118 protein-coding genes and 2 tRNA genes (1 of these 120 only partly in view) are annotated in these 114834 nt (G+C 35.9%); 79 read left to right on the top strand and 41 right to left on the bottom strand.

From position 1 onward, the window contains the following. Window positions 1-382 precede the first annotated feature (382 nt). The 4 genes from miaB (at window position 383) to M900_RS05045 (ending at window position 4577) form a co-directional block, all read left to right on the top strand. Window positions 383-1861, top strand: coding sequence for a tRNA (N6-isopentenyl adenosine(37)-C2)-methylthiotransferase MiaB (miaB, locus tag M900_RS05030; protein WP_021273931.1), 1479 nt, complete (start codon window positions 383-385; stop codon window positions 1859-1861). Window positions 1862-1965: 104 nt separating this feature from the next. Beyond that, window positions 1966-2568: a hypothetical protein gene (locus M900_RS05035; protein ID WP_021273780.1), complete on the top strand. Its 603-nt coding sequence runs from the start codon at window positions 1966-1968 to the stop codon at window positions 2566-2568. Window positions 2569-2618: 50 nt separating this feature from the next. Then, a complete protein-coding gene (locus tag M900_RS05040) occupies window positions 2619-3605 on the top strand; it encodes an aminopeptidase (protein ID WP_021273884.1) in 987 nt (328 codons plus the stop codon). Between the two features lie 39 nt (window positions 3606-3644). After that, window positions 3645-4577 carry a glutathione synthetase/glutathione synthetase gene (locus M900_RS05045; RefSeq protein WP_021273859.1) on the top strand — a complete coding sequence of 311 codons (933 nt, stop codon included), beginning with the start codon at window positions 3645-3647 and terminating at the stop codon, window positions 4575-4577. Window positions 4578-4595: 18 nt separating this feature from the next. Here the strand turns inward: M900_RS05045 and M900_RS05050 are convergent, their stop codons facing one another. Further along, window positions 4596-5363, bottom strand: a complete 768-nt coding sequence (locus tag M900_RS05050; protein WP_021273913.1) for a hypothetical protein — start codon at window positions 5361-5363, stop codon at window positions 4596-4598. A gap of 131 nt (window positions 5364-5494) precedes the next feature. On the opposite strand from M900_RS05050, the gene M900_RS05055 reads away from it, so the two are divergent. Together M900_RS05055 and M900_RS05060 are read left to right on the top strand one after the other, a co-directional pair. Next, complete coding sequence (locus M900_RS05055; RefSeq protein ID WP_034731474.1) at window positions 5495-5887, top strand: hypothetical protein; 393 nt, start codon at window positions 5495-5497, stop codon at window positions 5885-5887. Further along, a complete protein-coding gene (locus tag M900_RS05060; protein ID WP_021273846.1) occupies window positions 5871-6266 on the top strand; it encodes a hypothetical protein in 396 nt (131 codons plus the stop codon). Before M900_RS05055 ends, M900_RS05060 begins: the two co-directional genes overlap by 17 nt. Here the strand turns inward: M900_RS05060 and M900_RS05065 are convergent. Beyond that, on the bottom strand, window positions 6237-7046 hold the full coding sequence (locus M900_RS05065; protein WP_198295947.1) for a hypothetical protein: 810 nt from the start codon (window positions 7044-7046) through the stop codon (window positions 6237-6239). The genes M900_RS05060 and M900_RS05065 overlap by 30 nt on opposite strands. A gap of 141 nt (window positions 7047-7187) precedes the next feature. Here M900_RS05065 and M900_RS05070 point away from each other — a divergent pair, with 141 nt between their 5' ends. Then, entirely contained in the window at window positions 7188-8582 is a 1395-nt protein-coding gene (locus M900_RS05070) for a hypothetical protein (RefSeq protein ID WP_021273805.1), read from the top strand. A 73-nt stretch (window positions 8583-8655) separates the two neighbouring features. Here the strand turns inward: M900_RS05070 and M900_RS05075 are convergent, their stop codons facing one another. The 4 genes from M900_RS05075 to M900_RS05090 form a co-directional block, all read right to left on the bottom strand. Further along, window positions 8656-8937, bottom strand: coding sequence for a hypothetical protein (locus M900_RS05075; RefSeq protein WP_021273783.1), 282 nt, complete (start codon window positions 8935-8937; stop codon window positions 8656-8658). A gap of 5 nt (window positions 8938-8942) precedes the next feature. Then, complete coding sequence (locus M900_RS17660; RefSeq protein ID WP_021273856.1) at window positions 8943-9479, bottom strand: hypothetical protein; 537 nt, start codon at window positions 9477-9479, stop codon at window positions 8943-8945. Between the two features lie 128 nt (window positions 9480-9607). Then, window positions 9608-11230, bottom strand: a complete 1623-nt coding sequence (locus M900_RS05085) for a ChaN family lipoprotein (RefSeq protein WP_021273937.1) — start codon at window positions 11228-11230, stop codon at window positions 9608-9610. Between the two features lie 23 nt (window positions 11231-11253). Then, entirely contained in the window at window positions 11254-14103 is a 2850-nt protein-coding gene (locus M900_RS05090) for a hypothetical protein (protein WP_021273864.1), read from the bottom strand. 232 nt (window positions 14104-14335) lie between these two features. On the opposite strand from M900_RS05090, the gene M900_RS05095 reads away from it, so the two are divergent. From M900_RS05095 to M900_RS05140, 10 genes are all read left to right on the top strand, one after another. After that, window positions 14336-15109, top strand: a complete 774-nt coding sequence (locus M900_RS05095) for a hypothetical protein (RefSeq protein WP_021273902.1) — start codon at window positions 14336-14338, stop codon at window positions 15107-15109. A gap of 13 nt (window positions 15110-15122) precedes the next feature. Then, window positions 15123-15695, top strand: a complete 573-nt coding sequence (locus tag M900_RS16980) for an RsmD family RNA methyltransferase (RefSeq protein ID WP_021273787.1) — start codon at window positions 15123-15125, stop codon at window positions 15693-15695. Window positions 15696-15764: 69 nt separating this feature from the next. Continuing rightward, window positions 15765-16250, top strand: coding sequence for a pantetheine-phosphate adenylyltransferase (gene coaD, locus M900_RS05105; protein WP_021273854.1), 486 nt, complete (start codon window positions 15765-15767; stop codon window positions 16248-16250). Then, window positions 16247-17470: a pyridoxal phosphate-dependent aminotransferase gene (locus M900_RS05110; protein WP_021273782.1), complete on the top strand. Its 1224-nt coding sequence runs from the start codon at window positions 16247-16249 to the stop codon at window positions 17468-17470. The genes coaD and M900_RS05110 overlap by 4 nt, the downstream gene beginning before the upstream one ends. 78 nt (window positions 17471-17548) lie before the next feature. Beyond that, on the top strand, window positions 17549-18508 hold the full coding sequence (locus tag M900_RS05115) for a hypothetical protein (RefSeq protein ID WP_021273886.1): 960 nt from the start codon (window positions 17549-17551) through the stop codon (window positions 18506-18508). Continuing rightward, window positions 18505-19632 (top strand): hypothetical protein, encoded by a 1128-nt coding sequence (locus tag M900_RS05120; RefSeq protein ID WP_157680550.1) that lies wholly within the window; start codon window positions 18505-18507, stop codon window positions 19630-19632. The genes M900_RS05115 and M900_RS05120 overlap by 4 nt, the downstream gene beginning before the upstream one ends. 151 nt (window positions 19633-19783) lie before the next feature. Further along, window positions 19784-21094 carry a PhoH family protein gene (locus tag M900_RS05125; protein WP_021273865.1) on the top strand — a complete coding sequence of 437 codons (1311 nt, stop codon included), beginning with the start codon at window positions 19784-19786 and terminating at the stop codon, window positions 21092-21094. A gap of 10 nt (window positions 21095-21104) precedes the next feature. After that, window positions 21105-21671 (top strand): hypothetical protein, encoded by a 567-nt coding sequence (locus tag M900_RS05130; protein ID WP_021273894.1) that lies wholly within the window; start codon window positions 21105-21107, stop codon window positions 21669-21671. A gap of 35 nt (window positions 21672-21706) precedes the next feature. Further along, complete coding sequence (locus M900_RS05135) at window positions 21707-22594, top strand: alpha/beta hydrolase (protein WP_021273852.1); 888 nt, start codon at window positions 21707-21709, stop codon at window positions 22592-22594. Between the two features lie 102 nt (window positions 22595-22696). After that, on the top strand, window positions 22697-24298 hold the full coding sequence (locus tag M900_RS05140; RefSeq protein WP_021273879.1) for a methyl-accepting chemotaxis protein: 1602 nt from the start codon (window positions 22697-22699) through the stop codon (window positions 24296-24298). Between the two features lie 79 nt (window positions 24299-24377). On the opposite strand, the gene M900_RS05145 is transcribed toward M900_RS05140, so the two are convergent. Both M900_RS05145 and M900_RS05150 read right to left on the bottom strand, forming a co-directional pair. Further along, the gene (locus M900_RS05145) at window positions 24378-24683 is read right to left on the bottom strand and encodes a hypothetical protein (protein WP_034731485.1); all 306 of its coding nucleotides are present in this window, start codon (window positions 24681-24683) and stop codon (window positions 24378-24380) included. A 111-nt stretch (window positions 24684-24794) separates the two neighbouring features. After that, a complete protein-coding gene (locus M900_RS05150) occupies window positions 24795-25394 on the bottom strand; it encodes a DedA family protein (RefSeq protein ID WP_021273824.1) in 600 nt (199 codons plus the stop codon). A 262-nt stretch (window positions 25395-25656) separates the two neighbouring features. On the opposite strand from M900_RS05150, the gene M900_RS05160 reads away from it, so the two are divergent. The 9 genes from M900_RS05160 (at window position 25657) to lon (ending at window position 37170) form a co-directional block, all read left to right on the top strand. Further along, window positions 25657-26268, top strand: coding sequence for an ATP-dependent Clp protease proteolytic subunit (locus tag M900_RS05160; protein ID WP_021273915.1), 612 nt, complete (start codon window positions 25657-25659; stop codon window positions 26266-26268). A 28-nt stretch (window positions 26269-26296) separates the two neighbouring features. Further along, window positions 26297-27604 carry an ATP-dependent Clp protease ATP-binding subunit ClpX gene (gene clpX / locus M900_RS05165; RefSeq protein ID WP_021273832.1) on the top strand — a complete coding sequence of 436 codons (1308 nt, stop codon included), beginning with the start codon at window positions 26297-26299 and terminating at the stop codon, window positions 27602-27604. Between the two features lie 142 nt (window positions 27605-27746). Beyond that, window positions 27747-29975, top strand: a complete 2229-nt coding sequence (locus tag M900_RS05170; RefSeq protein ID WP_021273775.1) for a methyl-accepting chemotaxis protein — start codon at window positions 27747-27749, stop codon at window positions 29973-29975. A gap of 149 nt (window positions 29976-30124) precedes the next feature. Then, complete coding sequence (locus tag M900_RS05175) at window positions 30125-30376, top strand: hypothetical protein (protein WP_021273860.1); 252 nt, start codon at window positions 30125-30127, stop codon at window positions 30374-30376. Between the two features lie 28 nt (window positions 30377-30404). After that, entirely contained in the window at window positions 30405-31829 is a 1425-nt protein-coding gene (locus M900_RS05180; RefSeq protein ID WP_021273770.1) for a DUF3373 family protein, read from the top strand. A gap of 117 nt (window positions 31830-31946) precedes the next feature. After that, window positions 31947-32684: a transporter substrate-binding domain-containing protein gene (locus M900_RS05185; RefSeq protein WP_021273866.1), complete on the top strand. Its 738-nt coding sequence runs from the start codon at window positions 31947-31949 to the stop codon at window positions 32682-32684. A 99-nt stretch (window positions 32685-32783) separates the two neighbouring features. Next, window positions 32784-33743: a hypothetical protein gene (locus tag M900_RS05190; RefSeq protein ID WP_021273943.1), complete on the top strand. Its 960-nt coding sequence runs from the start codon at window positions 32784-32786 to the stop codon at window positions 33741-33743. Continuing rightward, a complete protein-coding gene (locus M900_RS05195; protein WP_021273878.1) occupies window positions 33740-34477 on the top strand; it encodes a transporter substrate-binding domain-containing protein in 738 nt (245 codons plus the stop codon). The genes M900_RS05190 and M900_RS05195 overlap by 4 nt, the downstream gene beginning before the upstream one ends. Before the next feature lie 278 nt (window positions 34478-34755). After that, the gene (gene lon, locus M900_RS05200) at window positions 34756-37170 is read left to right on the top strand and encodes an endopeptidase La (RefSeq protein WP_021273926.1); all 2415 of its coding nucleotides are present in this window, start codon (window positions 34756-34758) and stop codon (window positions 37168-37170) included. Between the two features lie 49 nt (window positions 37171-37219). Here lon and M900_RS05205 read toward each other — a convergent pair whose 3' ends face one another. Further along, entirely contained in the window at window positions 37220-37729 is a 510-nt protein-coding gene (locus M900_RS05205; RefSeq protein ID WP_021273841.1) for a LuxR C-terminal-related transcriptional regulator, read from the bottom strand. A 125-nt stretch (window positions 37730-37854) separates the two neighbouring features. Here M900_RS05205 and M900_RS05210 point away from each other — a divergent pair, with 125 nt between their 5' ends. The 4 genes from M900_RS05210 to M900_RS05225 are packed head-to-tail and all read left to right on the top strand — an operon-like array spanning window position 37855 to window position 42586. Next, window positions 37855-38910: a type III polyketide synthase gene (locus tag M900_RS05210; protein WP_034731491.1), complete on the top strand. Its 1056-nt coding sequence runs from the start codon at window positions 37855-37857 to the stop codon at window positions 38908-38910. Then, complete coding sequence (locus M900_RS05215; protein ID WP_021273831.1) at window positions 38911-40857, top strand: hypothetical protein; 1947 nt, start codon at window positions 38911-38913, stop codon at window positions 40855-40857. Continuing rightward, window positions 40850-42019, top strand: a complete 1170-nt coding sequence (locus M900_RS05220; protein ID WP_021273932.1) for an NAD(P)/FAD-dependent oxidoreductase — start codon at window positions 40850-40852, stop codon at window positions 42017-42019. Before M900_RS05215 ends, M900_RS05220 begins: the two co-directional genes overlap by 8 nt. Window positions 42020-42031: 12 nt before the next feature. Next, the gene (locus tag M900_RS05225; RefSeq protein ID WP_021273827.1) at window positions 42032-42586 is read left to right on the top strand and encodes a YceI family protein; all 555 of its coding nucleotides are present in this window, start codon (window positions 42032-42034) and stop codon (window positions 42584-42586) included. A 9-nt stretch (window positions 42587-42595) separates the two neighbouring features. Here M900_RS05225 and M900_RS05230 read toward each other — a convergent pair. Beyond that, window positions 42596-42671 (bottom strand) — tRNA-Val (locus M900_RS05230). Window positions 42672-42976: 305 nt separating this feature from the next. Here M900_RS05230 and M900_RS05235 point away from each other — a divergent pair. From M900_RS05235 to M900_RS05250, 4 genes are read left to right on the top strand one after another with little or no spacing between them, the layout of a single operon-like run. Next, window positions 42977-44977, top strand: coding sequence for a chemotaxis protein CheA (locus M900_RS05235; protein ID WP_021273838.1), 2001 nt, complete (start codon window positions 42977-42979; stop codon window positions 44975-44977). A gap of 1 nt (window position 44978) precedes the next feature. After that, window positions 44979-45479, top strand: coding sequence for a chemotaxis protein CheW (locus M900_RS05240; RefSeq protein WP_021273938.1), 501 nt, complete (start codon window positions 44979-44981; stop codon window positions 45477-45479). A 35-nt stretch (window positions 45480-45514) separates the two neighbouring features. After that, a complete protein-coding gene (locus M900_RS05245; RefSeq protein ID WP_021273819.1) occupies window positions 45515-47383 on the top strand; it encodes a CheR family methyltransferase in 1869 nt (622 codons plus the stop codon). A 7-nt stretch (window positions 47384-47390) separates the two neighbouring features. Further along, window positions 47391-48791, top strand: a complete 1401-nt coding sequence (locus M900_RS05250; RefSeq protein ID WP_021273906.1) for a chemotaxis response regulator protein-glutamate methylesterase — start codon at window positions 47391-47393, stop codon at window positions 48789-48791. A 4-nt stretch (window positions 48792-48795) separates the two neighbouring features. Here the strand turns inward: M900_RS05250 and folE2 are convergent, their stop codons facing one another. Beyond that, complete coding sequence (gene folE2 / locus M900_RS05255) at window positions 48796-49737, bottom strand: GTP cyclohydrolase FolE2 (protein WP_021273798.1); 942 nt, start codon at window positions 49735-49737, stop codon at window positions 48796-48798. 250 nt (window positions 49738-49987) lie between these two features. Between folE2 and M900_RS05260 the strand changes: the two genes are divergently transcribed. Then, window positions 49988-50197, top strand: coding sequence for a hypothetical protein (locus tag M900_RS05260; RefSeq protein ID WP_021273776.1), 210 nt, complete (start codon window positions 49988-49990; stop codon window positions 50195-50197). A gap of 77 nt (window positions 50198-50274) precedes the next feature. After that, window positions 50275-50670 carry a hypothetical protein gene (locus M900_RS05265; RefSeq protein WP_157680552.1) on the top strand — a complete coding sequence of 132 codons (396 nt, stop codon included), beginning with the start codon at window positions 50275-50277 and terminating at the stop codon, window positions 50668-50670. Here M900_RS05265 and cdd read toward each other — a convergent pair. Beyond that, window positions 50667-51065 carry a cytidine deaminase gene (gene cdd / locus M900_RS05270; protein ID WP_021273857.1) on the bottom strand — a complete coding sequence of 133 codons (399 nt, stop codon included), beginning with the start codon at window positions 51063-51065 and terminating at the stop codon, window positions 50667-50669. The genes M900_RS05265 and cdd overlap by 4 nt on opposite strands. Next, window positions 51066-52358 (bottom strand): dihydroorotase, encoded by a 1293-nt coding sequence (locus tag M900_RS05275; protein WP_021273834.1) that lies wholly within the window; start codon window positions 52356-52358, stop codon window positions 51066-51068. It lies immediately after the preceding gene. Between the two features lie 59 nt (window positions 52359-52417). On the opposite strand from M900_RS05275, the gene cysS reads away from it, so the two are divergent. Both cysS and priA read left to right on the top strand, forming a co-directional pair. Beyond that, window positions 52418-53887, top strand: coding sequence for a cysteine--tRNA ligase (cysS, locus tag M900_RS05280; protein WP_034731497.1), 1470 nt, complete (start codon window positions 52418-52420; stop codon window positions 53885-53887). Beyond that, complete coding sequence (gene priA, locus M900_RS05285) at window positions 53880-55910, top strand: primosomal protein N' (protein ID WP_021273815.1); 2031 nt, start codon at window positions 53880-53882, stop codon at window positions 55908-55910. The genes cysS and priA overlap by 8 nt, the downstream gene beginning before the upstream one ends. On the opposite strand, the gene M900_RS05290 is transcribed toward priA, so the two are convergent. Both M900_RS05290 and yidD read right to left on the bottom strand, forming a co-directional pair. Continuing rightward, window positions 55907-57295, bottom strand: a complete 1389-nt coding sequence (locus M900_RS05290) for a D-alanyl-D-alanine carboxypeptidase (protein ID WP_021273789.1) — start codon at window positions 57293-57295, stop codon at window positions 55907-55909. The genes priA and M900_RS05290 overlap by 4 nt on opposite strands. After that, on the bottom strand, window positions 57292-57525 hold the full coding sequence (yidD, locus tag M900_RS05295) for a membrane protein insertion efficiency factor YidD (protein ID WP_021273909.1): 234 nt from the start codon (window positions 57523-57525) through the stop codon (window positions 57292-57294). Before yidD ends, M900_RS05290 begins: the two co-directional genes overlap by 4 nt. A 55-nt stretch (window positions 57526-57580) precedes the next feature. On the opposite strand from yidD, the gene nth reads away from it, so the two are divergent. Genes nth through M900_RS05310 form a run of 3 tightly spaced genes read left to right on the top strand, consistent with a single transcriptional unit; the run spans window position 57581 to window position 59746 of the window. Then, the gene (gene nth, locus M900_RS05300; RefSeq protein ID WP_034731609.1) at window positions 57581-58234 is read left to right on the top strand and encodes an endonuclease III; all 654 of its coding nucleotides are present in this window, start codon (window positions 57581-57583) and stop codon (window positions 58232-58234) included. 7 nt (window positions 58235-58241) lie between these two features. Further along, on the top strand, window positions 58242-58925 hold the full coding sequence (locus M900_RS05305) for an alpha/beta hydrolase (RefSeq protein ID WP_021273934.1): 684 nt from the start codon (window positions 58242-58244) through the stop codon (window positions 58923-58925). 17 nt (window positions 58926-58942) lie between these two features. After that, the gene (locus tag M900_RS05310; protein WP_034731500.1) at window positions 58943-59746 is read left to right on the top strand and encodes a DUF2797 domain-containing protein; all 804 of its coding nucleotides are present in this window, start codon (window positions 58943-58945) and stop codon (window positions 59744-59746) included. Here M900_RS05310 and M900_RS05315 read toward each other — a convergent pair. After that, window positions 59730-59972 carry a hypothetical protein gene (locus M900_RS05315; protein WP_034731503.1) on the bottom strand — a complete coding sequence of 81 codons (243 nt, stop codon included), beginning with the start codon at window positions 59970-59972 and terminating at the stop codon, window positions 59730-59732. The genes M900_RS05310 and M900_RS05315 overlap by 17 nt on opposite strands. A 274-nt stretch (window positions 59973-60246) precedes the next feature. Between M900_RS05315 and M900_RS05320 the strand changes: the two genes are divergently transcribed. Further along, window positions 60247-60426, top strand: coding sequence for a hypothetical protein (locus tag M900_RS05320; protein WP_021273802.1), 180 nt, complete (start codon window positions 60247-60249; stop codon window positions 60424-60426). Window positions 60427-60447: 21 nt separating this feature from the next. Here M900_RS05320 and M900_RS05325 read toward each other — a convergent pair whose 3' ends face one another. Further along, window positions 60448-60765 (bottom strand): hypothetical protein, encoded by a 318-nt coding sequence (locus M900_RS05325; RefSeq protein WP_157680554.1) that lies wholly within the window; start codon window positions 60763-60765, stop codon window positions 60448-60450. Between the two features lie 118 nt (window positions 60766-60883). Here M900_RS05325 and M900_RS05330 point away from each other — a divergent pair, with 118 nt between their 5' ends. Continuing rightward, window positions 60884-61750 (top strand): alpha/beta fold hydrolase, encoded by an 867-nt coding sequence (locus tag M900_RS05330; RefSeq protein ID WP_021273952.1) that lies wholly within the window; start codon window positions 60884-60886, stop codon window positions 61748-61750. On the opposite strand, the gene M900_RS05335 is transcribed toward M900_RS05330, so the two are convergent. Then, entirely contained in the window at window positions 61727-62341 is a 615-nt protein-coding gene (locus tag M900_RS05335) for a type 1 glutamine amidotransferase (protein WP_198295948.1), read from the bottom strand. The two genes, M900_RS05330 and M900_RS05335, sit on opposite strands and share 24 nt — an antisense overlap. 54 nt (window positions 62342-62395) lie before the next feature. Between M900_RS05335 and M900_RS05340 the strand changes: the two genes are divergently transcribed. Both M900_RS05340 and M900_RS05345 read left to right on the top strand, forming a co-directional pair. After that, window positions 62396-62854 carry a methylated-DNA--[protein]-cysteine S-methyltransferase gene (locus M900_RS05340; RefSeq protein WP_021273925.1) on the top strand — a complete coding sequence of 153 codons (459 nt, stop codon included), beginning with the start codon at window positions 62396-62398 and terminating at the stop codon, window positions 62852-62854. An 87-nt stretch (window positions 62855-62941) separates the two neighbouring features. Continuing rightward, window positions 62942-63442 carry a hypothetical protein gene (locus M900_RS05345; RefSeq protein WP_021273810.1) on the top strand — a complete coding sequence of 167 codons (501 nt, stop codon included), beginning with the start codon at window positions 62942-62944 and terminating at the stop codon, window positions 63440-63442. Window positions 63443-63448: 6 nt separating this feature from the next. On the opposite strand, the gene M900_RS17665 is transcribed toward M900_RS05345, so the two are convergent. Beyond that, window positions 63449-63607 (bottom strand): hypothetical protein, encoded by a 159-nt coding sequence (locus M900_RS17665; RefSeq protein ID WP_021273947.1) that lies wholly within the window; start codon window positions 63605-63607, stop codon window positions 63449-63451. A gap of 376 nt (window positions 63608-63983) precedes the next feature. Beyond that, the gene (locus M900_RS05350; protein WP_021273817.1) at window positions 63984-65237 is read right to left on the bottom strand and encodes a M48 family metallopeptidase; all 1254 of its coding nucleotides are present in this window, start codon (window positions 65235-65237) and stop codon (window positions 63984-63986) included. Between the two features lie 67 nt (window positions 65238-65304). Here M900_RS05350 and M900_RS05355 point away from each other — a divergent pair, with 67 nt between their 5' ends. Genes M900_RS05355 through M900_RS16985 form a run of 4 tightly spaced genes read left to right on the top strand, consistent with a single transcriptional unit; the run spans window position 65305 to window position 68448 of the window. Continuing rightward, window positions 65305-66063, top strand: a complete 759-nt coding sequence (locus M900_RS05355; RefSeq protein ID WP_021273950.1) for an MBL fold metallo-hydrolase — start codon at window positions 65305-65307, stop codon at window positions 66061-66063. Window positions 66064-66079: 16 nt separating this feature from the next. Beyond that, complete coding sequence (bcp, locus tag M900_RS05360) at window positions 66080-66556, top strand: thioredoxin-dependent thiol peroxidase (RefSeq protein ID WP_021273835.1); 477 nt, start codon at window positions 66080-66082, stop codon at window positions 66554-66556. A gap of 8 nt (window positions 66557-66564) precedes the next feature. Continuing rightward, a complete protein-coding gene (locus M900_RS05365; RefSeq protein WP_021273777.1) occupies window positions 66565-67677 on the top strand; it encodes an endonuclease/exonuclease/phosphatase in 1113 nt (370 codons plus the stop codon). A gap of 33 nt (window positions 67678-67710) precedes the next feature. After that, on the top strand, window positions 67711-68448 hold the full coding sequence (locus M900_RS16985; protein WP_021273842.1) for a hypothetical protein: 738 nt from the start codon (window positions 67711-67713) through the stop codon (window positions 68446-68448). Between the two features lies 1 nt (window position 68449). Here M900_RS16985 and M900_RS05375 read toward each other — a convergent pair whose 3' ends face one another. After that, the gene (locus M900_RS05375; RefSeq protein WP_021273873.1) at window positions 68450-68704 is read right to left on the bottom strand and encodes a hypothetical protein; all 255 of its coding nucleotides are present in this window, start codon (window positions 68702-68704) and stop codon (window positions 68450-68452) included. Window positions 68705-68819: 115 nt separating this feature from the next. Here M900_RS05375 and M900_RS05380 point away from each other — a divergent pair, with 115 nt between their 5' ends. From M900_RS05380 to M900_RS05405, 6 genes are all read left to right on the top strand, one after another. Then, entirely contained in the window at window positions 68820-69593 is a 774-nt protein-coding gene (locus M900_RS05380; RefSeq protein ID WP_021273882.1) for a tol-pal system YbgF family protein, read from the top strand. A 7-nt stretch (window positions 69594-69600) separates the two neighbouring features. Beyond that, window positions 69601-71763: a LysM peptidoglycan-binding domain-containing protein gene (locus M900_RS05385; protein ID WP_021273874.1), complete on the top strand. Its 2163-nt coding sequence runs from the start codon at window positions 69601-69603 to the stop codon at window positions 71761-71763. An 83-nt stretch (window positions 71764-71846) separates the two neighbouring features. Then, window positions 71847-74351 (top strand): type I DNA topoisomerase, encoded by a 2505-nt coding sequence (gene topA, locus M900_RS05390; RefSeq protein WP_021273797.1) that lies wholly within the window; start codon window positions 71847-71849, stop codon window positions 74349-74351. 5 nt (window positions 74352-74356) lie between these two features. Continuing rightward, the gene (locus tag M900_RS05395; RefSeq protein ID WP_021273876.1) at window positions 74357-75328 is read left to right on the top strand and encodes a DUF368 domain-containing protein; all 972 of its coding nucleotides are present in this window, start codon (window positions 74357-74359) and stop codon (window positions 75326-75328) included. A gap of 30 nt (window positions 75329-75358) precedes the next feature. Beyond that, window positions 75359-75435: transfer RNA gene (locus M900_RS05400), tRNA-Arg, on the top strand. 174 nt (window positions 75436-75609) lie between these two features. Then, window positions 75610-76062, top strand: a complete 453-nt coding sequence (locus M900_RS05405; protein WP_157680556.1) for a hypothetical protein — start codon at window positions 75610-75612, stop codon at window positions 76060-76062. On the opposite strand, the gene M900_RS05410 is transcribed toward M900_RS05405, so the two are convergent. Then, on the bottom strand, window positions 76052-78331 hold the full coding sequence (locus tag M900_RS05410; protein WP_021273795.1) for an RND family transporter: 2280 nt from the start codon (window positions 78329-78331) through the stop codon (window positions 76052-76054). The two genes, M900_RS05405 and M900_RS05410, sit on opposite strands and share 11 nt — an antisense overlap. A 75-nt stretch (window positions 78332-78406) precedes the next feature. Between M900_RS05410 and M900_RS05415 the strand changes: the two genes are divergently transcribed. Further along, entirely contained in the window at window positions 78407-79333 is a 927-nt protein-coding gene (locus M900_RS05415; protein WP_021273808.1) for a hypothetical protein, read from the top strand. A gap of 64 nt (window positions 79334-79397) precedes the next feature. Next, a complete protein-coding gene (locus M900_RS05420; protein ID WP_021273862.1) occupies window positions 79398-80726 on the top strand; it encodes a response regulator in 1329 nt (442 codons plus the stop codon). Window positions 80727-80744: 18 nt separating this feature from the next. Here M900_RS05420 and M900_RS17670 read toward each other — a convergent pair whose 3' ends face one another. Then, on the bottom strand, window positions 80745-81299 hold the full coding sequence (locus M900_RS17670) for a pentapeptide repeat-containing protein (RefSeq protein ID WP_021273788.1): 555 nt from the start codon (window positions 81297-81299) through the stop codon (window positions 80745-80747). A 99-nt stretch (window positions 81300-81398) separates the two neighbouring features. Here M900_RS17670 and M900_RS16990 point away from each other — a divergent pair, with 99 nt between their 5' ends. From M900_RS16990 to M900_RS05445, 4 genes are all read left to right on the top strand, one after another. After that, window positions 81399-82343: a LysR family transcriptional regulator gene (locus tag M900_RS16990; protein ID WP_021273847.1), complete on the top strand. Its 945-nt coding sequence runs from the start codon at window positions 81399-81401 to the stop codon at window positions 82341-82343. A gap of 65 nt (window positions 82344-82408) precedes the next feature. Beyond that, on the top strand, window positions 82409-84304 hold the full coding sequence (locus tag M900_RS05435; protein ID WP_021273904.1) for a hypothetical protein: 1896 nt from the start codon (window positions 82409-82411) through the stop codon (window positions 84302-84304). A 53-nt stretch (window positions 84305-84357) separates the two neighbouring features. After that, the gene (gene pdxH / locus M900_RS05440) at window positions 84358-84957 is read left to right on the top strand and encodes a pyridoxamine 5'-phosphate oxidase (protein ID WP_021273868.1); all 600 of its coding nucleotides are present in this window, start codon (window positions 84358-84360) and stop codon (window positions 84955-84957) included. Then, a complete protein-coding gene (locus M900_RS05445; protein WP_021273822.1) occupies window positions 84930-85487 on the top strand; it encodes a hypothetical protein in 558 nt (185 codons plus the stop codon). The genes pdxH and M900_RS05445 overlap by 28 nt, the downstream gene beginning before the upstream one ends. Here the strand turns inward: M900_RS05445 and M900_RS05450 are convergent. Then, entirely contained in the window at window positions 85477-85857 is a 381-nt protein-coding gene (locus tag M900_RS05450; RefSeq protein WP_021273784.1) for a hypothetical protein, read from the bottom strand. The two genes, M900_RS05445 and M900_RS05450, sit on opposite strands and share 11 nt — an antisense overlap. A 106-nt stretch (window positions 85858-85963) precedes the next feature. After that, window positions 85964-86539, bottom strand: coding sequence for a superoxide dismutase (locus M900_RS05455; RefSeq protein ID WP_021273927.1), 576 nt, complete (start codon window positions 86537-86539; stop codon window positions 85964-85966). A 154-nt stretch (window positions 86540-86693) separates the two neighbouring features. On the opposite strand from M900_RS05455, the gene M900_RS05460 reads away from it, so the two are divergent. From M900_RS05460 to M900_RS05510, 11 genes are all read left to right on the top strand, one after another. Beyond that, window positions 86694-87635, top strand: coding sequence for a hypothetical protein (locus M900_RS05460; RefSeq protein ID WP_034731513.1), 942 nt, complete (start codon window positions 86694-86696; stop codon window positions 87633-87635). A gap of 142 nt (window positions 87636-87777) precedes the next feature. After that, window positions 87778-88260: an NADH-quinone oxidoreductase subunit B gene (locus M900_RS05465; RefSeq protein ID WP_021273908.1), complete on the top strand. Its 483-nt coding sequence runs from the start codon at window positions 87778-87780 to the stop codon at window positions 88258-88260. Next, a complete protein-coding gene (locus M900_RS05470; protein WP_021273889.1) occupies window positions 88253-88903 on the top strand; it encodes an NADH-quinone oxidoreductase subunit C in 651 nt (216 codons plus the stop codon). Before M900_RS05465 ends, M900_RS05470 begins: the two co-directional genes overlap by 8 nt. Before the next feature lie 12 nt (window positions 88904-88915). Then, a complete protein-coding gene (locus M900_RS05475; RefSeq protein ID WP_021273785.1) occupies window positions 88916-90049 on the top strand; it encodes an NADH-quinone oxidoreductase subunit D in 1134 nt (377 codons plus the stop codon). Continuing rightward, complete coding sequence (locus tag M900_RS05480; protein ID WP_021273858.1) at window positions 90046-90582, top strand: 4Fe-4S binding protein; 537 nt, start codon at window positions 90046-90048, stop codon at window positions 90580-90582. The genes M900_RS05475 and M900_RS05480 overlap by 4 nt, the downstream gene beginning before the upstream one ends. A gap of 161 nt (window positions 90583-90743) precedes the next feature. Beyond that, a complete protein-coding gene (locus M900_RS05485) occupies window positions 90744-91478 on the top strand; it encodes a FecR domain-containing protein (protein ID WP_034731515.1) in 735 nt (244 codons plus the stop codon). 24 nt (window positions 91479-91502) lie between these two features. Further along, on the top strand, window positions 91503-92165 hold the full coding sequence (locus M900_RS05490; protein ID WP_021273863.1) for a hypothetical protein: 663 nt from the start codon (window positions 91503-91505) through the stop codon (window positions 92163-92165). 3 nt (window positions 92166-92168) lie between these two features. Next, window positions 92169-92645, top strand: coding sequence for a hypothetical protein (locus M900_RS05495; RefSeq protein ID WP_021273920.1), 477 nt, complete (start codon window positions 92169-92171; stop codon window positions 92643-92645). 8 nt (window positions 92646-92653) lie between these two features. After that, window positions 92654-93574 (top strand): LPP20 family lipoprotein, encoded by a 921-nt coding sequence (locus tag M900_RS05500; RefSeq protein ID WP_021273848.1) that lies wholly within the window; start codon window positions 92654-92656, stop codon window positions 93572-93574. A gap of 8 nt (window positions 93575-93582) precedes the next feature. Next, complete coding sequence (locus M900_RS05505; protein WP_021273936.1) at window positions 93583-94194, top strand: hypothetical protein; 612 nt, start codon at window positions 93583-93585, stop codon at window positions 94192-94194. Between the two features lie 2 nt (window positions 94195-94196). After that, the gene (locus M900_RS05510) at window positions 94197-95789 is read left to right on the top strand and encodes a hypothetical protein (protein WP_021273888.1); all 1593 of its coding nucleotides are present in this window, start codon (window positions 94197-94199) and stop codon (window positions 95787-95789) included. 174 nt (window positions 95790-95963) lie between these two features. Here M900_RS05510 and M900_RS05515 read toward each other — a convergent pair whose 3' ends face one another. Then, complete coding sequence (locus tag M900_RS05515) at window positions 95964-97091, bottom strand: FecR domain-containing protein (protein WP_021273826.1); 1128 nt, start codon at window positions 97089-97091, stop codon at window positions 95964-95966. A 105-nt stretch (window positions 97092-97196) separates the two neighbouring features. Between M900_RS05515 and M900_RS05520 the strand changes: the two genes are divergently transcribed. Further along, a complete protein-coding gene (locus tag M900_RS05520; RefSeq protein WP_021273883.1) occupies window positions 97197-97907 on the top strand; it encodes a hypothetical protein in 711 nt (236 codons plus the stop codon). A 12-nt stretch (window positions 97908-97919) separates the two neighbouring features. Here the strand turns inward: M900_RS05520 and M900_RS05525 are convergent, their stop codons facing one another. The 4 genes from M900_RS05525 to M900_RS05540 form a co-directional block, all read right to left on the bottom strand. Further along, on the bottom strand, window positions 97920-98708 hold the full coding sequence (locus M900_RS05525) for a hypothetical protein (protein ID WP_021273945.1): 789 nt from the start codon (window positions 98706-98708) through the stop codon (window positions 97920-97922). Between the two features lie 109 nt (window positions 98709-98817). Then, window positions 98818-99258 carry a DMT family transporter gene (locus M900_RS05530; protein ID WP_021273911.1) on the bottom strand — a complete coding sequence of 147 codons (441 nt, stop codon included), beginning with the start codon at window positions 99256-99258 and terminating at the stop codon, window positions 98818-98820. A gap of 13 nt (window positions 99259-99271) precedes the next feature. Beyond that, entirely contained in the window at window positions 99272-100453 is a 1182-nt protein-coding gene (locus M900_RS05535; RefSeq protein ID WP_021273853.1) for a class I SAM-dependent rRNA methyltransferase, read from the bottom strand. Window positions 100454-100472: 19 nt separating this feature from the next. After that, on the bottom strand, window positions 100473-100760 hold the full coding sequence (locus tag M900_RS05540) for a hypothetical protein (RefSeq protein ID WP_021273793.1): 288 nt from the start codon (window positions 100758-100760) through the stop codon (window positions 100473-100475). Between the two features lie 52 nt (window positions 100761-100812). Between M900_RS05540 and M900_RS05545 the strand changes: the two genes are divergently transcribed. The 3 genes from M900_RS05545 to M900_RS16995 all read left to right on the top strand — a co-directional run bounded on the left by M900_RS05545 (window position 100813) and on the right by M900_RS16995 (window position 104523). Further along, complete coding sequence (locus M900_RS05545) at window positions 100813-101658, top strand: hypothetical protein (RefSeq protein ID WP_021273861.1); 846 nt, start codon at window positions 100813-100815, stop codon at window positions 101656-101658. Window positions 101659-101727: 69 nt separating this feature from the next. Next, the gene (ettA, locus tag M900_RS05550) at window positions 101728-103413 is read left to right on the top strand and encodes an energy-dependent translational throttle protein EttA (RefSeq protein ID WP_021273953.1); all 1686 of its coding nucleotides are present in this window, start codon (window positions 101728-101730) and stop codon (window positions 103411-103413) included. A gap of 3 nt (window positions 103414-103416) precedes the next feature. Then, window positions 103417-104523, top strand: a complete 1107-nt coding sequence (locus M900_RS16995; RefSeq protein ID WP_052600778.1) for an aspartate kinase — start codon at window positions 103417-103419, stop codon at window positions 104521-104523. Here the strand turns inward: M900_RS16995 and M900_RS05560 are convergent. Both M900_RS05560 and M900_RS05565 read right to left on the bottom strand, forming a co-directional pair. Beyond that, window positions 104453-105592, bottom strand: a complete 1140-nt coding sequence (locus M900_RS05560; protein WP_034731528.1) for a CpaF/VirB11 family protein — start codon at window positions 105590-105592, stop codon at window positions 104453-104455. The two genes, M900_RS16995 and M900_RS05560, sit on opposite strands and share 71 nt — an antisense overlap. Continuing rightward, window positions 105592-106956: a pilus assembly protein N-terminal domain-containing protein gene (locus M900_RS05565; RefSeq protein WP_021273954.1), complete on the bottom strand. Its 1365-nt coding sequence runs from the start codon at window positions 106954-106956 to the stop codon at window positions 105592-105594. Before M900_RS05565 ends, M900_RS05560 begins: the two co-directional genes overlap by 1 nt. Here M900_RS05565 and M900_RS17960 point away from each other — a divergent pair. Then, window positions 106955-107080: a hypothetical protein gene (locus M900_RS17960; RefSeq protein WP_021273844.1), complete on the top strand. Its 126-nt coding sequence runs from the start codon at window positions 106955-106957 to the stop codon at window positions 107078-107080. The genes M900_RS05565 and M900_RS17960 overlap by 2 nt on opposite strands. 49 nt (window positions 107081-107129) lie before the next feature. Here the strand turns inward: M900_RS17960 and M900_RS05570 are convergent, their stop codons facing one another. From M900_RS05570 to M900_RS17675, 5 genes are read right to left on the bottom strand one after another with little or no spacing between them, the layout of a single operon-like run. Further along, window positions 107130-107420 (bottom strand): hypothetical protein, encoded by a 291-nt coding sequence (locus M900_RS05570; protein ID WP_021273933.1) that lies wholly within the window; start codon window positions 107418-107420, stop codon window positions 107130-107132. Then, complete coding sequence (locus M900_RS05575) at window positions 107404-107925, bottom strand: hypothetical protein (protein WP_021273869.1); 522 nt, start codon at window positions 107923-107925, stop codon at window positions 107404-107406. Before M900_RS05575 ends, M900_RS05570 begins: the two co-directional genes overlap by 17 nt. Before the next feature lie 51 nt (window positions 107926-107976). Next, the gene (locus M900_RS05580) at window positions 107977-108606 is read right to left on the bottom strand and encodes a hypothetical protein (protein ID WP_021273939.1); all 630 of its coding nucleotides are present in this window, start codon (window positions 108604-108606) and stop codon (window positions 107977-107979) included. Between the two features lies 1 nt (window position 108607). Continuing rightward, window positions 108608-108928 (bottom strand): hypothetical protein, encoded by a 321-nt coding sequence (locus tag M900_RS05585; protein ID WP_021273786.1) that lies wholly within the window; start codon window positions 108926-108928, stop codon window positions 108608-108610. Further along, on the bottom strand, window positions 108928-109098 hold the full coding sequence (locus tag M900_RS17675; RefSeq protein ID WP_021273905.1) for a hypothetical protein: 171 nt from the start codon (window positions 109096-109098) through the stop codon (window positions 108928-108930). The genes M900_RS05585 and M900_RS17675 overlap by 1 nt, the downstream gene beginning before the upstream one ends. Window positions 109099-109262: 164 nt before the next feature. On the opposite strand from M900_RS17675, the gene M900_RS05590 reads away from it, so the two are divergent. Both M900_RS05590 and M900_RS05595 read left to right on the top strand, forming a co-directional pair. Beyond that, window positions 109263-109982, top strand: a complete 720-nt coding sequence (locus M900_RS05590; RefSeq protein WP_021273951.1) for an SPOR domain-containing protein — start codon at window positions 109263-109265, stop codon at window positions 109980-109982. A 51-nt stretch (window positions 109983-110033) separates the two neighbouring features. Beyond that, a complete protein-coding gene (locus tag M900_RS05595; protein WP_021273870.1) occupies window positions 110034-111107 on the top strand; it encodes a mannose-1-phosphate guanylyltransferase in 1074 nt (357 codons plus the stop codon). 25 nt (window positions 111108-111132) lie between these two features. Here the strand turns inward: M900_RS05595 and msrA are convergent, their stop codons facing one another. The 4 genes in view from msrA to M900_RS05615 are tightly spaced (at most 9 nt apart) and all read right to left on the bottom strand, a layout consistent with a single transcriptional unit that may run on beyond the window. Next, the gene (gene msrA, locus M900_RS05600) at window positions 111133-111741 is read right to left on the bottom strand and encodes a peptide-methionine (S)-S-oxide reductase MsrA (protein WP_052600779.1); all 609 of its coding nucleotides are present in this window, start codon (window positions 111739-111741) and stop codon (window positions 111133-111135) included. Further along, on the bottom strand, window positions 111671-112957 hold the full coding sequence (gene purB, locus M900_RS05605; protein WP_021273811.1) for an adenylosuccinate lyase: 1287 nt from the start codon (window positions 112955-112957) through the stop codon (window positions 111671-111673). Before purB ends, msrA begins: the two co-directional genes overlap by 71 nt. A gap of 9 nt (window positions 112958-112966) precedes the next feature. Further along, window positions 112967-113620, bottom strand: coding sequence for a hypothetical protein (locus tag M900_RS05610; RefSeq protein WP_021273872.1), 654 nt, complete (start codon window positions 113618-113620; stop codon window positions 112967-112969). After that, on the bottom strand, window positions 113617-114834 hold the 3' portion of the coding sequence (locus tag M900_RS05615) for a TolC family protein (RefSeq protein ID WP_021273771.1). 213 nt of this gene lie beyond the right edge of the window; only the last 1218 of its 1431 coding nucleotides appear in the window; the start codon falls outside the window, past its right edge; the stop codon is at window positions 113617-113619. The genes M900_RS05610 and M900_RS05615 overlap by 4 nt, the downstream gene beginning before the upstream one ends.

Consider the following 114834-nt stretch of genomic DNA (forward strand, 5'->3'; position numbering starts at 1 on the left):
GCAGCTAAAAAAGCTCCAGCTAAGAAAGCTACAAAAAAAGTAGCAGCTAAAAAAGCTCCAGCTAAAAAAGCTACTGCTAAGAAAGCAACTGCTAAAAAAGCAACTGTTGCTAAGAAGAAATAATTAATCTTCAAAATTGGCCTTCGTAAGAGGGCCTTTTTTTTTGCCTTTTTTCATAAATTACCGATTTTTCAACTCTTTTCACCCTGTAAACTTTCTTGTTCCTTGCCAAATTCACAGAATTTCTGCTAAAAGCATCTTCTATTAAACATAGAAACTACTTGTCGCCAGAATTTATAACTGAACCGATGGGTGGAAAGCGCAAATTCGCCTCTCCATTTTGAGATTTTGTCCTCTGTTCTGGCCTGTATTTGGAAAATTTATGAGTGAAACGACACCAACTGGTCTAGGGATTAGTAAATTAGACATGAAAAAAGAGGTTTTTATTGATTCAACTACTGGAGAATCAATAATTAAGCTTGGCGATTTAACGTTTCCTCCACGAAAAGTCTGGATCAAGACCTTTGGTTGCCAGATGAATTACCATGATACAGAGAGAATTCTATCTCACTTGAAGAATTTGAACTTTACTCATACTGAAGAATTAGAAGAATCAGATTTAGTTTTATTTAACACATGCGCGGTAAGGGAACTTGCTAATAATAAATTCTACTCACAACTTGGTGAGATGAAGCACCTTAAGAAGAAAAAAGGTGGGGATCTTGTTGTTGGAGTTGGTGGATGTGTCGCCCAAACGGAAGGTAAGGATCTTGTAAAAAAATACTCTCACCTTAACTTTGCCTTCGGCCCAGATACAATTGACTCGATCGCTGATATGGTTTTTAGAACATATGCAGGGGATGATAAGTTTGCAGTTAATACTTGGGATCGCAGTAGTGACTTTTCAATTGAGACTAAGATCACTCATGGTTCACCTCAGGCTTTCGTCAATATTATTAAAGGGTGCGATAAATATTGCACATACTGTATCGTTCCATATACTCGTGGAAGAGAGAGATCTCGTAAGCTTGATGAGATTGTTCAAGACGTAAGAAGGCTAGTTCAGTACCAAGGTGTTCAAGAAGTAATGTTACTTGGACAAAACGTAAACTCTTTTGGGAAAGAAAATGGGGAAAGAATCTCTGATTTAATTATGGCCCTTGATGAGATCGAGGGATTAGAGCTTCTAAGATATACAACTTCACATCCATATGACGTTTCGGATGATCTTATTGAAGTTCATGGGAAAGCAAAGAAATTATCAAAACACTTGCACCTGCCGGTTCAGTCGGGTTCAGATACTGTCCTTCAAAGAATGAATCGTGAATATACAAAAGAGCACTACTTAGGGCTTCTAGAAAAACTAAGAGCTGCTCAACCTGAAATCGTGATCTCTACAGATATCATCACAGGTTTTGTAAATGAAACAGATGAAGAGCATGAAGAGACAATGGATCTTCTAAGAAGAGCAAAATTTGATTTCATTTACTCGTATGCATACTCACAAAGAAATAAAACTCGTGCCGCTAAGATGGATGACTTCTTAACAAACGAGATTAGAAAGCAAAGACTTCACCAGGTTCAGGCCCTTCAACTTGAAATTCAAGCTGAAGAGAGGAAAAAAATGGTGGGACAAGAGTATGTGGTACTCGTTGAAGGCTTCGGTCATATGAAAGGTGAAAAGAAGTGGAAGGGACGTTCAAATTGTAATCGTATTATCCACTTTAAAGCTCCAGATGATGAAGTGAACTTAAAATGGAATTGGGTTAAGCTAAAAGTTACTGAAGCAACAGCTCTTTCATGTCAGGGTGAGCTCTTAGAAGTTCAAGGACGTCGACCGACTTCTTCTAAAATCCAATAATTTATATAACTTAGTTAAATAAACTTCATTCAAATGGCGGCAAAATCAACCGCCATGAGAATTTCTTCTTTTAAAAAAGTATACAATTATCAATAGGAGCGTTTATGAAACGAATTTTGATATTATTACTTTTTTCTTATAAGGCCTTCGCAGTTTCGGAGCTGGACTTTGATTTTAGCTATAGTAAGAATAAATATGGTTCAAACAGACAAAATTATAATATGTCTCGAACGTACGCAGGCTCAATTGCCTTCTATTTCTTTAATCTCACTGCAATTGAATTAAATTACTCTGAATCAAATGATAAGACAGTGGTAAATCATGATACTTCAAAGGCAACGAATCTTGCTATTGAAACAGAGACTTCGGTGTTAAAGACATCAACGTATGGAGTAGGGCTCAGGCAGGCACTGGCGCATAAGAATTCCTTCCTCATTCCGACTCTAAGTCTTGGATGGGCGAGACAGTCATTTACAGATAGTGCAAGTGCAACCATCATCGATAAGAGTGATAGTAGTAGAACCGTCTACGAAACCGGTGAGTCCGTTATCACATACGATTCTGTCTTTGCTTCTTTTGGCCTGAAAATAAGATTGACGAAGACTTTCTATATCAAGGGAGCAGTGAAGACTGCCTTCAGGGCCTTTGAATGGAATCAGGCAAAAGATCAGTTAAACTATACAGCTGGAATTTCGTGGATATTTTAAAGGGTCTAATTTTAGTTTTAACGTGCTCTACCCTCGTATCCTGTGCAAAGGTGTCTTATCTGACAGAACAGGGAATAGGGCAGTTTAAAATCCTCTACGATGCTAAAGACAATCAAGAAATTCTTAAAGATCCTACTATCAAGCAAGAGCATAAAGATAAAATTCTCTTGATTGAGAATTACAAATCATATTTCTACGAGTATTGGGGGAGAGATTCTTCAAAAATTTATTCAGAAACAACAATTCTTGATAGAGATGCCGTCACATACTTAGTAATTGCATCGCCAAAGGATAAGGTCAAGGCCATCGAAGAGTGTTTTATACTCGCAGGTTGCTTCCCATACCTGGGTTTTTTTAAGAAATCCTCTGCTATTTCCTATGCAAAGGAGATGGAACAGAAGGGTAACGAGACCTATATGAGAAAGGTTTTAGCCTACTCAACTCTTGGACGATTCAACGACCCAATTCTTTCAACATTCTTTCTCTACGACAAATTTGAACTTGCTGAAACTGTTTTTCACGAGCTCTTTCATACTATCTTGTTTATCAAGGATGAAGTTGATCTTAATGAAAACTTGGCAAACTTTTTTGGCAAAAAGATGCTTGAGATCTATTTTTCGAGTGAGAAAGATGGCAAGGATAGTCGAAAACTTAAAAAATATTTTGAACAAGAGAAAGCTTACCGGGAACTGTCATCGTTTATTTCTGATTTTGGAAAGCAATATGAGTCGCAACTTGAAAAAAATTGGAGTGACGATGGGAAAAAGTCCTTTCTTGATACTAAATTCATTCCTGGGATTAAGGATAAGTGTGTCGAGTTAAAGTTACAAGATCACTGTTGGCCGCTGAGAGTAACATGGAATAACGCAACTTTTGCTGCATTTAAAACTTATGAAAAAGGGCAAGATCAGATTGCTGAACTATTAAATTCCCACGATGGAAGCTTGAAGGAGCTTTTTAGTTATATCGAAAAGAAATACCAAGATTATAAAGAGACCGAAAAAGAAATAAGTTTTGAAAAATACCTCTTACAATAGATAAAAGCTTTGTTATGATAATAAAATATCGGAGCTTTTATGAAACATATCTACTTTATAGATCCCCTTGAGAAATTAAATACAAAAAAAGATTCAACCATGCTGATGGGTCTAACTTCAAAAGACATAGGACATGAAAGTTATTTTCTATTTGAGAAAGATTTCTTTATCCAAAATACAAGCGAAATGATTTTTGATTGCTATGAATTCTCTGGTGAGATTAAAGAAGATTTCTACGTTGCTAACCTTCAGTTAGGAGAAAAGAAACAAGTCAAGCTCGATGGAAATTGCACACTCCACATGAGAATTGACCCTCCATATGATTCACGCTACCAACGCTACCTTTGGATGTTGAATTTTTTAAGTGAGAAGGGTGTGAATGTTGCCAATAATCCAATTGGGATTATGAAGCATAACGAAAAACTTGAGGCCTACAAAATTGAAGGTGGTTTTGAAAGCTATGTCGGGGCCTCTCTATCTGGAGCAATAAAGTTCGTTCAAGCATTAAAAACAGATGGTGTTGAGTACTTGATTTTAAAACCACTTGATCTTTTTCAAGGTATTGGTGTCGAAAAAATCCATGTCGATCAACTAGAAGAGCGTTTTCCAAAAAAAGCAAAAGAATATCATGGACCAGTTGTTATTCAGGCCTTTGAGGCAAAAGTGGCAAAAGGTGAAATTAGATCAATCTTTTATAAGGCCAAAGAGCTTGGAACAATTTTAAAAGTTCCCAAGGATGGAGAGTTCCTTGCAAATATTGCACAGGGGGCAAGTTTTCATCAAGTGGAATTAAGCTCAAAACTAGTTCAAGAATGTGAGACTGTATGCAAAAATCTAATGAAGGATGGAGTTGATCTTGTTGCTTTTGATATTTTGGGTGACAAAATTTCTGAAGTAAATGTGACTTGCCCTGGATTATTAGTTGAAGTGTCCCATGCAGTTGGGGAGAACTTGGCAAAGAAGCTTTTTTAAATTCTTTGCCTTTTACTTTTAGTATCTCGGTGCTGAGGCCGGAAAGTTCTTTGTATAGTCTGTCGCAAATTGGATATCAAATTTTACACAACGACTAAACCAAACAGCATCCATTGGACAATATGTTTGTCCATAGTAATCTGTCTCTGAGCCACCACCTTCTTTATGGTATGTACAAGAGTAATCCCATTGAACACCAAGAACATCGATAACAAGTGGTTGTCCCGAAGATTGAACTGTAAATTCTTTAACTTTTGAAACAGTATTAATTCCAATCTCTGAAAATCTTTGTGTGTAAATACAACTACCAGTTTGCTTTCTTACGCAAACATCAACAGATAATTTCGTATAAGCAGAAGGGTAGGTATCACACCAGTTCCCGTGAGCATCTTTTGTCTCGTTTTTACTCGGAGCTGACCTCGCACGAACTCTAACGTTAAAACGCGAGTCTGTTTGAAAAATTTGCTGATCATCACTGGAAATATTTGTAAGAGAAGACCATAGTGGTCCACTTTGTGGATTATAGCGATTATCTCCGGTCGTACCATGAAGAACAATATTATCTAAAGAATAGTAATCAGTTGTCTGTCCAGCATCAGCTTCGCCCTCTTCTGTTCCATCGTTTGTTGAACCTGAAGAACCACCCGTGTTACCGCCGCCATTTGTAACTGTACCCACACTGTCATTAGAGAGATTTCCCGAAGAACTCGATCTATTTACTGACTTTTTTTGCATACAACCACTTAGAATCATTAAAGAAATAAGTATTGTTAGTGTTGCTTTCATTATGTTTTATCCCCATTGATCTTACAACTTCTCACAATCTTATCGGTATCTTTTTGTAATCCTTTAATTTGTATAAAATGGTCAAGATTAGTCCCCTTGACCGCAATTATTTGCTCACATATCATTAATATGTGAACTTAAAATGGTTAGGAAAACAATACTTTCAATTTTCAAACTTTATCTGTGAAGATGACTTACTTGCTAGCGAAATTGTCGTGAACGCAGCTAATAATCTTCTCCTTGAAAATGCTGAAGTCCTCCGCCGCCCAGAGGTTCGTGATCACCAAATCATTATTTTTAAATTACTTCTGACGATGGCAAAGAGAAAGCTTGCGAGCTATTCCCGCCATACACAGGATCTATCAAAAAGAGCGGTCTTCTTTCTAGGAAGCTTTCTCGATTTTGACGAAGCTGAATGTGCGTATATTTCTGATATCCCCGAAACTCAAGTCCTAAAAATTGTGGAGAGTTTTCGCTACAAAGTTTTAGAAGGAAATAAGGTTAAAAATGAATATCGCGCCTAATATTTCAACTTGTTTTTTCACTAAACAGATCACTTTAAACAATGAGCTAAGATTCAAAGATCATATTGATAGCTGCCCAAGTTGTAAGAAGAAAATCTTAGGACTTCTTAAAAATGAAGAACTCATAAAAGAGCATTTCAATGCTTATCAAATTAGTGAGGAAGTTGAAGAGCAATTAATGGCTGATCTGGCCCTTATTGAAAAGAAGATTTATCCTCCAACATATAGAAGAGCGTTAAATAGTTTTTTAAACTTCTCTCTTTTAATTAAAGTAAATAGCTTAAGTTTTTTAAAAAATATTTTTTCAGCAAAAAATATTTTATGGATGGCATTTGCGATTGGATTTTATTTAATAACGACTCGAGTTATTAATACTTAGTTGAAAGAAAGCCGTGTACTTGCCATCTTCGTCTTTAAGTTCCTTGGCAATATTTGGAATCTTATTCATTTTCTTTAATGCCTCTTCAAACAACTTATGAACATCATCGTCGTTGGATGACTTTAAAATTTTAATCACTTCTGCATTTCCCTCACTATCATAGCGAATCATTGCGGTTAGAATCGCTGGGGGATGACTTCTTAATTTACTTTCAAGATAAGGCTTATCAGAAGTTAGTGATGTCACTGTCGAATGAATCGAGTTTACGTACTGGCCGGCTACTCGTTTGAAAAATGAATAAAAGATTTTTTCAAAGTCATTAAGCTCATCAATACTAATCCCCTTTGGGGGAATGAATTGCATATTGTAGTCCATGGCATTGAGTAGGGGATTTTCAACTTTCTTTTCTTTTTTTACTTCTTGGATCATCTGCTTTGTTGCGTAGTTGATTCGTGCCTGAGTACTCTCTTGGGTTGCGAGTCTTTTACCCTTTTTCTCAACCACCTTCTTCTTTTCTACATTCTTGAGTTTAGATGATGGAGTAACCGCAAATTTCTTTAGAATATCACCGTCAACTTTCTTTGACGGAGTAGAAATCAGCTCTTTTAACTTCGATTCCTTTGTTCCAATAGTGCGTACTTCGTTATTATTCTTGATCTTTATTGAAAGTTTTTGCGGCTCATTCTTGGCATCCATTGGGATAAATCCCAGGAGTCCATGTATCAGCATTAATGTGATAACAAAGAATATGTTGATGGTTTTAGTGTGATAATCACCCATAATCAATATTGTGGACCTAAAAATACCCATTGCAAAGGCAAAAAGTGACACCTTTTACTCATGCTGCTTAGAAGTGTAAAATCATTTTAGGCATGGAATTGCCGTGTTTATCGATAGATCGAATTTCAAGGACTTATCAAAATGAGCAGGATGCTAATACAACGCTTTGCTAGAACGAGAACAATTTTAGTTGCCGCTTCAGCGCTTTCAATCTTCAGTGTAGGCCATATGCTTTATGACCTAACAGCTAAATATAAAAGAGTAGGGCAAATACAATCTGGTCTACAAATTTGTGGAAGTAGGGCAAATCAATCATACACGGCTTCAGTCATTGGTGATGCAAGTTCAATCTATCTCGATAGTAATTTTACAAGCGCAACGGAGGAATGTTTTGCAGAAGCCTCAACTCTAGTTGAAGATTTCAAATCTCTCCCAACTGCAATTGCTAAAAAAATGAATACTCTAGTTTCAAATGTACATTGGTTCCATGAATCTCTTCGTTCAACCGGAAATGGTTTCACTGTTAAAGCATCAGATGATGGAAGAAATACGTCGTCGAAATATTCTGCAGTAGAAAGTGAAATTGGTGCCACTACTGAACTAATTGATTCACATGGAGAACAATTAAATAACTCACTATCAAATCTTAAAGTTGCTCTATTTTTTTCAGGGTTAGTTCTTTTAGTTTGTGGTGGATGGGAAGCAATTGAGAGACGCAAATTAAAGCAAGCTCAATCTGAAATCGAAGATGAAGCATTTGCGGAGTTAATTTCGGAAGATCATTCAACTGCAACTAAAGTTGAAGAAATCATCGTTCAAGCTCTTGAGCTAAATGAGATGGTTCACTGTTCTAAACTTCTAACAACATACAGACAGAATGTTTTAAAATCATTTGAAAACCTTTCAACATATACGCCAATGAAAGATCTTGTTACTCCAATGGCGATGGTAACATCAACAGACGAAGTCGAAACAGAGATCAAGGCAAATCAAGTTTGGGAAGAGTCAGAGGCCGTAGAGGAGAAGGAAGAAGTTTCTTGTGACATCGAGCCGATCGCATCTAAAATTGTAGATCATTTATCTAATAAATTAATTGCTGAAGGAATCATGGTCGATATGGACCTTGCTGATTCATTCGTCAATGGTGACGCAGAAAGTTTAGAGCAAGTTCTTTACTATGTAGTTCTTGATGCTTTAAAAAATACAAACTACGCATCTGATAAAAAAGTAGTGATTAATGGTAAAGGTTTAGGAAGTGTTTACAACCTTGAAGTAACGTCATGCGGTCAGGGAAGAGAGTCAATCGAAAACACATCAATCGAAATCTCTAAAGAAATTATCGCAGATCTCAACGGAAGAATGGAAGTTGTAAATTATTACAATGACCAAAAAGAAGTTGCTGGTAGAAAAGTTAGAGTAATCTTAAAAACAGCTCAAAAAGAAAGAGCAATCATTACTCCAGCGCAATCAGAAAAAACTCTTGTTCGCCTTGAAAAAGGAACGAAGAGAGAAATTCTCGAAAGACTTAACGCTTAACTGCCCCCGGGCAGTGGTGTTAGCACTCCCAAATTCTCATTGTGATAACACATATAAATTTCCAGATGTTTCCTCAAGGCATCTGGACATTTCGTCGTCCCCCATGTCTTCTAATTAGTTTTCCAATTCCATCTCTAAGCATTGCGAAGTTATGATTTAATGTGAAAATTGGATCAAACCTTAATCTCTTGAGCTCCCCTTGACCAGTTGAACATCCTCGACCACCTATGAATTGCTGATGAGTTGACTGTGGTAAATAAGTTCTAACCACGGAATTATAGACACTATGATCATCAGACTGTACGAGTGCGTTTGGTTTTACACAGTTTTTGATTTCTCCAAATAAACTTCTCAACTCTCTTAAATGTTCACTCTTGCGCTTCCCATATTTTCGTCGAGACTTTTCAGCAAGCAAGCCGTTTGCAGGTATCCGTGCAACTCGAAAACCAGTATTGATCGATTCTTTGCGTTTACCACCATCGAAACCGACAAAGGCTTCATCTTAGTATGCTCAATTGTAATAAGATCATCGAATTGAATATGCTCAACTTGCTTCACACGAAGGTATGCTCGAAAGTTCTTATTCTTTACTGCGCATCTCTTTGCATGATAATCTAGTTTTCTAGCAACTGTTTTGGGATTGATTCTCAGAACTCGTGCGATTCGATTCATCGACATCTTAGAACAAAGAAGTTCGTAGACCATGCGATTAACTCGTCTCTTCATCTGTCCTTTTGCTAGAGAAAAAGTGGAGCTTGAGAATCGAGTGCTACAACTTTTGCATTTGTAGCGTTGAATTATTCGAGAGTCATCTCGTCGTTTGAACGTTCCATCTTTGATAATTGATTCGCGTTTTTGATGATAATTGCAGTTTTGATTAGGGCAGCCGTGTTTCATACAGCTTCAAATGCAATATAAGAACAAGTTGATACTTTGTAATTATTGAATATTATTGAGTAGATTTCGGTGCGAATTCAAAAAATGAACTTCACTATTTTAAATCTAACACCAATCCTCGGGGGCAGTTAGAACATTCTCTTAGACATTTCTTTATAATTAATATTTCCTAGAATTTGATCCTTGATGACATCAAAATTCTCTTGTGAGAAATCACTTTTGAAGATATTTCTAAAAATCTTCTCATGGCCCTTGCCCTTTGAGTAACAGAAAGCAAAGAGGTGATCTCCAAAGATATGGCCTACAATTCTTGCTAGAGTATAGATATCCTTGAGTCTCAACCCTTTTAATAATTCCTTATCGATTTCTTTATTTCCAAGAATACCGAGGGCGATTTTATAGAGTCTTTTCTTTGAATCTTTCGTCTTCTTTGATCTTATAAGCTTTTTGTAGTCGAGGTAGAGGTCACACTTGCGGTAGGGATTTATAAGCTTTGATGAGAAGTAGGCGATTGTACATTGCTTAATGAAGAATCGTAGAATGTTGGGGCGGTTCGTCTTTTGAAGTATTGTAGGGTAGACGTCAAATTTATTCTTTTCTTGAACTTTATGAAAGATATGAGTTCCCGCTAGGTATGAAATTCTATTTATTGAATAATTTGGACAGAAGAAGCGATCACTTGTTGGAAGCTTGAAGCTTCTGCCGCGGGTAATGAGGTCGTAGTAAAAATTTCTAAGAACGAGTGGTTTTATTTTATTAATTTCTTTTCTAACATAATCAAGTTTGATGTGATCATAGAGGTGAAAGTCTTCGATATCGGAAGAGAGTTCAAGACTCAAGGTTTTAACGACTTCGTCACAGATGAAAGCAAAGTTTTCGGGAACGTTATCGGAGAAATTTATCGCGCCAGTTTCGATAATATATTCGTGAATATCAAAATCTGGATCCTCACTTAAGTGTTCGTACCAGTAGATCTGACTTTCGTACTTAAGCCAGGGAGAAGATGTGATGAGGACATATTCTCTCTTTGAGAATTTTACAACTTTATCATTGATGGCTTTTTTATCTTTGTTAAGTTTCCAGTAAACATCATCAAGGTTTTGATTGATGATGGTATGGATAATGTCTTTTTTTGTCATTTCCATGACTTTCTTTGGAAGTTTGTCTGGAACAATATGGTATTCGCCGAAAAGTACGAGGATTTTTCGCTCAGGGTTTTCTTTATAAGATTTGGCTATTACTTTCGAAGCTTGATGATCTCGAGACTTGAGGGAGCCATTAGTATTAAGAGCGAGAATTGGGATGTCTTCTTTTTTCGCGATCTCAAAGAAACGACGGTAGTATGTCCAAGGAAAGCGCCACGATTCTTTATAGTTAATACTTTCTAAAAACTCGAGTTCTGTAATATGGTTGGAAAGAAAATAGTCTATATATTCTTGATGTTTGACATGTACAAACTCAAGGGCAATAACAAAGTCGTGTCTCTTGGATGTTAGGATGCGAATGAGTCTTTCTAGATTTCGCGTACTCTGATCAAAGGTGTGAAAATCCCCAAGGTAAATTATGTCTGACTGTTCAATTGCTTCAGTCAGTTCTCTAATAGAGGAATCTGAAAATTTCCGGTTGGCAAACTTCTGTTGATCTTTTTGATAGGCCAAGAGCTGTGCTGATGGCTTTCCTTCTAAGGATTGGGCCTTAGACTTGAGATAGTTGAATATGCTTAGATGAACATTTTCTAATGAGTTTTTCATAACTTAACTAAATGTTAGCACAATTAGTTAAAGATTTGTCCAATTAAAATATTGTTTAGAGATTGTTGAGTGTTCTTGTAGATTACTTCAATTCCCTTACCAACTTCAGAATGCTTTTCTAAGATTCTTCTGATGTCATTAAGTTTTGGAATTTCTAATCCTTGAAGAATTGCTGAAAGTGGAGTTCCTGCGGCACTTGAAAGGATGAAGCTTACAAAGTGTAAAATTTCATACTCGCCGTGGATTACTAAAAGTTCATTTTGTTCTGCGAAGATTCTAAGTACGTCACCATTTTCAGCTTTTTCAAGTTGAGTGTGAGTAATTCTAGAGTGGATGTCACTTCTTTGTTTTAACTTTGTTTCGAGGTAAAGGTCTTCGTGCCCAGGGTAGATTGGGTATGTCGGAAGCTTGACCAGGTCATTTACCATGAAAGGGTTTTCATAGTTGATCTTCTTTGAACCTGTGTCATTTGAGCTTACTTCATTTAAAGTTTCTTCAAGCTGATACTTAAAGTGAGAAAGAATACAGCTAGTATGCCAAGGGTAATTTAGAGCAAGTGTATTAATTGATTTAAGTGCACTGTTAAAAAGTTCGCTTAGCTCCATTGGATGACAAGACTTCAGTCTTTCCTTATCGAAGCTGAAGACATCAAGTACTTGATGGTGCTGAGCAGGAACAGTGTCTGTGTTAAGCATAAACTTAGGTACAAGCATTGCTTTTAGCTTAGACTTGGTTTTCTTGAGTCCACCGTTGAAAGTAAGTTGAATAACTTGTTTACCAACTGTCGTTTCAAAGTACTCTCTAAAGAGGTTAATGTTAAGACTTAGTACTTTTGGTGTTAGGCCAAAGTATTGGTAGTATGCATGACCATATTCTTCAGACTTAACTTTATAAAGATCTGAAGTCGTCAGCTCTAATGAGATCTCGTTCTCATTCGTATAATTAACAATCAGAAGGTACGGGTAGAGTTGTTCTCTTCTTACTGAAAGTCCTAGTAGATCTGAAGTGAAGTTTTCTGCGCGGCCAGTGATTTGATCAACCATAAAAAACTGATCAAGAGGCACACAAGTACGAGTTAGGTTTTTGAAGTAACTTGGGTGCGTGATATTATTTGACTCACTAGAATTACTTAAAAGCTTTCCATTTAAGATTGCATCTTGGTGGAAGTCAAAAACTAATCCTGGCTCTGGTTCGTTTTGATAGAGAGGAGAGTTAATTGTTTCCTTGCTCGTAATAAACTTTAAGAATTCTTGTCTTAAAAGTTCAAATTTCGAAAAGTGCATTAGTTGGCCTGCAAAGTTGAGGCTTAGGCACTGCTCTTTTTGCATCTTTGGTGCAGACGTATTGAAGAGATCTAATTTATTAGAATAAACTCTTTTGCTAAAAATATAGAGGTGTTTAGTGATTTCACCTTTTCCTTTTAGGTCTTCGAAATTGATTGAAGCATGGAGTTTATATCTCTTTAGTAAGCCTTCTACTTTTTCAGAGTGACTTGGTACAAATAGCTTCTGATTTGAGAAGACAAACAAGTAACCATTATTTGCTAGCTTCTCACAATTTGATTGTATTGAAGTCAGAAGATAGTGGTGCGGGTTTGTTTTTGGCATTGTTGCGAGATTTAAAACAATTCTATCGTAAATGCTACTTTCGTGTGTTTCGTTTGTATTAAAAAACGCCATTTGGCCATCAGAGTCTACTTGCGACTTTGAGTTCTTCTGTTTGAATAACTGGCAAATAAGAGTTACTGGGTCATGGCTTTGGTTCTTTGCCATGTTAACTAGGAAAGTAAGAAGTTGTAGCTCCTGACATACTTTCAGGTATGATCCTGTAAGGAAGCCTTTTCCATTAAATTCTGGGCAGATTACTTCGTTCCACTTCTCTCCAATATTATTTTCCTGCGCTAGCCAGTGAGAAAGTGCGAAAGAGTAGAGGTGGTCACCAGAGAAAAGAGTGTTGAGACACTTTGGCCCTCCACCTAGATTGTAGTAACCACTATGTCCTTCTAACCATTCTGTTAAAAAGATAAGAAGATCGTTAACAAATAATCCAAAATTTCTATTACTAATCGAATGAGAGAATAGTTCAGAGTCTGTGATTTCTAGTTCGTAATCAAGAGGAACTTCGTGGTTACAGATTTTTAAGAATTCAACAGAGCCAAGATTAGTTAGAGTTATAGAAAGCTCCTCTATAACAGAGCTCATTTCAATTGATGGTCTAAACCAGCTAAACTCATTCGTTCTAAGAGAGTCACAGATAAGCTCTGTAGAACTTGCTTTCTTGAAGATTTTGCTGATTGAATAGTCTGGGTTTAATAACTCACTACTTGTTAAAGACTTAGTTAATTGTCTTGAAATTAACGAAAGAAACTTAAGCTTCAAGAGATAGATATTTACTGCTCTAAGGGAGTAGTGAGAGATAAACTTTGCAATATCTGAAGCATATGGAGAGTGCTCGTTTGTGAAGTTTATCCAGAACTGATTATAGTCGCTAATTTCACTAATATTGATATTTTTACTTTCAGCGAAATTTAAAAATTCATTATAAACAGTTAGTTTTAGTGTTTTATTACGAGTACTAAAGGTCTTTGCAATTTTGATTGCTTCTTCAAAAAGTAGTTTGATTGTCTTTTTGAGTTTTATTCCGTCTTTTGTTGGAAGGCTTTCACCCTTCCATTGTGGGATAACGTAGTTACCAATTGAAAAGTGATTGCTTTGATTTAGTGGTGACTCAGACGTAGATATAGCGTTCGCACCAGCAATATGCGCTGGTGAGATATCTCCAGTAACTATCTCACTTTTTCCTTGAGATGCACTGAGATTCTGGGTCGACGATGAAGTCAACCAATTAACGGCCATGAAAGGACGTTTATTCACTATATATTCCCCAATAATTTCGTGTTTTTACGTGTCTTTTGTCTGTATCGATTTCGAGGCTATTTTATAGCCTAAGGTCTACAATTTGTCATGGAAATTTTATGGAGAAATTATTCTAAGTGACTGAATTCATGATGATTTTATTTCTTAAAGATTCTGTCATTTATGACGACAAGCATTGTGATATGATTGTATACGTTGTTTTACAATATAAATTATTTTGGAGCACAGCATGGAAGATAAACAATTAGAAGAAGCTTTAGCAGAAACAGTAGAAAAAAGTTTTAATGATTCAGAACTTGAAGACATTATGAACGAAATTGAAAACCTTGAAAAAGAATTTTCAGATGATTCTATTTCTACAGAGGCACAGTTGTCGCTTGAGAAAGCTAAAGATAATGATCTTCAAAGAGTAATCGATGCAGAAGTTGAAAGTATTTCAAATGCTTTTGATGAAATAACAGCTCCGGAAGAAGTGGAAGTGGTTGCTGAGTCAGCATCTGAAGATGAATTCAATGATGAAGATTTTGCTTCAATGGTTGATGAAACGGAAGAAATGACTGCTGCTGCAACAGAAACTGAAACACAAGATGATGTAATGGATACAATTATGGCAGAAGTTGAAGCGAGTGATGAAGCTGTTGCTGAAACTTTTGCTGAATCTAATGAAGATCCTTTTTTGGGAGAAGATATGGCCGATATCGAAGCTCATATGGAGGAAGCAAGTAATGTTGTTTCTCTTACATCAGCTCCATCGAAAGCAACTTCTTCAAAAACAAGTTCAGCAATTGACTTTAATGCGTCAGGAAATATGGATCTAAGTATCAACTTTAATATTGCAGGGCAAACAGCGCACCTTAGAGTTGAAGATGGTGGGTTAAAAGTATTTCTCAAAGGTGTAGAATTAACTATTGATGAAACTAGTGGATGTAGTGTAAAAATGGCCGGCGGAGTACAATTCTCTGTGCCATTAACAGAAACTAAAGCGGCAAAGAAAACAGCTTAAAAAGATTTTTATAATGAGTGTAAATATTCTCGGTGGGCATGCTAAAGGGCATGCCCTTTTTGTTCCTAAAGGTGATGCAACAAGACCGACAACGGTCATGCTTCGAAGAAAGTTTTTTGATTCCTATCAAAACTGTGAGGATATGACTTTTATCGATGTCTTTGCTGGTACGGGGGCGATGGCCTTCGAGGCCCTATCGAGAGGGGCAGATAGAGCAGTTCTTTGTGAACTTAATAAGTCTTCCTATCAAGTGCTAATAAAAAATATTCAATCAATCAAAAAAATGATGCCTGATGCATCTATTGAGTCTCAACAAATTGATGCTAAAAAATACTTGGCATATCTTGCCAAGACGAAGCAGCATTATGATGAAGATACTCATATCTTTATTGATCCCCCTTATGAATTGAAAGCTAATTACCTCGAGTGCTTAAAGACTTTATTTGATTCTGAGTTCCCTGGTTATGTGTGGGTTGAGTCCGACCGTCAAAAAGGGATAAAAATTGAAGAGATTGAGGAAGCGGGATACACTGTAAAAAAGACTTTTAAGCAGGGAACTACTTTTATCTGTCTTGTCGTAAAATAATCTTATGCCTATTTAACTTCATTTAAATTTAAGTTAAAATATTTCCATAACCCTTGAAATAGGATTTTTATGAAAAAAGCATTATATGCTGGTACATTCGACCCATTTACAAATGGTCACCAAGATATCTTACTCAGATCTCTTTCAATCTTTGACGAAGTTACAGTTCTTGTTGCTAATAATCGCGCAAAGACTCCTCTTTTTTCTGCAGAAGATAGAGTTGAGATGATTAAACAGTGTTATGTAAATGAACCAAAAATTAAGGTCGCCGCGTGGGAAGGACTTGTTGTTGATTACGCGAAGAAAAATGGTATTGAGACCATTATTAGAGGGCTGAGACCAACAGGGGACTTTGAGGCTGAATTTCAAATGGCATCGATGAATCGTCGTCTTTATCACGATATTGAAACTGTTTTTCTTGTGACTGAGGGAGAGAACTACTATGTGTCGAGTTCTCTTGTAAAAGAAATTTTTAAACACGGAAGGGACGTTAAAGAATTTCTTCCTGAAAAAATACATGATTGGCTAATAAAAAACGGAAAGGAATCTCTATGAAATTGTCTGAACGTGTAAGTTCTATCGAAGAAAGTGTTACGCTAAAGCTAAACACGCTAGCAAACCAGCTAACGGCGGAAGGCAAGAAGATTTATAATTTAACGGCCGGTCAGTTACCTTATAGACCACCAAAAGACTTTGTCGAAAACATTCGAGGAGAACTCGATTTTCTAAAGAGTTTCCAATACAGCCCAGTTGCTGGAGAAGCTCAGCTTAGACAAAAGTTACTTGATTATTTCGAGCTTTCTAGAGAAGTTAACTTAGAAGATGTTGATACTACTTTTTCAACGATTGTTGGAAATGGTGGAAAGCATGTTCTTGCAAATATCTTCGCTTGCCTTGTAAACCCAGGGGACGAAGTAATCGTTCTTGCTCCATTTTGGTTATCATATCCTGAAATGATTAAAGTTAATGGGGGAGTTGTTAGAATTTTAGAAACAACTATCTTCGATGCTTTCACACCATCATTAGCAGAATTAAAGGCGATGATTAATGATAAAACGAAGGCGATTGTTATCAATAGTCCTAATAACCCATCGGGGATTCACTACTCAGATGAGTGGATGAAAGACTTTGCTAATCTTATGGTGGATTACCCAAATGTCTCATTGATCAGTGATGAAATTTATTTTGAGTTAAGTTATTACGACCCGGCTCCAACCTATTTTTATCAGCATAAGCCTGAACTGTTAGAGAGAACTATTGTCGTTGATGGAATTTCTAAAAACCTCGCTTCAACAGGTCTTAGACTTGGATTTGCAATTGGACCGTCTGCTTTCATTAAGGGTGTAAGTAGTTATCAAGGTCACACTGCTTCTGGTCCTTGCACACTTGTGCAAAAAGCTCTTGAAAAATACGACATGAGTTCTATCAAGGAGTTTTTAAATCCAATTAAAAATCACTTAAGAGAAAATTCAATGATCGTAAGAGAGAGCTTTAGGGAAGCAAAACTGGACAAGTGTTGGTACCAGACGACGTCTGCGTTTTACTATCTAGTAGATTTTTCTCAGTGTCCTCTTATGGAGAGATTTAAGAAATCAGCTGATGATGAAGCTGACTATTCTGCTCAGATTTGTGAAGAAATGATTGAGAAATACGGTATCGCAATGGTTCCAGGGGTTTCATTTGGTGTAAAAAACTGCGCGCGAATCAGCCTTGTACTTCCAAAAGAGCCATTTACTGAGGCCATGTCAATTATCGTGAAGGCACTACTTGATTAACTAATCAAGTTTTACCGCCTTATATCAAAATACTTTATAAGAGATAATATCCTTGGGGAATAGCCTCAAGGATATTGTATGAAATTTGTCGGATATTTTTTAGTTCTTATTTTTGTCTTTTCTTGTGGAAGAAATGACAAGCAAAAAGTCGAGCAGGTGCTGGAATCTGTCGAGAACTATCTAACGGCAGGGAAGTGTGACGAGGCGATTAGTAAGATTGGAACAATTTCAAATCAAGATAAGAATGCACTTTATCTTAAACTCAAAGCATCGGCATATGCTTGTAAAGCAGGTTATACGACAACAACTTTTTTTACAACTGACTTATCTAAAATTGATGCTACAAACTTATTAAGTTCAATGGCCACATTTTCGCTTTCAAGTGATTTTGATGGGGAAGGTAATTCTGATTACGATGCAATACAGACGGCTATTGATACACTTTTGTATGCTGGAGGGATTTCTCTTTCTACAAATCCAACTGCTGCAAAACGCGCAGAAATTTTTACTTCAAAAGATGCTAATGAGATAAATGCATATCTTCTCTATCTCTCAATGGTTCAGCTTGGAAAGTATGTTTATTACTATGGTTCAACTGATGCTGCGGGTGTGAAAGGAGCTGGAGGCGTTGGTTCAGAGTGTTTCTTTAATTATCCCGATGGGGGAATTACAAATTTAAATGCGGCGCTTGCTGCAGGTGGTGGAAGTTGTAATTCAGATGCTGGTCTTGCTGGTCACCCTGATTTAATTAATGGGACAGATATTGTGACGGCGAAGGCATGTGAAGGGATTGTTCTCTTTAACATCTTTAGGGACTCACTTGTTAATCTTACAGGCTCAAGTATTCCAGGTTTAGATTTAACAACGATATCTACTGCTGTAGATGCAATCTTTGCTGCTGTTACTTTTTCGGACTCATCAATTGTAACGTTGAAGAGTCAGACAAGATGTGAAGCAGACTTTGCAGATGCAGCTGGAAATACGGATCTACAAAGATATTTTGGTTTTATTTTCGAGTTACTACATAACAAGACATGATAAAAAAGACGCTGTTACTTACATTGATTTCATTCGTGACACTGGCCGGAGAAGTCGTGTGGCTCGGACGTTCGCCTCGTGCTCAGTTGATGGGTGATGCTTGGACGGCAATTTCAAATAATGATGAAATGACTCTATTTTATAATCCCGCAAGTCTTGGAGGAAATTATACAGTTGAGTTTGCTCCGCTTAATATGAAACTCGGAGCGACTAATGCTCTTGACGACCTTGATCGTTTTTCTAATTTTCCAAGTGAGGCTGCAGGGATTGCAGATCGTCTCTTAGGTTATCCTGTTTATATTGAAGCCTCGACATTTCCTGGTTTAAAGATGCTACACTTCGGCTTTAATCTTTTTGCTACATCGAAAACCAGTTTTATTTTAAAAAATAAAGTTCACCCAATTTTAGATATTGATTATAGATATGATAGGGGTTTCTCAACTGGTTTTGCTTACAATATTATTGGCTCAAGCCTTTCTCGAGGAAAGAAAATTGACAGTGGTCAACGTCTTTCAGTTGGTTATGGTCTGAAGTACATCAATAGGGAAGGTATTAAAAATCGCTTCGATCTTTTCGGAACGGGACTTTTGGCCATTATTGAAAGTGGTGTTTCAGATATTAATGATATAAAAAATGCTCTTGGGTATGCAAAAGGTAGAGCTTTTGGTCATGACATTGGAGTTGAATATGCCGTTGGTAATGGTTTTACTGAATTTGTGATGAGTTCTTCACTTCTTGATGTTGGCGGAACACGATTTAAGAAAGAATCTACTGGTAGCGAAGATGTTCCAATGCAAGAGATGTACTGGAACACGGGAATCGCTTTCAAGCAGGATTTCAAGTTTCTCGATTATGCTTTAACTCTTGACTTGAAGCCAATTAATGCCCCAATTCCAATTGAGCGTATGTGGCATCTTGGTGCGAATCTTAATATTCCATTTTTCTCATTCTATGCCGGTTGGGCCGAAGGCTATCTTAGTTATGGTGCAGAGGTCAGGCTTTTTCCTTTTACTATTACTGCTGGATTCTACGGTGTAGAGCTTGGGGCGGAATATAAAGAAAGCATTGGTAAGCGTGCATTCATTTATCTTTCTCTTTTCGATGCGTCATTCGACATTTTTTAACCCTAACTATGGACATAAGTCCTTAATTGAGCGAAAATTTACTTATATAAGACGAGATGTCTTGTCACAATTTTTCCAAGGATAGGAAAATAAAAGAACTTTCAAATCTCAAATTTTCAAATTTTATATTCACTCAGTCACGGAGGGCGTGTTGAAAAAAACATTCGTGTTAGATACCAATGTCATTTTATTTGATCCAATGGCAATTTTTAAATTTGCTGAAAACGATGTCTTTATTCCACTAGTTGTAGTTGAGGAAGTTGATAGATTTAAGAAAGATCAAAATGAAAATGGCCGAAACGCGAGGCACTTCTCTCGTATTGTTGATGATTTGAGATCGCGCGGATCTCTAATGCAAGGAGTGAAGCTCGATAATGGTGGGACATTAATTATCTCTGTTGATAAACAGATCGAATCAAATGTCGAATATATCGATTTGACATTAAATGATAATAAGATTCTTGCATCAGCTCTTTATTTTAAGGAGAAAGGCGAGAATGTTCACCTTATTACAAAAGATACAAACCTAAGACTAAAATCTGATATTCTAGGTATCACGGCCGAAGACTATGGTAAAAATGATATTAAGCTTGAAGAGCTTTATGCTGGTTATAGATATCTTCCAGTTTCTAAAGCTAAGATTGATGAATATGAAAAAAATAGATTTCTCTCTCTTGATAATGCTGAGGAACTAGAGATTCATCCAAATGAATATCTTATTGTTCATGAAGAAGGGAATGATAGAAGAAGACTTCTTGGTCGTTATTCAAAACCAAAGATGGGTATCGTTCCTCTAATCCCAATGAGAGAAGGAATCTGGGGCGTTTATCCAAAGAATATGGAACAACAATTTGCTCTTGATGCTCTTTTAAATGATGATGTGAAATTAGTTTCACTTGTTGGTAAGGCCGGTACGGGAAAGACGCTTTTAGCTATCGCAGCGGGACTTGAGATGACTATCACACAAGAGAAGTATTCAAGACTTCTAGTATCTCGTCCAATCCAACCAATGGGAAAAGACTTAGGTTATCTTCCTGGAGACATTAATGATAAATTAGGTCCATGGATGCAACCAATCTTTGATAATATGGATTTCTTATTTGATCAAAGAAGAGTAGGAACAAATTCTTCATATGCAGACTTAATGGATCATGGTCTTCTACATATTGAGCCTCTAACTTATATTAGAGGTCGTTCAATTCCTGGACAGTACCTAATCGTAGATGAGGCCCAAAACTTATCTCCCCATGAAGTAAAAACAATTGTAACTAGAGCAGGGGAAGGAACAAAAATCGTTCTAACAGGTGACCCTCAGCAGATTGATAGCCCATATCTTGATGAAATCAACAACGGTTTAGCTTATGTTGTAGAAAGACTTAAGAGTGAAGATATTATCGCTCATACGACACTAACTGTTGGTGAGAGATCAATGCTTTCTGAAACGGCTTCAAAATTACTATAGAATAGGTTTTATGAATTCGAGGTCAAAAAGAGTATATTTAAGAGCGCCCGTTAATGATGAGCTACTTTATCTTTGCGATGAATATGTTCTTAAGGGCGTTTGTTCAAATATTTCTGAAGGTGGAGTACTTCTTTCAAATCTTGGAAGAGTTCCAGCGAAGAGTGAATTCGCCGTTTTGATTCCTCTTATTCAGTATCCAGATTTTTCAAAATTATCGACACAGAAAATCATGGGGATCGAAAGATCCTCATTTGATATCGAAATCATTCGTGCAAGAGTTAACGTTGTTAGAAGCTTTGAAGGTAAGAGTGAAGTTGAAAAAATCCTAATGAAAAATATTGGAGCAAGCTTCATCAATCTTGATGCAAAAGAGCTTCTTCAAATTCAAGGCTTTGTTTCAAGCTTTGCCAAAAATATTGTTTATCTTCTAACGCTATTTCAAAATCATCAAGGAAAGAATGTTAATATTCCTTATATCAGAAAAGTGGCGAGCTTACTTGGATATGATGGTGGAGCAAAATTTCCTGTATTAAGGCAACAAGTACTCCACGATTATCAAAGTTTAGAGTCAGTATAATTTAATAAATTATTTTTCTTTTCGATAAGTAGGGAATGAAAAATTACCTACTCATTGTCTATATAATATTAAGTTCTCAGATGTTTGCCGCTGATATTTATTTCAGAGGTAATGATAAAGGTGTAAACTGTTCTAGTGAGCAATTTGAAATGCAACTAATTGATCAATTAGGAGATAGCCGACCAATTGTCTTTTTTGTACACGGACGTGGCAAACACCCTGAGAAAGGCTTAGGTTATCTTCCTGAATTTGAAGACCGATACGGGATAAAAGTATTAATGTTTGATTGGCCTTCATGGATTAATCAAATATCAAGGCCAGAAAAGAAAGCTGTTATTGCTGGAAGGCATTTAAGTAACTGCATATCGTCTTTTTCAAATTTTAAAAATAAAAATCGCAAAATCTTTGAAGGGAGAAAAGTATTTCTAATGGTTCATAGTATGGGCAATGTTGTATTAAAGTCATTTGCTGAAAACTATTTAAAGTCAAGAAAGTTTGAAAAAATATTCTATTCAACAATCCTAAATGCACCAGATGTGCCTGCTTTTAAGCATTCTACTTGGGTGGACAAACTCTTTAGTATCTCGAAGAATATTTATATAACAAACAATGTTGAAGATCTTGTTCTTATTGGGTCTAAAATTGTTGACTACAAAGATCGTAAAATATTTAGAGGTAATAGATTAGGTGCGAGTAAGAGAAATTTCTTAATATTTGGCAAAAGTATTTCAAAAAATGCTAAATATCTGGATTTCTCGTTAATAACTTATGGTGAGCATGAGTACTTTTTAGAGTCATCTAGCTCTCTAGTTCCAAAAGTTTATGATTCAATTTTCGAAGGTCACGAGAAATTTAAGTTGGGCCATAAAATTGAAGGATTAAACGAAAATATATATAGCTTCAATTTCAATTTTTACAATTAACTCAAAAAAAACCGTAGTTTCTTATTAATAGAACTAAATTCCCTGATAAAGATCAAATTTATTAATATTTGAAGATCCTTATAATTACTTGAAAGGATAGGTATGTCGTTACAAGTAAAAATTCTTCTTTTTCTATGTTTTATTTTCTCATTCTTAGGTGTTAGTGTCATCTATACATCGAGCCAAAATAATCTTAAGTTTGTTGAACATGTTATTGTTGAGCAAACTGACTCAATTGCAGATCAATATTTTGATAGTATTAATACTTTAATGATCACAGGAAGTATGGATGAGCGTGAAGTTTTAAGAAAGAAGTACTTAGATAAAAACGAAATTCTTGAAGCGAAAATTATTCGCTCTGACATTGTCATTAAAGACTTTGGCAACGGCTATGAACATGAAAGGGCCAGTAACGAGATAGAAAAAAAATCGCTGGAGGGGAAGTCTGTTTCTGATATTTTCGTTGAAAATGGTAAGAGGCAGGTTTGGGTGTACAAGCCATTTAGAGCTTCTTCAAATTATAAAGGGACAAATTGTTTAGAGTGTCATGTTTCAGCTAAAGAGGGTGATATATTAGGAGCCTCTGTAATAAAATATGATCTCTCCTCTATAGATAATGAAATTGCTATCAACTCAAGATCACTGACTAAAATGATGATTGCAATTTTTGTAATATCTTTAGTTATTTTATTCATTGTAATTAGAGTCCTTATTGTTAAGAGAATAAAGAAGATAGCTTCTTTTATTCAAACAGTTGAGAGAGACTTAGATCTAACAGTTAGAGTAAGGTCTGGAATCTTTAAAGATGAGATATCAGTCCTCGCAAGTAGCTTTAACAAAATGCTTGATAGTATTCACTATCTCATCCAGGGAGTTTCAGATAAAACGAGTACGATCTCTGATGGTGCAATTACTGTTCAAGAAAACGCAGTCTCAACTTTTAATGTCGTGAATAAGCAAGAAGTTGAAACACAATCTGTTTCTGCTGCAATTACAGAAATGGCAGAGTCCGCTAAAATGGTCGCAATAAATTGTAGAGATGCATCAGATTCAGTTGAAAAGGCACTGGAAAGTGTTTCCCATGGAGTTAGTTATTCTAATACAGCAAGTGAGAAAATTTCATTACTTCAGAAAACAATTCTTGAGGTTGGGGCGCAAATGACATCGCTTGAAAAAAGTGGAAGTGAAATTCTTGAGGTTCTTAATCTGATTCATGATATTACGATGAAGACTCAACATCTCTCTATCAATGCGGCTGTCGAAGCTGCAAGAGCAGGTGAGCACGGAAAAGGATTTGTCGTCGTCGCAGAAGAAATCGGAGAGCTTGCAAGAGAGACAAAAACATCAACTGAGAAAATTAAATCTATTACAGAAAGCATAAATAAATTAATCGAACATACAGCGCAAATGTCTCGAGAGTCCGAAAGAAGAGCTATTGAAGGAGTCGCAAGTGTCAAGGATAGTGAGATGGCCTTTAATCAGATCTCAGAGCAAATTGAAAATGCAAATAGACTGACTCGAGAAATTGAAACTGCTACAAGCGAACAAAGCACTAGTGCCGATAGCATTCACAAAAGTATTTGTGAGATCATTGAGTTAAATAAAGAAGCAACTCTTTCTGCACAAGAGATTTCAAAAATAGGTACTGAGTTTTCTAATCTTGCAAATGATCTTAAGAATGACGTGGACAAGTTTAGGTGTTAGAGAATTGGATTGTAAATACGTTTAGAAATGAAATCTGGATAACTCTATCTCTATTTCAGAGATAGAGTTTAAAAAATAATTAATTATTCATTGCTAGATATTTTTCAATATTCTTATCAAGAGAGTTTGAAATTTGAGTGATTGCGTTGAAAAGAACTTCGCCCTTAGATTTTGCACGTGAGTTAATTTCATTAATCACGGCTTGGCTTCTATAAATTACTTCAGTATCAATTACCGTTGACGTGCTAATGTCAGACATTAGAATTGTCGCTTCAGCAAGAAGATCATTGAAGTCGAGTAGAGAATAGTAGCTTGCGTGGAATTGTCCTGCTGTTTCTACTTTCTTTGCTGATTTAAATGCTTCAATTGATACTAGATTTGTCATTTTATTTTGCCCCATTGTTGATTTTCACAAGTTTTGTGAATAATGCCTGAGGCCGGTTGATGTGACAAGATTTTCACAAAATCTGTGTAAAATTTATCTTGCCATATATAACTACTTTAATTTATTAGCTTTTTTCTTCTTAATTGCAAAGATAATGACAGCGATGATGGCGATGGCGCCTATCACGTAATTAGATTTCTTCACATACTCCACGGCCAATTCACCAAATGAGTAGTAAATGTAGAAGTATGTCACACACGAGATTGTACAAGCGATGAGATCTGAAATGGCAAATTTCCAAGCATTCATTTTACCAAGGCCAGCACTTAGGAATAGAGCATTTCTAAATCCAAAGGGAATGAAACGTCCGAAAATTAGGGTTAACACACCATATTTTTTAAAGAAGTAATTTACCTTTTCAAGTTTTTCTGGAGATGCCATAGATGCAAAGAATTTTATCTTGAATAGTTTTGGTCCAAGGAATCTTCCCATGAAGCCATAGCAGATCAAATCACTGATATAGGCTCCAAGAAAAACGGCTGTAAATAAGGGAATAAGGTAATCCGGATTTTTTGCTGCAAGCAATGCACTAGTGAAGAGCATAATGTCTTCTGAAACTGGAATATTAAATCCGGCCAGAAATAAAAGGCCAAAAATTATATACGGTGCTAAAACAACATTTGAATTTATCAGTGCTAGTAGTTCTTCCATTTTATTCCAATTTTAAAAATATTTAATTTCAAAAACAATAAAGTGAAAAATGACCAAATTCAAGACTGCTAATGTTAAATTTTTGCAAACACTTGAGAAAAACCTTAAAAAATTGAACAACTTATATGAGCTAGGTAAAAAATTGTCATTGCATACAATAGTACAAAAAGAGGAAATACTTCTAAAGATATTACTTAAATATACCGAAAACCGAGTGAAACAAATGGTTTTTATATTATCTTGACTTGGGAGAGTGAAAAATATGACTACGCCAAACGCCTATATTCCAAATCCAATTGTTATTGAACAAACTCCACGTGGAGAGCGTCAATACGACATTTATTCACGTCTATTATTAGATAGAATTATATTTTTAGGAACACAAGTAAATGACACAGTAGCAAATCTTCTGATTGCTCAAATGCTTTTCCTTGAGCAAGATAATCCTGAAGCACCAATTCACTTCTACATAAATAGCCCAGGTGGGTCTGTTTATGCAGGTCTTGGTATCTACGATATTATGCAACACGTGTCTTGCCCAGTTTATACATATTGTGTAGGTTTAGCTGCATCGATGGGATCACTACTATTAACAGCGGGGGAGAAGGGTCATAGACATTCAATGCCGCATTCAAGAATTATGATTCACCAACCACTTGGTGGGGCGCAAGGTCAGTGTTCAGATATTCAGATTCAAGCACAAGAGATACAGGACCTAAAAGATCAATTAAATGGTATCTATATTAAGCACTCAAGTGTAGAGATGTCGATGGAGAAAATCGTTCAGGCTACAGATAGAGATAACTACCTATCTCCACAAAAGGCCATCGAGCTTGGTATAATTGATCACGTAATTGAATCGAAGAAGAAATAATTTAGTAAATATAGTCAAAGGATAGGTAATGTCTAAAGAGAAAGGAAACTACAACAGCACACTTCATTGTAACTTCTGTGGAAAGTCACAAAAAGAAGTTAAGAAGTTAATCGCTGGACCAGCAGTTTACATTTGTGATGAATGTATTGAACTGTGCAATGAAATAATTTTTGAGGATACTGTTAAGTCTGCTTCAAAAGCTGCTTTAGACAATGTACCAAAGCCACATGAGATTAAAGCTCACCTTGATAATTATGTAATTGGTCAAGAACGTGCAAAGAAAATTATTTCAGTTGCAGTTCATAATCATTACAAAAGAATTGCACACGGTGATAGTAAGAGAAAAGATGAAGTAGAATTAGCGAAATCAAATATTCTACTCGCAGGTCCAACTGGTTCGGGGAAGACTCTAATAGCTCAATCTCTTGCTAAGTTTCTGAACGTTCCATTTGCAATTGCTGATGCAACATCTTTAACAGAAGCTGGTTACGTTGGGGAAGATGTTGAGAATATCATTCTTAACTTATTGCAAGCTTGTGAATTTGATGTTGAGAGAGCTGAGCGTGGCATTGTGTATATTGATGAAATTGATAAGATTGCTAGAAAATCTGAGAACCCATCAATTACAAGAGACGTTTCTGGGGAAGGTGTACAACAAGCACTACTAAAACTAATTGAAGGAACAGTAGCTGCGGTACCTCCAAAAGGTGGAAGAAAGCACCCGCAACAAGAATTTATACAGGTGAATACGAAGAATATTCTTTTCATTGTTTCTGGAGCATTCGTAGGTCTTGATAAAATTATCGAGAACAGAGTTACGAAGAGACCAATGGGACTAATGAAGAAAGAAACTGAAAATCAAGCACCATCAGTGGTTGAAAAACTAGGTGGGATCGAAGCCGAAGATTTAACAAAATTTGGTTTGATTCCAGAATTTATCGGAAGGCTCCCTGTAAATGCTATGTTACAAGAGCTTGATGAAGATGCACTTCTATCTATTCTTACAGAGCCTAAGAATGCGATCACTAAACAATATCAAAAACTATTTGAGTTCGATGGTATTGAATTAGAATTCGAAGAGGAAGCCTTAAGAGAGGTTGCAAGAACTGCTCTTTCAAGAAAAACTGGAGCTCGTGGTCTTAGAGCGATTCTTGAGCAAACGATGTTAGATGTAATGTATGAAGTTCCATCTAATGATAAGATTTGTAAAATTATTGTAACTCTTGATTCAATCAAGGGTGATAAAGGACCAACAGTTGTTGAAGGTGAAAAAATTGATTTTGCCCAAAAAGCTGGTCAAGCACTAGAAGATAAAAAGAAGAAGATTTCTTCATAATTGTTATTAGCTTTTAAATTTCATACGATTGCTAAACCCTGAGTTATCTCAGGGTTTTTTATTTCTTAATTTTGTTAACTTAACCTAAAATAAATTTAAATAATCCCGATTAGTTAAAAAAATAAATGTGTTAGGAGAACAAATGAGATTTTTTCAAAATCTAAAATTTAAACTAAAGACCAAGCTTTATTTCATATCTATTGGTATGGTTTTTATTTTTAGTGCCATTGTTTTATTTCAATTTCAAGATGGAATTAGGGAACAGAGACGAGGAAAGATAGAGGGATTTAGTCTTTATTTTGAAAACTTCTCATCAACTATATCTCAATTATTTTATGGGAAGTATAACAACATTCAAGCCTTTGCTCGAAATGGAAATTTAAAAGACCTTAAAAACAAGGAAGGGGCAACATTTGTTTTAAATGAATACGTAACACTCTTTCCTGACATGGACTACATTGCTTTGGTTGGTCTTGACGGGAAAGTTATTGCTCATAGTGATATTGATGCTGGTGGAAAAAAGTTAAATGCAAAGGCGTTAGATGGCTATTCATTTGCAAATGAGGAATGGTTTAAAAATGTTAAAGCTGGAAAGTTGACAGAGAATATTCAAAAGAAAATTTTTGGTGCTTATGTAAGTGATTTCCACTTTGACGAAGTGGGCAAGAAGCTTTATGGAGAAACTAGAGTTGGGCAATATTATGCAACTGCAATTGAAGATGAGTGGGGAGATCCACTTGCTATCCTTGTTTCATTTGTAAATGTGCGCTGGATTGAAAATGAAATGACAAGTCTTTATGAAATCCTTGGCGCTAATAATATGCCGTCTGCGGAAATTACAATGTTAAATAAAGATGGATTTCCTATCGCTTTTTTTGGTAAGCATGGTGGAAACAGTGAAGCTAAAGTTGTTCACGACTATGAAAATTTTAATCTAAAAAAGAAAATTTTTGATCTTAATAATCCTGTTATCAATGAACTTAAAAATGGAAAAACAGGGACACAAGTTGCAAGTGATTTTGAACATGAAAATGATCAGCATCTTTTTGCGTATGGTTTAATTGAGAACAGAAGATTTTTATCAGAGATGGGGTGGAGCGTAATTGTTGGGATGGAACCAGCAGATGCGTTTGCTGAGATAAATTCACTTGAAAAATTATTTTATACAACACTTGCTATAACTTTTGCTATTTGCTGTGTGATTGCCATAGTAGTTGTATCTGCACTTTATAAGCAACTTATAAGTGTTATTGAAGGTTTGAAAGCTTCGGCTTCAAGAACATTTGAGTTTGTAAGCCAATTAAATGATATGTCAGGAAAAGTGAATGAGATGTCTTCATCTCAGGCATCAGCAATTCAGGAAACCGCTTCTACTCTAGATGAAGTTTCGCAAATGGTTAAGATGTCTGCGGCAAATGCAGCAAGTTCTGTCGAAACGTCTTCTAAGTCAGAAAAAAATGCAAATAATGGTAAGCAAGTTGTTCAACGTGTTGTCGATGCGATGAATGGAATTAAAGGATCAAATGAAGAGATTCTTGAAACTACATCTGAAGGTAATAAGAGAATTAGTGATATCGTAAGAGTTATTAATGAAATTTCTGAAAAGACAAAAGTAATCAATGATATCGTTTTTCAAACAAAGCTTCTATCATTCAATGCTTCTGTTGAGGCTGCTCGAGCAGGGGAACACGGGAAAGGGTTTGCAGTCGTTGCTGAAGAAGTTGGTAACCTCGCTCAAATGTCTGGTAAAGCAGCTGAAGAAATATCATCTATCTTAGGTGAGTCAATCGCTAGAGTTGAAGGTATTGTAAAAGATAGCCAATCTTCAATTGAGAAGATTATGGTGACTTCCAAAGAAAGAATTGAAGAAGGGATTGAGATTGCTGGAGAGTGTGACAAGGCCCTAGAGTCAATTGTGGAAGGTGTAAAACTTGTAACTTCGATGTCTCATGAAATTTCAACAGCGTCAAAGGAGCAAGAGACTGGCGTGAGTAATATCTCGCTTGCGATGAATCAGTTACAAGATACAACTAATGAAAACTCAAATATTGCTTATCAGACTTTAAAGTGCTCAGAGCAACTAGATAAAGAAACAGAATACTTGAAAGATGTTATCTCTATGCTTGAAAATGAAGTTGTTGGTGGCGTAAATATTAATGCGAAAAAAGTTGAGACAAAGAAAATAGAGACTTCAAAAAAAGCAGTAGAAAGAGAAGTAAAGAAAAATGAAAAGAAAGAAAATAATGTCGTTAGTCTTAAAAAGACAGTTGAAGTAAGAGCTGAAAAACCTAGAGAAAAAGAAATCGACCTTAAAACTGCTGTGGGCGGAGAATTACCAGATGCAAATGATCCACGCTTTGAAGATGTTTAGATTTTACTAACAAATATTAAGAAAAATTAAAACTTATATCGCACCTCAGCCCGAGCAATCAGCTCGGGCTTAAATTTGTTTACATTCTAAACTTCTATCTTCATAATTTTCTTACGATTAATTTTAATTTATTATTCTAGGAGAGGAAAATGAGACTAAGTAACGTACTCGTTATTCTTGGACTAACGCTTGCATCGACTGGTGCATTTGCTGGACCAAAGGATGACTTCGTTGATGCAGTTGTAAAGCAGTGTGGAAAAACAAAAGACCAAGCTGAGGCAATGGCAACACCAGGGAGATCTGGAAATGTAATCAAGTTTAAAACTTGTTCAAGTGCTACGATTTCTATCGATGGTTGTACACTACAGTGTAAAGATGCTTCATCATCTATTGGTGGATAATAAAGTTTTTAAAAATTAGGAGAAATATATGTTTAAAAAACTATTAGTGACAACTGCAATTGCGACAGCTTCTTTTGGGGCGACAATGGCAGATTTAGAATCAAGAGTTGAAGCTCTTGAGTTTGCTGGTTATGAAAACTGGTGGAAGTTTTCTGGAAACTTAGAGTACAGATTTGACAATGTTGAAAGAGAGTACAAGAAAGGTTACACATCTTCTACTTTTTCTGGTACTTCAACAACAAGAAATGCTGGTGATAAAGTAGAAACTAAGCACCACAGAATTTACTCAGAATTAGATATTGAAGCTAAGCCTTCTGAAAAATTATCTTTTTATGGAAGATTAGCTACTGCTAAGTATATGAACACACTTAATAAAGGTGGTGGTAACTATACAGCAGATGGTTCTTTTAATGAACTTTCTGAAGGGCAAGGGCAAGGTAATTCTGCAGTATTTTTAGAGCGTGCATTTGTAAATTATAATTTTACAAAAGAATTAACTTTCTCTATTGGTCGTCTTCCAACTATTGATGGAGCTCCAAAGCATTTTGCTGAGGGAAGACCGATGATGGGTCAGTATCCACTTCTTGCATTTGGTGGAATTTTCGATGGTGTTGCTTTAACTTATGCAAAGCAAATGGGAACTAGCCTTTTCAAACTTAGAGGTATTTATACACCATTTAACCAAAGAAACCTTGATAACCTAACTGATAAGTTAACTTCAGGAACAAATAAGCTTGATGAATCTGTTGATGTTTATTCAGCAATGTTTGAGTTTGAAAAAGTTAATATGTCATGGGCGAAGAGAATTCACTTCATTTATCAGTACCTATATTTCAATGGTCTAAGTGCTGTTGCTAACTCGACATCTACAGTCTTCATCGATGCTGTGAACGCAACTAGAAAGTTAACTGTGACTTCAGATGCAGAACTAGGCGCGGAGAGACATGTTCTTTACCTTGAAGCAAATGGTATTGCAAATACTGGATTTTCTGCTGCATTTTCTTACTTGATCGGTAAAACTATGAACTCTGGTAACATTAACCAGTGTATTGGTACTACAGCTTCAGGATGTGAAGTTTTAAATAAAAATATTGGAACTTGGTATGGTGATTCAGCTAATAACAGCAAAGGTAATGCTTGGATTGCAAATGTTAACTACCAATTCTCTATGCTAAATAGTGCAACTATTGGTTTTGAGTATATGGACTCTGATAAGAACGCTTTCTTATATGATTCATCTTCAAAAAATTTAGTGGGTCAATATACTTCAAGAGGTGGAAACTCAATGCACGTTTACTGGATTCAGCCAGTTGATAACAAGTTTAAGATTAGACTTGGTTACCAAACAGCTGAAAACAAGTATACAAACTCATTTGGTGGTTACCTAGGTGAAACTTTAGAAATCGATAATAAGTCTACAGCTTACTATACAAGCTTACAGTTTAGTTTCTAAGTTAAGATTTATATTTAAAATTGAGAGGCCCAAGTTTATACTTGGGCCTTTTTTTATTTGTAAGCATTAAGCTTTTTCTAGGTGTACAATAAAGCTTATTTTGCGTATTGTATTCTTATGAAAATTCTATTCATTTTAATTTTTCTTCGTCTTTCTTGCCTTGCTAGAGAAATTGTTTTCATGTCTCCAGTTGCTTTTGCTCCATGGGTTGAAGTTTCTACAAATAAAGAGGTGAAGGGAGTTATGGTAAATATTTCTAGGGATTTAGAGAAAAGAATTGGTGAGAAGGTCCAGTTTAAGTATAAGCCGTATAAAAGATTTGTCAGAGATCTTGAAGGCGGAGTGGATTTTGATATTACTCTATTCACAGTTGATTCTAATGCTAAACTGTCTGGACTTGTAAAAGTTGAGCCGTCAGTGAATGTAAATAGAACTTATCTTTTTTTCCATAATAAAATGAAGACGTGCAAGGATATAAAGACATTAGTTACTGTTGGTGTTAGTACTCATGAAAATACTGTAAAAGAAAAATGTAATACCTCTTTTAATTTAATCTCTACTAAGAGCATAGACCAGAGAGTTAAGTTATTTCTTGATGGAAAAGGGGATTCGCTTTTAATTGGAGAGCAGGAATTATTAAAACTTGATTCTGATACTAGAATTTTAATAGAGAAGAAAAAAAGTATTCTGCTTAAATATTCCGAGTCATTTCTTATGATCAATAAAAATTCAATTCTAAATTCTAAAAAATATGAAAGAATCCTCTCGGATTTTTCAAAAGAAGTCGCAGCAAGGTACTTTTTGGTCGTCAACGAAGGACTTAGTAGAGGTACAATCCACGCATCCCTTGATTGATAACCTTATCAAAACAATTGGCTGTTTTAGAGCTTAAGAATATTGTCTAATCTGATAATTTTTTAGTTGAAATAAAATTTATTTTTCCGATACTTGCACATGGCCAACTTAAGTGACTTTAAAGAATTGAAATTGTCAGATATTGAAGGACTCAAGCAGAGTCCTTGCAATATCTATCTCACAATGTTGAGTGGAAAGAGTATTATTATAAGTAGCGAAGGGAATCTCGTTAATATCGATCTGATAAAAAAGTATAATGAGAAAGATGAAGTTAAAATTTTAGTTTTAAAGACTGATTATCAAAAGCTTTTGAATGCACGTATTTCACAGAAAGTTATAGATATGAAGGATAAACTTTCTGATAAACAGTGGATAAATCGACTACAGAGATTTGATAATGAACTAAATTCTGTTGCTATGGTACGTGCAATGGTATCAATTATAGGTCTCAGTGAAGCAACCCTTGAGTTAATAGATGGAACAATTGACTCTACTCTTTATACATTTGAAAAAATACCTTCTTTGAAGACGATACTCGCAGATATTTGCGGTAGGGGTGATTTTTTCTTACAGAAAGCTCTTATCATAAACTATCTCTCTGTGTACGCAATAAGTAAGACACCATGGAACAACAGTTCTACTCGAAGTAAGTTATCAATGGCATCTTTTCTTCATGATTTTAAAACAGATAAAATTGATTTCATTTTGAAGGGCTTACCTGTCGATTCATCATATGATTTGCGTCAGCAGTATGAAAAATTTAAAACCCACAGCGAAGATGAATTTAGATCTTTAGTTAAAGTCAATGATGTCCCTGATGATGTAGCAAAAATTGTAAGACTTCATCATGTCGATCTCGATGGAACAGGTTTTCCCGTTAATGAGGTTGGGCAATTAAATCCATTGTCGCAGATATTTAACATCTCTCACGGGTTTGCTTTAGCTTTGCTTGATCAGGGATACTCAAAAAAATCATACTCAGGCTATTATTATGATCTCTCAGGTCGTATACTAGAAAAGTATAAAGATTCTTTAGATCCTTTTTCTTATTTATTATGAAATTAAAACTTATTATATCTTTTTTATTTTCTTTCAGTGCTCTTTGTGAGGAATATTATTTTCTTAAACAGAACTCTATTCCAAAGTTTTATGAAACAGGGCAGGGGAAATTAGGACTTTGCGGACAAATTTATAAAGAACTCAGAAAGAACTTAAAGCATAAGAATATTACAATGAAAGTTGATGAGCCTCTTTATCCGATAAAGAGAATTCTTCTAAAGCTTGATAAGGGTAGTGGCCATGTGTTTTGTGGAGCGGGAAAAACTCCAGAAAGAGAGAAGAAATATATATTCTCTAAGAAGCCAATTTATACTGTCAACAATGTCGTTGTGGCACATGCCGATGAGGATTTTATTCCGGCTAAGTTGGAAGATTTTGCGAAGAATAGAATTATGGTTGGAGCCTATTTTGGAACATCATCTTCTGAGTTTATTAAGTCAATTTCAGGTATTCAGGTAAATGATACATTCACTAACCCAGATGAAGCTTATAAGCTTATTGAAGCAAAGAAGCTTCGTTTTTTCTTCTACCATGATTTGGCCCTAAACTACGCTGTAGAGCATTCTAAGTACAAAATGAAAGTAGTTCCTGTTAAATTCAGATCTATTGAACAGTGGTTAATTTATTCAAAAAAATTACCTAAAAATGTTCGTGAAGCCATTGAAGCAGAAGTTGAAGAAATGTATAAAAATGGTCAGCTTCAGAAAATATGGCAAAAATTCTTGGTTTTGTAGTCCCTTTTTAAGCCCGGCCTAAAAAAAAATAAATATATTCTTTAGTAAAACTTGTAAGAACTGTTAAGAAAAATCGCTGTTGACTCACAATAATGATCTCTAAGTAATTAAAATCATTCTTTAAATTAATGAAAATACTAAACTAGGTAACATGTTCTAGGAAAAATTTTTCTTTGCCTCGAAAAAGAAATAGGCCGTACAATATTAGAAAGGCTTAAGAGTAGTGACAGAAGGTCTAAACTCTTAAGGGAATCAAGCTTTATAGTGCAGGAGGTACTATGTCAGACAAAGGGTCTGTTGAAACTAAAAAACTCCCTCTTCTTCCATTGAGAGACATGATTATCTTTCCACACATGGTAGTTCCTCTTTTTGTAGGTAGAGAGAAATCTATTCACGCCTTAGAAGAGGCTTCTAAGAACGGTAACGAGCTTTTTCTTGTTACACAGAAAGATGCTTCTATTCTAAATCCTGACAGAGAAGATGTTTATGACACTGGGACAGTTGTAAATATTATTCAAATGCTGAGGCTGCCGGACAATACTGTAAAAGTATTAATTGAAGGTAAGTACAGAGCAAAAGTTTCAAAATTTGAATCTAAGCCAGAAGGGTACTGGAGTGAAGTTGAGAAGTGTGTGCCTGGTCCAATCGACCAAGTAACAATCGAAGCGACAATCAGAAGTATTAAAAATATTTTTGAACAGTACGTAAAACTGAATAAGAGAATACCACCAGAACTTCTGATGAGTATTTCTTCTATTACAGATCCTTCAAGACTAGCGGATATTATTGTTGCTCATTTATCGATGAAGATTCCTGAGAAACAAGAAATTCTTGAAGCTGTTGATGTTGAAACTAGACTTCAACTTCTATTAGAGAAGATGCAAGGTGAAATTGAAATCATCAACGTTGAAAGAAGAATTAGATCGCGTGTTAAAACTCAAATGGAAAAGTCTCAAAAAGAGTATTACCTAAATGAGCAAATGAATGCGATTCAAAAAGAACTTGGACAAAAAGACGAAAAATCTGAAATCCAAGAAATGGAAGAAAAGCTAGCTGCTAAAAATATGCCAGTGGAAGCAAAAGAGAAAGTAGAGAAGGAGCTTAAGAAGCTTAAGTCTATGTCTCCAATGTCTGCTGAGGCTGCGGTTGTTAGAAATTATATTGACTGGATGCTAGGACTTCCTTGGTTCGAGTATACAGAAGATAATAACTCTGTTGCACATGCGAGAGAAACACTTGATTCTCATCACTATGGAATGGAAGATGTTAAAGAAAGAATTGTTGAGTACCTAGCGGTAAGATCTCTTGTTGGTAACGAAGGGAGAGGAACAATTCTTTGTCTATCAGGACCTCCTGGTGTTGGTAAGACTTCTATTGCTAGAAGTTTAGCTGAATCAATGGGAAGAGAGTTCTACAGAATTTCTCTTGGTGGTGTAAAAGACGAATCTGAAATTAGAGGACACAGAAGAACTTATGTTGGTGCTATGCCTGGTAAGATCATGAGTGCTCTTAAGAAAGCTGGAACTAGTAACCCAGTTATTCTTTTAGATGAAATTGATAAGATGAGTTCTGATATGAGAGGGGATCCAGCAGCAGCAATGCTTGAAGTTCTAGACCCTGAACAAAACAAAAACTTCTCTGATCACTATATTGAAGTTGAGTATGATCTATCTAAAGTTATGTTCATCATGACAGCTAACGATCTAGGAAAAATTCCTGGTCCTCTTAGAGATAGAATGGAGATCATCCACGTTTCTGGTTACACTCCAGTAGAAAAACTTCAAATTGGGAAGAAATACTTACTTCCAAAAGCTTGTAAGAATAATGGTCTGACAGATTGGTCTGTTACAATGTCTGATCTTGTAATGACTGATGTGATTAGAGGATATTCAAGAGAAGCTGGTGTTCGTGAATTCGAAAGACTTATGAATACAGTTGCGAGAAAAATTGCAACAGAAGTTGTGACAAATGATGTTGAAAAAGGGAAGAAGTTCAACGTTACTGCGAAACAACTTGCAAAATATCTTGGGCCTAGAAAGTACGATGGAACTCAGATTGAATCTGAACCACAAATTGGTCTAGTTAACGGTCTTGCTTGGACATCTGTTGGTGGTGAATTACTACATATCGAAGTTGTAACAACTCCAGGTAATGGTAAGATCCAAATTACAGGTAAGCTAGGTGAGGTAATGACTGAATCAGCAAAGGCTGCTTTAAGTTATGTAAGATCAATTTCAGCAAGACTTGGAATTGACTCTGAATGGTTTAATAAGAATGATATCCATATTCACGCACCAGAAGGAGCAACTCCAAAGGATGGTCCAAGTGCTGGTATCACAATGGTTACTGCTCTAACATCTGCGATCGCTGGTATTCCAGTTCTTCAAGATGTGGCGATGACTGGTGAAGTAACAATTAGAGGACGTGTTCTTCCAATTGGTGGATTAAAAGAAAAACTACTTGCAGCTAAGCAAGCGGGTGTTAAGACTGTTGTTGTTCCAGCTAAGAATGCTAAGGATCTTCCTGAAATTCCAGCGGAAATCAAGGCAGGACTTGATATCCATCCAGTAGCTCATGTAGAAGAAGTTCTTAAACTTGCTCTATCTCTTAATGAGCCAGAGAAGTTCATGCAACACGTTGGTGGTCTGAAAGTTATTACTCCAGATACAGATGGATACGAAGTTGCAAACTAAAGAAATTTTATAGGTTGTAAAATAGGGCCCAGAGAAATCTGGGCCTTTTTTATTTTAGGATTAGTAAATCTTCAAGGAAAAATGCAGAGAGTTCTGCTCGGCCATTGAGATTTGCCTTCGCATAAAGATTAGAAGCGTGTTGTTTAATTGTTTTTTCAGAAGAGTTACGGATTTCAGCAATCTCTCTAAGGGATAATCCCTTAAGCAAAAGTAAGGCGATATCTTTTTCTGACTCAGTAAGATTCCAGTCTATTAACTGCTGATTAATCATACCAGACAATCCTTCTGATAAGTCCTGTGTTCTCAATTTATAACTTTGAAGATCGTTCTTAAGCTTCACAATATCATGTTTTTGAGATTCATTTTGAAGTTTGATAGAGAAGTAACTTTTCCAAAGCATGAATATTCCAACGAGGCCTAAGAGCATAATCGCAGCTTCTTTAGTGACATGGGATAAAGGTGCACCTTCACTGAAGTCTTCGTAAATATCAAGAAACAGGAGTATAATAACAGCAATAAATATTATACTAGTAGAGATTCGCTCTTTAAAATTAAGCATTTAGTATCCTAGGACTTAAGTTCTAGAAGTTATTTTAAAGGAAACTTAGGTCTAAAGTCCAATTACTTTTCTTCCAAAAATGACGGATATTAAGCTTAGTAATGATGCTAGCAAAAGGAAATTTCATGTCACGAATTATTCATATCGAAAGTCTTGCACCAAAATACGTATATTCAACAGATCAAATAATTGAAGCCGCTGACTCTCTTTGGCTTAAAAATGTTGATGAGATGACAAGGCGTAAGGCGATTAAAATATTTAAAGGTTCGAATATCGATTTTCGACGTGCGGTAGTTCCGCTTGAAATTGCCTTTGGCGATCTTTCGTTTGAAGAAAAAAACAATATTTATATGAAAGAGATGATTGCTTACGGTAAAGAACTCCTTTCTAATGCCATCAAAAACTCAGGGATTGAGCCAACTGATATTGACTATATTATTACAACTTCATGTACGGGAATTATGATCCCATCAGTTGATGCTTATCTCGTTAATGAGTTAGGACTAAGAGGTGATATTGTAAGACTTCCTGTGACTGAAATGGGATGTGCCGGTGGAACCTCTGGACTGATTTATGCAAACGATTTTTTGAAGGCTAATCCAGGTAAAACTGCAGTTCTTTTAACGATGGAAATACCATCAATTACTTTTCAAAAAAATGACCTTTCAGCAGAGAACCTTGTGAGCACAGCAATTTTCTCTGACGGATTTTCTTGTGCTGTTTTAAAAGGTGGAGAAGGACCAGGCGCCCACATCATTGATACGGATATGTATCACTTTCATAAGGGTACATATCTTATGGGGTTTAATCTTACTAATACTGGTTTGAAAATTGTCTTAGACAAAGATGTTCCAAGTACCATTGAAGGAAATTTTGAAAAAATCTTTCTTCCATTTTTAGAAAGAAATAAATTAAGAATTGAAGATATTGAGCATTATATGTTTCATCCAGGTGGTAAGAAAATTATTTCGATGGTTGAAAATTACATCGCGGCATATGACAAGGATATCTCTGAATCGAAATGGGTACTTGAGAACCTTGGAAATATGTCTTCTGCAACGATTCTTCACATTTTCGATAGAGTATCAGCAACAAGAGATATCAGACCTGGAGATAGGGGATATATGCTCGCCTTTGGACCTGGTTTTATGGCACAAAGTATTCTAGTGGAGTGGAGATAAATGAGGTCCCTGCTTAAAATTCTGCCTCTCGTGATAATTGGAGCATTCTTCTTTACTTATACGCAGGATCTTAAGCAGGTCAATAATGAATATTTGTTCTTGACGTCACACGGAATTGAAAAGCTTGATAAATTTAAAAAAGAATTCCCTGAGCTTGAAACATTAATTGTGCAGGGAAATTTTCAAGAGAAAACTTCGGGCATTAATGAAATTTGTGATGAGTCTTGTGATGTTATTGCTATAAAAGATGGAAATACAGTTGAAGAGACTCGTGGAGCAGACTCTCTGATTATCGTTTCTCGACTTGATCAAGAGAGTAAGATGAAGGAGTTGATACAGTATCTTGGTAATGATCACACTATTGAATTAGCTGGTCATAGTTATACTAATAGCCTGCTTGATCATTACTCTGAAGTGATTCAAACTCAATTATTTCCAATGATGTTTGGAATTTCGTTCCTTCTCATTCTATTTTTTACTAGAAGTCTCTTAACGAGCGTGATTCTCTTTTATCCATCACTCCTTTCAGCGCTAATGAGTCTATCTGTCATTAAGTTTTTGTATGGCAGCATGAATATGGTGACATCAATTGTACCGCTGATGACTTTCGTTGTGACCGTTTGTCTAGGCCAGCACTTATATTACGGACTAGATAGTCAGATGAGAATAAAAGATGTTTTGAAATATAAGAAGACACCAATTCTTCTCATGCTGTTGACTACATTTATTGGCTTTTTCTCACTTGGTCTAAGTTCAATATCTGTGATTAGAATCTTTGGAGTATTAACAGCGGTATTAATTGTTGTAACTAGTATAGTGGCCATTATTTGGTTCCACTGTTTATCTGATTTTTTAACAAAGACAGAACACCCTTTTAATTTTCTACAAGCTCATTATCCAAAGAAAACCTTTGGACGAGAGATAATTATTCTTATATCAATAATATCTTTGATGAGTATTTTAAGTCTTGTTGATAAAGTAAATGTGGTCACAGATGCCACGATGTATTTTCCAAAGGAAAGTAAACTTAAAGAAAGAATTGATAATGTTACAAAAAGAGTTGGAGGGATTCCAATCGCTGAGATTGGGCTAAAGTTTAAAGATGATCTCAATTTTCAGGATATTTCTTTTCTTTTAAAATTAGAGAATAAAATTAAAGAGAAGACTGGACTTCAGATCATATCAAACAATGAAATTGTCTCTGATATAAATTCTATCTATGCTAAGACAAGTGAACTTCCTGCAAATAAGGACGCCTATCTTTTGTTGCGCTCTAGAGCACCTCAGGCCTTTAAAGATATTTATCCGATCTTCGAAAATAGTTATCATATCACTCTCTTAGGGTCTGCGTTGAATGTGGATGATTATGAGCCATTAGTTAGTAGTGTCGAAGAATTGCTAAAGAAAGAAAAAATCCAATATGAAATTAACGGACTTTATTATAATTTGATGATCTCTCAAAAGGAGATGGTCATAACTTTACTTAAATCATTTATGTCGAGCCTGGCGATGATTATTCTTATCGCATTTCTTTATATGAGAAGTGTTAAAGTTATTTTTACGTTCCTATTTGTTAATACAATCCCGGTAGGGCTTTCTATTGCATTTATCTATATTCTAGGGATGAGTTTAAATATTGCTACGATTATGACCTATAGTATTTCTCTCGGTATGGTTGTTGATAGTTCATTTCATCTCATTCATGCACTGGAGCATCGAATGATGAGCTATGCTGACTATGTGAAAAAAATAGTTACACCAATTATTTCAAGTTCACTTGTTCTATGTTTAAGCTTTTTTCTCTTTGTAATAGAGGACTTTATACCAATTAAAGAATTTGGAATTAACTTATCATTTATTATTTTGATTGGACTTATATTTGATTTATTTATACTTCCTACTTTATTCCTAGGTTCGAAGAAAACAAGTGAGCACTTTCATGGATAAAATATTTGATGTTTTAATAGTCGGTGCAGGCCCTGCTGGCACTTTGTTGGCATCTCAGTTAAGCAATGCTGGTCATAGTGTTGTGATTCTTGAAGGGGGAAGAGAAGTTAAGCGCAAAGTTTGTGGGGAATACTTATGTCCAACAGGCGTTGACCTTCTTCGTGAACTTGGACTTAGTGACATTGTTGATAGATTTTTGCCGATTAAAGGTATGAATATTTATTCTCCAAATGGGCTAGAGGTTAAGTCCCTCTTTCCTCGAACTGGAAAAGATAATATTGGAGTGAGTCTTAATCGCAAAGATTTTGATACCTCTTTAGTAGAGTTAGCCCAAGCAAGTGGGGCAAAGATTTTCTTTGATCAGGCGGTGATAAATTTTGAAAATCAAGGCAGTTACTGGTCTGTGAAAACAGTTCAAGGTGAAGTATTTCAAGCAAGATTACTTGTAGGTGCAGATGGTAGACGTTCGCATATTGCACGAACTATTGGGGCAACTATTCCGCCTGTAGAGGATGAGAAAAGAATTGCGATTCATGCATGGGTGCAGAGAAATACAAATCACGAAAGAGTTGGGCAGATGCACCTTTTTAAAGACTCCTCTTATATTGGTCTTGATCCTATTACTGAGAATGAAATTAATATCTCTCTTGTCTGTGATCCAAAGCGAATAAAAGAGTTAGGTGGCCCATTAGCTGTCATTAATCACTATATTGAAAAGTCATCATCACTCCATCATCAGATTGGACATGTTCAAGAAGGGGAGAAGATATATACTGTGTCTCCAATATCACATCAGCTTAAACCGTATCGAGTTAACAATCTCGTTCTAATTGGTGATGCTGCCGGCTTTATTGATCCATTGACTGGAGAAGGGATATTTAATGCACTTTGGATGGCAAAAACCTTAGCCAGTGAAATAATCGAGTCTCAAGCATTCCTAGATTATAATACGGCGATCCAAAAATTTAATTCGAAACGAGTTAAGTTTTTTAGACAGAAGAAGATTACAAACTTTTTCTTTCAATGGTTAATTAGAAAAAAACTCTTAGTTGAGCTTGTTGCAAAATTTTTAAGAAAAAGTAAAAAAAGAGCAGATGCCTTTGTCGGTATTATTGGAAATGTATATAGTCCGATAAGAGGTTTATTAAAGATTATTTTTTAAGAAGGAGTTTATATGAAATTTTTGATATCACTATTGTTAATTCTCTCTAATGTTTGTGCAAAGGAAGTTGCTATCGATTATGAAAGCTATAAGGACGCATTAAATGGAGCTAATAAAATTGTTTTTGATATGGAATCTACAAAAGCTGGATTTATTACAACTGGCTTTTCCGGTGTAGTAAAAAGTTTCAAGCTCAATTATGAAATTGATCAAGAGAATATTAAAGATGCAAAGGTATACTTCTTTGTTGCCAATCTCGATACGGATATTGATGCTCGTAACGAAAAAATGCTTAATCTATGCCTCGAAGCAGAGAAGTATCCTGTTATTATGGTGGAGCTTGGAAACTTAGAAATAGGTAAAAGTGAGAAAGATTCTGAGATTCAAATTAGGGGACAAAAGTATCCATTAAAGGTCAATGTCGAGGTTGGAAAAATAGATGATGTTTTTAAAGTAAAATTTAACTCAAAGATAAGTCTAAAAGGTTTTAATATACCAGACCCTTCGATTTTTATTGCTAGTGTAAGAGATTTAATTGAGATACACGGTGAAGTAGAGATAAAGTAAAAATAAAAATGGTGGGCGATGACGGGATCGAACCGCCGACATCTACCTTGTAAGGGTAGCGCTCTCCCAGCTGAGCTAATCGCCCATTTTTATTTCAAGCTTTTTAAGTTCGGCTAGATTAAAATAATGGGTAAAATCTGTCAATTCCTTTTTCAACTTTTTTTAAAAATTTCTGTCACATTAACTTGGCAAAAAAAAATCAATAAAATAAATATGAACATATATTCATTTTTCCATTGTTTTTTTCTCGTAATTTCAAGTGCTTAGTTGGCAAATTATGAGTGCTTTCTTAACTAATAAATTAATTAAGGTTAATTGAAAAATTAAGCTTAAATGAAGGTAAGAAATACCGATAGGTTGGTTGAGAATGATATCAATCGAGGAATCACAATGGAAGATTTTGAAAGAGAACTTAAGGAAGATTTTTTAGAGGAGTCAATGCAGCTTCTCGAAGATTCGGAGCAAGCATTCCTAGCGCTTGAAAATGACAAGGATAGTACTGATCTTTTAGACCAGATTTTTAGACTTGCACATAATCTTAAGGGAACATCTAGGGCCGTTGGTTTTGGTGAGGTTGCAGAGTTTACTCATGAAATGGAAAACTTGATCCTAAAGCTAAAGACTGGTGAAATTGAAGTATCTGATTATGTTGTGACAATCCTACTCGAATGTAACGACCATATCTCTCACATGATTACAACTTTACGTGATGATCTTGATGCTACTTTTGATAGTGCAGAAATTATAGCAAAAATTATCGCAGTAATTAGCGGTCAAGGTGCACCTGTTGAAACTTCTCACGAAGAAGTTGAAATGATCACAGAAGAAGAAGTTGAATTTGATGATTCTGACTTTGATATGGATGATACACCTGCTGCAGAGATGTTCGAAGAAGAAGTATCATTTGAATCTTCTGAAGAACCTGCAATGGAAGGTGACGATGTCGAAATTTCTGAGAGTGCTCTAGAGTCTCTTCGAGAACTTGGTATATATGATGACTCAATCATGGGAACAATGGATCTGAAAACAGCTCCTGAAACTTCTATGGATGAGGGATTAACTATTAAAAAAGGTGATGATATCGTTGCTCAGGCGGAAGCCCCTGTTAAAGCTTCTGTGGCGCCTGATAATGTTACTCCAATAGAAACAGCAAAGAAAACGGCTGCGGCGCCAGCGCCTAAAAAGACAGAAGATGAAAGTATTCGTGTAGCGCTATCAAGAGTGGAGAAATTAAATAACGTTGTTGGAGAGTTAGTAATCCTTCAAACGGTTCTTGATCAAAGAAGATTTACAGCAATTCAAGATGGACTTGCAAATAAGTCAATTGCTCAGCTTGGAAAACTTTCAAAAGAAATACAAGAGATCTCGATGTCTTTAAGAATGATTCCATTGAAGGCTACTCTACAAAAAATGAATAGAATTGTTCGTGATACTTCTAAGGCATTAGATAAAACAGTTAACCTTACTCTTATCGGTGAGGACACTGAGATTGACAAGACTGTTCTTGAGCATTTATCAGATCCACTTGTTCACATCGTTAGAAACGCTGTTGATCATGGACTTGAATCTACTGAAGGTAGAATTAAAGCAGGTAAAAGTGAAGCTGGAAATGTTGCAATTAAGGCATTTCATGAAGGGAATAATCTTGTTATTGAAATTACTGATGATGGTGGAGGGATTAATCCTGAAGTGATCAGAAAGAAGGCTATTGAAAAGAAACTAATTCCTCCAAATAAAGAGATTCCTGATCACGAGATGATTCAGTATATTTTTCATCCGGGATTCTCAACAAAAGAACAAGTTACAGAAGTTTCAGGACGTGGTGTTGGAATGGATGTTGTTAAAACTAATATTGAAAAAATGTCTGGTGATATTAAGGTATTTACAGAGATTGGAAAGGGAAGTGTTTTCAAGGTTTGCCTACCGCTGACAATGGCGATTATTGAAGGGATGGTTGTTAGAGTTGGGACAGAGAAATATATTATTCCTCTTTCTCAAGTTCATGAATCATTAAAGCCAACAAGTGAAATCATAAACTCTATCACTGGTTTTGGCGAATGCTTAAATCTCAGAGGTGATGTCCTTCCTCTTTTTAATATAGGTAAAACACTTGGGCGTAAAATGGATGATGGCGATTCAACCGATAAAATCGCAATTATTATTCATAATGACAATTTCAATTATGCTGTACTTGTGGATGATATTTTACATCAACAGCAAGTTGTTATTAAAAAGCTTGGTGATGAAATTAAATCAAATAAAGGGTTTATGGGAAGTTCTATATTAGGAGATGGTCGTCCATCATTCATTCTGGATTTAAATGAGTTATATAGTGGGTCTTTAAAGAAGAGTTCAAATAATTTGAAAGATAGTTTATCAAAGGTGGCATAGTATGAGTATTGAAAATTTTAACAAAGAAACTTTAAAAAATGGTGATGTTCATAGATTTCTAGAGTTTAGTCTAGGGGCTGAAGATTACGCAATTCCTTTGCTTTCTGTAAGAGAAGTTATTTCTGTGCCAGAGACAACTCCAATTCCAAAGGCGCCACCACACTTCTTAGGAATTATGAATCTTAGAGGACAAGTTATTTCAGTTGTTGATTTAAGAACGAAACTGAAGATTAAAGCAAAAGAAGAGAATGCTGAAGAATCTGTAATTATTGTTGATATTAATGGGATGAATCTCGGAATTGTAGTAGACTCAATAAATAAGGTCCTTGCATTCAATACAAATGAAATAAATGAAGTACCGGAAATTGATACACAAGTAAATGCTGACTATATTCAAGGTGTTTATAGAAAAGAAGATACACTTACAGTGCTTTTAGATGTTGCAAAGGTTCTTGACCTCAGTGACATGAAAGCTCTGAGTGGTGCTAGAAAAGCAGCTTAATTTTTAAAACAAATAAAACATAAAGAAGGTTCTGGATGAGTACAGCTCTAAGTCAATCGAGTGAGTATGACAAATTAATTAGTAGAGTATCTGCAATTGTTGCAAAGATATCGGGAAATGTATTGGAGGAGAAGCAGGCTCTGATGGTACAAACTCGAGTTAAGAAAAGGATGTTGGAGCTTGGTCATAATTCTCCGGCGGAGTATCTAGTTTTCTTAGAGAAAAACTTGAATAGTGAGTCAGGAGTTCTTGTATCTCTTCTAACTACTCACCATACTTTCTTTTTTCGTGAATTTAATCATTTTGAATATGTTAAAGCGAATCTCTCTACTATCGTTAAGAACGTCAGAGCTCGTGGAGATAATACAATTCGTATTTGGTCTGCTGCCTGCTCTCGTGGACAAGAAGTGTATTCATTGTCAATGTTCTTAAATTTCTATCTTCCAAAAATTGATCCCTCTATGAAGTTTAAAATTATTGGAAGTGATATTGATCCGGAGTCTGTAAAAGTTGCCGCCAATGGCGTTTATCATCGTCGTGAGATTAAAAGTGTTCCAATGAATTATCTTGGAGATCACTGGGCAAGAGGTAAAGGGGAAATTTCTGAATTCGTAAAAGCAAAGAAGAGTATTACAGAACCCACTGAATTCAAAGTTGTGAACCTTCTGGATTTTAAAACGCAAATGCGTGGTTCTAAGTTTGATATTATTTTTTGTCGAAATGTATTTATTTATTTTAGACCAGATCAAATTAAGTTGATCATGAATGAATTTTTAAATCACCTCTATGATACGGGATTGTTCTTTAGCGGTATCTCCGAATCCCTAGGGGGATTACAGCTTGAAATTGATAACGTTGGACCATCAATCTATATGAGAAAAGGGGCGAAGGCCGAAGCTTCTGCAACTCCAGAGTCATTAGCAGTCTCTGGTACTACTCCAGCTCCTGTCTCTATTGCAAGAGCGCCAGTAATGCCAAGTATGCCAACGACATTGAAAGTTGTTTGCGTAGATGATTCTTCTTCAATCCTTACTCTTCTTAAGAAGGTCTTTGAACCGGGAAGTGGTTTTGAGGTTGTCGGTGTGGCGAAAAATGGTATTGAGGCAAAAGAAGTTATTGCTAAATGTAAACCAGATCTTGTGACGTTAGATATTCACATGCCAGAAATGGATGGGGTAACTTACCTTCAGAGAAACTTTAATTCGACGCATCCGCCTGTTGTTATGATTTCTTCAGCTTCGCGTGACGACTCAGATGCCGCCATGAAAGCTCTTCGAGCTGGAGCTTCTGACTTTATTGAGAAGCCTGCTTTAAATAATATGATGGAGCGTGGAGAAGAAATTAAAACTAAGTTAAAGGTTGCCTATATGGATAAGGCCTTTGCTTCGTCTCATGTTTCAAGTGTTGATAAGGAATTTGAAAAGAAAATTGCAATATCATCACCTGAAAATAAATTTAGAGTTATTTATAGTTCTGTTTCGGATCAAAAGAAAGTTGTTAAGTTCTTCAATGAGCTTCATGACAAACAACCACCGACTGTGATGTTCTTTGAAGGACAGGATAATATTCTTCAAGCGTTAAAAGAGGATATGAAATCTAAGGTTAGATATAATCTTGAAGTTATTGATGTTCTTCCAACGTCATTTTCTCCTGACACAATCTATCTTGCCGACTTTAAAAAGCTTTATGATTCTGTTTGTTCGAAAAATAAGTCAAAACCTACATCTTGGCTTATTTTTGGAAAAACTTCTAAACATGCTTCAGAGAAAATTTTAGAGTGGGATAACGGTCATCTCCTTGTTGAAGACTTGAATTATAAGTGTGAGTTAACTGAAGTTGCCGCAGATGTCGTGCCAGCTACAAGTTTTGCGTACATGTCTTGTGACTGGCTAAGTAAGAAATGAGTAAGAAATGTATAGAGAGATAAACTCAACGCTAAGTAGTGAACAGTACTTTAAATTAGATAAACAAATGTTTGTGATGGCAAAGGGACAGAAAGAGTCCCTATGCGCTATCTTCGATAATTTTAAGTCTGATGTTCTGCTGAGTTTTATTGAAAAGGTTCGTACAAAGTTTGAATCTCAGTCTGTTGAATTTAAGCTTCTAGGGCCTTCTTCCCTTGTGAATGGAGCAAGTCGAGTTATCTCAGGAACTGGTTTCAGAGAAATTAAAACTGTTGTACGTAACCAATCCTTTGAAGTGTTTTATCTCGCGGATCAAAATAGACTTCGTGTTTCAAAAGCAGAAGTTGTCGCTGAGCCAGTAAGTCGTGAAAAGAAAAAAATTAAGGTCCTAATTGTCGACGATTCAAAAACAATTAGAAATCTTCTCAATAAAATGCTCTCTAGTGATCCAATGATTGAAATTTGCGCCGAGGCATCTAAGCCAAGTGAAGTAGAGTCACTAATTAAACATCATCAACCTGATGTAATGACTCTTGATATTCACATGCCAGAGATGACTGGAGTCGAGTTATTGAAGAAGATTGGTCATAAATATAATGTTCCAGCAATTATGGTGACTTCAATCAGCATGGAAGAAGGTCCACTTGTTCTTGAAGCCCTTGAAAACGGAGCCTTCGATTATATTCAAAAACCAGATATGAAAGATATTTCAATTGTTCGTCCAGTACTTCTTGAGAAAATCAAAGAAGCTGCAGAGTCTAGTAAGACTATTACAAATATTAATAAGCTCGGTGCAAAGGTCGTCAAGGACTTTAATATGGACTCTCTTATTGTTCTTGGTTCATCAACTGGTGGAACAAATGCGATCAAGGATATCCTTGTTAAATTCCCAAAGAATATTCCGCCAATGTTGATCGTTCAACATATTCCGCCGGTTTTTTCAAAAGCTTTTGCAGATAGGATGAATAGCTTATGTCCTTTCACTGTCGTTGAAGCGAAGAACGGTGATATTCTTGAGAAGAATAAAGTTTTGGTGGCTCCTGGTGGAACACAGATGAAACTCGTTAATCAAGCAGGAGTACTCAAGGTTGAAATAAACGATGATGCACCAGTTAATCGATTTAAGCCATCTGTTGATTATATGTTTAATTCTGTCGTTGACGCTTGTAAAAAGAAACATGTTATTTCAGTCATCCTTACTGGGATGGGGAAGGATGGTGCTCGTGGAATGCTCAACTTAAAAAATGCTGGAGCCTTAACAATTGCTCAAGATGAAGAATCTTCAGTTGTTTATGGAATGCCACGCGAGGCGGTTGAAATAGGTGCTGCGATGGCCGTGGAGCACAAAGATGATATTGCTGCCAAGATTGGTGAATTTTCTTGGCAGAGTGATAAAGCTGCGAGCTAATTACTTATCTCGCATGCTCCTTTCTAATATATGCAACAGCATTGTGAGAGTGAAGTGATTCGATATGCTCAACTTTCGCTTCCCAATCTATAATCTTTTGACACTCATTAAATACAGTACTGATTCTTCTTGTTGCGTGTTCAACGAACATTGGATTATCACCATTTAAAATGGCAAATGCTTGTTCATCAAGTCTCTTCACAAGAGATTGAGTCTCTGTTGGAAGAGCAATTCTCATCAGTCCAATAAGTTGCTCAATATCAAAACCTTGATCTGGATCGTATGTTACTTTCATTGTCGCAATAGATCTTTGACTGTGTGCTGAAGCGATACCACTTCCTTCTGTCGTCTTACCTTCGCGGTATTCTTTCTCATACTGCTTAGACATAGAAAGAGAACATGGACAAGTTGAGGAGTATTCATACTTCATTGTTAGAACCATGATTACTTTATCATCCTTTCCTTCAATCCCTTCCCATTCGCACTCATAGTACTGCCAGCCCCAGTTTCCACTTTTAAGTGATTGTTGTTTTACTGGGTAGCTGAATTTTAAGCTTAGGTGTGCTTTTGGAATAAGAGGCTCATCTTCATAGTCACGAAGTTCTGTACGGTACATATGAAGGATATTCTTATAGAACTGATGGTTAACATTTGTTGTCGCACCTTCTCTTTGAAGAATGTTACAAAATCTACTCATGTTTGCACCAGTCTTATGAGACTCAAGATATACAAACATTGAAGCTTCTGTATCGTGAGACATTACTGTGCCATCAACGTGCTCAAAGTTTAATGGAATTCTAAATCTTTCAATCCCAACTCTTGGAATTGCGATCATAACTTCGTTCGCTCTTTTTTGGAAGTCATTTAAACCAGAGTCATCTTTCATGCCTGGGTTCATGATGTCTTCTCTTTTATTTCTAAGTGCATCTATGTTTTTCATTTTCATGGGACCTTTCAAAAAATAGGTTAAAAAATACCTTAATTAGTTTGACTATCTTTTAACTTGTTATCAGGTATTTGGCAATATTTCACATACCTATTATAGACCGAAAATATTAGGCTATTTTGAGACAAAGCTTAATTTTGGGAAATTCACCAATTTTCAGGATGTTATATTGCAATCAATATTTCTTGGGCCAAAAAATAACTAAGGTAAATTGTCACTAATTTCGATAAAATAGGTATGAGAGGAGCTTATGACAAATCGTTCACTAAAAGTTGAAACATACGAGAGATACTATGGCAGTGTCGACGAGGTTGTGAAGCAGATCGAGAATTGTCCAAAATGTGGGGCCAAGTTCATTATTACTCATCTGTCAGATCGTGAAAATCTCTACGTTCATGAAGAAGTGAAGTGTACTGAGTGTAACTTCGGTACTGAAGAAACTCTTCATATCCTGAACTAGTAATGTTTAAATTTTCATTTTTCTTCTTTTTACTTTCTATTTGTTGGCTGGTGCCAAATCACTTTCGACTTCAAACAATGAAAGAGGTGCAATCTAAATTGAAGCATTATCGTGATGATATCTTCATTGTCGAGAGAGCGATCGACTATGGAGTTAAGAGATTACAAAATTTTCCAGGAAAGTCTTATCTCGAAGGACATCTGCAAAGTAATCCAACCGCTGTTGAATATTTTGATGATGAGAAGGTTTATCAATTTGGTGATCTGCAAAAGAAGTATCCTACTGGAACTAAAATTCCTGTTCTTTTTAACCCACAGGCGAAGGCGTTTGAAAATGGTCAGTCGATTAGGGTAATTGCAAGAGTTGATCATAGTGAAAAAATTGAGAGAGTCAGTTTAATGACTTACTCACCCTTAGGAGTAGGAACTTTGCTCTTACTCCTAAGTTTGATAAGTGGTCGTCGTCGCGATTAATCTAGAGTATCAAATGGAGCTGGTAGAAGCTCATTAAACTTCATCGTCTTTTGAATTCCATTTAAGTCTCCAAGGTAGATTGGAGTGTCGGCCTTACAGAATTCAGAAATAACCTGAAGACACATTCCACAAGGAACTGTTACCGGGTTTGTATCAACACAAACAACTACGAATTCAATTTCAATTTTTCCATTTTCTGCAACAGCATTTAAAATAGCATTTCTTTCTGCGCAGATAGTTGCACCAAAGCTGATATTCTCAACATTGCAACCACCATAGAGCTTTTCAACGCCCTTAATTGAAATTGCTGATCCTACAAAGAAATTAGAATATTTTGCGTAAGCATTATTTCTTGTTTTTTTTGCTAACTCGTATGCTTGTTCTACTCTTGTCATTTATTTTCCTTTTTTAAAAACTTCACCCTTAAGCATTGCTATTCTTCCCGAGACTATCGTAATGACTGGAGCTCCTTGTACGAGCATGCCGTAAAAAGGCGTCCAACCACATTTACTGGCTTGATCTTTCGTATTGATAACCCATTCTTTTTCAAGGTCAACAATTGTAAAGTCAGCATCTCTTCCTACTTCAACACGGCCCTTATTAAGACCAAAAATTTTAGAGGGGTTATAACTTAATTTTTCTACGATCTTCTGTAAAGTGATTCTTCCCTTATTCATATGAAATAACATCACAGGAAAAATTGTTTGAACTCCTGGCATCCCTGATGGTGAATGCGGGTAGCCCTTACGCTTTTCAGCAAGGGTATGCGGAGCATGGTCAGAGCCAAAAACATCAACACTGTCATCATCTACGGCCATCCAAAGAGCATCTGTATGATCTTTTGTTCTAATTGGTGGATTCATTTGCGCAAGGGTGTCGATATTGTCGTAAATTTCCGGCGCACTTAAAGTTAGGTGCTGAGGAGTCAGTTCAAATGTGCAATATTCTTTATTCGCTCTTAGAAATTCAATCTCTTCTTTCGTAGAAACGTGAAGTACATGAACCTTGCGTCCTGCTTTTTTTGCAATTGCAATAATCATTTGAGTCGCTTCGAGTGCGCTCTGTGGATCACGCCATTCATAGTGAGCGTGAACAGATTTTGCTTCATCGCGGATATGCTTTCTTTCGTTTAAGCGTTTCTCACTTTCGCAGTGAACGGCAATTGGAACTTTAATATTTTTAAAAATTTCAAGAAGCTTTTCTTCATTATAAAGTAGTAAATCTCCAGTTGAGCTTCCTAAAAATATTTTTACACCAATACATCCTGGTAGATCTTGGGCCTTAATTAGTTCCTCAAGATTGCTATCTGTCGCCCCAATGTAGAAGTAATAATTTGTGTAAGATGTTCTTTCTGCAATATCAAGTTTTTCTTGAACTGCTTGGACTGTCGTTGTTGGGGGATTGGTATTTGGCATCTCAAAAAAAGTACAAATCCCACCAAGGGCCGCGCCCTTTGAGCCGGATTGAATATCTTCTTTGTGCGTGAGTCCTGGCTCTCTAAAGTGAACCTGGGAGTCAATAAGACCAGGTAGAATAACGAGACCTGTTGCATCGATACTATTTGTTGCACCAGACAAGTTTTGACCGATTTCCACAATTTTTCCGTCTTTAACGGCAATATCTGCGAAAATTTCCTCATCGTGATTAATTATTTTCCCATTTTTAATGATCAAATCAATTGAATTCATGACAGTTTTATCCTTTTTGGGTTATTATACTACCAAATATTTTTATAAAGCGAGTGGTAATGGAATTTTCAATTTATAATACCTTAACAAAGAACAAAGAAACATTTAAACCCCTAAATCCAGGTGAAATTAAATTATATTTGTGCGGCCCAACAGTTTATGGCTTACTGCACATTGGAAATTTTAGAGGTCCAATTTTCTTTAACTTTGCAAGAAACTGGATGGAACATCTCGGTTATAAAGTAAATTTCGTGTACAACTACACAGATGTTGATGACAAGATTATCAATCTTGCTAACCAAGAAGGTGTTGAATCAACTGTTATTAGTGAAAGATTTATCGAAAAATTCAAAGAAGATTTCAAAAGACTCGGTCTTCGTCCACACGATCATAACCCAAAAGTAACAGAGTATATCCCACAAATTATTTCATATGTTGAAACATTAATTAAAAATAATAAGGCCTATGAAATTGATGGAGAGGTTTTCTATTCAATAGATTCATTCTCAACTTATGGTGAACTTTCTGGAAAAGTTCTTGAAGATCTTAATGCAGGTCAAAGAGTTGAAGTTGATCAAAGAAAGAAAAATCCGCATGACTTTGTCCTTTGGAAACCATCTAAAGAAGGTGAGCCAAGTTGGGATTCTCCTTGGGGTGCTGGACGTCCAGGATGGCACATCGAATGTTCTGCAATGATTAGAGCAATCCTAGGAGATTCAATTGATATTCATGGTGGTGGAATTGATCTTATTTTTCCACACCATGAAAATGAAATTGCTCAAGGAGAGGGATGTACTGGATGTAAGTACTGTAACTACTGGATGCATAATAACTTCATTAATATGCAAGGTGAGAAGATGAGTAAATCTTTAGGAAATATTATTCCGGCAAGAGTGTTCATGGATGAGTATCACCCAGAAGTTTTAAAATTCTTAATTCTCTCTACTCACTATCGTTCGATTCTAAATGTTAGTGATGAAAAAATTGATCAGACATTTGCAAGCTTACTTAGAGTTTATCGTGCACTTAAAGTTGCGAATGAAGTTTCTAGTTTTGAAACAACTGATGCAGCAATTGCAAATAAGAAATTTGCTGAACTTTTAAATACACTTGATAAGAATATTAAAAAATCTGTTTGTGATGATTTTGCAACAGGTGAGCTTATCGCTTCAATCTATGAAGCAGTAAGAGCATTCAATGGTTTAAATCTTGAAAAGAAAGCTAAGGATATTAACTCTGCTCCAACAGCGAAGTTATTTACTTCATGGCTTTCAAAGTATGGACAGATGATGGCCCTTTTTAATGAAGAGCCAACAGTATTTTTAAAGGCCATCAACGATCTTATGATTAAGAGAAGAAATATCGATGCGAAGTTAGTTGAAGAAATTATCGCAAAGAGAGCGAAGGCCAGAGAAGATAAGGACTGGGCCGCAGCTGATAAGTATCGTGATGAATTATCTGCAATGGGAATTGATTTCAGTGACACTGCTTCAGGTGTTGAGTGGTCTGTAAAAATAGATAATGCATAATCTGCTTGAATCAAAATATTGCCAAGTCGCCGTTAATTTTCCTGCCGGTGACGGGATTCTTACTTATCAGACTGATGGGGAGGCCCTTCCTATTGGTTCACTGGTTGAGGTTCCTCTTGGAAGAAGAAAGGCGAAGGGAGTAGTGCTCCCTTTTTCTCTTTCAGAAGATGAACTTACAAAAATTACTACTGAGTATAAACTAAAGCCTATCTCTGCACGTTTTGATAGTGACTTCACTCTCTCTGAAAAAGAGTTAGAGCTTTATATGTGGATGTCAAAGTACTACCACTATAATCTCGGCATGCTGGTTTGGGACTGCCTACCAAAAATTTTAAAAAGACCTCGTGAAGTTGATATTGCTCATGGAAGTAATGAGCCTTTTGAGTTTGAACTTAATGAAGAGCAAAGAAATGCTTTTCTCTCAATTAGCGATAAACTTTTTATGGGTTTTGATCGTTTCTATATTCACGGTGTGACGGGAAGTGGTAAGACTCTTATTTATTTAAACCTCATCAAGGAAGTACTACAAAGTGGAAAGAGCGTGCTTTTCCTTCTTCCTGAGATTAATTTAACTCCTCAGTTTACAGAAACTTTTAGAAGATTTTTAGACTGTCCAATTCTTAGTTATCACTCGGGTGTGACAGACTCTCATAAAAACGAAGTGTGGAAATTTTTGAAGCGCAGTAATAAGCCCGTTCTTATTATGGGGGTTCGAAGCTCGGTTTTTCTACCTAGTGATAATATTGGCCTTGTCATTGTCGATGAGGAGCACGATAACTCTTTTAAACAAAGTGATCGTTGCGCTTATAATGGACGAGATGTAGCAATTAAAAAGGCACAGATCTTTGATTGTCCAGTTGTCCTTGGGTCGGCCACCCCAAGTCTTGAAAACTACCATACCTTTACGACTACAAAGAGAGATAATTACTTTACGCTTGAAAAGAGAGCGGCCGGTTCATTTCCTGATATTGAACTTATTGATAGTCGTCGTCACGGAGATAAGAAACGTGATGATGCGCTCTTTATATGGCCATTTGAAAAACGTTCTCTTGATCTGATTACTGAAGCTCTCGAGAGAAAAGAGCAGGTGCTTGTCTTTGTTAACCGACTTGGATTTGCTAACTTTATCCAATGTCGAAACTGTGGTCATAAATTTGAAGATCCAAATACAGGTGTTCCACTGCGATTTTTTAAGAAGAAAAATATTCTCTCGTCAGGACACTCAGACTATCAAATACCTCTTCCTGAAATTTGTCCAAGTTGTGGGAATATGAGTTTATTACAACAGGGCTATGGAACTGAGAGATTACAAGAAGTACTCCTCGAATATTTTCCCGGGAAATCAATTGAGAGATTTGACCGTGATGAAATTACAAATCTTGAAAAGCTTGAAGAAAAGCTTGATAAATTTCATGCCGGTGAAACTGATATTTTTGTTGGGACTCAGATGCTTTCAAAAGGTCATAACTTTAAACGAGTTAACCTTGTTCTGATTCTTGGAACAGACTCAATGCTTAACTTTCCAGACTTTAGGAGTATGGAAAAAACCTATCAAATGTTAGTTCAGATTCTTGGACGTGCCGGAAGATACTCTGATCATGCAAAAGTTGCGATCCAGACTCTTCTTCCAGATAATCCATTATTTAAATTCATTGAGAATCATGATTTCTCAAAATTCTATGACTTTGAATTAAACCCGAGAAGAATTGGTAACTTTCCTCCATTTTCTAAAATGATTGCAATTCATGTTTCAGGTCGTGATCGTGAAAAGCTAGTTACACAAGTTTCACGAGAAGTGAATAGACTTTATGCTTCAATTTCTCAAGCAGAAAATCAGTACGAGATTTGGGGACCAACTCCTGCCATGATTGAGAGGAGGGCGAATATGTTTACTTGGTCTTTCACTGTAGTATCTGGGAATGTGAATACCTTGCACTCAATTGTAAGCTACTTTGAGAATACTAATAAGATAGATAAGTCTTACTCTATTAAAGTCGATGTTGATCCATACCAGATCCTCTAGAAAAGTACTTTTATTAACTCTTCAAGTAATTGGTCTTTTGCATTTTTCCACTTCTTTGCTGTTTGGCGAAGCTCTTCATTCTCGCTAGAGTTTACTCCATCAAGTTTTTGTCGTAAGTCTTTGTCATTGATCATGATGCAAAAAAACTTCTCTTGTCCCTTAATCCAGACTCCGCAGATATTATTGATATAATCAAGAGAACCGGTTTTGGCGTAGAAGTTTTCAAAGGTCTTTTGGTCTAAGAAATTCTTTGCAATAAACCCTGTACTGCCAGCGAGAGAGAGATATGAAAAGAAGAATTTATCTCCAATTTTTTGGTTGTAAATTTTAGATATGATCCGAGTAAAAAGAGATGGTGTGATAAACATAGAAGTTGAAAGTCCTGAGGCGCGATCAATTTTGATGTTTTTATTTATATCATTCTTTGTAATCAACTTTTCTGAGAGTAGAAAGTTCTGGATTTGTATAGCAGCATCCTGAAGATTCTTTTCCTTTGTTACATAGAGCATGAGAGTTTCAATGAAGAGATTGTTTGAATACTCGAGAGACAGTTCGATAAGCCTCTTGATAGAAGGAGAGGATGTTCTCGAAATATTAATATGACTACTTCTCTCTTTGTTTAATTTTTTATTTAAAACTATAATATCAAATTTACTTAGAATTTCTTTGATGTAACTAAGATAAATTATTTCAGTGTCGCGAATGGGAATTTCAAATTTTCCACGCTTAGCCGTTTGGTAGTACCACTCTTCTTTTTCTGTATTCTTATAATTTCTCTTTATGATCTCACCGGGACCCATTGGAGAATTATTTTTATTAACTTCTAGACCTTGAAGGTAGGGAAGAGAGAGAAAATCTCCATTACTAAGTCCAAAGAGACGAAAGCGATTAAAGTTAATATTAAATGATGAAAGTCCCTGGTTGTAAGATTGATCGTCAAGACCAACGCTTCCAATTGAAGAAATATTTGGAAGATCTCCGGTTAGTCGAATTTGTCCTTCTATTGTTTTAATTCCTCGCTGCTTTAGCTCATAAAGAAGGGAGATCAGATCACTGCTTAGAAAGAAAGGGTTTCCTTGTGAATGAATGATGAGGTTTCCTTTGAGGATGTTATTTTGTATTTCTCCATCAATTGAAATACTTGTCTCAAATCTCTTTTCAATATCTGTATTTTTTAAAATATAGTAAGCACTAATAATTTTAAATGTCGATGCAGGGATGAAAATTGAATCTGCATTATGGGCAAATTGGTTTGATCCGTTCTTATCTATTATTGCAATTCCTACTTGGTTCTTAGTAACACCATATTTTTTAAGTAAGGAATCAATATTTATTTTAGCAAAGGTGGTGAGTGTGAGAGAGAGGAGAATTAATACTTTTCTCATTTCTTATTTCCTTCTTTTATTTCGGGGACAGGATCATAACCTCCTGCTGAGAATGGGTGACAGCGACAAATTCTCTTGGTCGTTAAAAGTAGTGCATGTCCTGCATCGTGTTTTTCAAAGCATTCCTTGGCATAGGAAGAACAGGTTGGGTGAAATCGACAATTTCTTCCGAGAAATGGGCTTAGAAAGTACTGATAAAACTTTATGAGCATAAGAAAAAATGATTTCATTCTTTCAATTTACCTTATCTCTGGAAGGTTTGCACTTTTTTTGCTAAAAAATAGTATGAATAAAAAAGAAGTAGCAAATTATGTTGTGGAGCGCCTTGAGGAACTTTTTCCCGAGACTCCAGTACCTCTCGATCACACTAATGCATTTACCTTGTTAATTGCTGTCCTCCTTTCTGCACAATGCACAGATGAAAGGGTAAATAAAGTGACACCTGCCCTTTTTAAACTCGCTGATAGTGCAAAGAAGATGATTAAACTTAGTGTTCCAGAAATTGAGGCGATCGTTAAGCCATGTGGTCTTGCTCCAAGAAAGGCCAAGGCGATTTATGACCTGTCACATATTCTCATGAATGAACACGGTGGTGAAGTTCCCGCAAGTTTTGAGGATCTTGAAAAGCTTCCTGGGGTTGGACATAAAACAGCGTCTGTTGTCATGGCACAAGCTTTTGGTGTTCCGGCATTTCCGGTTGATACTCATATTCACCGAATTTGTCAGCAGTGGGGGTTAACAAATGGCAAGAATGTTGATCAGACAGAAAAAGATTGTAAACGACTTTTTCCAATGAACCTTTGGAATAAGCTCCATCTGCAAATCATTTTCTACGGACGTAAATATTGTACGGCCCGTCAGTGCAATGGACTTCAGTGTGAAATCTGTCAGACATGCTTTCCAGACCGTAAGCGTGAAAAGAAATATAAAAAGGCATAGGTTATTTATGGAATTTATGAGAGTTTCAAATATCGATACAATTTATAAAAAAGGTACCGGTGATCAGGCGGTTATCGTTCTCCATGGTTATGGCGCAAGTTTTAAAGACCTCGCACCACTTCATAGTTACCTCGATCCACAAGGTCTGTTCAATTGGTATTTCCTCGATGGACCTCTAGGAGTTGATATTGGAATGGGGATGACTGGCCGTGCATGGTTTCCAATTGACATGATGAAATTGCAAATAGCTCAGATGAATGGAACATTTGAAACTTTATTTGCTGATCATAACCCAGAAGGAATTTTTGAGGCCCGAGATAGGGTGATGAAGTGTATTGATGAAATCAGTCAAATCCATTCAAAGGTTCTTCTTGGAGGATTTTCACAAGGTTCAATGGTTTCACTTTCATGTGCTTTACAAGATGTTTCAAAAATCTCAAAAATCTTTCTTTTATCTTCAACATTATTTGATCAAGATCTGATGAATGAGAAAGTGAGTGGTCTAAGAGATATTCCAATTTTTCAATCCCATGGGCAAGGGGATATGGTTCTACCTTTTTCATTAGCAAAGAGGTTAAGTGAATTATTGGAAAAGAATGTGGCAACATATGAATTTCATCCATTTAATGGGGGGCATGAAATTCCACTTAATGTAATTGAGAGATTAAAAGAGTTTCTTATTCGTGAGTAAAAAATTAAGGGATTAAAATGACAATAGGTAATATTAGAAAAATGAAGACGAGACTAGAAGATGGGCTGGCAATGTACCAACTTCCTCTAGGAGATAGTCTCGTTGATATGAATGAACTTGTTGGTAAGAAAATTTCCATGAAATTTGATGGAATGATTAACTGTATTGCCACAGGGGAGAAAATAACAAAGTCGTATGGCCAAGGTTATTCATATAAGGCCTTTATCACGCTTCCTGAGTGTGATACTTGTATTATTAAGCCTGAGCTTTGTCACTTCGCTAAGGGGACATGTCGCGATCCTAAGTGGGGGAAAGAGCACTGCTTTATCCCACACTATATCTATCTCGCCGTATCAAGTGATCTCAAAGTTGGGATTACAAGACACACACAAGTTCCAACGCGTTGGATTGATCAAGGGGCAAGCTATGCTCTTCCAATTTTAAAAGTAGAGGATCGTAAAACATCAGGTGAAATCGAAGTCGAGATCGCCCGTTTTTATAAAGACAAAACTAATTGGAGAAAAATGCTTCAAGGTAATGTTCCCGAGATTGATCTCTTTGATAAGCGCGAGGAAGTTTTTGAAGATCTCGCAGATGTTCTAGATTCCTTTGATGTTGAAGATCTTGAAGAAGAGATCACAACAATTAAATATCCAGTTCTTGAATATCCAACAAAAGTAACTTCATTGGGTTTTGATAAGAAGCCGATTGTAGAAGGGACATTAGTTGGAATTAAAGGTCAGTACTTAATTTTAGACACGGGTGTAATTAATATGAGAAAACACCAGGGTTATGAGATTGAGTTTAAAGCTTTTTCTTAATACTTTGTTTTAGCTGCTCAACCTTTTCAGGGTTGAGCTTTCTTTGACCATATTTGATTGAGTCTTTCATTTTCACTTCTACTTTCATAAGTGCTTCTTCAAAATGCTGACAGTTTTTACAGATAAACATATGCATGCTGACAAGTAGTTTTGAGCGCTTAGTTTTAGATGATCCATGATTATGATCATAGACCTCTTTGCATGTGAGAAATTTCAAAAGTTTCATTGCTTAATAATACCTATTGCTGAAATCTCAAGCAAGGGGGTGCCTACTTGCGATCATATCTCCATATTGAGTGTGAATTATTAAATGATTGTTACAGAGTCGCCATTTTTTCCAGTCTATTTAGGTTAATAAATATGGGTAATATAGTTAACTAGTTACGTATTTTTAGTTGTTTATGTGGTAAATGTGAGTTTTTTTTAAATTTATTTTGTTATTTTGTCGATAGAAAATAAAATGCTTTAAATAGCAAATAAGAGACTTCGGGAGAGACAGAATGAAGGATTTTTCAGCAGAGCTAGACTTAGAGAGACTTGAAAAAAAGTTAGAACAGGGTGCACAAAAGAAAGCTCAATTACTTGTTGATAGAAAACTCTCTCAGTTGAAAGATCCAACGAAAAAAATATTTCTAGCTAAGATAATGGGTGCTTTGAAATTAAAAAAGCATAAACTTTAAACTCCACATTGTGGAGTTTTTTTATGAAATCATATGAATTTCTAGGCCGTACTTTCTTGCATGTTCATCTAATATTTCTTTTAACTTCTTACTAGATATTGCGATATCAATTACTGAAAAGCGATTATTGATTGGGATACTACATTTATTTTCGCAAGAAACATCACTCGTACATATTTCGATTTTCGTGATCGAATCTATATTTTGAAAGTTTGAATACCACTTAAAGAATTCATCAAGTTTAGTTTCAAGATCAGAAACAAATGTCGATTTGTCCTTTTCAAAGTTAAAAAGAAAGCGACCGGCATCCATCTGCTTGCCATTGATAATAATGTGCATGACGCCACGAGAATTAATGTGTAGACTACTATTTAGGCACTTTGGACAATACATATATTCAACCTTTTTTATAATTTCTATATTATACCAAAAGTGCAGATTTTTTTAAGGAGAAAAAATGGAGCCTATTAAAAGAACAATTCCGATGGATGATGGAACAAAGCTTTTTACTCAGGTATATGAAAAAGGCTCAAAAGTTTGGCTAATTGCTACTCATGGGATTGGAGAACATTTGCAACGTCATTCTTATCTCGTAGACCTTTTTGGTCATGATCTCAATATTTTTCAATATGATCTTAGGGGACATGGAAGAAGTGGAGGAGAGAAGGCGTACATCTCTGATTTTAAAGTTTTCTATCAGGACTTAGATCAGTGTATAAAGTATCTTAGAGAAAAATATAATATGAAACACTATATTCTCTTTGGTCATTCAATGGGAGCACTGATTACTTGTGGCTATGCTCAGAAATATTTTTCTGATGATAATAGACCAATGTCAGTTATTGTTAATGCTCCACCGGTTGGAATTCCTGGTGCTCTTGGAAAAATCGTTGATCTTGTTCCAGATAATTTGATTACAAAGCTAAGTAGTTTTAGAGCAAGTCTTCCGCTTGGTGGTATGGTTGACTTAAAATACCTTTCTCATCGTCAGGATGTAATTGATGACTATGTTTCAGATGATCTTAATCACATGAAGCTTCACTCAAAATTATTACTTGAGCTAGTGAGAGAGTCTCGAGAAGTCTTCTCAAAGAAAATAAATTCAGGTGTTCCTAGCTTTTGTAGTTATGGTAGTGCTGATGGGATTGTTTCTCCTGAAGCAATTGATCATTACTTTAAAAATGTTGAAACTAATTTTGAACTGAAAGTTATCGAAGGGGCTTACCACGAAATTCATAATGAACTTGATAAGTACAGATTGCCTTACTTCGAGTATTTAAAATCTGCGATGACTGATGTTTTATACGGAAGTGAGTCTAACTAATTCGATAAAATTAGAAATTACTCTGTTCCCACCGCTAAGGCCTGAAAGAACTTGTTCTTCAGGCAACTTACTTTCAATATGATTTTCTACAAAATGTCTCGAAGCTTCTGGATGACCTTGAAAGCTAAAGAATGGTTTTGTCTTGTGAGCAAGACCATCATAAAAACAATCAGAAGAAGTTGAGAGATGGATAAATTCTTGCGGGAGATTCTTTACTTCATAGTGATGAGTAATAAATATTTCTAATTCTTCATTTGTTTTAAATCCGAGGTGGTCTGTTAAAACTTTCTGCTTTCTTGTTCCCTCAAAGCATCTATTGTCAGGCTTAACCAAATCTATTGTCGCACCATAAGCATCGGCCATCAATTGGTGACCAAAGCAAATCCCTAGAACTGGAATTCCCGCTTCTATTTTCGCTTTCATTCTCTTTGAGAGGTCAATTTGCCAAGGAAGTCTATCTGAGACATTTGAGTCGCTACCAAAAATGATATAGCCAGATGCCTCGTCAATAAAGTCTAGGGAGTCAGTTCCAAAAGTTGAAACCCAGTGGTACGTAAAAGGGATGCCATGACTCTGGACTATCTTATTCATACAGTTATATGATGGGGATTCAATAGCGCAATCGATAATAGCAATAGGTTTCATATGAAAACAGTCCTAACGATAAATGAGTTTAAATTTCTAATTGAAGATGATGGAAGCTATATCAAAAAAATAGAGTTTCTTGAAGAAAATTCCTCATTAGAGCAAACTTCACTACTAACACCTTTGCAAGAAGCGCTTAAAAATGAGCTACAAGGTTATTTTAATGGTGAACTCAAAAAATTTTCAATTCCCTTTAAGGCCGAAGGATCTGAGTTTCAACGTTTGGTCTGGAAGCAAATGGGAAATATTGAGTATGGCAAAATGATGAGTTATGGTGAATTAGCTCTTCATGTTGGCGGTTTAAACTACTCTCGTGCAGTAGGGGGAGCCTGTAATAAGAATCCTCTTCCTATTCTAATCCCGTGTCACCGTGTAAGTGCTAGTAATCATTTGGGTGGCTTTGCATTTGGCATGGAAATGAAGAAAAACCTCCTTAAACTGGAACGTGTGCAATTCTAAGTACTTAAAATCATTTGTAATGAACCTTTTCAACATTAATTTTTTTTAGTTATATGTCGATATGTTAAGCTGAGTAGGGCGTATAAAATGACTGAAAAAAATAAAGACATTGACTCAGAAGCTTCAGCAGGAAAATCTGCAGAGGTTGAGCTGAGTGCTGTTAAAGAAGAAGCGACGACTTCTTCAGCAGAAGTTGCGCCTAAAAAATCAGATGATGACTCAACGCTTGTTAATGGGGTTCTTTTAGAGTTTACCGCACAAGCTCTTGTTGGAAGAAATGACAATAATTCTCTCGTGATTAAAAATCCTCAAGAAGAAGATCGTGAAAAAAATGGCGCAGATGTAATTCCACTTGCAGCGAAAGCTGTTGCGCCTCCTTCAGATGCACAAATTCTTGAAGCTCAAATGAAACTTATCGCAGTCTTTATAAGTGAAGCAAAAGTTCTAGAAGTGGAAATGAATAAACTTATTAAAGTGATGTATGCTAAAAGTCCTGAATCAAAGCCCTACCTCTTAAAGATGAAGAAATTAATCCAAGACCATGCAAATATTGAAAAGGCCTTACAGGAAGCTAAGAAAGTTAGTTAAGCTCTCTTATCCCTTCTTACCGCCCTTCGGTGGTGGTTTTGTTGGTCCATGATCATCAATCGGTGAACTTTTATTAATACCAAAAAGCGCTTTCTTTGGAGTTGCCGTATGGTAAGAACAAAGCAAAGATACAACTAACGCTACTAGAGCTAAAGTAAATTTCATAAACACCTCATAAAAGTATTGATTAGGTGCATATTGTTCAATATTTTGAAGAGCGTCAAGAGAGTGTCGTCGCACCTGGCCACTTTTAGGATTATTGTAAGATTATTTCAAAAACTTAAATGGTTTATATTTATTCTGTAAATAAACTAGTGTCAAAAAGTAACTTATTAACTGCTCCAGTTAAATGGGGACAATTTTGGAAGATTCTCTACTATATTAAATATTTATTGTCTTATTATTCGAACAGCCAGAAATAGCTGTATCTATCGTGACGTAATCTTTGGGTAATCAAGAATTCTGTCCCCATTTAAATGGAGCAGTTTAAAAAGTAACAGTGGCCAGATCATTAAAAACTGGCCGCAGTATGAGAAATTAACTATTTAAGAAAAGTTTCTAGGAACTTAACTCTGATCAGTGCAGGTGGGTGTGAGTGATAGAATGCACTGTAAGTTGGATCTGGAGTAAGAGTGCTGGCATTATCCTTGTACATCTTCACCAGGGCCGAAATCAAATCCTTCGCACTTGAGTTATTGGCCGCGAATTCATCTGCCTCAAATTCATATTTTCTTGAAGACCATGCTGAGATTGGTGTGATGAAAAAAGTATAAACACCACTAACTAAAGTGAAGAGAATCAGTGTCATGTAATTAGCATTGGAATGTACACCATGCATTTCATAAAACCATTGAGTATTCATTAATGCCCCAAGGATGTAAAAACCAATGAAGCTCATTGCGAAGGCCTTGATCATCATTTTTAAGATATGCTTACGCTTAAAGTGGCCAAGCTCGTGGGCAAGTACCGCCTCAACTTCAGATGCATCAAGTGTATTAATTAATGTGTCGAAAAAAACAATTCGTTTATTTTTTCCAAATCCAGTGAAGTAAGCATTCCCGTGCCCGCTTCTCTTACTTGCATCCATTACAAATAGACCGTTACTTTCAAAGCCAGTACGTTTTAAAAGATCTAAAATTTTGTCTTTAACTTCACCATCTTCAAGCGCTGTGAACTTATTAAATAGTGGCGCAATAAAAGTAGGATAAATCCACATAAGTAGTAATTGGAAAGCACTTAGAAATGCCCAGGCGTATAGCCACCAATATGTTCCAAGCTTCTCCATAATATTCAAAATTCCAAAAAGAAGGGGAACTCCAATAATAAGACCAATAACTGTTCCTTTGATAAGATCTGAAATAAAGGTCTTTACTGTCGTTTTATTAAATCCAAATCTATCTTCAATAACAAAAGTCGTATAAAGACTTTGTGGTAGTGAAATAATTGAATTGATAAAAACAAAGGCAAGAATGAAAAGAACGCCAGTTGCAATTGGACCAAGTTGAAATTGAAGAACCCAATTATTTAAAAGATCAAGTCCGCCAAATAGTGTCCATGCAATTAGAATAATATAACCAATGAAGTTAAAAAAGTTTCCAACATTAATTTTTGTTACTGAGTAATCAGCTGCTTTTTGGTGGTCTTCGAGAGTAATATTCGCTGCGAATTTTTCAGGAACTTCATTTCTATGTTTTAAAATATGTAATTTATTTCTCTTATCTAGATATGACTCAGTGAGTCCCTTTAGACAGATACAAGCAAGAAAAATTTTAGATAAACTTGATAGCTCGACCATGTGCTTCCTTTTTGTTTCCTATTTATTTTAGTATGATTTGCTAAATCTTACATACTTTGGAAGCAAAATGAAAGTTCATAAAATATACACGGAGAGTCCATTACGCAATTATAACTACTTCATCGAGGAAACATCGCAAAATGTAATCGTTGTTGACCCACTGATACCTGCTCAAGTTGATGCTTGGTTACTTCAGAATGGAAAAAAACTGTCTGGGATTATTATTACACATAATCACCCAGACCATGTTGCAGGGTTTGAGAAGTTAATGAATGAACATGGTTGTAAGGTTTACGCGCACTCTGAGTTTTGGGGGAATCGCGATCTTGTGACTAATTTTATTGAGGATGGAGATTCGTTAAAGCTAGAAGTTGGTCAACTGGACTTTATCTATACTCCTGGACATACGAAGGATCATATTTGCTTACTTCTTCAAAAAAATGGAGTTCAAGAAAGTGTTATCACAATGGATACAATTTTTAATGCTGGAGTTGGTAATTGTAAAAATGGTGGAGATCCCAAAACACTTTTTCAAAGTATTGAAAAATTACTAAACATTCTTCAAGATGATGTTGTTTTATATCCTGGACATGATTATATTCTTAACAACTTAAAATTCACTTTAAGTATCGAGCCAGAAAATGAAGTAGCAAAGAATTTAGTGGAAAATTTTCAAGGGCAATTTGATACAACAATTGGCCAGGAAAAAAATATCAATGTCTTTTTTAGACTCGATGAAAAAAATATTGTAGATCGATTTACTCGTTCTGCTGCGACGAGAGAAGAAAGATTTATCGAACTTAGAAAACTTAGAGATACTTGGTAAATAATAAGGAGATTATATGAGCTTACCTAAAATAGGAAACCTAGCACCTGCTTTCACACTAGTTGATCAGGATGGAAAGAAAGTTTCACTAAAAGACTTCAAAGGAAAGAGTAATGTTGTTCTATACTTCTATCCAAAGGCCATGACTCCTGGATGTACAGTTCAGGCATGTGGAATTAGAGATACAAAGAATGATTTTAAAAAACTCGATACAGTTGTATTTGGAGTGAGCCCAGATGCACCAGAAAGGCTTCAAAGATTCATTGAAAAGCAAAAGTTAAATTTTACACTACTGTCAGATGAGGATCACTCAGTCACCGAGAAATATGGTTGCTGGGGACCAAAGAAGTTTATGGGAAAAGAGTATATCGGTGTTCACCGTATGACTTTTATCATTGGTAAAGATGGAAAGTTAAAGCACATTATTGAAAAAGTTAAAACAAAAACTCACCACGATGATGTCATCGCATGGATTAAAGAAAATAAATTATAGGATAGCAGATGAAATTAATTTTATTATTACTTATTTCGACAATTACTTTTGGAAAGTCGATCGAGTTAATATCGTATAACGTTGAAAACCTTTTTGATACTGTTCATGATGAGGGAAAAGAAGATTGGACATTTCTTCCAAAGGATACAAAAGGGAAGAAAGAAGCTTGTAAGAAGATTGGTTCTCACTATCGTCGTCAAGAATGTTTTGAGATCGACTGGACTGAAGAAAAGCTAAATATAAAACTTTCTCAGATCAAAGACGTACTTCTTAAAGAAAGAAAAGTTCTCCCAAATATTCTTGGTCTTGTTGAGATTGAAAATGAGAATGTTATTTCTAAACTTTCCAAAGTTATTGGTTATGAAAAATTTGTAGTTTCAAATAGTCCTGATAAACGTGGGATTGACCTGGCCTTACTTTACAAAGAGGATGCCGATCTTAAGTTTGTAAAAAAACTAGAGCATGAAATTAAGGGTGAATACTTTGTTAAAAGACCAACGAGAAATATTCTTGAAGTTCAATTTCGTCTTGCAAATAAATATGATCTTTTCGTATTCGTTAATCACTGGCCGAGTCTTGGTAATCCAGATATCGCTCGTGAGCTAGCTGCTACTACCTTGAAGGCGAGATTTATTGAAATAGAAAAAACAAATAAAGATGCTCTTATTCTCGCAATGGGAGATTTTAATACGATTCCTAAGTTAAAGAAGAAAGGAAATAAGCACCCTTTTACAGATGTTCTTCTGGTTGAATCTGGTATTAAAGATCTTGGAGAGGAATTTTATAACGTAAAGAAAAATGACAAGTCATTTGTTGATACAAATCCTAAAGGGTCTTATTTCTATGCTAGGGAAGGTGAGTGGAATCATCTTGATAGAATTTTCTTCAACAAGAATTTAGGTAATGGTACTTTGCCAGATCTTGATATATCTTCTTACCATATCTATGCCCCAGAGTTTATTAATAAATATGATAATGATATTGAAGATGAAAACTCGATGAGAAGACATCCAAAGAAAAAAGCTGATGGTGTGCCTAATCGCTATGATCATAAAGCAAGAGAAAAGAGTAAGGCCGGGTACTCTGACCATTACCCAGTCATTTTTAAAATTAATTATTAATAGGAGGGGAGACAGCGTTCTCCCTTTTATTTTATGAATTTACTTATCATCGGTGTCGGACATCTTGCTAAAATACTGATTGCAGAAATTAGAAATGATAATCAATCAAAAATTAAAACTATCACTGGAACAAGTCGTGACTTAACTAGAATTTCTAATCTTGGTCTTGATGAAGTTGTTGAGTTTTCCAAAATTGATGAACTTCTTAAAAAGAAAACTTTCGATCATATCGTGTTTACTTTACCGCCGATTCCCGATTACCAGGCATTGATAGAAAGAATCCATGTCGAATGTCATTCTAAGTCAAAGTGGACGTTTGTAAGCTCAACTGGAGTTTATCACCAGGGAAGAAACTCTGCGGCATTAATTTCAAATGAGAATTTTCTAAGATCACTTTCACGTGAAGTTTATATAGTAAGACCAGGTGGACTTATTGATGAAAAAAGAAACCCTGTCTTCGTTCTGTCTCGGAAAGATGAAGTCGATGGATTTAATCAACCAGTAAATGTTGTTCACACTTTAGATGTTGCAAGATTTATAAAGTTTTTAATTGAAAATGATATAAAAGTGGATGATTACGATCTCGTTAGTGATGACAGTATGACAAAGTCTGAATTCTACGGACCTTTTTTTGGGCATTATAATTTGAAGATCCCAAAGATGAATGACTCAGAAAATAAGACTACTCATCTTTCAAATATCAAATCAAAAGATACTGGTTTTAAATATATCGCACCAGCAATCTTTGAGTATATTGCAAAGCGTGACTAAGTTAGTAGGAAATTTCTTCTTCTGAAAGAACTTCGATCTTCATATTCTTAGAGAGAAAATCTAAAAGTCTCAGTGTTTCATCTTTTGTTGAAATGTCGCAGCAAATTTTGATATCTCGAGTCTGATCACCTCTTTCAAATGGCAGAGTAGAGTAGAAACAAAGCCCCTCATTGGCCTCAAGCTTAAAATATAAAAATGCGGAGTCAGCTTTAGAGACTCTAATGACTGAGTGGTATGCTTTGTTATTGGCTTCCATTATATGATCCAGATTCAAATTTTGGTAGTTTCTCTGAAATTTCATTGACTTAATTACAGTGTAAACTACAATAGTATTATAAGACTGAAGAATCTTAGGTCATGGAGGACGAAAAGTGAATTTTTTCAGGAAGAAAATTTCATTTTTAACTTTGATTGCTATTTCTGCTTCCCTTAGTTCATGTTCATGGATGAGTACAAGGAAGGCCCTTTTCGACGAAGAGGTTGAAAATACGAATCCAAAAGTTGAAAATTCAAATCAATCAACAAATTCAGTACCAAAAGCACAATACGATCAATTGCTTTCAAAATATGAAAGTCTTCTTGATAAAATAAAAACTGCTGAGAACCAAGCTGCTGACCAAATCGAAAACTCACCTTCGGCTAAAGAAGGGGAGATGATGGAGAAGTTAAGTAAAATTACTCCACAAGCAGATCTTGCAGAGACTGTTGATGTGTTTGGAAAGAATGGTATTTCATCGCAAATTCCGGCCGATATTATGGAAGCTGCGGCGACCACAGCAGCTCCTTCAGGTAAGAAGCTTTCTGATTCTGAAATTCAAACACAGTTACAATCGCTACAAAAAGCTAATAAGTTTGTGATGGAAAATAAAATGGACTCAGCTCTTATTCTTTTAAAAGATCTTGAAGAGTCGAGTAACCCACAAATTAGAGTGCGTGCAAAATTCTACTTAGCAGAGATGTTATTCAGACAAAATGAATATGATCTATCAATGCAAATCTATGAAGAGATTATTCGTGGATATGCTTTTTCAGGACTGGTAATTAAGAGTCTAGGAAGATTAATTGTCTGTACTGAGAAATTAAAGATGGATAAGAAGAAAGAGCGTTATTACTCAATTCTTCATGATTTTTTTGAAGCTACTTAGGAATTAAATGAGACCAACTAAAGAAATTTGCAAATTACTTATTTTGTCGATGCTGCTTACAAATGTGAGTGGAGCAGACGATCTTAGTGATCTCGAACTTCTTGAAGATTCAGATGTTAATTTATTATTAAACGACGGAAAAGTTGGTCAGGATCTTGATCTTTCAAGACTCGAAGAGATTGATGATCTTGAGGCCCTAAAAAATGATGTTGGCGACTCTATTCCAGACGTTCAACTATCAAAAGAAAATCAAGATAAGCTTGATGCTATTAAAGATGAAAACTTTATCGAAGCTCCAAAAGTTGTCGAAAAAGTAGAGCCTTCTTTAGAAGGGCCAAAAGATAATGTCGCTGGAAACTCTGAGACAGGTGAAGTTAAGTCTACCTCGAAGCCTGAAATTTTTGACGTAGGGAAAGAAGAAAAAAGACTTCTTGAACTGGCTACATTTGTGGAAAAGAAAATTCCAAGTGATGAGTGGAACGAAATTGCAACAGCATCTAAAGTAGAAAGATATGTTGTACAAGAAGGTGACTGGCTTTGGAAGATTTCTCAAAGACTTTTTGGATCAGGGTTTTACTATTCTAAAATTTGGTCGATGAACCCGCAGATCACAAACCCTCATGAAATTGAACCTGGACAGGTCCTTGTTTTCGACACTGGAAGTAGTTCTGATTTCCCAAAAATTCAAGTTGGAGACTACACAGAGACTCCTGAGAACCCAACAGAAGCCCCTAAAGTAGCACAGAATAACTTTTCAAATTATGGCGATAATATTCAGCCAGATTGGCTAAGAGAGAGAAAGAGACTTCAGGATCAAGGGGCCTTCTTTCAATATATTACAGATGCAACTTACGACGATGTTCTTGAACTTAAAGCAATTGAGCTCAATGAAGACTATAAGAAGTATGACCCGCCTTTATCTGAAATTACCATCGTTGAGCCTACTGATGCTTACGATGAGCACGGTGTTGATAAAACATCGAAACTTTCATTTGATGTTAAAGAAGGCTTCTATCTTAACACATTCTTAACGACTAACTTTGTTCAAGACCTTGGTGTTATTGAAAATAAACAAGATGAATCAATCTATATCAAGAACAGAGATACAGTTTATGTGAAATTTGATAAATCCGTGAAACCAAGACCAGGTGATCTATTCTCAGTTTATTATCCAGAAGGAAAAGTTTCGCATCCAATCTCTGACCGTGAAGGTCTTAAGTACACAGTTGTTGCCCAAATTAAGACTATTCGCCAAATTGAAGATAAGTGGGAAGTTCTTGTGACAGACCTAACAGGTCTTGTTGAAAGAAACGCCAGAATTACAGTCTATACTCCGAAAATTGAAAAGGTTTTCAAGTCTTATAATAAGAGAAGTATCGAAGCTGCCATTATTGGAAGTTATAAAGAGACTACATCTGGTATAGCTCAAGGTGATGTAGTTTATATCGACCGTGGTCGCGTTGATGGTGTTGAACTTGGAAACGTTTTTGAAACTTATTCATTCCGCGATGAAGGAACAGGGAAGAAGATTTCGAATACACCGACTTATGTAACAGGAGAGCTAGTTGTTATTACGCTTAGTGATAACTTTGCGACTGCCCTAGTCATGTCGAGTAATACAGACTTTAAGGTTGGTACAGTTGCATTAACTAAAACTGAAGAGAAGGCTTTACGCCAAGCACAGTTGAAAAATAATTTGAAAAACAAGGATGCTCTTGCTAAGGAGAAACTTGGTCTTGAAGAACTTGATGTTGAGCTAAACCTTGATGACTTGAGTCAAGACTTATTGAATAGAATAGATGATGTTCAAATTAGTGAAGACGAACTTGAAGAATTAGAGAGACAAGAGAGAGAGAAATCAATTATTAAAGATCATGAGAGGGACTTAAAAGAACTTGAAAGATTAGAAAAAGAATTGATTGATGCGGAAGGCAAGCTTCTTGAGAAGAAGATTGATGAAGATGCATATCTTGAAAAACAAGATCTCGACTCTATTGAGAATAATGCAAAGCCAAAAGATCCAAATGCTTTCGAATCAATGAATGAGATTGAATCAGAGATTGGTAAGAAGTATATGGATGAGGATATTAATTCAAAAGAGAATCCGTACGGATTAACCGAATTTGATCTTGAAGAAATAGATGAGTTGTTGAATACTGACTCTAATTAAACTATTCTAGTCGTCAATTACAGAATTTAAATTTTTCGCATCTTAAACTTACTTTAGGATGCGAGCTGAGGAGTTAAATCACCATGAGTGATGAAGTAACGGTACAAACTGAAACTGTAGAGAAAAAAACAGCAAAGAAAAAAGTAACTAAGAAAGCTGCCAAAAAGACTGCCAAAAAAACTACAAAGAAAGCGGCAAAAAAGACAGCTAAAAAAACGACTAAGAAAGTTACTAAAAAAGATGCTGAACCAAAACTTAAAGATGATGGTATTGTGATCAAGGGTAATTATAAACTTGTTATCGTTGAGTCTCCGTCAAAAGCAAAAACGATCAAAAAATACCTTGGTAAGGGCTATCAAGTGGTTGCGAGTAATGGTCATATTAAAGACCTACCAAAGTCAAAGCTTGGTGTAGATATTAAAGAAGATTTTGAAATAGATCTTGTTCCTATCACAGGAAAGAAAGCCAAGATTGAAAGAATCCAAGAGCTAGCCGCTGGTGCCGATGAAATCTTTCTGGCTCCCGACCCTGACCGTGAAGGAGAGGCCATTGCTTTTCACTTAGCGGAAGAGATTGGTAAGAAAAAGAAAATTCATCGTGTAGTTTTCAACGCCGTTACTAAAACAGCCGTTGTTAAAGCTATCGAAAATCCAACAAAGTTAAATGTTGAGATGTATGATGCTCAAAAAACAAGACGCGTCCTTGACCGACTAGTGGGATATAAAATATCTCCAATTCTTTGGGATAAAGTACAAAGAGGGATATCTGCTGGCCGAGTGCAATCCGTAGCTCTTAGAATTATTGTTGAAAGAGAAGATGAGATTAAAGCATTTACTCCAGAGCAGTGGTTCTCAATTCATGGTGAGATGGAGAAGTCTTCGATTCCGTTTGAGATCAAGTACTATGGCTCTGATCCCAATAAGAAAAATGATCTAACGGATGAAGCTGAAACTTTAAAAATTGTTTCTGATGTTAAAGGTAAAGACTTTAAAGTCGTTGATGTAAAGAAAAAAGAAAGAAAGCAAAACCCAACACCACCATTTACAACTTCTAAGCTACAACAGGAAGCCGCTAATAAATTAGGTTTCACGGCCAAGAAGACAATGATGGTTGCACAGAAGCTTTATGAAGGGATTGCAACAACAGACTTTGGTACAGTGGGTTTAATTACCTATATGAGAACTGACTCTGTTAGAACAGAGCCAGAGGCAATGCAAAATTTGAGAAATTACGTTGCTGAAAAATACGGGAAAGAATATCTTTCAGAAACAGAGATTGTCTATAACAAAAAAGGTGGAGGAAAGGTACAAGATGCCCACGAGGCCATTAGACCAACTTCGCTTGAGTATACGCCACAAGCACTAAGAGGAGATCTTTCTGCTGATGAGCAGAAATTATATGAGCTTATTTGGAATAAATTCATTTCTTCTCAAATGAGCCAAGCTATTATTGATCAGACTTCTGTTGTTTATGAATGTGAAGGTCATATCTTCAAAGCAAATGGTTCCATTATTAAGTTTCCTGGTTTTAGAACAGTTTTCTTAGAAGCTGCAGCAGAGCGTGCTTCAAAGAAAGGTGGAAATGATGATGAGGATGAAGAAATTAAGCCATCTGGAGAGTTGCCGGTAATTGAAGTCGGCGAGACGATGAAGGCAAAGAAAGACCCTGAGCATCTTGAGCACTGGACTTCGCCACCTCCAAGGTATAACGAAGCTTCACTAGTTAAAACTCTTGAAGAGAAGGGGATTGGGCGTCCATCGACTTATGCATCAATTATTTCAAATATCCAAGATAGAGGATATGTAGAGAAAGTTGAAAATAGATTTATGTCCACGGAGCTTGGGACGGTAGTATGTAAGATGCTTATTGGAAGCTTCCCAGATGTCATGGATGTTCAATTTACTGCTAACGTTGAGAAACTCCTCGATAAGATCGAAGAAGGTGACGTTAAATATAAGAAAGTTCTCAAAGATTTCTGGCAAGGTTTTGAACAAACTTTAGAAAAAGCTAAAGAAGAAATGAAAAACCTTAAGAAGCAAGAAATCCCAACTGGTATCCACTGTAAGAAGTGCGAAGACGGTGAATACCATATTAAATGGGGACGTAACGGACAATTCCTTGCGTGTTCTAACTATCCAGACTGTACTTCAACTCATGACTTTAAAAAGCATCTTGATGGAACAATTGAGATTCTACCAAAGAATTGGTTTAGAGATCCATGTCCAACATGTAATGGAAAGCTAGAAGTAAAGAAAGGAAAGTATGGGCGCTTTGTTCGCTGTGAAGATTATCCAAAATGTGACACGACTCTTCCATATACAATTGATGTAAATTGTCCAAAGTGTAAGGTTGGAAAATTTGCTGAAAAGCAAAGTCGTTATGGGAAAATCTTTTATGGTTGTACAAGCTACCCAGACTGTGAAAATGCAATGTGGACAGAACCTAAGAAATTCGATTGTCCTTCTTGTGGTTATGGTGTGATGGGTGTTAAAGAAACAAAGAGAGATGGAAAGCATCTTGAATGTCCACAGTGTAAACACAAGGTTGATTGGGAACTAACACCATATTATAAGAAAGAAGAAGAGTAAAAATTATGAAAGTAACATCATGGAGAGATGCTTGGCACGAAGGGCCGGGACCAAAAACTCGTAGCGAATTCATTATTCTTTATATGAAAGGATTCTTAATGGGGATCGCTGACCTTATTCCAGGAGTCTCTGGCGGGACCATTGCTTTCATCACTGGAATCTATTCTCTCTTCTTAGACTCGATTGCTAGCATCAATAAGGAGTTCTTTACACATCTATTAAAATTAGATTTTAAAAGTGCTCTTTCCGTAATTCATTTAAGATTTATTATTCCAGTCCTTTTTGGAATATTATCCGCAATGTTGACTCTTGCCAGATTAATGCACTATCTAATGAATGAACACCCAATTCCAACTTGGGCGACATTCTTTGGACTTATTTGTGCATCAATTTTCATTATTTGGAAGCAACTTGATAAAGCCTTTTCTCCAAAAATGATGTTCGCTATTATTGTGGGAACAGTTTTTGCGTATATAATGGTTAGCCTCATTCCTGTTGAGACACCTGAGAACTTCTGGTTTATTTACCTTTGTGGAATTATCGGAATTACTGCGATGATTCTTCCGGGGCTATCTGGCTCATTTCTTCTTTTGATCCTAGGAAAATATGAGTATATCACTGGGATGCTTAAGAATCCTTTTGCTGATGGAGCGCTTGCTGTTATTCTTGTTTTTTCAATGGGAACGGTGACTGGACTTCTTGGGTTCTCAAAGATCTTAAACTTCTTTATGAGGGAGTACCGTCAAGTGACAATGGCATTCTTGACGGGAGTCTTAATAGGCTCGATGAAAAAAGTATGGCCTTGGAAGGAAGTTCTAGAGTCTGTTGAGATCAGAGGGAAGGTAAAGGTTCTTAGAGAAATCAACATTGTTCCAGCATCTATGGATATGGAAAATGTCATTGCTTTTACTTTATTGGTTATTGGGTTTCTAGTCGTTATTGGTTTAGAGAAAAAAGCTAATAAAGTCATTGAATAATGATGAATCAGATTTTAAAATTTTATAAATGCAGCCTTAGTTCAGTTGGATAGAACGTCAGACTTCGGATCTGAATGTCGGGGGTTCGAGTCCTCCAGGCTGCGCCATATATTCTTCTTTCCATGCTTATTACATTTTATTGTGATCGCGTTCAATTTAAGGGTTAATAAATCTTGATTTTGAGTTTGGTTTCTTTTTAGTTACTATCCTACGTGATGCCTAAGTCAATCTTAATGTTCTATATTTATGGACTCATCTTTAACTTAGTATTAATTATCTTGATGATTAGTATAAAGAATAAGAAGAATAGAAAAGTTTATCTGCTCAATATGAAGAAGATAGGACTTATGCACGACTTCAAATGGTATGAGAGGTCAGGGTTCTTTTATCCAATCGTTTCTCTTTATTATTTAGTAAACTTTCTATCTTCATGGGCTTCTGTACCATTTAATATCCTTATTGTGTTTGCAAACGTATACCACTCAAGTATCAGTGAGATTAGGGGAGAGTTAGATTACTTGAAAGAATATCTCTTCGTAGATAAATCATTAGGAGAGTTAGAAGTTTTTATCATTCATCACCTGACTGAAAAAAATATAATTCCATCAATTGTTGGGGAGGAGGAAGCAGTGAGAATTTTAGAGAGTCTTGCCAGAGACTATAAGCTAACTGCCGATGAAGAACAAATTCAAACAACTCTAAGAGTAATCCTAAGTCGTGCGGTTACTTCTTAGTTCGATAGATGTAATAAAGAATTGCTGGTAACAAAATTACATCAGAAATGAGCGCTAGAATCAGTATCATTGCACAGTAAATTCCAAACTTCTGATTTGGAACAAAATCTCCGAAAGCAAAAAGGCCAAAGCCAAAGAAGAGTAATACTGTTGTTAGTATTAAGGCCTTCCCGGTTTGAATCAAAGTTTCTTTTAGTGCTTGATCAGTTGAATGACCTTTGAGGATTTTAATCTTATAATTTGCGATAAAATGGATCGTGTCATCAACAGCAATTCCGAGGCAGACTGCAAAAACAATAACATTTCCAATATTAATTTCATCACCGTTTAGGTACATAATCCCACTTGCTACCATTAAAGGAAAAACATTAGGAATAAGAGATAAAATCGCTAGTTTTAAATCTTTAAAAGTTAGAAACATAATGAGAAAGATTAGTGGAAGAGTGAGTCCCATTGAGTAAAAAAACGTATTAACAACAAGATCATTTACTCTATTGTAGATTGGTGATTGACCACCTTCGTAAACATTTAGTCCAATTTCTTTCGCCTTTGCTAGAATGATTTCTGATTTTTCAATCGCGGTCATAGTGTCGTTCACATGCCAAAGGACGAGGACTCTAAATTTTCTGTTATCAATTGAAATCTGATTTTTTAAATCCATGCCACTTGGAAGTCCAAGTGTGTAGAGGAATAGTTGATCTGCAACTTCACGACGAGTCTCTGGGATTTTATAAAAATTAGGATCATCACCGTGAAGAGTTTGATTCATCTTTTTTAAAATAGTTTCAATAGAAGTAACTCTTTTAACCTCTGGAAGTTGCTCAATCCAATTAATCATTAATTCTGATTTTTTTAGAAACTCAACATCCTTAATCCCTTCTGGAATCCCACTGTCGAAAACGAGTTCAATTGCACGAGAGGCACCAAATTCACGTTCAACTAGATTAAATGTCTTTTTGATTGGAGTAGACTCAGAGAAATACTCAACAGGATCAGCATTGATTATATTCTTACTACCAAGATAGGCCATAAATAGAGCCAAAAGTGGAAATGTTATGACAATAAGTAGTCGATACTTATGCGAGAAATTACCAATATGTTCAATAAAGTGCAGGTCTTCTTTTGCCTTTCTTTGAGGAAAGTTAATATACTTTAAAAATGCACCAAGAAGAAAATAAGTGAAAAACCATGCGAAAATACATCCAATTCCTGATAGCATTCCAAGATCATGGATTGGTCTAATATCAGCTGTAAGAAGACTGAGAAAGCCGATCGATGTCGTAATTGTTGTTAAAATGGTTGGAATAAAGTTCTTTGACAACGCCCTTGTTGCTGCATCTTCATTTGTTAATCCCTCATAGGTCGTTCCATGACGATAGCTAATTAGAATATGAACTGAGTCGGCAAGGCCAATCGCAATTAAGACTGCTGGAACTGCCGCAAGGATATTGTTAAATTCAATCCCAAGAAAACCTTCAACCCCAAATGTCGAAGCGATAGTAAGTAGAATAATCACAAAAGGGGAGATAACACCAAATAGATTTCTAAAGAATGCGAAGAGAATAATTACTAGGGCAATAAACACGAGTGGAAATACTACAACCATATCGCGATCGGAGGCTCTTTTCAGCGATTCATTAATAAAGGTTATTCCACTTAACTGAATGTGAATTTCATCATGATTATATTTTTTAATAAGTGACTCTACTTGGGTGACAATTTCTTCGTATGGAGGTGTTCCATTTGTTACTTGGAGGAATGACCTAATATAGGCAAGTTTTCCTGAGGGGGAAATTAAATTGTTAACGAGGTGTTTGTCACCTAAGGCTTGGTTTTTCTTTTTGTTAAGAAATTCTTCCGTGAGTATATCGTCCTCTGCGATAAAAGGAGTAATTGAGATATCATCATCTATACTTTCAATCCAATTATAATTTGTAAGAGATTCAACTCTCACGATATCTTTTACCTTCCACATCTCTTCGGAAATTTCCTGAATAGTAGAAATTGTATGGGGATTAAAAATACCTCGATCATTATAGATAATCACATCCATGGTGTCAGAGCTACCAAAAGTCTTCTCATGAAGATTGAGATCATTGATACGATGGTCGTTCTTGTTCAACCAAACTTTCACAGAGAAATTAGATTTAATTAAAAAAATTCCTGAAGTAAGAAGGATAAAAGCAATAAGGCTCAGAGAAATATAAAGTTTACTTTTCCTAACAATATTAGAAGAAAGTTTTTGTGCAACATTCTCAATTTTTTCCATATAAAGTCCTTTAAATTATCTTATCTTCTTCAATATATGCAGACAAATACAAAAAAAAGAAAATATAATAGTAGAATGTATCGTAAATGTTTAACTTCGTTATTTTTTTTCTTACTTGTTTTTAGTAACCGTGTAAGTGCTGAGGTCGTAGACGACTCTTTATTTGAAAAGGACACTGTTGAAACAACCCATGATTACTTGTCTCGTCAGGTTGTAAGTTTTGCTGAATATATTGATTCATTTTTTGGGCGATACACGAGAACCGATAAAAAGAATAGAACTAGGATAACAATACTCAATACAACATCATTACAAGAGGGGCAGTATCTAAAGTCTTCGACTGAATTAAAAGCACGTCTCAATCTTCCTCATCTTGAGGAACTTCTAAAATTTAAAGTAAAAAAAGAGGGACGTGTTGAAACAGGTGTACCTGGAGATAATCTTAAAGAACAAATTAATAATACTCCGGAAGAATCGCATTATTTTTTCATGGACTGGAAGCTTACAACTCAGGTTGGGGTGGACGTGGACTTATCACCAGATGTTTTTATTCGTAACGAACAAAAATTTGAAATTGGTGGTCGTCGAAATGTGACCCGTCTTATCAATAGTGTCTACTGGTTTGGGCGCTCTGGGTTGGGAGATACCCTTACTCTTGAAAATGATACGCAGATTAGCAAAAATTTATTATTCAGACTTTCTAATACTGGTACTTGGGCCTCGAAGTCAGGTGATATTAATTACTCTCATGGACCTGAGCTTTATTACACACTTAGCGATAATTCGAATATAAGTTATGATATTAAGGCTAATGCATTGAAATCTAATGAGAGCACGTGGATTATTGATAGCTATTCAAGCTCAATTGTCTATAATATGAGGCTAAAACCGAGTTGGATACTCATGACGACTGGCCCAAGGGTGGAGTATCCAAGGTCGCAGAACTTTAAATCACATTTCAGCTATTTTATTCAGTTTCAGGTATTTATAGGTTCTTTTTAACCTTTCTTTACTATACCTCAGTTTTATTTATGTCAAAATAAGTGAACAGCGAGGAATTATAATCATGCTTAATATTTTATTGGTTGATGACGAGGTAGAAATCGTCGAAATTCTAAAGACTCTTGTGCAATCGGAATTTGATTGTAATATCAAGACTGCGTCTTCTGGAAATGAGGCAATTGCTCTCTGTGATGAAACTAAATTTGATTTGATTATTTCAGACTACTCAATGCCCGATGGTAATGGAGCTGTCTTATTTAATTATAATAAGAAAAACTCCAACCTCCCTTTTGTTTTTGTAAGTGGTGGATACCTTGAAGATTACCATGATGTTGTTGACTTTTTTGAGACCAATGCTTTGAATACGTACATTCACAAGCCACTTGATATAGATGATCTCGTTACAAGTATTTCTAGAATTGTGGATAATGGGAATAAGCATTTAGGTTATTGTCATATTTCTGATTTTCTTCTTATGACTTACGATTCAACAGATCTTGATATATTTTTGAAAATTAGTGATCGTAAGTTTGTGAAAATTAAAAAAGAAGGTGATTCATCAAAAGATGAACTTCAGCGTTATCGTCAAAAAAGTAGTGAGAGCTTCTATTGTGAAAAGCATCAACTTACAAATTTCTTAAAAGGAATTATCGGGAACCAAGTAAAAGAAATGATGGAGAAGAAGGAGAGTTCAAAGGTTGTAGATCTTTGTGGTTACTCAATAGAGGTTATGTCGAGTTCTCTAGAGTTTTTAGAGCTTACTGAACAGAACGAATTGTTAATCACCACAACGACAGAAGCCGCTTTAGATTATTTTATGAGGCAAGATACTCTCAAGCCTAAAATTGAAGCACTACTAAAAACTAAGGGATATCGAATTTCTCATTCTATAACAATGGCGAAAATTTGTTTTGCTATAGCTTCGAAAACAGGACTAGGGCAGGAAGCAATTATTGCAAAACTTATCAATGCGTCACTGCTTCATGATGTTTTCATTCCTGAAGAATTCAGTCATATCATGTTCCTTGATGTGAATTTGAATAGATCTGGAAGCCTGAAAAAAGTAAAAGATCATACTATTGTTGCAACAGAAGTTCTTTCAAGTTACCCATTTATATCATCTGACACACTAAATATAATTCGAGATCATCATGAGTTTCCTTCTGGGGGTGGTTTTCCTCGTGGAGTAAATGAGAATGGGTTGTCTGGTTTAAGTTTAGTATTTAATCTCTGTTTAAATATTGCTGACTTTTTGTATTACCAGAATTTAGACCGAGATAATGCTCACCATCTCATGAACTATCTTCAAGATAGGGGATTTAATCAGGGACACAGCCAGAAATATTATTTGGAATTTGTGACGCTAATGAAAAAAGCGGCCCTAATAGGATAGGGCCAGCGTTTTATAGATTTACTGTAGACCGATAAAATTCATGCCAAGTTTAAGGGCAACATCTTTCCTAAATGGTAGTTTAGTATTGATGTTAAATTTTGCACCTTTAAGCTTGCAGTTTTCAAACTTCGTTGTTGAAATATCTGCATTTGAAAAGTCCGCACCTCTCAAATCTGAGTTTGTGAATTTTGCACCCTTAAGCTTTCCGTATCTCATATTCGATCTCTTTAGAAGACAACCTTCAAAAGAAGTTTCATTGAGATTAACGAACTCTAAACTTGCATCGCTTAGATTTGATCGTAGAAAGCTATCATTATGCATGTTTGACCATGTAAAGTCGGCACTCGTAAAGTTTGAGTTCTTGAAATTTGCATGACGAATATTACACTTTCTAAAGTTCGAGCTTGAAAGATTTGAGTTTTTAATCAGAATTCTGTTTAATTTTGAATTATCAAATGATGAATCAGAAAGGTTAGAAGCGCTGATTAGTCTCAATCTTGTGTTGTTTTGTAAGTCGATATTCGTCTCATCTTTTTGACGAATTGCAGTAAAGTTTTGATTTTCAATGTTCATAAGTTCTTCCTGTTTTAAACAAAAATATGTTATACATTTTATCAAGTTTTTGTAAGTCAAATGTTTGCAAATTCGGAAAAACCGAACTAAAAGATACTTATGAATTGGAATCATCTCTATTGTTTTTATGAAGTCGCAAGGCGTCACTCGCTTAAAAAAGCCGCTAAGTCCTTAGGGAATGCATCTTCTACTTTATCTGAACAAATCAAAAAACTTGAAGAATCTCTTGATGTTAGATTATTTGATCGCATTGGCCGTGAACTAATTTTAACAGATGAGGGCGAAGAGGTTTATAGTTATGCAAAAGACATTTTCGAAAAAGGTAAACGTCTCATCGATTCGGTATCTCACAACGATACAGCTGGTTATAGTGTCAAAGTAGGTGTCGAAAACCACCTTGAGACATCAAGTGTATACTCATTTCTGGAAGAATACTGGTCTACGTACGCAGATTTTGGGGTCGTTGAAACAAGACGTTCGAAAAATCTTTCTCAATCATTATACTTTCTAGAACACTCTGTTGTGGACTGGCTTATTAGTTCGACTTCACTTAATGATGATCGCTTTACTTCAGTGAAGATCTTTGATTTGGAGTATAATTTCTACTGCAGCTCTGATCTGCTTCGTGACAATTTAGATCCACACTCGCTAATCGGAGATCTTCCTCTGGCCAAGTTTGGTACTAATGAAAATGATGCAAAGAATATAAAAAATCTCTTACTTGAAGAAGGGATTTATATTAAGGAAGAGTTAAATTCAGATCATCCAGAATTTCTTATCCAATTATGTCGCACTGGCAAGGTCGTCTTGATGGCACCCAGTTTAAAGGAAGAAGGACTAGAGGGTCTCTCAAAGATCACACTGCAAAAGAAGCTAAGCTTTCCAATTTATGTTCTCTTTAAGAGAAGAGACGAACAGCTTCTCTTCATAAGAAAGCTGAAGGAGCTTATTACACTTAAGAATGGTAATCCGCTTGGTTCTAGTCATCTTGTGACGCAATTTTTATCTGCCAACTGGAAAACTCACGCAGAGAGACTCAATTAAAATAATATTGCTCAAGTATTACCAGCTGTGTATCATTTTACTTTCACCCTGACATGGAAAGTCAAATGTTATACAGATTTATTATTACAATAATGATCGCAAGTAGTGCGCTATCACTTAATCTCGAAAATAATTTTATCTATAAAGATATCTCTACTCGAATTATCAAAGAGCTTAAGAACTTAAAAGTTTCAACAGGTATTGATCTTTATGATGGCAGTATTGTTCCTGGTGTTTCAAGTAAGATTACTTATGAATACAAAATGGAACCTTCGTTCTTTCCCAATAAATATCTTCGCTTAGATCAATGGATAATTAAGAATGAAATTAGGGTCGGGGATATACTCGATGATTTGTCACCCTTTCGCCTAAATATCGCAAAGGATTCAAGTGTATACTTCATTAGAAATTTTGACTCTCAGAAAGAAGCTCTAACAGCATTACCTTATTCTATTAATAAAATCCCTTATGATAGTAAATCAACTCTTGAGCGTTTAAATGTTGGTGACTTTTTTAGTTACCCAGCAACCCTTAGTGTGAATACAGGAACTGGCGCTGGTTTAGTTGTTGCTCCTTATACTCTCACTGCGAATATCTCGGCCCTGATGAGCGGAAAGTTTACAATTAATATTTTCAAAGTGAGTCAAACAGAAGTTCGTTTAAAGTTAGTCGCACAAACAGAGCAAACAATAGAAGGAAGAATTGAGACTGAATCAGATTTTAATTTAACAGGGATTGCATTTATCGATGATAGAATTGATAAGGTTCTAGCTGTCGATCTCATTGAAGTTTTTGCGCAAAAAAGTCACGGAGAACAGTATATCCTTGATTACCTTTTTGACCTCTCTAAGGCTGATGCGGCAAAGGCCTTTGATGAAATTATTTCTCCAAGAAAGAGACTTGATTTGAGGGACCTCATTACAAAGTATTCAGGTATTGAGTATTTTGAAAATAAGCTAATATCAGACTTTTCTCTTGCTGAAAAATTACATTACGATGGAGAGCATGGAGTAAAGAGAATTTTTAAAGGTTTTAACAAGTTTAAACTAAAGAAGAATGGTTCCAAGATTAATTTACTTGTTAGTAAAATTAACACGGGGAAAGCATATTTTAAGAACAATATAACAATTGAAGATGATCTTGGAGAAATTCAATCTTATTTCTTTCCTAATCGAATTCACTTCTATGACGAAGAGTTAAATCTTTTAGTAACCAAGAGAAAAGATGAGATCGAAACCAGTTACTATGGTCTTGTTCCTCTAAACAGAGCCTTTGAGGATAATCGCTTCTCTGATGTAGGTTTAACACACTGGCGTGATGATGATTTTTTAACAAAGAACGAATGGAGATTTGTTAAACAAGAAATTTATGACTTCCTACCGTCAAAACTAGTGAGAAAGTTAGATCTTTCTCAGTATGAGTCACCAACGACAAAACTCAATACACGTCTTCGTATTAACTTTGTCTTTAAGGAAGAAGCATTTAATCAATTACAAAATACAAGCTATGAAGATGTTCATCGTATAATGAAGAAACTTGTTAGGCACCGAATAGTATTTAAAAAGACGAAGATAGGCTCCGTAATTTCAAAGACTATTAAGGTCGCAAGAAATTTCTTGGGGCTCGATTCTATTTCCATCGCAGGCTTTACTAAAGCAGTACATGAGGTTTTAACGGAACCAAATTTAACGGCTCAAAAGAGAGTTGAAAAACTTTTACAACTTCCAGATTCATTCCTCTTTAAAAGATATGGAATTAAACTCTTACTAACTCTTCTCCCTCAAAAGTACTGGGAAGAGTATGTATATTTTGATTTTGAGCTGATGGGAAATGATCTCGCTCCAGTGAACTATACACTTGGTGTGTTAGAATTTTCTGAGGTTTTTAAGCAGATTCTGCAAATAAATAAGGAATTCTACGCTCCATCAAATGATATGAGAATCATGGTACAAAGAAATTAAAATCAGTATTTGATTTGTTGTAAGCTTCATCTTTTTATGGCACTCTATAATCTATGAGTGACTATAAAAAGTATTTACAAAGTGATAATCCGTTAACGAATTTAATTTCATGGTTTGAAGAGGCCAAAGAGAAGGAAGAAAATCCGACGGCCTTCACGCTTTCGACTATTGGTCTTGATGGTTATCCTAACTCTCGAACTCTTCTTGTTAAAGATATAACTCAAGATGGATTAACTTTTTTTACAAATTATAATTCTTTAAAAGGTAAGGAGATTGAAGCGAATGAAAATGTTTCAATGACCTTTTATTGGCACCGTTGTGGTCGTCAAGTCCGCATCAAAGGAAGAATAAAGAAAGTAGATCAAGAAATATCAAAGAATTATTTTCAATCACGCCCTTTTGAAAGCCAGGTGGCAAGCTTCATCTCAAAACAATCAGAAGTTGTTGATTCACGAGAAGAACTGGTGAGTCTTTATAAAAATGGTTTAAAAGAGTATAAAGAAACAGGTGTTCCTTACCCAGAAAATTGGGGAGGGTATCTTGTCGAACCGTGTGAAGTGACTTTCTTTGTTTATGGTGAATTTCGATTGAACGATAGATTTCAGTTTAAAAAAGAGAGTGGCCAGTGGTTAGAAAATCGACTTTATCCTTAGTTTTACTCTTATCGTTATTTTGTCTTATTACGAATGCAGGAAGTTTTTACTCTGGACTAAGTTATAGCTTTTCTGGTGTTGTTGCTGAAGATGATATTTACAATGGCGCTTATCATTGGGATCCTGGAATTGTATTTGGAGCTCAGTTTGGTCGTCTTTCAATTGACTCTCAAATTAAAAACTTAAAGATGAAGAAGGAGTATGAGAGTAATGGAGATAAGTTTGATATCGAGATACACTCACTTCTTCTCACAATGGGCCTACGATTAGAAGTAATGCCTTTCATTTCATTTAATATTGGAACCAACTATCAAAACGTAGACTCAAGTTATAAAGCGATTAATTCAAATAAATTTATCAATGGATTGCCTGATAAGCATTATATGAGTTATTACGTTGGAGGAGGAGTCTTTGGGGAAGTTTTTACTAATGTGATTGGTAGGCTAGATCTAAACTATTATCGCGGGGACCAGAATTTTGGGCTTTTGGCCGTGGACTTGGCCCTCGCGTATCGAGTACTTACTTTTTAGATTTATTGTCTTGCACGCTAGCGGGCATTCTATTAGTACTTGGCTGATATTTTTCAGCAAGCTCTTGTGTAAAATTCCCATTCTTTTTAATCGTTTCGATAAGTGCATTATTTTGTAGTTTTAAAAACTGATTTTGCGTGATTGCCGCTCTGTAGTCTGAAGCGAGTTTATCATTATCTTGCAATAGAGTTTGAATCTTTTTATTTGCGAGTTTATTCATATCCATTTCATAAGCTAGTCTACTTTCAAATTTTCTCGCCATTGCTTGATCTTTCGCGACTGCATTGATTTTTGCAACGTTTTGAAGACCTTCTAAGGCAAATACACTTGAACTGATTAAAATGATTGATAGTAATAATTTAGTTTTCATAGATAACTCCTAACTTCTTAGTCTGCTTATCGGATAAATGAGGGAGGAGCTTTAGCAAAAAAAAACCCTCTTCTTTCATGAAAGAAGAGGGCCAAGTATTGAAAAATTATAGATTCGAGTTAACAAAGTTCCAGTTAACAAGTGACCAGAAAGCTGTCAGATAATTTGGACGAGCATTTCTATAATCTACATAGTAAGCGTGTTCCCAAACATCTACTGTAAGAAGAGCAGTTTTTCCATCTGTCATTGGAGTTGCAGCATTTGAAGTGTTAACGATTTCAAGATCTCCACTTGCTGTTTTTACTAACCAAGTCCAACCTGAACCAAAGTTAGTCGCAGCAGACTTTGTGAATTCTTCTTTGAATTTTTCAAATGATCCCCATTTAGCATTGATTTTGTCAGCAACGGCACCAGTAGCATCTCCACCAGCATTTGGAGCTAAACAGTTCCAATAAAAAGTGTGGTTCCAAACTTGAGCAGCATTATTAAATAGACCACCATTTGATTTCATGATGATTTCTTCTAATGAAAGGTTTTCAAACTCTGTTCCTTTGATTAGGCCATTTAAGTTTGTAACATATGCATTGTGGTGTTTTCCGTAGTGGTAATCAATTGTTTCTGGTGAGATGTGTGGCATTAGCGCATCTTTTGACCATGGTAGTTCAGGTAATTTGTGTTCCATTATTTTCTCCTTGTATACGAAATATTATAACTCTGCAGCCATAATAAACTGATATCTATCAGCTTGCAAATGCGATTAAACCAAATTTGCTAGTCAAGTTTTCCTATAGCATTATTTTGTAAAGTATTGACTCATCTGGACGACAAGAAGAGTCATGAGTAGAGCATTAATTTTGACATTTTCAGTTTTCTTTTTAACAAAATTTGTTTTTGCTGGTTGGCGTGACCGAGGTGGTGTGATTACATCTAGTTCAGAAAGCATTTCAAAAAAGTCATGGTTGAAACTAGGAAAATCAGAACGTGATTCAATTACTCAGCTATTAGAAATCATTAAATCGACAAAGTCAGGTCGCGCAGTTCTAGCAAAGGCCGTTGAGAAAAGTAAATTGTCAGGTAATACCATTCACGACTTTATACAAAGCGGTGATGTTTCTGTTACTGACACAACATTAATCCGAAAGTTCTCTGCAACGGATCCTTTTGCAGTATCCTATCAATCAAAAAGTAAAATATATCTAGATAAGAAGCATGACGTTAAAAATGCTGTTTTAGATCTTGTCCACGAATTGACACATTTTGCCTATAAAGAGCCTTTCAACCCTTATAAAGAGAATTTCTCTCTTTCTGGCTTTATTGAGGAGACGATTGAATCAAAAGGTGGAGAAGTTGATGCCTTCCTTGTTGAGTGTGAAGTAGGGAGAACTATTTTTGGTAAGTCTTCAATGTCTTCTCAATGTTCTTCTATTCTTGACGTTGAAGATAAGTTTTCTAGGTCTTTGGCAACTAAGGAGTTTTATAAACTTGGAAACTTCTATGATCGTTATATGAAGTTCGCTAAAGACTTAAATCTCGATGTTACAAAATCTAAGCATATTTCTAGTGATGAAGGTCTACTTATCTCTTCCGCTTGGGGGAGCCCATATCCAATGGCCATTATTGAGGAATACAAAACAATCATGACTAAGGTATGTGAAAACGATCTCAAAAGGTTGTCATATTATTCTGGCACTTCAGGTCGTATGCCTGCGTCAGAAGAGAAATCATTTAATAAGATGAAAAACAATATTATTACTCGATGCGCAAATATTGACCTTTAACCCGATAAATCCAACAATTGTCTAATCGCACAAAATAAAATCTAATTTTTTCAAGGGGTTTCATTGACTAAAAACTCCACACTAGGTAAAAAATAGGGTAAAATCTTATCATAATATTTTTTGTTACAAGGGATTGCTAGACATGCAAGATAGTGTTGTTTTAATGAAACTAGATGACTTCCTCAATTGGGGAAGAAAGAATTCACTGTGGCCGATGACATTTGGTCTAGCTTGTTGTGCTATTGAAATGATGGCAACAGGTGGTGCGAAATACGATCTGGAAAGATTTGGTTGTGGGGCATTCATGGCCACTCCACGTCGTGCAGATTTAATGATCGTTGCCGGTACTGTTACTTTAAAAATGGCATCAAGAATTAAAGTTCTTTACGAGCAGATGCCAGAACCAAAGTACGTTATCTCAATGGGATCTTGTGCAAACAAAGGTGGTCCTTACTGGCAACACGGTTATCACGTTTTAAAAGGTGTTGATGAAATCATTCCTGTCGACGTTTATGTTCCAGGCTGTCCACCAAGACCTGAGGCTCTTATTGAAGGTCTAATGACACTACAAAAGAAAATCGCAAACGAAAGATTACTTAGAAATAAGTGGGTGAAGCATGCATAAGGAAATCGTAGAGTTTTTAAATAAAGAAGTTTCTGGATGTAATGCAACTCTAATTGAAGCAACAGCTGGTGATACGCCAATCTTAGTTGATGCAGCTTCAATTAAGAAAGTTTGTTTCGCTCTTAGAGATAGTTCAGAGTTCGCATTCAATGTTCTTGAAGTTGTTTCAGGTGTTGATTACGAAGATAGAATTGAAGTAAATTATATGCTTTGTTCATTCATCAAGAGTCTAGATCTGATCGTGAAAGTTAAATTACCAAAGGCTTCAAAAGTAGATACTGTAAAAATTGATTCAGTTTGTGACGTTTGGAAATCTGCTAACTTCCAAGAAAGAGAAACGTATGACATGCTAGGTGTGGAATTCGTCGGACACCCAGATCTTAGAAGAATTCTTTGTCCAGAAGACTGGGAAGGTTTTCCACTACGTAAGGACTATGTTGTACAAGAAGTTTATAACGGAATGGAAGTTAATCCGGCCCATAAAATCAATCAAGGTGATTTTGATTTCTTAACGAAAGCAAAACTTGAAGCAGCTAATCCAAAATTAGTTTCTGGTTCATGGGATGGTAATGTAACGAAAGAACTTTCTGAAGCTCTTAATAGAAAAATGGAAAGTTTACAGTCGACTAGTTCAGAAGAGTAAGGGATAGAACAAATGGAAAACGTAAATATTGAGAAACTCCATAGCGACCTTTTAACTGTAAATATGGGGCCACAGCACCCTGCTACACACGGGGTTCTAAGAGTTGAGATTAAAACTGATTCAGAAATCGTCGCTGAAGCTACACCATATATTGGTTACCTTCACCGTTGTATGGAAAAGCATGCGGAGAACTTAGATTACCGTGGTGTTATTCCTTTTGTCGATAGAATGGATTACCTAGGAGCAATGTCAATGGAGTGGGGATACGCTCTGGCCATTGAAAAAATGCTTGGTACTGAAGTTCCAAAAAGAGCAGAGTATATTAGAGTTATCGTAGCTGAGCTACAGAGAGTTGCTTCTCACTTAATGTATTTTGGAACTTATGCAATTGACCTTGGGGCATTTACTCCATTCTTATATGCATTCCAGGATAGAGAAGAAATTCTAAGACTATTTGAAGAATTATCGGGAGCAAGACTTCTTTATAATTATATTTGGATCGGTGGTGTTTGGAATGATATTACTGATGAACAACTAAGAAGAATTGAAAAATTCTGTGACAAGATGGATGAGAATCTTGATAAGTACCACGCACTTGTTGGTATGAACAAGATCTTCCGTGACAGAACTGCAAACGTAGGTGTGATTACACCTGAGCAAGCATATGAATTTGGAGCAACTGGACCAGTTCTAAGAGGTTCTGGAGTTAACTGGGATTTAAGAAAGAATAAAACTTACGGTATCTATGACCAATTCGATTTCGACGTGATCGTTGGAAAAGGGGAAATGGGAACTGTTGGAGACTGTTGGGATAGATACTACGTTAGAATGTTTGAGATGAAAGAATCTCTAAAAATTCTACGTCAAGCTGTTGCTGGAATTGAGGAAGGTCCAGTAATGGGGAAAGTTCCAAAGATTATTAAAGTTCCAGAAGGAGAAATCTACGTAAAGACTGAATGTCCTCGTGGAGAGCTTGGTTACCACATCGTTTCGGATGGAGGAAAAACTCCTTATAGACTTAAAGTTAAGTCATCATGCTTTACACACGTTTCAATGTTACCGGAACTTGGTAAAGGGCAAATGATTGCAGACTTTGTTGCAACGATTGGAAGTATTGATATTGTACTAGGTGAGGTGGACCGATGAGTTCAAAAGTAACAGCAGAATTAACGTCTGCATATGATGTAAGCGAGCAACTAACAATTGGAAAGTGGTTTAGAAATATTTGGACAACAGTATCAACTGTTACTAAAGGGATGATGATCACTTTTAAATATGTTTATGGTGTTAAGCCAGTAACAATTGAGTACCCAGAAGTTCGTGAGGAGCTACCTGCAAACTCTCGTTCTCGTCTCTTTAACGACGCTGAAAACTGTATTTCTTGTTACCAGTGTGCAACTGCTTGTCCTGTCGATTGTATCTATATTACTGCTGTAAGAAGAGACAAGGATGCTCCAGCTCTTAAAACAAAAGATGGAACACCAATCAAGTTAGATCTTATGCAATATACAATCGATACAGCGCTTTGTTGCTACTGTGGACTTTGTACAACTGTATGTCCAACTGAGTGTTTAACTCACACAACAGACTACGAATTTGCACAATATACGCTTGATGAAATGAAGTATGACTACCTTGCTCCTGATATCAGAGCTTGGCGTGATAGAATCGTAAAATAACTAAAAGCTCCGAAAGGAGCTTTTTTTTTGTCCGATAAGTTCTCTCAAATAATCGATATTCTTGCTTTTCGCCATTTAAAAAAATATCACTAAAATTTATTTTTATTCGTATAAATTTAGTCGTTTCTATGTATAATTCCTAAAACGAAAAAGGATTTTCAGTGCTTTTTAAAGTTAGTATTTCTATCTTATGTTTATCTATGACATTCGCTAATGAAGTTTACTCAGTTCTCTACTTTAAAGGCGATGTGACAGCTTATACTCTTAATGAAAAGAAAGGTTTTGTTCCGTCAAAAGTGAGGGAAAAGCAAACTCTCGCAACACCTTTTCGAATTGAAACTGGGTCAAATTCATTAATTGTTATCAAATCAAAATCAAAAACAAATAAAATAGATAGCAAGTCTAAGATAGACTTTATGGAGACTGGTAAAGATGCCGTGGTCGATGTGAAGTACGGATCAATTCTCACACGTTTTATCAACAAGAGAAAGCTAAAGGGCTACGAAATGAAAATTAAGTCTCGCACTGCTGCAATGGGTGTAAGGGGGACTACTTTCATCTATTATAGTGAACCAAGGACGGGAAAAAACTTCTTGGCCGTAGATGAGGGAGCAGTTTCTTATAAAGGAAAAAATTCAAATAACGAAGTGGGAGTGAATAAAAAGCAATCAATAATATCAAACTCTGACTTTAAGAATTTAGCTCCAAAAGACTATGCATTTCAACGTCATATAAATTGGGAACTAGAGGTTGGGAGAAACACCCTTTCTCAGCCGGAAGCACTCTATGAAAGCTTTAATAGAGTCTGGGAAGAACATAAGAAAGATCAAGAATTTACATGGCAAAAAAGAAATAAAGATATGGAAAATAAATGGAAGTCAATGTCTAAGAACTAATAGACTAATTTTAGGAGGATTAACATGAAAAAGTTACTTTTAATTACGACAGCGTTCGCACTTGTTAGTTGTGGAAGTAGTGAGAAAAAAGCTGAAGAGCCAACACCACGTCAGTTTGCAAAAGATTACACGTTACTTGATGCATCTTCTGGACTTGTTCCTGAGTGGATCGAGAACCCAACAAAGGGAGATAAGTCATCTGAAATAAAGAAGAATAGATACTTCGTTAACGAATCTTCAAATGTTCAAAAAAGACTTTGCGTGCGTTCTGCTGAAGCAAGAGCAACAGCAAGAATTGCTCAAGAGATCGCTCAGTTCATGAAAAACTCATATGCTGAAGCAACTCAAAATGGAGATGATGAAGTAAATGAATATATGCAAGAACAACTTGCAACTGAAGCTCAAGCGTTTGTTGTCGGCTCATCAGTGCTAAAAACTTACTGGGAAAAAAGAGCATATAAAGAAGCTTTAGGTGCTGAAGAAGACAAAACAGAATATAACTGTTTTGCGCTAGTAAAAATGTCAAAGAAAAATCTTGAGAAAGCAGTTATTAGCGCAAGAAAAAAACTAGTAGAAGGAATTGAGAGTCCTGAAGTTAAAAAGAAAACTGATGTGGCATTAGCTGATGTAGCAGCAAAATTTACTGAATTAGATAAGAAAGTTGAAGTTGAATCAAGCGAGGAATAATAGATGATTAAATGTCTATTTTTAGCTCTTGTTCTCACGGGTAACTTAAGTGCCCGTGAGTATAAAGACCCAAGTAAAAAAATAAAAAAAGGACTACTTGAGAATGCAGAAGTTATGGCACCTCAAGAAAAGGATTCTGAAACTATTACAGCATCTTCTGATGGTGCAAAAGACGTAAATACTGGAAAAGTTCAGTACTGCGGATGTGTTAACCTTTCAAAGCTTTTAAAAGAAAAAGAGAATATGACTAGAAAGCTAATATCTCACGAAGTTATTGAGGATAGGGATTGGAGTATCAGAAGAAAACTAGATCAGGATACTGACAGAGCTGAAGCAGCAGTTAAAAAGGCCGCTTATATGCATGAACTTGATCGTACCGAAGTGATTTGTGATGCGATTAAATTACAGTATAAAAAAGTATCAGCAATGAAGGGAGATATCCAAGATGCTGCCCGTAAGTGCAATTTAGTCGATATTTAGGAGTTGTGATGAAGTTTTTATTTTTAAGTTTATTCCTTCTTAATGCATATGCTGATTTACCAAATTGGGTTAGTGACTCTAAGAAAGGTTGTAAAAAGTCGGAGCTATGTGCAGTAGGAGAAGGGGAGTCTTCGTCTGGAGCTGCTCGTAATGCACGTGTCGCACTTTCTAAGATTTTTGAAAACCAAGTTTCGTCAAAGTTTAGCTCAAATCTTTCAAGTAGTAATGGGAAGGTTGACGACTCTGCAAGTGAACAGATTGAAGAAATTACAGAAACTGCTTTAGAAGGTGTACAAATTACTAAAACGGCAGAATCTAAAACTAGCTACTTTGCTCTCGCATCAATCAATAAGATGAAAGCTGCAAGTGGCTTTGAGCGTGAAATAAAAAAACTTGATGAGAAAATGGAGATTTTATATGAAGAAAAAGATCCATCTCTTGCAGTTAAGATTGAGCAGCTGTTTCTGCAACGTGAAGTACTAAATAAACGTTTTGCTTTTTTAACTGGCCGTGAAGTCCAGAGTAAAATTGATTTCTCTAAAGTGTTTAAAAATAAACGTGAGGCAATGGCAAATATTATACTTCATGTTTATTTAGATGAGGAAGAGCCTAAGTATGTGGAGGCGGCAGTTGCTCAAGAGCTTTCTTCTGCTGGATATAAAGTAACTACTGGGAGAGTAAGAAATAAGTCTTCAACAAATATCATTACAGGAGAAGTTACTTCTGAAAAAATGCATATGAATGTTGAGGGATTTGAGAAGTTCAAATTTACATTAAAGCTTACATCGTCTGATCTAAAAAATGTTCAAAAGGGGAGACTCACTTTTGACACTGAGGAAACAGGTAGAAGTTACGACCAGGCGGTACAAAAAGCTGTTGAGAAAATTAAAGAGTACATTAAAACAAATATTAAAGAATTAACAATTTAGGAGTAACAATGAGAAAAACATTTTTAAGTTTATTAACACTAACTTTTTTATTATCAAGCTGTGGTGGATTCAAAGCGAAAAGAGTAAGCGCTGACGAGTCTGATGAATTGGCAATGGAAATCACTGATAAGTGGGTAGCTAGAGATACTGAAATGGTAATTAAGGACGTTTTAAAGCAAATTGAAAAACATAAAGGATTTCAAAGGTACTTAGCAAAGAGATCAACTTCTCCAAAGCTCTTTATTGCTGAAGTTCAAAATGAAACATCTGAGCCTTATTTTCCAATTGCTGACATGAATGATGAATTATTAAATGAGTTCTCAGCAGCAGGTGACTTTATTCTAATAGACGCGTCTGCGAGAGAGAGGTTATTAAAAGAAATTCAATACCAAAATGATGGGATGGTTGATCCAAGACAAGTTAAATCAATTGGTAAACAAGCTGGCGCTGACCTCTTAATCTTTGGTGCAATCAGAATGAATCCTAAGACTAGAGATGGTAAAACAATTAAGGAATACTCTGTAAACTTAAGAATGACTGAAATTGAAACAGGCGTAGAAGTTTTAAGAACAAGAGCGAAAACACAGAAATACTCTGAGCAAAGTAGTAGTGGATGGTAGGAATGAAAGCACTGTCTAGTAAGGGAAAATTTCTTTCATTATTACTTGGCCTATCTTTTGTATTTACTGGTTGTTCTACTGCAAATAAACAAAAACACCAAGAGTTGCAAAAGTATGTACGTGAAGGAAAGTTTGATAAAGGCCTTGCTCTGGTTCAGAGTAAGGACTTCTACGCAGAAGAAAATTCAAAGCTCTTAAAGCTTCTTGAGCTAGGTATGATGCATTACTATAATGCTAATTACTATCAAGCTCTAAAGTCATTTGATGCTGCAAAAGAGTTAAGTGATAAGCTTTTTACTGTTAGTATCAGTAAAAAAATCACCGCAGCGGTATCAAATGACAATGAAGATAATTACTATGGTGAAAAATATGAGAGATCACTAATTCGTCTTTATCAAGTCTTCTCTCATTTAGCTCTTAATGATGCAGCCAAGTATGAAGCTTATAGTGTAGAAGAGATGGGAGCTGATAAGAAGCCTGTAGTTAAACTAGTTCCAGAGAAAAGTCTATCTGAGAAAGAAAGAAGATTTCATTTGGTTGCTGCTAGAGCTGTACTTCTTGAATGGAACTCAATTCTTGATAGCTATAAAGCTACCTCTGGAGGAAAGCCAACGTATAAAGATGATATGATGGCAAAAGTCTTTGGTGCTTTTGTTCACGAAAGATTAGGTTCAAGCAATGATCTTCAAATTGCAAAGGGTCTTTATGTTGAAGCGAAGAAAATTCTTCTTAAAAACTTTTCAATTTATAAAACATATAATTTGAAAAATGAAGATTTTATCAAAGAGTACTCAAAGCTTCATTTAATGAATGAGAAGGATGTTAAGGCAAAATTCTTAAAAGAGTCTGACTATTACAACACTTTAAATAAGTATCTTGATCAAAGGATTGCAAATTTAAAGAGAAAGAAAAAAGACAATGTTTACTTCATGATTTCACATGGGTTTATCGCAAGTAAAGAGGCAAAAAAAATTGATTTTCCACTTCCTGTCGCAACAATTCCATCTGGAATTAGTGACAAGGGAGGATTTATTGGTTTTTCTGGGAAGGTATTGAATGCTGCTGCAGGGACAATTCCAAAAATCTATTTTGAGCTTCCATCGATTCCGTACAGGCCAGTGACAACAAAATTGTTCACTGTTGTTAAAGATGAAGCGGGGAAAGTTATTTCAAAAGATGAAACAGCTCTCGTAGATCCTTTGTCTGAAATTGCTTACCACACGCTAGATGAGCAATCGATTAGCAATATGGCTAAAGTAGGGGCAAGAGTTGCTGGGAAGCATCTTGCAGCACTAGGAGCAGCATACTTGATCTATGAAAAGCAAAAAGGTTCTCTTGGTGAATTTGGAGCGATGATGCTTGCGTCAGGCAGTTACAGTGCTGCGAATAAAGGAATTGAATATTCAGAAAAAGCAGACCTACGTTTTTGGGCAACTTTACCTTCTGATTATAGGCTAAATTCGATAAGTCTTCCTCCTGGTAAATATACAGTTGCTGTAGTTGCTGAAGTTCCTGGTGGTGAGAATTTACTTAGTCAAAAGAGTTTTGTTATTGAAAAAGGAAAAACGAAGCTTGTCTCTTTAATAGCACTTTAGGGAATGTGATGATTAAGGTGATAATTTTTGTTTTGGGTTTTGTGGTAGGGGTTTTTACGATGAAACTCTTTCCTAGTGAGACAAATATTGTGATTGAAAACGTAAAAGAAGTGCCAAAAAATTTAAAATAATTTAAAGCTAGGCCAGGGAAACCTGGCCTTTTTTATTTCAAATTTATTTCTTATAGTATTTGTCATATGTGTCTTCATCTTCTATTTCTAAATCTTTTATTGACGGCTTTTGAGGCTCTTTAGCAACTTTAGTAATGTCTTCATTAATCTGTGATATTGCTTGTGCCACTTCCACGGAGGCACTTGTTGTAGCAATTAGCCCCTTTCTATCATCAACTTTAACCCCTGTTGGAGGCTCGTATAATCCAGATTCTAGGATATTTCCAATAACTGGTCTGGCGGTATAGATGTTGAGTTCTTTGTTGAGGTTTTCGGCCTTATTAACTGGAGGGACATAGATTCCTGATTTGATATCAACATAACCACCGCTTATCGGCTTCTTGAGCTCATTGTCTACATTTACGATTTTGTTTGCAGTGATCTTCTCTGTTTTTTCTTTTATTGATAATTCTTTATAAGTTTCAATTGTGAGTTTTAGCTCTTTCTTAAATTCCTCATCGCTGACTTCGAGTTTGTCTTCTGATAATTCTTGGTTAACTTTAAGTCTGGTGTATTGTTCTGGTGCAATCTTGATTGGGACAGTTGCTTCTTTTAAGTTCTCCGAGACTGTTGAGAATTGGGCCTTCTCTACTAGTGTAACATCATCTTGTTGTAGCTCTTTTGATACTGTTTCCTTTGAATCAAGCTCATTGACCTTTGTAAGGGCTACAGTTCCTTTGAATGTAATTAGATTTGTAATGTTATTGTTAGGATTGAACGTCGTTTGAAAGTCTGTACCTCTAACACCAAGTGCTGCAGTTCTTGTTTTGATGTAGAGTTTTTCCTTATTGTTCTCATTTTTTTCGACCTGTGAACGAATATTTCCCTTCAGCAGTGTTATGAAGCCGGCACTTGTAGTATCTACTTTGTCGATATTCATTTTCGTACTGGCCCCGACATTAATTTTTGATTTATCGAATAATTCAATTTGAACAAAGCTTCTCGTCTCTGTGAGTATGGAACTATCTTTTCTAACTTGCATACCTTTTTCTACTTTATGTGCTTCTCTTTCTCCAACAAATAAAATCGAAGCATTTCCTTTTATCTTTGTCACTTTTCCAATAACCGGAGTCAAAGAGTAGGTATTCGTAGCTAATAGGATGAGAGTAATTATTTTTTTTGAAAAGAACATCGTTAACACCTTTATGGGCAAATTAATTTCTATTTATATATTTTTCTATTAATGATTTAATTAAAAATATTTTAAATGAAAGTTGAATAAAAGAAAGGAAGAAAAATGTTTAAATTGTGTAAAAAAATTACGATTTGTACGCTACTTCTTGGTCAAGTAGGAACTTGGGCGCAAGACTTAAGCTATCCAGAATTACAAGTAACTCCTAAAGCTAGTGAACGTTTAAAAATGTTAGCTGCTGATGAAAATGAGACCGGTCTTATATTTCAAATGCCATTCCAAGTATCAGCTGCTTCTACTCTTGTTGCAGGACTTATGCAGTTTAGTAATGTTGATGAGCAAGATGATCCCGATAAGAAATCACCGCTGGCCGGTGTTGTTGTCGGTGGTGCATGGTTAGGAATTAACTATTATCTTGGACATCACTACAATATTTATCAAAGAACTTTAAAGGACGTAAATAGAGTTACAGGGAACTCTCAGCGTGATCAATTAACTCGTGAAAGATATGCAGAAGAGGGGATGAACTCAGCAGCAAGACTTGCTAAAAAACTTAAGTGGATGTCTGCCATCACAAATCTTGCCGCAAATACTTATATGCTTACAAATGTTAAGAAGGATTCTACATCTGAAATTATTGACGGAGTAGCTATATTGGCAGCACTGGGGCCCTTGTTTTTTGAGACAACATGGGAGCAGGTTTGGAGAGATCAGAAAAGTTACAAAAAGAAAATCTATGGTCCTATTGTTTCTACATCTGTTTTTAGTGTAGAAGATACATTTGTTCCAGGTCTCTCACTTTCTCTAAAGTTTTAATGAAAAAGGGCCTTACGGCCCTTCTTTTGTTGAATTCATCGTTACTTCTAAAGCACTATCTAATAAATACTTTCTATCCTTACTGTACAATTCTTTCTTATTTAAAAATTGATAAGTCTCTTTAAAGTTTTCAAAAGCCTTTGGTCCATAGCTCGAAATTTTTTTGGCAATGTCTATAGCTTGATAGGATGGAAGATTTACTGTAGTTTGATTTGTTAGAAATTTAAAAGAGTCTTCGAAAACCTTGTAGATTGAAGTTTTGTATTTAACGGAGGAGTTTAGAACTTCTAGTGCAAGTTCTGAACATTTCTTTCCATTAAGTTCTAATCCACTAGATTTTTTACAAAATTTTACTATCTGTTGAAAGTCCTCTTTTGTTGTTTTGATGTTTTTGTCATCGTCAGTAGTGATTTTATCTGCAAGAGAGAGACTTGTTTTAATATCAAGATCCAAAAAATCTTTTAAAAAAGTTTCTTTAAAGATTGTAAGAAAGGCCTCTGTTGAATTATCACTCATATTTGAATATTTTTTTGCATATTCAAGAGATGAGCGTGAATCTACTTCAGCTCTAGTTAATGTCTCAAATACTTTCAAAAATCTTTTAGCTGAATTTGTGCAGCCTGCTGAGACTTTAAGTGCAATCGAGTGTATTTTTTTGTCCTCTAGCTTTAATTCAGTTTTTGACTTTAAGAAATTATATGCTGTAATAAACTCTTTACTTGAATGACATGATAGAATTTTTGGCTTGGTTTGAGCCGCATGGGTACTTGTAACTAGCGATAAAAGTAGTAGGTACTTCATTGATTCTCCTAATATACAGAGGTCTGAAATACTGACTAAGACCTCATAAAATATGTTATGCTATTTTATGATGGTCTTAGACTATTATCACTGAAAATTTTTTTCCTGACTAAAATAGTGTGATCATTACTACTGACAGTAATGCGAAAACAATCCCAAGTCCTTTGGTTGCGTTGATTGTAATACCTTCAACAAAAACATCCCAAAGAACACTTGTTGTCATCTGAGCGGCGATTAAACCTACAGTTGTCTTAACTGCACCGACTTTATAGATTGCAAATGGGAGACCAGCGACAAACATGAAACCCATTATTCCAGGGAAAATATACCACCACTTAAAAGTGAGGTCTTTTAGTCTGATAAACTCAGGAAAGATATGAGGAAAATTTTTAACAACGAAGTAGAAGATGACACATGTGATTAACGTGATTATATTTCCAATAATGCACATCCATGTCAGACCAATTGTTGTACTCATTGAACGATTAATTGCTCCTTGAAGAATACCGATTGCCCCGAGGATTAGTGGTAGAATAATTGCTGAATTCATATTGTCTCTCTTTTTATTTTTTTAGTAATGTAAGGCCTTTTAAGTAATCACCTTCCACAAATCCCTTTAAAGAAGGACAGTCTCCAGTTAATTTCAGTGCACCTGTGATTGCTAGTTTTTCTGTTCCTATATAATTTTTAATTTTTTCTTCAAAACTTCTTCTTGTAATCGAATGAGTGTTTAGGAATACCACCGCTTTTCCACCTTTATTTAGAAGTTTCGAAAGCTTTGGAACTATTTCTTTGTAACTATCTATTGCACTTGTCTTTTTCTTTCCATCTGAAGATGCACTTGGAGGGTCACAAATAATCAGATCAAAAGTTTTTCCTTCTTTGATTAGTGTGTCCAGTGCTTTCAACGTTGGTGCTTCAATTCTGGTATGCTTGTCTTTAATCGCTTCGAGATCTTGGTTTAATGAAATATTCTTATCAAGCCAGTCAAGATACTTTGCAGAGAGATCCACACTTGTAACTGACTTCGCGCCATGTTTCATCGCACACAAAGAATAAGCACCAGTATAACAATATAAGTTTAGGACATTTTTTTCATCAAACTCAGGAATAAGTTTTGCTCTGATTGCCGACATGTCAGTATAAATTCCTGTGTCGTAGAATTTGTTAAGTTCAATACTATATTCAACACCAAACTCACGAAGAGTAAAGCTATGTTCTTTTAAGCCTTTATTTGTTGCACAGTAAAATTCTTTTTCTTGTGACTTATTTCTCTTTTGTACCCAAATATTATTCTTCTGATACTTTCTTTGTAATGACTTGATAATATCCTTTTCAAAGTTGTGCCAAAAGTCTGCATAGAATTGAACCAGGATTTCACTACCTAGCTTCTGAATGAAAAGCCCTGGTAAAAAATCAGCTTCACCAAAAACGAGGTAGTAGTTATCTCGTTCAAAGTCTTGCGCCTCTCTAATTTCTAAGGACTGGTTGAGTCTTCCAACCATTTCATATGTAAAATCTTTCTTTTCGATTGAAGACTTTGGATCAATCTTCCAAACACGTGCCTTAACAGTTGGGTGAGTTGGATCATTAATCATTACAACAAAATTCACATCATCGAGACGGCAAGCAACAAAGAATGAATTTTTAGGAAACTTGTCACTGAATCGATCAGATGTAATCCAAGGGTGACCTTTTTTGATATGCTTAATACTTGCAGGATGCAGTTCTACTCTTGGTGTCATGATTGGTTATTCCGGTTTCTTAGTTTTTTAGACTTTCTCTATATTGAATATTTTCTTCGAGAATGAATAATAATTGATTGGTAATATAAAAGGGATTTGAAAAATCTGTGATTCCAAATTCTTGAAGTCTTAATTTTTCTTCAAGACTCAGCTCTTCGTAAGGATTGATTGTCTCACACAATTTTCGAAGCTCAGCAAGCTGTTCGTCCACAATATAGTTATTTGGTCGAACGACTTCGATCGATGAATTATCACTGATCCCGTGTTCCGTATTTCGGTTTTGAAAAATTGTTTCTTTTTGTTCCATAAGCTTTTGTTATTTCAAAAATAACAAGCTACGTCAAGTATAAGGAGTGTCTATGATTTTTCTTTATTATGTCATTATCGTGGTTTTTATTTTCTCAATTAATAGCACAAAATTAAACTTTAAGTTGAAGCTTCCTGATAATATTGACGCGGGAAATCAACTGTTTAATAAATTACTATCACTCAATCAGACTCGTGTGCTTCCTAAATGTGCTGAGTACAAGTTTTATAATGGCGTGATTTTACAAGTTATTGAAAGTTCTAAAACAATGGGAACTCCGTTGATACCCATCGTCAACAAACTTAAAAAGGCCTTACTAAATGATATTAAGATAGAAAAGGAGATTAGAAAGCTTAAGTCGGGAGCAATTCTCTCGTTCATATTTTCAATGGTTATTACATGGCTCTTTATTTTTTATTGTGTGGAAATGCTAAACCTTAAAACTGATATGACCACAATTGTTTTGCTTTTTATTTGGCAAATATTTGGATTAGTAACATTTGGAGGTGCCTATAAGATTCTCCTGAGAAAAACCTTAAGTTGTTATGAGAGCTTCTTTTCAAAGATCTATCTCTTTGATCTCTCCCATATGGCCGGCCTCAGTGTGAGTGAGCTTATCAAGAAAGTTAATTTCCAGTCTTTAAATATTCAAAAAGGGCACAAGCTTTCTGTTTACCTTGAGCGCCTTTCGCTCTTAATTGACTCAAAACAAAGACTTGGGATTAAAATTGGTGATGATATTGAGCTTTTAGTTGATGAGTTATGGGGGAGTTATCAGCATGAGTGCGAGGCGTTAAAGACGAAAGTCACAATTATGAAATTTATTTGGCTTTGTATCTTCTTTTTGTCGACATATCTCATCTCGCTCTACACTGTTTTAGGGAAAATGATTAATTAGAACTTGTTGAAAATTCGATGATATCTAGGTATTTTAGACCCACTAATTACTTATATATCGGAGAACTTCATGAGTTACCAAAATGACAAACAAATTATTTACTCGATGAATCGAGTTGGAAAGGTTTACAAGAGTAAGCACGTTCTAAAAAATATCTCGCTCTCGTATTTCTACGGAGCAAAAATTGGTGTTCTTGGTCTTAACGGATCAGGGAAATCAACTCTTCTTAAAATTATGGCAGGTCTTGATAATGACCACCTAGGTGAAGTGACGCTTGCAAAGAACTATAGCGTTGGTTACCTAGAGCAGGAGCCAACACTTGATCCTGATAAAACGGTTAAAGAAATCGTTCAGGAAGGATGCCAGGAAGTTGTCGACAATCTTAGAGAATTCGATGAAATCAGCGCAAAGTTCTGTGAGCCACTGAGCGATGAAGAAATGAATAAGCTTCTTGATAAGCAAGCAAAACTTCAAGATAAGCTTGATGCTTCAAATGCTTGGGATCTTGACTCTCGTCTTGAACTTGCAATGGACGCACTTAACTGTCCACCTTCAGATCAAAAATGTGGAGTTCTTTCAGGTGGGGAAAAGAGAAGGGTTGCTCTTTGTCGTCTACTACTTCAAGAACCAGATATTCTACTTCTCGATGAGCCTACCAACCACCTTGATGCTGAAACGGTATGGTGGTTAGAGAGACACTTACAACAATACAAAGGTACAGTAATTGCTGTTACCCACGATAGGTACTTCCTTGATAACGTAGCCGGCTGGATTCTAGAGCTTGACCGTGGAGAAGGTATTCCATTTGAAGGAAACTATACGGACTGGTTAGATACAAAAGCGAAGCGTCTTGAGAAAGAAGAAAAGACTGAGTCTAAAAGACAAAAAGCAATGAAAGAAGAGCTTGAGTGGATTAGATCAAGTCCTAAAGCGCGTCAGGCAAAGTCTAAAGCTCGTATCCGTGAATATGAAGAAAGAGCGAAGCATCAGTCTGAAAAGCGTAATGAAACAAATGAACTTTTCATTCCACCAGGACCACGTCTTGGGAATAAAGTTATTGAGGCTGAAGGTGTATCAAAAGCATTTGGTGAGAATCTTCTTTATGAAAACCTTGAATTCAAACTTCCAGCTGGTGGTATTGTAGGAATTATCGGGCCAAACGGGGCTGGTAAGACAACGCTATTTAAAATGATCACAGGGCAAGAGCAGCCAACTTCTGGAACATTCTCAGTTGGTGAAACTGTGAAGCTTGCATACGTTGATCAAGGTCGTGAGTTAGATCCAAACCAAACTATTTATGATGTTGTGGCCGAAGGACATGAGATTATCAAACTTGGTGAAAATGAAGTTAACTCTCGTGCTTATATTGCAAAATTTAACTTCTCTGGTGAAGAGCAAAAGAAAAAAGTTTCTGAGCTTTCAGGGGGAGAGAGAAATAGAGTACACCTTGCAAAAGTCTTAAAAGAAGGTGGAAACGTTCTTCTTCTGGATGAGCCAACAAACGATCTTGACGTAAACACACTTCAAGCGCTTGAGAAAGCACTTGTGGATTACGCTGGATGTGCGGTTATCATTTCCCACGATCGTTTCTTCCTCGATAGACTTGCAACACATATTCTTGCATTTGAAGGTGAAGGAAATGTTGTATGGTTTGAAGGTAACTTCAATGATTACGAAGAAGATAAGAAGAGACGTCTAGGAGAGAATGCAATCAATCCACGTCGTCATACATACAAAAAACTTACAAGAGCGTAGTGTTTGAGCTTAGTTTATAAATTTGGTGGAAGTACCATACGAAGTGCATCAGCACTTCGTATGATTGCTGACATCATCGTCAATTCTCTTGATCTACGTTTTGTGGTTGTTTCAGCAACTTACAATTCAACAAATGAGCTTGAAGAAATTGCCAATGCAGCTACGAAGAGTACATGCCATAGCAAGGATCTTATAGCTTCATTTCTTTTTAAGCACGAGTCTCTTGCCAGAGAGCTTGAAGTCCTAAACTTTTGTCAGGCCAGTTTTGAACAATTTAAACTTGAAGCGATTAATTATTGTGATCAAATCCATGAAAGCCTTGAAGTAAGTTCGGAGTTGATGGATGCCCTTTACTCTCTTGGCGAAAGATTTTCTTCGGTGATTCTCTATTCATTTCTCAAAGAAAAGCTACATCACGAAGTTGAGCATCTTGATGCGAGAAATGTCATCACTACAAACACTCGTTTTCGTGATGCAACACCATTATTTGGTATCATTGAAAGAAATTTAACCAATCTTGATAAGACAAAGGTTTATATCACCCAAGGGTTTATTGGAAAAACTATAGACGGTAGAACGACGACTCTTGGAAGAGAGGGTTCTGATTACACTGCTTCTATTCTTGCTTGGGCCATTAAGGCAACTCGCTTAATTATCTGGAAGGATGTCGGTGGGATTTTATCATGGGACCCTAAGATTCATGATGGAGCTTACAAGCTTTCTGAAATCTCATATGATGAAGCCACTCTTTTAACTGAAGCCGGAGCTAAGGTTCTTTTTCATCGTACGATGAACCCTCTTAAAGAGCGCTCTATCCCTCTTGAAGTTAAAGGGGTTTATGCACCAACGGAGCATGGAAGTGTGATTTCAAATAAGCCACACGGTAAAATTCTAGGTCTGGTTGAAACTAAGAAGCAAGACTATTCTCTGCTTTCTATTTGTGGGAATAAATTAATCTCAAATGCCTCAATCAATCAGTTGATCGAGACGGAGATTAATAATCTGCATGAGTATAATGACAACTTAGCCACTTTCAAGATTAACTCGCAAAGAAGAGATTCTCTACTGGAGAAAATTGTTCAGATTGTAACTCATTCATTTGATTCGTAATTGGGTGCATACCTTCTGCGCCCTTTACCTCGATAATCTCCTTCACTTTCTTATTTTCTAAAAAAACGACATTATCTATATTTTTACATATAAGCTGTAGAATTTGTTCATAACTAATGGCCTGGCCTGAGTTTGAAAAAATACTAAATAGCATAGCTAGTCGTGAGAGAGTATCGTTGGCACTATTGGCGTGAATTGTTGAAAGTAGACCTGTGTGCCCTGTATTCATTGCAAGAGTGAAGGGGACAACTTCTTCGGCCCTGATTTCCCCAAGAATAATTCTTTCCGGTGACATACGCAGTGAATACTTACAAAAATCTGTCATCGTCTTATTTTTTTCGCCAGTGGCAAGCATATTAGTGAAATTCTTATCCGGGCAAGATATTTCATGGGTATCTTCGATAACAACAACATGCTCCTGGCCCTCAATATATTTAAGGCATGACTTGAGAAAACTAGTTTTTCCCGAACCTGTTGAGCCTGCAATAATAATATTTTTCTTTTCTTTTATTAACTGCGCAACAACAGTTGCATCTTCTCCATACTGTGCTAGATCAAATATTTGAGTGGCAAGTTTCCTTAAGAATATTGTCGGTGAGTTGAACGCACTGATGCAGCTATGAGTTAGTGTGCAACGATAATTTTCGCCATTAAGTTCTAAAAGGAAAGAGCAGAAAGGATTTTGAAAATTCCAGTTTTGATTATTCTTAAGTCCCAAGACATTGAGACATGTTTCAAGGTCATCATTTTCAATGGCGAGTCCTTCAAAAATTTCCTTTCCTTTTTTACTTATAACTTCGATAGAAGTATTCCCGTGAATAATGACTTCAAAAAGATCTTCTTGATCGACAATTGAACTTAGAAAACAGTGGTCAAAGTAAATATCAAAAATATCCTTCAGTTCAGTCATTTGAGTAATCGTCTCAAGATCAAGACTGTTTTCGTAAGCAATGCGTGCGCAGATAGATTCATGAGTGAAATCAATACTTCTTTGTAGTTCTTCTTTGAAGAATCTCTTATAACTCTTAATTAAAAAATTGATTGCCTTTTGGTTTTCGCTGTTAGTCATTACAGTTCCTTTTTTACGACACGTACAATCGCAACAATTTTCTTATAAGTATTCATTGAGCTTTTTGATGAAAAGATATTTTTCAATACTGGAATCTTGCCAATTACAGGGATTGAAGATTCAATTTGATCATCAGTTTTAATATCAATTTCAAAAATTTGTATTGGTCTATCTAGTGAAATTGAGAACGCAGACTTTTGTTTATTCCCTGAGATTGATGTTACAGCATCTTCACTTCCTGATATTGGTCTTGAAAGATTTGTTTCATATTGAATTTGGAATTGATTATTTTCTTTTTTCATCAATATATTGATGCCAAGTCCTACGAACTTCCACTTTGTTTCACTTACAACATTACTTCCTCCTGTTCCCTGGAAAGGTATTTCACTTCCAATTTTGATATCGAGTGGAGTATCTAATTTTAAAATTGCTTTTGGAGTTGCGAGTGTTGAGAGATCGTACTGTGACTCTTTAAGTTTGATATTATTGTTACCTGCAAGTGCTGCCAGTCCTTGCGAAAATACATCTGAGAGATTGACATCAATTTGATCAAGTCCAAAGTTGATTTCTGAACCGTCGAGCTTTTCAATTTGAAATAGCTTAATATCAATTTGATAATTTTCTAGTTTCCCAAAAGTCATAGATGGATAAAATTTCAATCCGTGCTTTTCTTCCATTGTCTTGATGAATTGTTTATTTTTAAGAATTGTTTGAGTTGTAGCGCAAGTAATGATGGCCTTTGATTCTTCACAAAGAATTTCATCAAGATAGTTTTGGAAGAAATCATAGTACACAGAACTAATAATTTCTTTTCTAAGATCTTTTGTAATTTGAAGGTTATTAATAATCTCATTCTTATGATTCTTTACAATTTCAAGAGTTGAAAGGTACTGGTCTTGATTTGTAATTGCGCCCCCAAGAATAAGCTTTGGTCCAAAAACCTCGGTTTCATTGAGGCCAATGGCGGCCAGGGAATTTTGGATCTCTAAAAGCTTTAGTTGCTGGTTCTTACTAAGGACATAAATCTTCAGGGTCTTCTTATCCTTACCAAGTAGTTTTAGTTCACTGTAGCCTTGCATGAGGCCTGTTAAGTAAAATTTGTTTGTGTTTTTGTCAAAGCGAACACTGATGATGTCTTTGTTACCAATAGCGTACTTTGAGATACCATTTGCATTAATTTCAAATACTTGGCCTTTAGAAAGGCTGAGTTGAGAGTTGAGCTCCTGTGACGCATAGGTATGGCCAAAAGAAAAAACGATGGCAAATGAGGTAAAGACTTTGACAAAACACTGAAATTTAGATAAAAATTCTGTTCTAGTTAAAGACTTTAATTTTTTTAGTTTTATATTTAGGAGAATAATCATGGTTTCTAGAACTCGTGTAACTGAAAACAGACGTACAATCAGAAAAAAGAAAATGGGTGTTAAGAGAAAAGCAGCTAATAAGAACAAGGGAACAACTCCTAAGTTTAAAGTTCATCTCGATTAATTAATATTTTTATATTTTTCGAATTAAGAGGCCTTCGTAGAAAGGCCTTTTATAGTTTAGATATAGTCTTTTGAAGAATATCTGTATTCTGTCTTACAAGATTTAAATTATCATCCTGGTCAAAGCAGATATGTAAGACCACTTCTTTATAAATATCCTCGCAGGGCTTATCGGATTGCACAGCTGTAACTAACTTGGCGGTAACTTCTTCTTTCATTTGAGAGAGAAAAAATTCTACAGATTGGCTTTTGCTTACGTAGCTAATGACGATTATCTCCCTTGCTAGGACTTGTGTTGAAAGAAGAGTCGAAAATAGTAATGATTTAAAAACGAATTTCATGTGGTGCTCCTGTTGCATTTCTCTTACGTGTTAGAACTGTCATAGGGTAGGCCCTAATTAACTTATTTCTGTAGTTTAAAAACTTTGAGGCATCCTGATCTTTAACTGTGACGACGTAAACTGGAACTTCTTGATCTTCGACGTCGACGACTTCTTCTGTTAGATTTTCAATAATGACTTCCTCTGCAATCATTTCATTAGATGGACCAACTAGTTTTACTTTTGGAATTCTCCCTCCTTTAGGAATATAGCTTTGAATTGGTAGGCTAAGACTTGTCATACCTTTTTCAATTTCAGCTTCAACTGTCGGAGTGACTTGATTGCTACTAAGAGCTGTATAAGTCATCATATTAGTCAGGAAGATGCAAATGAGAGACTTAATAGTAATGGTCTTCTTAAATTGCTGCTCCTTTGCTTTATTAAAGAACAAGTCATCTTCTTTTTTAGTGTCAGTTATTTTTGAGCCAGCTTTCTTTAAAATTTTGAAATTCTTTAAGTCTTGCACTTTCGATGTCCTTTTGTAGGTTGATATAGTTCATGAGTAAAGTCGTTATAATTAAAGTCCAACCAAGCGCTTCAATTTCCACAAAGCCTCGCTGTTTATTTCTTTTGAGCTGAGTGTAAAAGAGTGAGTGATGACTCCTTTGATGAGGCTGAACTCTGTTTCGATTGCGAAAGAATCCCGGGCCATAGTCATTGGCCCGTTGGCCGTAAATACGAGATAGTTTTTCCATTTTTTCCTAAAAAATAGTGTGCCATCGAAATCTCTTTTCAAGAATGTTGAGGCGACAAGTTCAACTGGGGTACTTATTGCAAAATGTCCGGTATTTTTCCAGTTACAGTATTTCGATTTTGCAACATTTTTCAGATATGAAAGATGGTATACCTGCTGCGCAAACATTAGTGCTCGATGGGCCGCTACTGCAGCAGCATACACGGCCGGAATTTTGATTACGGTTTTTGTCCAATATGCTGCCTGGACGGCGCGATTAAGGCGTGATTGGACAGTGTAGTAGCGCTCGACAAGTCTTACGGTGTCTTGAGTACATAGGTAGCCTTTGTTTCGAAATTGAAGTTTTCGATAAGCAATGAGGCTTTTGGCGATATTTGCTGTGGCGAAGGCGAGAACAAGGAGAGTGAGAAGAAATGCGACTGGAAGAATGGTACCTTTGTTATTTCTAATCATTTCATTGTCCTTTACTCTTTGTTATTCGATTTTTAGGAACTAGTTTTTGTCGAAAGTCATATTTATATCTTGAACTTCGATAATCAATTTTGTAGTGAGCATCTTCTTGCTTGATGCTGACCTTGCGTTGAAGGAAGCCTTGATATTCGCAAGAAATAGACTTCTTTAAAGGTCTGGTTGTGGAGTTAAGTCCACGTTGAAGCTGAAAGTAGGTGAGGTAGCTTTTTTCCTCGATACATCCATTTTCGTTGATTACTTGAATGGAGAGGAAAGAGACCACTACAAGAATTGTAATGGCCAGTATATGAGAGAGAATTTGCATTAGATCTTGATAGATTTAGTGATTTTTTCTTTTGATTGCTTGAGGCGAGTTTCGATTGAGTCACCAAAACTCTTCATGACGCCAATGCAAAGAATACCAACGAGGCTTGTGATAATCATATACTCCATCACGCCTTGACCTTTTTGATTTCTTAAAATTTTCTTCTTCATAAGTTCTCCTTGTTAATGCTGGAGGGAATGTAGGTGAGGTTGGGATGAAAGTCGACGAGTTGAAACGAATTGATCAGTCTTTTTTCAAAGATGAAAATATTTCCCTTTTTGACCAGTACTTTCAACAACTTGCTTGAATTTTTAGAGGAAAGTAAAATAGGTGTATGAACGAGAAAAGTAATTTTTATGTATTTGAACGAAAAGAGATTTTTTTAGTAATCCTATTTGTGATTCTAGTATCGATCACATCTTTTCTATTTGGGCTGAAGATGGGCTCTGGGTATTCTTTTGAGAAGTCTGGGCACAATGAAGCTGATATGGAAATGATCTCGACACCGGCGAAGAAGATTGATTTTTCTTCGACTGAAGAAGAGAGCGTGAAGAAGATGATTGATCAGCAGAAGGCGATGCCGGAGACTAATAAAGAGGATATTAACAAGACTGTTGAAGAGTCATTAAAGAAGAAAATGATCGAAGAGTTTAACTCTGAAAATTCAAAGAAATTCAATAATGAAGCAGAGCCAGTGAAGGTTAATGAAGTCGCTCCAGAGACTTCACCAATTGTGACTGAGGAAGTTATGGCGGAAGCACCGGCAACTGAGACGGTACAGGAAAATGGTGTTTCCTCGAGTGATAAATTTGCAGGGAAGTATACAATTCAACTTGGTTCATATCAGACAGTTAAGGAAGCAACTGACTTTGCTGAGGGTTTTAAAGTTTTAGGTTACAATCCGATTATTAATGAAGTGCAAATACCAAATCGTGGGAATTGGTTTAGAGTGAGTCTTGGGGTTTTTGATTCGCTTGTTGACGCAAAGAATTATCTTCTAAAGAATAAGAGTCTTTTTTCAGATAGAGACTACGTTTTGATTCAGTTTGATTAATGACTATTTCCTAAGTCCGTGTTAATATTTTAATATTAATTCGGAGCACTAATGAAAAATTCTAAAATATTTTGTTTAGTAATGGCCGGTGGTCGAGGAACTCGACTTTGGCCAGAATCGACTGAGAAAAAGCCGAAGCAGTATCTTTCACTTGTTGGTGAGGGGACGCTTCTTGAGCAGACACTTAATCGATTTGATTCAATTATTAATCCAGAAGCGCGCTTTATTGTGACGACTGAAGATCAAAGAGAGCTGGCGCTTTCTTCATCGAATGGAAAAGTGAATCACGACGGATTGATTCTTGAGCCGGCAGGAAGAAATACGGCGCCTTGTATTCTTTTGTCGTTGGCAAGTCTTGAAGCCGCGGGGGCAACTGATGATGCAGTGGTCGCGGTGATGCCATCGGATCATGTTATTTTAGATACGCAGGGTTTTAAGAAGACTTTTCTTGAGGCCGTTGAGCTTTGTTCTTCGACTGATACGATTACGACAATTGGAATTAGGCCACACTTTCCACATACTGGTTATGGGTATATTAGAAAAGGAAAGGCCGTTGGTGCGGGGGCTGAGGTTTTAGAGTTTAGAGAGAAACCTGATTTTGAAACAGCGAAGACTTATCTTGCGACTGGAGAGTTTCTTTGGAATGCGGGAATGTTCATGGGAAAACTTGGAACATTCAAGAGAGAGTTTGCGAAGCACTCGCCAGATATGTTTGCTTTTTATGACAAGCTTCTTGCTGTGATTCAAGATCACGACGCGCTAGCGGCATTGTATTCCCAGATCCCTGAGGATTCAATTGACTACGCGATTATGGAAAAGTCAGACGCAATCACGACGATTCCTGCAAGCTTTGATTGGAATGATCTTGGCTCGTGGGAAGCACTTGAGGCGGTTGTTGATAAGGTTGATGGTAACACTGTTGTGAAGGCAGCATCATTCTTTGCCAAGGATTCTGTTGGAAACGTTGTGTATGCTCCAGATAAGTTTGTATCACTGATTAATGTTAATGATCTTGTTGTTGTATCAAATGAAAGGGCAGTGATGATTATGCCAAAGCATGATGCTCAACGAGTGAAAGAAGTTGTTCAGCATCTGAAAGCTGATAAACTTGATAATCTCTTATAATTGAAGGCCCTAGATTGGGCCTTTTTTATTTCTTCCAAACCGATTGTAGATACTGATCTCTTCCCGAGTTATAGCGGTAGAATTTATAGCGAATTGGATTCGTCTTATAGTAGTCCTGGTGATATTCTTCGGCCGGATAGAACTTTTCTAACTTATAGGCGTCTGTGACAATGGGTTTATCAAAGAATTTTTGATGTTCCTTTTTACTTTCATAAAAGACTTTCTTTTCTTCTTCATCTTGATAGAAAAATCCTGTGGCATATTGAGGACCACGGTCAACAAATTGTCCTCCAGCATCTGTTGGATTGATATTTCTCCAAAATGTCTCAAGAATTTTTTTGAGAGTAATTTTATCAGAATCGTAAGTGACTTCGACGACTTCGAGGTGCCCTGAGGTTCCACTGGAAACGTCTTGGTAGGTTGGGGACTTGAGTTTACCACCAGCATAGCCTGAAATTGTTTTAAGAACACCAGGGAGCTTATCAAAAGGTGGCTCCATACACCAGAAGCACCCTCCTGCTACAACAATGGTTTTTGTTGCAGCAAAAGCAAAGAGGGTAATATTAGATACGATCAAAAACTTTAGAAGTGTGTTTACCGTAGATTTCAATTGGAGAAAGTTTTTCAATTTCATTTAGTAACTCCTGTTCACTCTGATTAGTGAATAAAGTTCTCAAAACGTTATAAAATTCTTGTTTATTTTTTGCTTTAAAAGATGCTTCTTGCACATACTTGTAACAGTCTTCACGTGTTTTATCAGTGATTTCAATAAGTTTGTGAAGAACAAAGCTTGAAAGATAAATGAAGTTTTCGTTAACTTTTTTCTCCATATTCTCTTTATTCACAACTAGGTCGCGCACCGTTGAAGTTAGGCGACGAAGACTGTAGCTCATAAGGCCCAGTGCATCTGGGAGATAGAGTCTTTCGGCACTTGAATGGCTAATGTCACGCTCATGCCAAAGAAGAGTATTATCCATTGCCAGTGAGGCATGAGAGCGAAGTACGCGTGCCATTCCTGTGAGGTTTTCACTTGAGATTGGATTTTTTTTATGAGGCATTGTTGAAGAACCTTTTTGTCCTTTCGAAAATCCCTCGAAAACTTCTGCGACATCACTGTGTTGTAGGTGACGAATTTCAATTGCCAGTCTTTCAAGCGCACAGCCATAAAGAGCAAAGATCGAAATCAACTTTGCGATACGATCTCTAGGAATAATTTGAGTAGAAACTTCTTCAACTTCAAGATCAAGTTCTGTGAGAACTTCTTTTTCAATTTCAGGATCAATGATTGTGTAGTTTCCTACGGCCCCAGAAATCTGACCCGTTAATTCGTTATTGTAGTATTCTTGTAGCTCGACAAAGCGGCGATTAAATTCGCTATAGTGACCAAGTATTTTTTGGCCAAAGCTCATTGGTTCGGCCCAGATCCCATGACTTCTACCAATACAAACTTGATCTTTATTTCTTAGCGCCAGGGCATAGAGTTCATCGAGAAGGCCTTTGTAGTCAGAGATAATAATATCAAGTGATTCTTTTAGTTGTAGAGTAAGTGCCGTGTCGATGATGTCACTAGAAGTTACACCAAAGTGAAAGAACTTAGAAAACTCTTTTGGCATCTGTTCTGTGATTGAAGAGCAAAAAGCAATGACATCGTGGCGAGTTTCTTTTTCAATTTCATAAATCCTTTCGCAGTTGACTTTGGCTTCGCTTGCTTTCTTTGCAACTTCGTCAGAGATTAATCCGCGTGAGCAAAGGGCATTTAAAAGGGCAACTTCAACATCGAGAAATTTTTGAAACTTAAAATCATCAGTCCAAATATTTGCAATTTCTTTTACTTCATATCTTTCAATCATAATTATTTCCTAAAAGTAGAATCCCATTCCAAGACCTACTGTGAACCACGTGGCGATAAAATCAACGTCAAGCTGAGTATCTTCTTTTGTGTAAGCAAGAGAGTTTAAATGGTAATCTGCTCGCAGTGCCCAGTGAAATGATTTTGAAGTACGGTAGAAAAGACCATAGCCCGCAGTCATTCCAAAACCTCTAATTGATTCTTCAATAATTGTTGATGTCGCAGTTACTAAGTTAACGGCAAATAAAGATTCATCGTAGATATGAGCATTATCCCAAAATGTATTAATCAGAGTTGATCGTCGTGACAGACCAATACCAGCTTCGATAAGATCAAGTGTCTCTGTCGTTTCGTCATAATTTCCAGTGAGACTAGTCGCTGCTTTTAAAGTTGTTGAAGTTTTTGAGGCTAATAAAACATATGAGTATGGATTTTTAAACCAAGTCATTTGACCTCTAAAGCCTGAGATTGAACCACTATCCATAAGATTAGGGTTAGTCACATAACTAAGGTCAAGCGAGTAAGAATCATTTGAAATATCATAGTCGTAATCTTTGATACCTGTTTCAGAATTTCTTACGGTGATTTCACTATTTATTTGTCCCTGATTAGAGAATGACTTAAATCCATAAACAAGTGCGACAAGTAATATTATCTTTTTCATTTAGCATCCTCATTTTTTACAATGATATTATCGAATGATTCACCTGGAAGATCTTCAAGTCCAACAAGTTGAGCGAGAAGGATTTTATTTCGAAGGTATTCCCATTTTAATTTTTCATAATCAATTTGAGCGTCAAAGTATTCAACTAGTGAGATATGAAAATCTGTGTAACGACCTTTTCCTTCAATATAGCGATTGTTAGCAAGCTCCATCGTTTTCTTTAGAGATGGTACACGAGCTTCAAGAATTTTAATTTTGTCGTGCGAGTTTGAAAATTCTTGAAAGATTTTCGTGATATAAGCTTCAACCTTACGTTTTGCAGATCTTGCATTCCAGGTAGAGTTTTCTTTTGAAAGTCTTGCGTTGGCAAGTTTTCTACGGTTGAAAACCCCTCCGTCTCCAAAAATTGTCCAAGAAGCTTTCACTGTTGCCACAACTTCAAGGTTTGAATTTCCTTCATCGACTTCGTACAATGTTCTTGTTCCTTCTGGAGAGAAGTGGTGCTTGTATGTTCCAAGGTCGAGAGTGATTTTTGGAAGAGGCATATTATCTTTAATTGCAATTTCGTACTCACGCTTTTTGATATTCTCATTTGTCACACCATCTTTAATAAAAGGTGCATTCTTTGCTGCAAGCTCTAGAGCTCCTCTGAGCGTGAGCTTTACTTTTTGATGACGGAAGTTTTGAGCGATCTGATACTTCGTTCCTGGTTCATCATCGATTAGTTTTGCCATTTCTTCATGAGCATTTTCATAAGTTAATTTAGTTTCAAAGTATTCTTGTTGTGCTCTTAAGTACTCAGAGCGTGCTTGGTAGTACTCATGTTTTGAAACTTTCTTTTGAATAACTCTTTCGCGGTTGAGACGATAGATAAAAGACGCGGTTCTCAGTTGTTCTTTCTTGATACGAACTGTTTGATCAAGGTAGATGAGGTTAGTGAAGGCGATGATAATATCTTGTCTAAATTCTCTTGATTCTTCATTAGTACGATCTTTACTTCTTTCAAGTTCTTCTTTGGTGTTGAGGTAACTTAAGTAGTCTTTTCCCCAATTGAAGATTGAATACTCGCCAAACTCTAGTCCAAATGATCCTGTTGGAATCTTACTTTTGGAGTCTGTCGTCGAATTAGAGCCTTTTACTGTACCGACACGTTGGCTACTGGCATCAAGAGTCAGGTTAATATTTGGATAATAGAATTTTTCTTTATTGTCCTG

The organism is Bacteriovorax sp. Seq25_V, from assembly GCF_000447795.1.
Classification (GTDB): domain Bacteria; phylum Bdellovibrionota; class Bacteriovoracia; order Bacteriovoracales; family Bacteriovoracaceae; genus Halobacteriovorax_A.

What these genes read in the sequence shown, in the direction of transcription:
- miaB (WP_021273931.1), top strand. Translation starts at nt 383, where the DNA reads ATGAGTGAAACGACACCAACTGGTCTAGGGATTAGTAAATTAGACATG.
- M900_RS05035 (WP_021273780.1), top strand. Translation starts at nt 1,966, where the DNA reads ATGAAACGAATTTTGATATTATTACTTTTTTCTTATAAGGCCTTCGCA.
- M900_RS05045 (WP_021273859.1), top strand. Translation starts at nt 3,645, where the DNA reads ATGAAACATATCTACTTTATAGATCCCCTTGAGAAATTAAATACAAAA.
- M900_RS05050 (WP_021273913.1), bottom strand. Translation starts at nt 5,363, where the DNA reads ATGAAAGCAACACTAACAATACTTATTTCTTTAATGATTCTAAGTGGT.
- M900_RS05060 (WP_021273846.1), top strand. Translation starts at nt 5,871, where the DNA reads ATGAATATCGCGCCTAATATTTCAACTTGTTTTTTCACTAAACAGATC.
- M900_RS05065 (WP_198295947.1), bottom strand. Translation starts at nt 7,046, where the DNA reads ATGGGTGATTATCACACTAAAACCATCAACATATTCTTTGTTATCACA.
- M900_RS05070 (WP_021273805.1), top strand. Translation starts at nt 7,188, where the DNA reads ATGAGCAGGATGCTAATACAACGCTTTGCTAGAACGAGAACAATTTTA.
- M900_RS17660 (WP_021273856.1), bottom strand. Translation starts at nt 9,479, where the DNA reads ATGAAACACGGCTGCCCTAATCAAAACTGCAATTATCATCAAAAACGC.
- M900_RS05085 (WP_021273937.1), bottom strand. Translation starts at nt 11,230, where the DNA reads ATGAAAAACTCATTAGAAAATGTTCATCTAAGCATATTCAACTATCTC.
- M900_RS05095 (WP_021273902.1), top strand. Translation starts at nt 14,336, where the DNA reads ATGGAAGATAAACAATTAGAAGAAGCTTTAGCAGAAACAGTAGAAAAA.
- M900_RS16980 (WP_021273787.1), top strand. Translation starts at nt 15,123, where the DNA reads ATGAGTGTAAATATTCTCGGTGGGCATGCTAAAGGGCATGCCCTTTTT.
- coaD (WP_021273854.1), top strand. Translation starts at nt 15,765, where the DNA reads ATGAAAAAAGCATTATATGCTGGTACATTCGACCCATTTACAAATGGT.
- M900_RS05110 (WP_021273782.1), top strand. Translation starts at nt 16,247, where the DNA reads ATGAAATTGTCTGAACGTGTAAGTTCTATCGAAGAAAGTGTTACGCTA.
- M900_RS05115 (WP_021273886.1), top strand. Translation starts at nt 17,549, where the DNA reads ATGAAATTTGTCGGATATTTTTTAGTTCTTATTTTTGTCTTTTCTTGT.
- M900_RS05120 (WP_157680550.1), top strand. Translation starts at nt 18,505, where the DNA reads ATGATAAAAAAGACGCTGTTACTTACATTGATTTCATTCGTGACACTG.
- M900_RS05130 (WP_021273894.1), top strand. Translation starts at nt 21,105, where the DNA reads ATGAATTCGAGGTCAAAAAGAGTATATTTAAGAGCGCCCGTTAATGAT.
- M900_RS05135 (WP_021273852.1), top strand. Translation starts at nt 21,707, where the DNA reads ATGAAAAATTACCTACTCATTGTCTATATAATATTAAGTTCTCAGATG.
- M900_RS05140 (WP_021273879.1), top strand. Translation starts at nt 22,697, where the DNA reads ATGTCGTTACAAGTAAAAATTCTTCTTTTTCTATGTTTTATTTTCTCA.
- M900_RS05145 (WP_034731485.1), bottom strand. Translation starts at nt 24,683, where the DNA reads ATGACAAATCTAGTATCAATTGAAGCATTTAAATCAGCAAAGAAAGTA.
- M900_RS05150 (WP_021273824.1), bottom strand. Translation starts at nt 25,394, where the DNA reads ATGGAAGAACTACTAGCACTGATAAATTCAAATGTTGTTTTAGCACCG.
- M900_RS05160 (WP_021273915.1), top strand. Translation starts at nt 25,657, where the DNA reads ATGACTACGCCAAACGCCTATATTCCAAATCCAATTGTTATTGAACAA.
- clpX (WP_021273832.1), top strand. Translation starts at nt 26,297, where the DNA reads ATGTCTAAAGAGAAAGGAAACTACAACAGCACACTTCATTGTAACTTC.
- M900_RS05170 (WP_021273775.1), top strand. Translation starts at nt 27,747, where the DNA reads ATGAGATTTTTTCAAAATCTAAAATTTAAACTAAAGACCAAGCTTTAT.
- M900_RS05175 (WP_021273860.1), top strand. Translation starts at nt 30,125, where the DNA reads ATGAGACTAAGTAACGTACTCGTTATTCTTGGACTAACGCTTGCATCG.
- M900_RS05180 (WP_021273770.1), top strand. Translation starts at nt 30,405, where the DNA reads ATGTTTAAAAAACTATTAGTGACAACTGCAATTGCGACAGCTTCTTTT.
- M900_RS05185 (WP_021273866.1), top strand. Translation starts at nt 31,947, where the DNA reads ATGAAAATTCTATTCATTTTAATTTTTCTTCGTCTTTCTTGCCTTGCT.
- M900_RS05190 (WP_021273943.1), top strand. Translation starts at nt 32,784, where the DNA reads ATGGCCAACTTAAGTGACTTTAAAGAATTGAAATTGTCAGATATTGAA.
- M900_RS05195 (WP_021273878.1), top strand. Translation starts at nt 33,740, where the DNA reads ATGAAATTAAAACTTATTATATCTTTTTTATTTTCTTTCAGTGCTCTT.
- lon (WP_021273926.1), top strand. Translation starts at nt 34,756, where the DNA reads ATGTCAGACAAAGGGTCTGTTGAAACTAAAAAACTCCCTCTTCTTCCA.
- M900_RS05205 (WP_021273841.1), bottom strand. Translation starts at nt 37,729, where the DNA reads ATGCTTAATTTTAAAGAGCGAATCTCTACTAGTATAATATTTATTGCT.
- M900_RS05210 (WP_034731491.1), top strand. Translation starts at nt 37,855, where the DNA reads ATGTCACGAATTATTCATATCGAAAGTCTTGCACCAAAATACGTATAT.
- M900_RS05215 (WP_021273831.1), top strand. Translation starts at nt 38,911, where the DNA reads ATGAGGTCCCTGCTTAAAATTCTGCCTCTCGTGATAATTGGAGCATTC.
- M900_RS05220 (WP_021273932.1), top strand. Translation starts at nt 40,850, where the DNA reads ATGGATAAAATATTTGATGTTTTAATAGTCGGTGCAGGCCCTGCTGGC.
- M900_RS05225 (WP_021273827.1), top strand. Translation starts at nt 42,032, where the DNA reads ATGAAATTTTTGATATCACTATTGTTAATTCTCTCTAATGTTTGTGCA.
- M900_RS05235 (WP_021273838.1), top strand. Translation starts at nt 42,977, where the DNA reads ATGGAAGATTTTGAAAGAGAACTTAAGGAAGATTTTTTAGAGGAGTCA.
- M900_RS05240 (WP_021273938.1), top strand. Translation starts at nt 44,979, where the DNA reads ATGAGTATTGAAAATTTTAACAAAGAAACTTTAAAAAATGGTGATGTT.
- M900_RS05245 (WP_021273819.1), top strand. Translation starts at nt 45,515, where the DNA reads ATGAGTACAGCTCTAAGTCAATCGAGTGAGTATGACAAATTAATTAGT.
- M900_RS05250 (WP_021273906.1), top strand. Translation starts at nt 47,391, where the DNA reads ATGTATAGAGAGATAAACTCAACGCTAAGTAGTGAACAGTACTTTAAA.
- folE2 (WP_021273798.1), bottom strand. Translation starts at nt 49,737, where the DNA reads ATGAAAATGAAAAACATAGATGCACTTAGAAATAAAAGAGAAGACATC.
- M900_RS05260 (WP_021273776.1), top strand. Translation starts at nt 49,988, where the DNA reads ATGACAAATCGTTCACTAAAAGTTGAAACATACGAGAGATACTATGGC.
- M900_RS05265 (WP_157680552.1), top strand. Translation starts at nt 50,275, where the DNA reads ATGAAAGAGGTGCAATCTAAATTGAAGCATTATCGTGATGATATCTTC.
- cdd (WP_021273857.1), bottom strand. Translation starts at nt 51,065, where the DNA reads ATGACAAGAGTAGAACAAGCATACGAGTTAGCAAAAAAAACAAGAAAT.
- M900_RS05275 (WP_021273834.1), bottom strand. Translation starts at nt 52,358, where the DNA reads ATGAATTCAATTGATTTGATCATTAAAAATGGGAAAATAATTAATCAC.
- cysS (WP_034731497.1), top strand. Translation starts at nt 52,418, where the DNA reads ATGGAATTTTCAATTTATAATACCTTAACAAAGAACAAAGAAACATTT.
- priA (WP_021273815.1), top strand. Translation starts at nt 53,880, where the DNA reads ATGCATAATCTGCTTGAATCAAAATATTGCCAAGTCGCCGTTAATTTT.
- M900_RS05290 (WP_021273789.1), bottom strand. Translation starts at nt 57,295, where the DNA reads ATGAGAAAAGTATTAATTCTCCTCTCTCTCACACTCACCACCTTTGCT.
- yidD (WP_021273909.1), bottom strand. Translation starts at nt 57,525, where the DNA reads ATGAAATCATTTTTTCTTATGCTCATAAAGTTTTATCAGTACTTTCTA.
- nth (WP_034731609.1), top strand. Translation starts at nt 57,581, where the DNA reads ATGAATAAAAAAGAAGTAGCAAATTATGTTGTGGAGCGCCTTGAGGAA.
- M900_RS05305 (WP_021273934.1), top strand. Translation starts at nt 58,242, where the DNA reads ATGGAATTTATGAGAGTTTCAAATATCGATACAATTTATAAAAAAGGT.
- M900_RS05310 (WP_034731500.1), top strand. Translation starts at nt 58,943, where the DNA reads ATGACAATAGGTAATATTAGAAAAATGAAGACGAGACTAGAAGATGGG.
- M900_RS05315 (WP_034731503.1), bottom strand. Translation starts at nt 59,972, where the DNA reads ATGAAACTTTTGAAATTTCTCACATGCAAAGAGGTCTATGATCATAAT.
- M900_RS05320 (WP_021273802.1), top strand. Translation starts at nt 60,247, where the DNA reads ATGAAGGATTTTTCAGCAGAGCTAGACTTAGAGAGACTTGAAAAAAAG.
- M900_RS05325 (WP_157680554.1), bottom strand. Translation starts at nt 60,765, where the DNA reads ATGCACATTATTATCAATGGCAAGCAGATGGATGCCGGTCGCTTTCTT.
- M900_RS05330 (WP_021273952.1), top strand. Translation starts at nt 60,884, where the DNA reads ATGGAGCCTATTAAAAGAACAATTCCGATGGATGATGGAACAAAGCTT.
- M900_RS05335 (WP_198295948.1), bottom strand. Translation starts at nt 62,341, where the DNA reads ATGAATAAGATAGTCCAGAGTCATGGCATCCCTTTTACGTACCACTGG.
- M900_RS05340 (WP_021273925.1), top strand. Translation starts at nt 62,396, where the DNA reads ATGAAAACAGTCCTAACGATAAATGAGTTTAAATTTCTAATTGAAGAT.
- M900_RS05345 (WP_021273810.1), top strand. Translation starts at nt 62,942, where the DNA reads ATGACTGAAAAAAATAAAGACATTGACTCAGAAGCTTCAGCAGGAAAA.
- M900_RS17665 (WP_021273947.1), bottom strand. Translation starts at nt 63,607, where the DNA reads ATGAAATTTACTTTAGCTCTAGTAGCGTTAGTTGTATCTTTGCTTTGT.
- M900_RS05350 (WP_021273817.1), bottom strand. Translation starts at nt 65,237, where the DNA reads ATGGTCGAGCTATCAAGTTTATCTAAAATTTTTCTTGCTTGTATCTGT.
- M900_RS05355 (WP_021273950.1), top strand. Translation starts at nt 65,305, where the DNA reads ATGAAAGTTCATAAAATATACACGGAGAGTCCATTACGCAATTATAAC.
- bcp (WP_021273835.1), top strand. Translation starts at nt 66,080, where the DNA reads ATGAGCTTACCTAAAATAGGAAACCTAGCACCTGCTTTCACACTAGTT.
- M900_RS05365 (WP_021273777.1), top strand. Translation starts at nt 66,565, where the DNA reads ATGAAATTAATTTTATTATTACTTATTTCGACAATTACTTTTGGAAAG.
- M900_RS16985 (WP_021273842.1), top strand. Translation starts at nt 67,711, where the DNA reads ATGAATTTACTTATCATCGGTGTCGGACATCTTGCTAAAATACTGATT.
- M900_RS05375 (WP_021273873.1), bottom strand. Translation starts at nt 68,704, where the DNA reads ATGGAAGCCAATAACAAAGCATACCACTCAGTCATTAGAGTCTCTAAA.
- M900_RS05385 (WP_021273874.1), top strand. Translation starts at nt 69,601, where the DNA reads ATGAGACCAACTAAAGAAATTTGCAAATTACTTATTTTGTCGATGCTG.
- topA (WP_021273797.1), top strand. Translation starts at nt 71,847, where the DNA reads ATGAGTGATGAAGTAACGGTACAAACTGAAACTGTAGAGAAAAAAACA.
- M900_RS05395 (WP_021273876.1), top strand. Translation starts at nt 74,357, where the DNA reads ATGAAAGTAACATCATGGAGAGATGCTTGGCACGAAGGGCCGGGACCA.
- M900_RS05405 (WP_157680556.1), top strand. Translation starts at nt 75,610, where the DNA reads ATGATTAGTATAAAGAATAAGAAGAATAGAAAAGTTTATCTGCTCAAT.
- M900_RS05410 (WP_021273795.1), bottom strand. Translation starts at nt 78,331, where the DNA reads ATGGAAAAAATTGAGAATGTTGCACAAAAACTTTCTTCTAATATTGTT.
- M900_RS05415 (WP_021273808.1), top strand. Translation starts at nt 78,407, where the DNA reads ATGTATCGTAAATGTTTAACTTCGTTATTTTTTTTCTTACTTGTTTTT.
- M900_RS05420 (WP_021273862.1), top strand. Translation starts at nt 79,398, where the DNA reads ATGCTTAATATTTTATTGGTTGATGACGAGGTAGAAATCGTCGAAATT.
- M900_RS17670 (WP_021273788.1), bottom strand. Translation starts at nt 81,299, where the DNA reads ATGAACATTGAAAATCAAAACTTTACTGCAATTCGTCAAAAAGATGAG.
- M900_RS16990 (WP_021273847.1), top strand. Translation starts at nt 81,399, where the DNA reads ATGAATTGGAATCATCTCTATTGTTTTTATGAAGTCGCAAGGCGTCAC.
- M900_RS05435 (WP_021273904.1), top strand. Translation starts at nt 82,409, where the DNA reads ATGTTATACAGATTTATTATTACAATAATGATCGCAAGTAGTGCGCTA.
- pdxH (WP_021273868.1), top strand. Translation starts at nt 84,358, where the DNA reads ATGAGTGACTATAAAAAGTATTTACAAAGTGATAATCCGTTAACGAAT.
- M900_RS05450 (WP_021273784.1), bottom strand. Translation starts at nt 85,857, where the DNA reads ATGAAAACTAAATTATTACTATCAATCATTTTAATCAGTTCAAGTGTA.
- M900_RS05455 (WP_021273927.1), bottom strand. Translation starts at nt 86,539, where the DNA reads ATGGAACACAAATTACCTGAACTACCATGGTCAAAAGATGCGCTAATG.
- M900_RS05460 (WP_034731513.1), top strand. Translation starts at nt 86,694, where the DNA reads ATGAGTAGAGCATTAATTTTGACATTTTCAGTTTTCTTTTTAACAAAA.
- M900_RS05465 (WP_021273908.1), top strand. Translation starts at nt 87,778, where the DNA reads ATGCAAGATAGTGTTGTTTTAATGAAACTAGATGACTTCCTCAATTGG.
- M900_RS05470 (WP_021273889.1), top strand. Translation starts at nt 88,253, where the DNA reads ATGCATAAGGAAATCGTAGAGTTTTTAAATAAAGAAGTTTCTGGATGT.
- M900_RS05475 (WP_021273785.1), top strand. Translation starts at nt 88,916, where the DNA reads ATGGAAAACGTAAATATTGAGAAACTCCATAGCGACCTTTTAACTGTA.
- M900_RS05480 (WP_021273858.1), top strand. Translation starts at nt 90,046, where the DNA reads ATGAGTTCAAAAGTAACAGCAGAATTAACGTCTGCATATGATGTAAGC.
- M900_RS05490 (WP_021273863.1), top strand. Translation starts at nt 91,503, where the DNA reads ATGAAAAAGTTACTTTTAATTACGACAGCGTTCGCACTTGTTAGTTGT.
- M900_RS05495 (WP_021273920.1), top strand. Translation starts at nt 92,169, where the DNA reads ATGATTAAATGTCTATTTTTAGCTCTTGTTCTCACGGGTAACTTAAGT.
- M900_RS05500 (WP_021273848.1), top strand. Translation starts at nt 92,654, where the DNA reads ATGAAGTTTTTATTTTTAAGTTTATTCCTTCTTAATGCATATGCTGAT.
- M900_RS05505 (WP_021273936.1), top strand. Translation starts at nt 93,583, where the DNA reads ATGAGAAAAACATTTTTAAGTTTATTAACACTAACTTTTTTATTATCA.
- M900_RS05510 (WP_021273888.1), top strand. Translation starts at nt 94,197, where the DNA reads ATGAAAGCACTGTCTAGTAAGGGAAAATTTCTTTCATTATTACTTGGC.
- M900_RS05515 (WP_021273826.1), bottom strand. Translation starts at nt 97,091, where the DNA reads ATGTTCTTTTCAAAAAAAATAATTACTCTCATCCTATTAGCTACGAAT.
- M900_RS05520 (WP_021273883.1), top strand. Translation starts at nt 97,197, where the DNA reads ATGTTTAAATTGTGTAAAAAAATTACGATTTGTACGCTACTTCTTGGT.
- M900_RS05525 (WP_021273945.1), bottom strand. Translation starts at nt 98,708, where the DNA reads ATGAAGTACCTACTACTTTTATCGCTAGTTACAAGTACCCATGCGGCT.
- M900_RS05530 (WP_021273911.1), bottom strand. Translation starts at nt 99,258, where the DNA reads ATGAATTCAGCAATTATTCTACCACTAATCCTCGGGGCAATCGGTATT.
- M900_RS05535 (WP_021273853.1), bottom strand. Translation starts at nt 100,453, where the DNA reads ATGACACCAAGAGTAGAACTGCATCCTGCAAGTATTAAGCATATCAAA.
- M900_RS05540 (WP_021273793.1), bottom strand. Translation starts at nt 100,760, where the DNA reads ATGGAACAAAAAGAAACAATTTTTCAAAACCGAAATACGGAACACGGG.
- M900_RS05545 (WP_021273861.1), top strand. Translation starts at nt 100,813, where the DNA reads ATGATTTTTCTTTATTATGTCATTATCGTGGTTTTTATTTTCTCAATT.
- ettA (WP_021273953.1), top strand. Translation starts at nt 101,728, where the DNA reads ATGAGTTACCAAAATGACAAACAAATTATTTACTCGATGAATCGAGTT.
- M900_RS05560 (WP_034731528.1), bottom strand. Translation starts at nt 105,592, where the DNA reads ATGACTAACAGCGAAAACCAAAAGGCAATCAATTTTTTAATTAAGAGT.
- M900_RS17960 (WP_021273844.1), top strand. Translation starts at nt 106,955, where the DNA reads ATGGTTTCTAGAACTCGTGTAACTGAAAACAGACGTACAATCAGAAAA.
- M900_RS05565 (WP_021273954.1), bottom strand. Translation starts at nt 106,956, where the DNA reads ATGATTATTCTCCTAAATATAAAACTAAAAAAATTAAAGTCTTTAACT.
- M900_RS05570 (WP_021273933.1), bottom strand. Translation starts at nt 107,420, where the DNA reads ATGAAATTCGTTTTTAAATCATTACTATTTTCGACTCTTCTTTCAACA.
- M900_RS05580 (WP_021273939.1), bottom strand. Translation starts at nt 108,606, where the DNA reads ATGATTAGAAATAACAAAGGTACCATTCTTCCAGTCGCATTTCTTCTC.
- M900_RS05585 (WP_021273786.1), bottom strand. Translation starts at nt 108,928, where the DNA reads ATGCAAATTCTCTCTCATATACTGGCCATTACAATTCTTGTAGTGGTC.
- M900_RS17675 (WP_021273905.1), bottom strand. Translation starts at nt 109,098, where the DNA reads ATGAAGAAGAAAATTTTAAGAAATCAAAAAGGTCAAGGCGTGATGGAG.
- M900_RS05590 (WP_021273951.1), top strand. Translation starts at nt 109,263, where the DNA reads ATGAACGAGAAAAGTAATTTTTATGTATTTGAACGAAAAGAGATTTTT.
- M900_RS05595 (WP_021273870.1), top strand. Translation starts at nt 110,034, where the DNA reads ATGAAAAATTCTAAAATATTTTGTTTAGTAATGGCCGGTGGTCGAGGA.
- msrA (WP_052600779.1), bottom strand. Translation starts at nt 111,741, where the DNA reads ATGAAATTGAAAAACTTTCTCCAATTGAAATCTACGGTAAACACACTT.
- purB (WP_021273811.1), bottom strand. Translation starts at nt 112,957, where the DNA reads ATGATTGAAAGATATGAAGTAAAAGAAATTGCAAATATTTGGACTGAT.
- M900_RS05610 (WP_021273872.1), bottom strand. Translation starts at nt 113,620, where the DNA reads ATGAAAAAGATAATATTACTTGTCGCACTTGTTTATGGATTTAAGTCA.